This window comes from Thalassospira lucentensis, assembly GCF_050516545.1.
In the GTDB taxonomy this organism is placed as follows: Bacteria; Pseudomonadota; Alphaproteobacteria; order Rhodospirillales; family Thalassospiraceae; genus Thalassospira; species Thalassospira lucentensis_C.
This window is the reverse complement of sequence record NZ_CP191544.1, coordinates 906,200-1,021,542: the sequence shown is the minus strand read 5'-3', so window position 1 is coordinate 1,021,542 and position 115,343 is coordinate 906,200. Positions and strand designations below refer to the sequence as shown.

Below are 115,343 nucleotides of genomic sequence, written 5' to 3'. Positions count from 1 at the left end.
ATCCTGCCGCTTTATTCCACGCTTGAGAAAATGGATGGCAGTTTGATTGAGGCCGCCCTTGATCTTGGCTGCAAGCCTTGGCAGGCATTTGCGAAAGTCACCCTGCCCCTGTCGCTTCCGGGCATTTTGGCGGGATCGCTTCTTGTGTTTATTCCGGCTGTTGGTGAATTTGTCATTCCGGAACTTCTCGGCGGTCCGAACACCTTGATGATCGGGCGCACACTCTGGAACGAATTCTTTGCCAACCGTGACTGGCCGATTGCATCTGCGGTTGCCATCGCCATGCTGATGTTCCTGGTTATTCCGATCATGTGGTTCCAGCATATCCAGTCCAAGCAGGAGGAAGGACAATCATGAGCGGTAAAAGATCCACCTTCCTGATTTCGGCACTGGTGTTTGGCTTTGCCTTTCTTTATGTGCCGATCCTGCTTGTCATGATCTACTCGTTTAACGAGGGCAAGCTTGTCACCGTCTGGACGGGCTTTTCGACCAAATGGTATGTCTCGCTGTTTAGCAATGACGGCATGATTGACGCGGCCTGGAACAGCCTGCGGATTGGCGTGATGTCGGCAACCCTTGCCTTGGCACTTGGCACACCTGCCGGGCTTGTTATGTCGCGCTTTGGCCGGTTTAAGGGACGCACCCTGTTTTCAGGGATGATTGCCGCCCCGCTGGTGATGCCGGAAGTCATTACCGGGCTTTCGCTGTTGCTGTTGTTCGTGACCCTTGAACAATTGATCGGCTGGCCCGCAGGGCGTGGCGTAGCAACAATTACAATTGCGCATACGACATTCTGTGCGGCCTATGTTGCCGTTGTCATTCAATCAAGGCTGTCGGGCATGGATATTTCGGTTGAAGAAGCCGCAATGGATTTGGGCGCGAAACCGGCAAAGATTTTCTTTGTCATTACGCTTCCAATGATCCTGCCAGCCCTTCTCGCCGGATGGCTTTTATCCTTCACCCTGTCGCTTGATGATCTTGTGATTGCAAGCTTTGTCGCCGGTCCCGGATCAACCACGCTTCCGATGAAGGTGTTTTCATCCGTCCGTCTTGGGGTGTCGCCGGAAATCAACGCCCTTGCCACACTGATCATTGTGTCGGTGTCGGTCATGATCCTGATTTCCAGCCTGCTGATCCTGCGTTCTGAACGCAACCGCAGCCGGTCTTCGGCGAGTGCTGAAATTCAGCCCTGACCCCGCCGGTTACATAAACTGAACATAAAAAAGCAGCGCCGGAATATCTTCCGGCGCTGCTTTTCGTTTAGGCCATTTAAGATAACCGGTCAGTCGGCACAGCTGCCTTCAGCGGCGCGGCGCATCATTTCACGGCATTTCATGCCCGGTGCAAGCACACGCCAATAGGATACGACGGCTTCTTCTGCGGCTTCATCAAAATCAACAATCAGATTGGTCAGCGCGTTTTGTTCCATCAGCTTTTTGACCCGGTCGGGCAATTGCGACATTTGCCACAGACCGATCACCAGCGCATAGGATGACCGCATAAGCTTGCTGGCTTCATCGGGTGTGATTTCATAAAGCTCGGCCAAGGCATCGGCGGTTCGTTTGACCATCGAGGCCAGAAAACGACGTTGGCCAACGACCATTTCATCGTCAGAACCAGATTCAAGCACACCCTGCGCCAAGGACGCCAGATACAGGAATTTTTCGTTCTTTACGAGATACTGAACGAACTGGCGCGCGACACGGGTTGAATCCCGTTCTTCGGGTCGACGCAGTGCTTCTTCATCGATCACATCAAGATTGTTCTCAAACCAGCCTTTCTGGAAATGCCGCAGCACTTCAAGAAACAAAGCTTCCTTGCTTGAGAAATAAAGATAAAGCGTGCCCTTGGCCAAATTGGCCTTTCGCGCCACTTCCGCAGCAGACGGCAATGTGCCATCGCCTTCGAGATAAAGTTCGCGTGCTGCATCAAGAATATCGGCACGGCGCTTTAGTTTTTGCTCGTGGCTTCTCGCACGAACAAGATTTTCTTGTTCCATGTAGTACTTCCCCCAACATTTTCCCCTGAACATATTATTGCATGTTAATTCACTTCAAAGTCAAATCGCAGTCGGCCAATAAATAGACAAAATTTATGAAACACTGAAAAAACAGGTATTTCTCTTGTCAGAACGCACCTTCATTAGATGAATTGCGGTCACATAGCTTCAACCATACAATGTGATTCCGTACATATATCGCGAATCAGTACAGTTTTATAACCGAGTCGGATTCGGACTTTCTGACGTGTTTTATAAACCATCCGGTTTCAGCCCTGACAGACAGATGAAAAGCACCCCTGCGCTAAACCCGGATGAGTTGCACTAGCCTTCCAAAGCGTATTCTTTTTTTACTTAAACTGGCAGCTCTGTTGTCCGTTTGACTTCGCGCAGCGTAATGACCGTCTGCACACGTTCAACACCGGGAAGCTGGGTCAGGACTTCGCTGTGAATGCGTTCGTAATCGGCGGTATCGCTATAGACGACATGCACCAGATAGTCGCTTTGTCCGGCAAGAAGATAGCATTCGACAACTTCGGGAACCTTTTGAACTTCTTTCTCGAAGGTCTCTAAAGCTTCGCGGGTCTGGCGGTTAATGGCAATATTAACAAACGCATTGCCCGGCTTGCCAATCCGTACCGGATTTAGCAGCATGGTATAATGGTCAATAAAGCCCGCTTCTTCGAGCAAGCGGACACGACGCAGGCAAGCTGATGCTGACAGGTTGACCTTATCGGCCAGTTCCGCATTGCTGATACGGCCATCTTTCTGCAGCAAACGCAGTATCATCCGATCACGTTCGTCCATCTGCATTCGAATATTCCTCCGAGATCACGGTGTTTCTTTTAAATTATCTAGCAATGATAGCACTAAACACCTCTTGAATTGAAGGATAATTGCCCAATTTTTAGGGTATCATGCACACACAATAAAAAGACTGGCATAAAATGCCCGGGCATCCCGGCACAGACCGAGAGAGGGCCCGATTGCCACCATTTTCGTCGGGAGAAAACGAAATGCTGATAGGTGTTCCAAAGGAAATCAAAAACAACGAGTATCGTGTCGGACTGACTCCAAGCTCAGTCCGAGAACTTGTTACCCACGGCCACAAAGTTAAAATCGAAACCTTGGCCGGTGCTGGTATTGGCTGCACAGATGAAGATTACATCGCTGCAGGTGCCGAAATTACCCAGACTGCTTCTGACATTTTTGCCACGGCTGAAATGGTCATAAAGGTCAAGGAACCGCAACGCGTTGAATATGAACAACTGCGCGAAGGCCAGTTGCTGTTTACCTATTTGCACCTTGCTCCGGATCCAGATCAGACGGCAGGCTTGATCAAATCCGGCGTCACGGCAATTGCCTATGAAACTGTTACAGATCGCAATGGCGGATTACCGCTTTTGGCCCCGATGTCCGAAGTTGCCGGACGCATGGCCCCACAGGTTGGGGCCGCGGCCCTGCAAAAAGCCAATGGCGGACGCGGCATGTTGCTGGGCGGTGTTCCCGGCGTTGGTCCGGCCAAGGTCATTGTGATTGGCGGTGGTGTTGTTGGCACCAATGCCGCACGCATTGCAGCGGGCATGGGTGCCGACGTCACCATTCTTGATAAGAATGTCAAACGCCTGACTTCTCTTGATGATGTGTTTGGCCCGCGGATCAAAACCCAGTACGCTACAATTGATGACACCGAAGCACTGGTTTATGAGGCCGATATGGTTGTCGGTGCGGTTCTGATCCCCGGTGCGGCGGCGCCAAAACTGATCAAGAAAGATCAGCTTTCAAAAATGAAGCCCGGATCGGTCATTGTTGATGTCGCGATTGATCAGGGCGGGTGCTTTGAAACATCCAAAGCCACCACGCATGCCGACCCGACCTATATCATCGATGATGTTGTGCATTATTGTGTGGCCAATATGCCCGGTGCAGTTGCCCGTACATCAACCTTTGCGCTCAACAATGCCACCCTGCCCTTTGCCTTGGCCTTGGCCAACAAAGGTTGGAAACAGGCTTGCAAAGATGATGTGCATCTGGCCGCGGGCCTTAATGTTCATGCTGGACAAATCACCCACCAAGCCGTTGCCGATGCATTGGGGTACAGCCATGTACCGCTAAAGCGTGTACTGGTTTCGTAAAGTAAAATATTTAAAGGAATGCGGGATACCTTGTGCTTTGTGCCTTGTGCATTCCGCATTTTACATTTTCTGTCCCGCCCCCATTTCAGCGACAAATGAACGGGAACATTCGACAAATTCGCCAATGATCGGCGACATGCTGTCAATGGGCCAAGCAAGAGCAAGGGTTACAGCATCCCGCGGGAGTTCGGGCATCGGAATATAGGTAACTTCGGCATGAGGCATGTGGGTAACCCAACTTGGTGCAACTCCAACTCCGATTCCTGCGGCAACAAGCGCGACGATCCCCATCGTGTGACCGACTTCCTCGACAATATCGATCGATACACCGATATCACGAGCGTGCTGCATCACCACATTCTGATATCCAATCCCAAGGATCGGTGCATAGGCAACATAGGGCAACCCGGCAAAGTCACGTAGCGAGATAGTATCCCGACTTGCCAATGGATGATCAACCGACACCAACCCCACAAAATCCTCACTGAACAAATGTTCTATATTGAGATGCGCCTTAGTACGAGGGGGCCGGATAAAGGCGATATCTACACGGTCTTCGACCATGGCATCGATCAGTTCATCGGTTGTCAAAATCTTGATATCAATGCGTGTATCAGGACGTTTTTGATGAAACTTACGAAGAATTTGCGGAAGACATGTGAAAATGGCCGGTGATACACAGCCAATCGTCAACTTTCGACTGGCTTCTCCCATGACACGACGTGCTGCCTCAACCCCGTCGCCGACATTCCCCAAAGCAAGCAATGCCTTTTCACGGAATACCTCCCCCGCAAGTGTCAAGCGGACAGAACGCGTCGTACGTTCGAGAAGCTGCACGCCAACGCGCTCTTCAAGCTGTTTGATTTGCTGACTTAACGGTGCCTGGGCAATGCCCAAGCGTTCGGCAGCACGTCCAAAATGCATCTCGTCAGCAACACAAATGAAGTAACGAAGATGACGCAATTCAACTCGATGATTAATATTCATTAGATATAATTATCTCGAATTTATATATTTTACAAGATTATCTTCACCTGATTTTATACAGACAGGAGGCGGTTTCAGATTCACAATTCCAAATAAAAATCCGAATGGACTGAAAACCATCACAACGGAGAGACTGGTAATGAACTCAAACGAACCGGCGCCACCCAAGCGCCCTTTTGACTATACTCTTCCATTCAAATTTGCAGTTGCGGCCGCTTTGGCACTTATTGTCACCTTGACCTTGGCGCAAGTTGTTTTTCGCTACTTTTTTGACAGCCCCATTCTGTGGAGCGAAGAACTTAGCCGACTTATGGTTGTATGGATGACATTCATTGGCGCCGCAGTGGTTTGCTGGCAAGGACGCCACTTATCAGTTGATGTTTTGGTAACTCACCTACCCAAGAGCGTTCAAAAAGTACTCCGAGTATTCAATCAGCTCCTTGCTGTCGGCTTTCTAAGCGTCCTGACATGGAAAAGCTTTCGGGTTGTGAAGTTTGAGAACTTCCAGGAAATGAGCATTCTACCGCTGCCGGCTGGCACGGTACGTCTTGCCGCAACGGTGGGTGCCATTTTAATGATCATCGCCCTTTTTTCTCGGCTTTTCCTTTCGCGTCGGATCCATGAAAAACAGCCCGACAACAACGAACAATCGATGCTGTAAGGGCGCCCATCATGACTGTTTCAATTATCATTTTATTGCTGATCATCTTGTTGCTGACCGGCATGCCTTTGGCCTTTGCCATGGGGGTTGCAACCACGGTCTATCTTTACCTGACTGGCATTGATGCGGGGATGCTAGCCCAAAGGATGACAGCATCCGTCGATAGCTTTCTGATCCTTGCCATCCCGTTCTTCTATCTGGCTGGCGAACTGATGAATGCCTGCCGCCTTACGGACCGGATTATCAATATGTCGCGTACTCTTGTCGGGCATATCCACGGAGGACTGGCACAGGTCAACATTTTTGCCAGCATGATTTTCTCGGGCATGTCCGGGTCTGCAACCGCCGACACGACAGCACTGGGTTCGGTCCTAATCCCAGCAATGAAAAAGGAAGGTTATCCAGCACCATTTTCTGCAGCGGTGACCGTGGCATCTGCACTTGTTGGCCCAATGATCCCGCCCAGCGTCGCGTTGGTGATTTACGGTACACTTGCCAATGTATCCATCGGTCGCCTCCTAATTGCTGGTGTCATTCCGGGCATCGTGATCATTCTGTCGCAGATGGTTTTCACCTATTTTATTGCCCGCAAACGGGGCTACCCCCGTTATAAACGTGCCAACTTTGGTGAAATCACCAAATCAGTCAAAGAAGGGGCTCCTGCCCTCCTGTTTCCAGTAATCATTGTTGGTGGAATCCTGCTTGGCATCTTCTCGCCAACGGAAGCAGCCGCAGTTGCAGTGCTATATGGCCTTGTACTTGGCCTTTTATACCGTCACATGAACCTGCGTCAGCTCGGTACAGTTCTGGTCAATGTTGGCCTTGGAAGCTGTCGCATTCTGCTGATCGTTGCGGCCTCGGCAGCGTTTAGTTGGGTGATGGTCCGTGAAAACGTCCCACAGGGTATCGGCACTGCAATTTCAACGATTTCACATGAACCGTTGATCGTTCTTTCGATCATTTTGATCGTCCTAGTTCTGGTCGGCCTGTTCATGGTTGCCTCATCAGCAGAAATCGTCCTGACACCAATCCTTGTTCCCGTTGTCATGCAATTTGGAATTGATCCGGTTCATTTCGGCGTTCTGATGGTCTTTACCCTGATCATTGGCGGCGCAACACCTCCTGTCGGTATTCTGATGTTCATTGCACAAGACATCGCAAAAATCTCACATGCGCAAATGGTACGGGCAATGATCCCGTTTTACATCCCGCTGTTTGTTGCCGTGGTCCTGCTTGCAGCATTCCCGCAAATCACCTTGTTCTTACCGAACCTCGTGTTCGGTTCCTGATACCTTAAACATAATACCGGAGCCCCACATGACAGCCGAAAATTCTGCGCGCAAACATCTGCTCAAAGATATGACCTTTATCGAGTTCCGCGAACGTCTTGATGAAGACCCTGTCATCATCATTTCGCTTGGTTCACAAGAAGAACAGGGGTCTGTGGCACCGATGGGCGATTATATGCTAACCGATGTTCTTGCCGGACGCATTGCCGAAAAATCCGACGCAATAGCAGCACCGATCATGCCGTTCGGATATGCCGATTATTTTCGTTCGGTTCCCGGTGGTATGCAACTGCGCCCGGAAACCTTCTGTGCCGTTCTGACGGATATGATCGAAAATTTCACGGATCACGGCATCTGCAAAATCGTCATTCTCAATGGTCATAGCGGCAACTACCCTCTTATTGATCAAGTCATCCGCAAGATGAAACGAGAAAAGGGACTTTTGATCCCATGCCTTAATCTTTGGCGCCTTATTCCTTCGGACATGTGGCAGGAACTACATCCCGAGCTTGGCATGAAAGCATTTGGCCACGGTGGTGATCCACTGACGTCGGTTTATCAGCACCTGTTCCCGGAATTGATGCGCATGGACCTGATGTCATCCGAAACCGAAAAAGGCGAAATGCTTGGTCTTCCGACTGCCGGTCTCGCAGGCATCCGTTTTCAGGGAAGCGAAGTTGCCCTAGCCGTCGACGTAACAGATCGGTGCACCAATGGTGTTGCCAGCGGAGAACCGGCGCAGTCAAGCGCCGAAAAAGGGGAGAAAATCGTCAATTATCTTGTCGGCTATTGCGCTGACTTTATTGCCCATTTCTCAAAACAAAACCCAAAAATCGCAACCTAACCAATCAGGGAGTTTTAGCATGCGTAAGACACTCACAGCAGCCATATTTGCCTCGGGTCTATCACTTTTGGCACTTAGCCAAGCCAATGGGGCAACCGAAATTCGCTATGGCCTTTGGGCCAATCAAGGCGAAGCCCAATACGAAGGGGCCATGGAATTCAAGCGCGTCATGGAAGAAGAATCTGATGGCCGTTTCGAAGTGACCGTTTATGGCGGGGATCAGCTTGGCACCCCACGTGAACTGTTTACCCAAATGGCACTTGGCGTCACGCAGATGAATGCAAGTGGCGACCCCGGGATCAAAGAGATCGAATATCTTGCCATCCCCTATTTGATGAAGGGGATTAAAAACTATGGTGCGGTTCTCGATACTGACTTTGGTCAGGAATGGAACGAGAAGCTTGTAGATGAACGAGAAATTCGCCTACTTGGCTTTATGCCTCGCAACCCGCGCCAGATCAGTGCGGACATCGAAATCAACAGCATAGACGACCTCCAAGGCCTGAAACTGCGTTCTCCGGAACGCGATTATTATGTCAAATCCTTGAGCGCACTTGGGGCCAACCCAACCCCAATGGCCTTTGCAGAAGTTTACACAGGCCTGCAGGCTGGTGTGGTTGACGGGCAAGAAAACCCGATTGAAACCATTTATGCAGCTAAATTCTATGAAGTTCAGAAATCCATCGCACTGGTCGATTACATCAAAAAACCGGCTTACGTCATGGTCAGCAATACCTTCTGGGAAAGCCTGAGCCCGGAAGACCAAGCATTGTTGAAAAAGGCGAATGATGCCTCCAATGCCGTGATCGGAAAGATGCTTCCTGAACAAACTGACCGAATGATCGCAGAAATGAAGGCCGCAGGTATCACCTTTACCAAGCCCGACACCAAGCCATTCATTGAAGCAACCCAGTCAGTACGTGATGAGTTGGGCTCTAAAATGTGGGGAGAAGATACCTACAAGAAAATATCGGAGATCGGTCAAAAAGACTTTGACTAATCGAGCCTGAACTATCCAACAACCGGCCCGCCACCAATCAGGATTGATGAATTATGCCTCCACGCGTCACCAACGAGATTTCGAGTAAAATCAATGCAATTGTTGATGAGATCCGTGATGAACTGATCGACATTCGCCGCGATTTGCACCGCCATCCGGAACTTGGATTTAACGAAGTCCGGACATCAGGGAAAATCCAAAAACACCTCGACAATCTCGGCGTAAGCTATCGCACCGGTTACGGTAAAACCGGTGTGGCAGCTCTCATCAATCCTGACTCGGCGGGCCGCCTTATCGGCATCCGTGGCGACATAGATGCCTTACCTATTGCCGAAGATTCCGGACTTGAATTCACCTCGGAAAATGAGGGCATCATGCACGCCTGCGGTCACGATGCTCATACTGCAATTGCCTTGGGTGTTGCGACTGTTCTTGCCAAACTTGGTTCTGATTTTTCCGGCCGCGCCATGGTTCTATTCCAGCCTGCAGAAGAAGGGCTTGGCGGGGCACGTGCGATGTTGGCCGATGGCGTTTTTAAAAAAGATCGTCCGGACGTTATGCTAGGCTATCATAATTGGCCTCTGCTGGATGGCGGAACGATTGGCTGGCACCCAGAAGTTTCATTCGCATCATCTGATCCGTTTGACATTACCGTCACGGGGTTATCAGGACATGGTGCCCATCCGCATTTGTCAATCGACCCTATTGTCGCTGCCGGCCAGTTCATTTCGCAAATCCAGTCGATTGTGTCACGCGAAGTCGCACCTTTGAATTCCGCCGTTATAACCATCGGTAAAATAGAAGGCGGTACTGCGCGAAACCAAATTCCTGATTGCGTCACCTTGCAAGGAGCGATCCGCACCCATTCCGAAGAAATCCGTACAGCAACCAAGGACGCCATTACCCGTATTGCGCAAGGGGTTGGCATCGCAACGAAAACCCGGATTGAGGTCGAGTTTCTTCAAGGTGTTGGTGTGGTAAAAAGCGACCCGGCTATTCTTGAAAACGTCATCAATTGCGCACGTGAAGTCATCGGCGAAGAAAATGTCATTTGTCTGCCACAAGGTTCGATGGGAAGCGAAGACTTTGCTGAATTCTCATCGCGCATCCCAAGCGCACATCTTCGTATTGGCTCCAAAGCCACCGACCGCAAGACGATGCTCCATCGCAGCAACTTCGACCTAGATGAGAGCTGTATTGCCACTGCAGTTCGCGTCATTTCGAACACGGTCATTCAACTTACGGAAAATAAATAGTCTCCCTATCCGGCCTTGTGCCTCCCACTTTTCGGGCCGGAGCACTAAAGGCGAATCTCAACCATTCGCCAACCTGATAGGCCGGGGTCTTTTTGATCTCGGTCTTTTTTCTGCTAGATCGTAAGAACAAATAAAAAGCCGCCCTATCTAGGGCGGCTTTCTATGCTCTATCAAAGGTTAAAATCAGAACTCAACCTGTGTCACATCACGAACCGCACCTTGGTCCGCACTGGTTGCCATGGCGGCATAGGCCCGAAGGGCGGTTGTGACTTTGCGTTTGCGTGGCTTTTCCGGACGCCATGCTTCTGGGCCTTTGGCCTCCATCGCCTTGCGACGGGCGGCAAGCACTGCATCATCGACCGCGATTTTGATCGTGCGGTTCGGAATGTCGATCTCGATGGTATCGCCCGGTTCAACCAGTGCAATATCCCCACCAGCCGCAGCTTCTGGTGATACGTGACCGATGGAAAGACCCGACGTCCCGCCTGAGAACCGGCCATCCGTGATCAATGCGCAGGCTTTGCCAAGCCCCATCGATTTCAGATAGCTGGTCGGATAGAGCATTTCCTGCATGCCCGGACCGCCTTTAGGACCTTCGTAGCGAATGACGACAACATCGCCTTCCTTGACTTCCCCACCAAGAACCTTGGCGACGGCTTCGTCCTGACTTTCGCAGACCACGGCCGGGCCGGTGAATTTCAGAATGCTTTTATCAACACCACCGGTCTTAACGACACATCCATTGACCGCCAAATTGCCAAACAAAACGGCGAGCCCGCCATCCTTGCTATAGGCATTTTCGATGTCACGAATGCAGCCTTCTTTTTCATCAAGATCAAGGTCATCCCAATAGCGTTCCTGACTAAACGCCGTTTGGGTCGGCACACCACCGGGCATGGCACGGAAGAATTTGTGCACGGCTTCGTTAGTTGTGCGTTTGATGTCCCATTTTTCAAGGGCATCGGCCATGGTTTTGGCATGCACGGTCGAGACATCGGTATGCAGCAAACCACCGCGCTCCAACTCACCAAGGATACGCATAATACCACCGGCACGATGGACGTCTTCCATGTGGAACATCGGATGGTTTGGTGCGACTTTGGAAAGATACGGGACCTTGCGCGACAGGCGGTCCATATCGGTCATGGTGAAGTCGACTTCGGCTTCCTTGGCGATGGCGAGCAAATGCAGAACCGTATTGGTCGAGCCGCCCATGGCAATATCAAGCGCCATGGCGTTTTCAAACGCCTCGAACGTTGCGATACCGCGCGGGGTCGCGCCGATGTCTTCTTCTTCGTAATAACGACGTGCCAGCTTGACCGAGGTACGGGCAGCTTCAAGGAAAAGCTCCTTACGCGCACCATGTGTCGCCAGGACCGAGCCATTGCCCGGAAGTGCCAGACCAAGGGCCTCAGCCAGACAGTTCATCGAGTTGGCCGTAAACATGCCAGAGCATGACCCACAGGTCGGACATGCCGAACGTTCGACTTCCTTGACCTGTTCATCAGAGATGTTCGGATCGGCAGCCTGAACCATGGCATCGACCAGATCAAGGTGATGTTCTTTGCCTTCGATGGTGATTTTGCCAGCTTCCATCGGACCACCGGACACAAACACGGCCGGGACATTGAGGCGCATTGCAGCCATCAGCATACCGGGGGTGATCTTGTCACAGTTGGAAATGCACACCATCGCATCGGCGCAATGGGCATTGACCATATATTCAACGGAATCGGCAATGATTTCACGCGAAGGCAAGCTATAAAGCATACCGTCATGGCCCATCGCGATACCATCATCGACCGCAATGGTGTTGAATTCTTTGGCGACACCACCTGCGGCCTCGATTTCGCGAGCAACCATCTGACCAAGGTCTTTGAGGTGGACGTGACCGGGCACAAACTGGGTGAAGCTGTTGACGACCGCAATGATAGGCTTGTCGAAGTCTTCATCTGTCATACCAGTGGCGCGCCACAGGCCGCGCGCACCGGCCATATTGCGACCATGGGTTGTTGTACGGGACCGATATTCCGGCATGGAAGGAACCTCTCTTACTTCGCGGGGTTTGTCTTCATATATACGTGCGTTCTAGCACAGTATTCGCGCATTTTGACAGTTTTTTGCCTGAAAATTTCGCGTTATTCCATCATATGGTACGAATGCTACGCGACGGCAAACTTACGCTTAGATCCGGCAAGCAAATATCAGCGCGTTTTGAGTTTTGCCGGGAATTTGTGATCCATATCACAGATCTTTGACCATCCTTTTGAAAACCTACCCCAAATACCCCAAAACACTATCCCCTTGGATAGGCGATCTTCGACCAAACAGCCCATATCTTAGTAGGTGATTATCGCCGCCAGGCGATTCTCCCACTCCCATTCTCGCCCCGGACCCGTAAAGGTTCGGGGTTTTTTTTCACTTAAATACCCGCCCCAAAATGTGCCTTGTGCAACTGTATGCTTTAAAGCGCAGCCAGAACCCTTTAATGTCTTCAAACAGTTATCTGAACAGCACATCCTAGGCGGAGATACGCACCCCCATGTCTGACCAACTCAAGACACTGTTGCGACGCGGGTTGAGTGCACATGAGGGCAATCGCCCGGAAGAAGCCGAAAAGATCTATCGCCAAATCCTTGATATCTCCCCGGCCAATGCCGAGGCCGAACATCTTCTGGCAACGCTTTTAACCAGTCAGGGCCGCAATGGCGAAGCCATCGATCTGTTTGAAAGCTGTCTTTCAAGTGTCGGGGCCAATCCGGCAGCGCGGTGTAATTATGCCATTGCGCTTGAAAGTTCGGGCCAGATTGAAAAGGCAATTGATCAGTTCAAACAAGCGATTAGTTACCACGGGGATTTTCCAACCGCGCTTTATCACCTTGCCCGACTTGAAATACCACGCGGCCATTTGGGGCAAGCGGTTGATCTTCTGGGTCGGCTTCTTGGACTGAAGCCGGATCATTTTGAAGGCCTGTTGCTGTTTGGCAATGCGCTTCATGCCTTGGGGCAGGAAAAAGCCGCCCTGATGTCACTTGATCATGCCGCCGAGGCCGCCGGCATTACCCCAGACATGATTTACCGGGTTGCAACGGCACATCTGCGTCTTGGCTATCCCGGGCCAGCACAGGGACTTTATCAACGTGCGTTGAGCATTAATGCCAAGTTTGTTCCGGGCCTGCGCGGACTTGGTCAATCCCTTGCCCATCAGGGACAATATACCAAAGCAATTGCGTTGCTTAAAACCGCGCGACAACTTACCAAAGACACCGATGACATTGATCTTGTTCTGGCCGATATCACGCTTAAATGCGGCGATGTGCTTGGCACCATTGAGATCCTTAAATCCGTTTTAAAAGCAAATCCGGACAATGCGATGGCCGATGCCCTGTTGTTGCGCAGCAAGGCGAAACTGGCATCTGGCGACGGGACTGAATTTGCCAAAAGAGCCAAGAACTGGGCAAAGCATCACATGCCGATCGCCGCAAAACCGGCATTTGCCAATACGCGGCAATCAGACAGGCGATTACGGATCGGCTGGATATCGCCGTTTTTCTGTGAACATCCATCCTTTAAACTTCTGGGATCGCTTGCCCGCAACCTGAACCGGCATGAAATTGAATTGTTCCTGTATTCCGCTACACCGCGCCCGGATGACGTCACAAGATCCTGGCAGGTTATGGCCGATGGCTGGCGCGAAGTTTTCGGGCAGGACCCGATGCAGATCGCTGATCGCATCCGCAAGGACAAGATCGATATCCTGATTGATCTTTGCGGCGCCCATCCGACCCAACCGATTGAAGTGTTCGCCCTGCACAGCGCCCCGGTTCAGGCCAGCCTTTCGCCCACCACGACCGGCATGACACAGATCGATTATCTGATCGGTCACAAGGAAGTTTTCAGCGGGAAACTTGCCAATAACAAAGGCCTTTCGGAACATCCGCAGAAACTTGAACTTGGTCCGTATCTGCCCGGTGAACTTGACGATACATTTCCGGTCAGTCCGCTTCCGGCCGCCTTTAACGATGATATCATTCGGTTTGGCTGCATTGATAAGCTGGCCAATATCAGTGATGAAACGCTTATGTGTTTTGCCCGCATCCTTAACAAGATCACGAACAGTCGCATTGTCATTCAAGATGATGTTCTTGAGGATTCCTATGCGGCGAAAACCTTCCTTGATCGCACCCGACAGGCCGGGATCAATCGTGACCGACTTGATCTTGCAGGAACCGTTGCGGCGGAAGACCGCCCAGCCCTTTTCGCCCAGATCGATATCGGGTTGGCACCGTTTCCCGCCATATGTCTTGAAAACCATTTTGAAATGCTGTGGGCGGGTGTGCCTTTTGTATCGCTTGCCAGTGATTTGCCCGGATCACGGCTGGGCTTGGCTGTTTTGGCTGACATTGGACTTGGTGCTTTATGTGCCCATACCGAAAAGGGCTATGTCGATAAATGCATCATGCTGAGCACGGATCTTAAAGCGCTGGTCAGTATTCGCGAAAACATGCGCGACCGCATCCGCAACGCAAAGGCATTCCATCCACCTGCCGTCGCACGCGAGTTTGAGGAATCCTGTCGCGAGATGTGGCAGAACTGGTGTCTTCGGAAATAGGCACAGAAACGTTTCTAGCGCTTGATAAACGTGCCAAGGATATGGTCGACGGCCGATGTCAAATCATCAGCAATGAAATCCGCCCCGGATGCCTCTGGCAATTGGGTTTCCTTGGCCCCGTGGCCGGTTCGAACCATGATGGCACGGGCTTGAACGCCATGTGCAGCACGGACGTCATTGATCCGGTCGCCAACCAAAACACTTTCGCTGAGCGAAATCGCAAATTCGGACGCGGCAGCAACAAGCATTCCTGATCCGGGCTTACGACAGTCGCTTTCGCGGCGATATTCGCCCTCGCCCTTCATATGGAAGGGCGAATAATAAATGCCCTGCACAGATGCCTTTTCCCGCGCCAGCATGGCGACCAAGGCCTGATGAATTTCAAGCAACTGATCTTCGTTTAGATAGCCGCGCGCGACACCGGACTGGTTGGTCACGATAATCACGGGAATGTCTACGTCATTCAGGCGCCGAATGGCGGATGCAGCCCCGTCGATCAGTTTTAGTTCTTCTACACGCGACAGATAGTGGACTTCTTCATTGATCACACCGTCGCGGTCCAGAAAAACCGCTGGTAGCAGATTGCGGCGGTCCCGAAAGCGTGGGGCCGGGTCAATCAAATGACGTCTGACAGTTTCTTTTGCGTGTCCGCTCATCACTGACCTTTGTTCAATTCAATTTGGGCAACAATGCCGATGCCTGCCCAAGATGACAAGATGATCTGACATACATATTGCCATTCCGCACTGCGGAAAACAAATTGGTATTACCATTATTCGCTTGCAGGAGAAGTGTCCGCCGTGACATTTTCGGGTCAAAAGCACCTGATTGAGGAATACGTAATCAATGTTTGCCGATATTTTTGCAATTCTGGCACCGGTTTTCGTCACAACGGGACTGGGTTATTTCTGGGCGCGTGCCGGCAAGCATTTCGATACCAATCTTGTCACCTCTATCGTCACGTATTTTGCAACGCCGTGCCTGACCTTTGCCGCCCTTGCCACGGTTAAGCTTGGCGGTGACACCTTGATATTGATGGGCACAGCGGCTATTGCAGCGAATATCATCTTTGCCCTGATCGGCTGGCCGATATTGAAGGTGTTTAACCTGTCGCCCCGCACGTATTTGCAATCGCTGACCTGGCCAAATGTCGGCAATGTCGGCCTGCCACTTTGCATGCTGGCCTATGGGCAGGAAGGGTTGGCTCTTTCGGTTGCGTTCTTTGCAGCATATGTTGTCATACAGCTGACCGTCGGTGTTGCCTTTGTCTCTGGCAGTTTTTCGCTTAAATCTCTGGCGAAAATGCCGATCATTCCAGCAACCCTGATCGCCATCGCCTTTTTGGCAACCGATACGGGGGTTCCGGCGTGGCTTTACAACACCACCAACCTGATTGGTCAGTTGACCATTCCTTTGATGCTGTTCACCCTTGGTGTGTCTTTGGCGAAACTCCGCCCCGTAAGCCTTGCGCGCAGTACGGCGTTAAGCGTTCTGCGTCTTGCCATGGGCTTTGGCGTTGGTCTTGGCTTGTCTGAAGTTCTTGGACTGACCGGGGTTGAACGCGGTGTGGTGATCTTGCAGTGTTCGATGCCGGTTGCAGTGTTCTGCTATTTGTTCGCACAGCTTTACAATCGCGAACCCGAAGAAGTGGCAGGTGTCGTGATCAGTTCAAGCTTCCTTGCCGCCATCGCCCTGCCTGCTCTTCTTTGGTATGTGCTTTAGGCATCAGACTTATTTCAAGATCAGACGATATGCCCCGCCATCCGGGGCATTATCGAGTCCCTTTGACAGGTAAAAGCCGATTGCGCATTCAAAGCTCCCCTTTTTAAGGTCGGGGTCACTGCTTTCGGTTGCGCGTTCATGCACATGGGCCCGACAGGCAGTGATATCTGAAAATTCTGCTTCGGAAATTTCAAGATCATTGGGTTTGGCCGTATCGGGCGTATAGACCGCGGTGACCTTTTCCCAAGGAGCCGCATCATCTGTCCAAATCAGATCGGCAATATAGCGTTCCGGGTTGCCATAACTGACCGCTGCCAGAACCGCAATCCCGGTCGCAAGAATGGCACGGCGCCACATTCGTTTGTTCATTTTATTCCTTTAGATCCCTTTTCCGCCAAACCCTGAAAAATCAAAATTGCGAAAAGACGTTTCAAATTCAAGATGATATTCTTCAAGTGGCGGCGGTGACTGGGCTGTGTTGCCCAGCATGACATGAACCTGCCCGCGATGGTGGGTTTGATAGACAAAAAGATGCGACAGGATGTCTGCAACGGCCTCATAGCCAACCGTGCCATCCGCCCGTTTGAGTTCAACTTCGCGAACCGCATCCTTGTCATTAAGCTGATCACAAAATGCCATCAATTTAAAATCGGCATCGCGCTGGGCTGCTGCCAGCTTGACGATGTCGATATAGGGCATTTCATTGGCAAAGCAGTCTTGTCCTCGCCTGCCATTGACCAACGCATCAAGATAATACCAATCAACGGTCAATGCGTGGTTCAAGGATTCAAGGAGTGTCGGAGAAAACGCTGCCCGTTTGGTGCTGAGCTCGTGTTTGGTCAGTTTCTGACAAACATCAAACAGACGGTGATTTGACCAGGCATTGTTACGGGCCTGATGGAAGAACGAAGTTCCCGGCATGCCGCAATTATCCCAACGTTTAGCGCCCTGTCACATTCCGTCGAAGATTTTCAACCGGTTACAGGATGCGCATGATTTAGCGGACCGTTTCCTTTGCCGTAATTTGGTGCGGTTCGGATGGCTTCGCGAACATATGCCCGCGCCCGTGCAACAGAATCACTTAACTCCATGCCCTGTGCCAGCCCGGTTGCAATCGAGCTTGCAAGCGAGCAGCCCGTACCATGATTATTTTCAGACGGAATGCGCGAACCTTCAAAGCCCTCAACATCACCATCCCGGCGCCACAAGATATCGACGATTTTGTCCCCCTCGGCGTGACCACCTTTTATCAGGACAGCTTTTGCACCGAGCTCGCCAATTTTGTGCGCTGCAGCAATCATATCACCTTCGTCGGTGATTTTCATACCTGATAGTACTTCGGCCTCGGGAATATTTGGTGTCAGTACCGTTGCAAGCGGGATCATATTATCGATCAGGGCCTGAACTGCATCTTCCTGCAGCAACCGTGAACCGCTTTGTGACACCATCACAGGATCGGCAACAATTGGAATCCCGGCTGCTTTTGCCTTGATGAATTCCGCCACCGCGTTAATCACCGGTACGCTGTGCAGCATACCGGTTTTAATCGCGTCTGCGCCGATATCATCAATTGTCACCGTCGCCTGATGGACGATCATTTCCGGGGAAATGCCCAAAACGTCAAAGACTCCGGTGGTATTTTGCACCGTCAAGGCCGTGATCGCAGTTGCAGCATATCCGCCAAGGGCCGTAACCGATTTAATATCGGCCTGAATACCCGCCCCGCCCGAACAATCGGACCCGGCAATAATCAAGACACGCCCCTTCATGATCGACTTCCTTCACACTCGTACAATTTCGTTATTTTCCGGCGACCAGTTCACTGATCAGCCGATCAGCCCGCAACAGCAATGATTTCAGCGACGATGCTATCGACAATCTGTTCAACCTTGATCGCATCATCGCCTTCAGCCATGACACGGATCAATGGTTCGGTTCCCGATTTACGGATCAAAACACGGCCATCACCATTAAAGGCCTTCTCAGCACTTGAAATGGCATCAATCACGCTGTTTTGCGACAAGGGATCAGAGCCCGCCGCATAACGGACATTCTTCAAAATCTGTGGCAGCGGTTCAAACACGCGGCTCATTTCTGAAACCCGGCCTTCGCGGCTGGACAGAACGGCAAGAACCTGCAAAGCGGCCAAAAGACCATCACCGGTTGATGCGAAGTCAGACAAAACGATATGGCCTGATTGTTCACCGCCGACATTGCAATCAAGGGCACGCATCTGTTCAACAACATAGCGATCACCAACCTTGGTCCGGATCAAGCGGATATCGTTTTTCTCAAGATAACGTTCAAGCCCAAGGTTCGACATCACGGTCGCAACCAGTGCATTGCCGCGCAATTGGCCTGTGCGTTTCCAATGGGTGGTAACAAGACCCATCAATTGATCGCCATCGATCAGCTGGCCTTTTTCATCACACATCTGAACGCGGTCGGCATCCCCGTCCAAGGCAATCCCAACATCGGCCTTTTCGGCCAGCACACGATCACACATGGTTTTGGTATAGGTTGATCCGCACTGATCATTGATGTTCATGCCGTTCGGGCTGGTGCCGATTGCAATCACATCCGCGCCCAGTTCACGCAGAACTTTGGGGGCGACCGAATAGCCAGCCCCATGGGCGCAATCCAGCACAATGCGCAAGCCTTCAAGGGTTACAGACCCCGGAAGCGATGATTTCACAGCTTCGATATAGCGACCCGGCGCGTCATCGATACGCTGCGCACGGCCAAGGGCATTGGCCGGAACCAGTTTGTGGGAAAGATCGCTTTCCATCAGGGTTTCAATTTCAAGTTCGACCTCGTCAGACAGTTTAAAACCGTCCGGGCCAAAAAGCTTGATCCCGTTATCCTGAAACGGATTATGTGAGGCCGAGATCATGACACCGATATCAGCGCGCATTGATTTGGTCAGCATGGCAACGGCCGGGGTTGGCATCGGACCAACCAGCATCACATCCATCCCCATAGAGGTAAAACCAGCCACCAGTGCCGGTTCAAGCATGTAACCGGAAAGTCGGGTGTCTTTGCCAATGACGACCTTGTGACGGTGATTGCCGCGGGTGAAATAATGTCCTGCGGCCATACCGACCTTAAGTGCGACTTCGGCGGTCATCGGCGCTGTATTGGCCGTTCCGCGAATGCCATCGGTCCCAAAATATTTGCGGCTCATGCTTTTTATCTCTGTTGTGCTTCACAGACATGTTTGCCTGCTTCATGAATTCTGATTGCCGGTTATATCAAAGTGACGTCGCAATGCTACCGGCAAGTAAGACATTTTAACGGCAAGTTGGCGAGTAATCCGTTAACACGGTCACATGCCTGCCTGTAAGGATATGCCCCTATAAAAGCAATGACCTGTTGGCGAAAAGACGCTATCAGAAACAATCATGAATTAAAGCTTTGAAACCGGGGGAACTTTGCGCGACAGCCGCCCAAATATGGCACTGATTACGGTGCTGGCAGTGATCGCCACCGGTCTGCTTGCCATGTTCCCGTCCAATGCCAGTGCCCATCTTGATGGTCCGCATTTCATTGTCGGCAGCAATGGTCCGAAAACCGACATCGACCTAAGCCGGTTTCTCTCGCGCTTGATAACAGATCGTCGGATAACGATGCCGGTGGATCTGGTCAACGTCCCTGAAAGTGAATTCATTACGGCATTTAACACCCCGACTGCTGGATTTACAAAACATCCGGTTTGGTATCGCGCGCCTTTTACTGTTGAAAGCACCATCAGTGACGTTGGTCAATCCGCGTTTATTGAAATGAAGGCCGCCTACCTGAACGATATACGTCTAACCATTCTGTCATCGGATACTGGCAAGACGGTCTGGACAGATCAAGTTGGCGACAGGATTTCAAGCCCTCCAGACCGTCCGGCAAGCCTTAAGCACATCGCAAAATGGCCCAACCTTGCGCCTGGTCATTACTGGCTGACGATCCGGGTTCAGACAAACAGCGCACATCTGTTTGAAGCCCATCTTCGAACAGAAGCAACCATCCTTGCAAATACCGGTAGCGACAGTTATCGCAATGGCACTTATCTGGGTGTTCTGATTGTGATTTTCGGGCTGTACCTGACATTCGGCCTACTATCGCGAGACCGCATTATTATCTGGTATGCGGTCTATATTTTTGGACTGTTCCTTCTTAGTTTTGGCACCAGCGGATATGCACATCTTTTGTTCAAAGGGATGTGGCCCCTTGCCAGTGATTTGATAACAGGATCCGGGACAGCTTTATCCATCGGGTCAGTGGTGGCCTTATGGTCCTTTATCATCCGTCTGGACCGTCTGAATCCGGTCCTGTTTCGCATTATGATGAGCTATGCCTTCCTTGCTATTGCTGGTCTGGTCACGTCGATCTCGGATTACTACATCATCTATGCGCAACTGTTCTTCATTCCCGAAATTTTTCTGCTGGCCACACTTCTTGTCTATATGATTTTAACCGGCCATCGGGTTTATGGTACTACTATCTATTGGTTCTATATGATTGCACTGGGCATACCGACACTGGCCGGGATCGTTCATTTAGCCACCTTGCTGGGCGGTTTACCGATCAATAGTTTTACCACCAATGTCTTTCAAACCAGTTCAACCATACATCTGATCATGCTCGCTCTTGCAATGGGCTTGCGCATCAATAAACTTGCCAACAAGCGGGTCGATGCATTTCATACCAGCGCACGCGCCGATCAACTGGCAGGTGAACAACGTACATTCATCACCATGTTGTCGCACGAGTTCCGAACCCCGCTTGCCATCATTCAGCGGTCAGCCGAAATTCTAAGCCTTCATCTGCGTGACGAAAAAGAAGCGATCCACAGCCGTCTTTCAACGATCCGATCCAATGCCGGGCAGCTTTCCGCCCTTGTCGATGCGTTTCTGACCAAAGAAACACTTGATAGCGCAACCTTCACCACATCACGCGAGCTGATCGCCATTGACCAGTTTTTAAGCGAACTGATCGGAAGACGCCGTCGCGAAGTGCAGGAACATAATGTCACATTGATCAATTCGGAATTTGCGATTGTCGATATCGACCGCATCCTTCTGGAACGCGCAGTAGTCAACCTGATCGAAAATGCCCGAAAATATGCGCCTGGTGCCGCCGTGTGGGTTGCATGCAACCGGTCTGCGAACGGATATGTCTATATCCGTGTGGTCGACGAAGGACCGGGCATTCCGCCTAATGATTTGAACAAAGTCTTAAATGCCTTCTTCCGCGGTCGACATGCGGCAACTACCCAAGGCGTTGGATTGGGACTGCACATTACCAATCGTATCATCGAGGCCCATGACGGGACGATGTCGATCAGTGTCGGCGAAAAGGGCGGCACAACGATTTTGCTGAAACTTCCTTACAACTATGATGCCACGGCTTCCAGAACCAACGAAACGCTGTTTGGTGTTATAGACACTGCCTCCGCTTCATCGAGGGGCAAGGGACATTGATCATGGTAAATCATGTCTTTTCCCAACCGATGAAACTTGTCTGTCTTGCCATGATGGTGCTGATGGCATTGGCAATATCGACCACAAGTGGTTCAGCACAGCCGACAAGCCCCCCGGCACTGGAAAAACCACAATTTCAGTTGCCGGGTGCGCTTGACAGCCCGGTTACCCTGACCGGGCTTTTGACATGGCATGTCGATAAAACCCGCAAGCAAATACTAAGCGATGTCATAGCTCTGCCCGATGACGCATTTGCCAAAGACATGGCAATTCCGTCCTTTGGCTATACACGTGATGTTATCTGGTATCGGCTCGACTTTTCCGTGCAGGAAAAAGTCACTGAACGCCCCTATCTTGAGCTGCAACCGAGTTATTTGAACTTCATTGATGTCGTCCTGATCGGTAAAGGCCAAAACGAACCGTTCTGGCGATCAAACATGGGCGACAACACCCCGGCAAGCCTACGCCCATATGGTGGCCCGGCACATGTCACAGCGTTGCCATTTCTTGACGCCGGAGACTACCGGATGTTTATCCGGGTACAGAGCAACAGTACCAATTTCATGCGCATAAAACTTTGGCCACAGACAGATTTGATCACGGCCCTGACCGTCCGCAGCTTGGCAGTAAATGTGTTTTTTGGACTGGTGGTTACCCTTGGCCTTGCCTATCTGATACTGGGCATTGTCGCGCGAGATTTAGCTGTGATGCTTTACGGCATCTGGGTATTTACGATTGGCACAGTTGTCGCGATTGTTGCCGGGATCGTGCTGAGTGAAATCAGGCCCGAGATAACCTGGCTGAATGATTTCCTACTGGGCGAGATCAATATTATATCGCACGCGGTCACGGCGTTTCTATGGTTTTACATCGTCGACATAAAAAAACACCATCCCTTCATTTACAAAGTATGCTGTGCTTATGCGCTGTTTATATTGATGTTTCTCGTCGGTGGCGCGGGGGATCTTTACACGGTATTTGGCAGCTACATCGTCCCAAGCCACTCGCTGTTCATGATCATCATGAGCCTGTATCTGGTCAGGCGACTGTTTGATGATGCCCGTAACTGGCTCACATGGGCCTATTTGTTCATTCTCGCCCTTCCGACGGGTCCTGCTGTTATGCTTCAGCTTGCTCATTCTGGTTTGATCGAGGCAACGCCACTGCGGCTCGAACTGCATCAGTTCTCGGCATTGTTCCACATGATCGCCATGGGGATTGTGATGGCTGTCCGACTGGCTCATATGGATCGGGAAAGCAATAGCATATCGCGGAAAGCAGAAGAAACCACCACACTGGTCGAAGAGCAGCGCAACCTGATTTCAATGCTGTCGCATGAATTCCGAACCCCGCTTGCCGTTATTCAGCGCTCATCTGAAATGCTGATGCTCAGGCTTCAGGGTCGTACAGGGGATGTTTCGAACCGTCTGGAACGCATCCAGTTACAGGCCAGAAAGCTTGCCCGGCTTGTTGATATTTTCCTAAGCAAGGATGGTATTGATCGCCATGAATTCTCCCTTGCTCGTGAATTAACACCGCTTAGCCGTTTCATGCAGGAATTCGTCGCCAACACCACACGCGAAGATGCCAAGATTCTCGTCAATGAAGATAACACCCAAGACCTTGAGGTGTTTATTGACGAGACGCTTATCGGTCTAGCGATCACCAATCTGATTGAAACGTCCCGGCGGTTTGCCCACGGGCGCCCCATTCAGATAGAACTTCATCGCCATAGCAATCTGCTGGTTGAAATTGCCATCCCGTGTAAGGGAGAAGGTCTTGATGATGATGAAATAAGATTGATCGGCGATGCATTATTCCGACGTGAAATGGAAGCCAAGTCACTTCGGAATGCGCTGGGACTTCATATTTCACAACGGATTGTTGACGCTCACGGAGGATCGATCAAACTGCGTGACCGGGGCGATAATGGTATCGAGCTTTGCCTGCTCTTGTCCTGTGAGGAAATCGGAGTTGCGAAGGCCTAAGGCCTGCTTACACGTTTCCCGGCCCCATCACTTAACGAAATATTTGATCACGGCATTGATTTTTGGCAGGGATGTCAGGAAACTTCAGCCGAACCTGAAACGACTGCCGGTGAGGTGAATGCATATCCCCGACCATAAGCGGTACGTACGGGCAATTCTCCGCCAACTTCCTTTATGACCTTCTGGCGCACACGCCGGATGGCCGTATCAAGATTTCGGCAGTTTTCAGCCGTATCGGCCTTGCCCAACGCCACGACAATTTCGGGTCGGGTCAGCCAGGCACCATTCGCCTCGATCAAAAGTTTGATGATGGTGCGTTCGGTCGCGGTAAGCGACGCTTCATCGCCATCCGGATTGCACAAGGTCCAATTGAGCATATCAAGAACCCAACTGTCTTCAGGGATTTCCTGTTCCTGCGGCTCAACCACTTCGTTACGGTTCGAGCGCCGCAAAAGCGGCTGCAAGGCGGCTTCGATAACCGAAAGCGGGCTATCTTTGGTCAGGTATACATCCGCACCGGATTTATACCCGGTAAGATGATGATCCATTCCCGACAGCGATGTCAGCATCATGATCCCACAATCAATGTTCTTGCGAACATATTGTGCCAACTCATAACCATCTGCATCAGGCAGCATAATATCTAGGATGACGGCAGCGGGTTGTTGTGTCTTTAGCGCACGATAAAACGCGGCACCGGTTTCACAACCGACAACCTCGAACCCGCACATTTCAAGATACTCACACAGATCCTTGTTCAGATCGGTGTTGTCTTCAACGACAAAAACACAATGTGCCATAACATCCTGGCCCGTTGCCACGCCGCCAAAATCCGGCTGCGTCAGGCCGCCAATTCCGTTCATACAAAGACCTTCGCGTTTGCTCTGTTACCCAACCAAAGAGTGTGACTTTTGCGCCACTTGTATTCTTTCAATACTTTGTATGTGCCGATGTTCACAAGACTGCAAGCCTCAACCGCACAAGGTCAGAAAATGCCAGAATCCTGCCAAAAAAAAACAGAACGGAGAAACGCGTTGAAATTGCAAGTTTCAACGCGTTTCTCCGTTCTGTTTCTAAGCAATGCAGCAAAAATGACAAGCTATACAGATCGTCTAGACTAACACTATCGTACTATACGATGGATGTAGAACTCACGATTGAAATTGCTTGAACGGTTTCCTGAACATCATGAACCCGGATCATTTGCGTCCCATGACGCCATCCATTGACAGCGGATGCGATCGATCCCCCCAGTCTTTGCTTGGGCTCGGCCTTTGGATCGATTTTGCCGATAAATGATTTGCGCGATGTTCCGAGCAAGATCGGGCAACCCAATCCGTGGAAGATGGCCAAGCGCGACAGCAGTTCCAGATTATGCGACAGCGATTTACCAAACCCGATGCCCGGATCGATGCAAATCCGGTCACGCGCAATCCCCGCACGTTCACAGCTTTCAATCCGGTCGAGCAAATAGTCATAAACATCAAGCACCGCGCAATCATATTGCGGGTCAGCCTGCATGGTGCCCGGTTCACCCTGCATATGCATCAGCATCACAGGCTTGCCTGACGCGGCGGCCACTTCCATGGACCGTTCATCGCCTTCAAGCCCCGTAACGTCATTAATGATGCTCGCACCGGCCTCAATCGCGGCTTCCATGACACCAGCGTGACGCGTATCGATCGAGATGACATGACCGTCGGTGGCAAGTTCACGAATAACCGAAACCACGCGGGCAATTTCATCGGCCTCGGAAACATCTTCGGCCCCCGGACGGGTGGATTCGCCGCCAACATCAAGGATGGAGGCACCCTGTTCGATCAATTCACGACCACGTGCAACCGCCTGATCAGTGGTGTTGTAATCCCCACCGTCAGAAAAGCTGTCCGGGGTGACATTAACAACCCCCATGACATGGCAAGAAGCCATATCCAGCCCGGCAAAATCCGGGCGTTTGGTCATTAGGCGATCAAGCACATTGTTGATTTCATCAACGCGCCCGCTGTTTTGAACCCAACCTTCTAAGGCCAGCAACGGCAAGATCATGCTTTCAGCACCGCCTTCTTCGCGGCGTCGAATGATTTCAAGTGCAGAAAACCCGCGCCGTGATCCGGCAAGCGGCAATGTATTAGGATCATCGGCATGATCGATGAACCCGGTAGGTGCGTAATATAGCGGTCCGTCAAAATCAGCAAAGCCCCGCACATCGGCGGGGCTTCGCAGGACCGATCTTTTGATCTCGTCCATCAGTCTCTTTCAGTTAGCTTCCCGGCTGCGGTTCCGGGGAAAGATCCCCGCCACCTTCATCCGGGTTTTCCTTACGTGCACCGCCGGAGCTTGGGACCGTCGAACGACGTCCCCCCGCATCCTTGCCGCTGCCGCTTGAATGACCCGGACGGTCAATTGACTCGCCACGCAACAGCGCGTCGATTTCCTTGCCCGACAGGGTTTCGTATTCCAGAAGACCTTTGGCCAGAATATGCAGGTCATCAAGATATTCGGTCAGAACCCGCTTGGCGAATTCATAGGCCTCGTCAGAGTAACGACGGACTTCCTCATCAATCATCTGAGCGGTTTTTTCCGAAACATTCTTATGCTGGGCAACGCTATGCCCCAGGAAAACTTCTTCCTGGTTATCGACATATTTCACGTTCCCAAGAATATCCGAGAAGCCCCACTCCGTCACCATCTTGCGCGCATATTGCGTCACCATGTTGATGTCGGAAGATGCCCCTGTCGTGACCTTGTCCTTGCCAAAGATAAGCTCTTCGGCAACGCGGCCGCCCATGGCAACAGCCAGATCAGAAATCAGCTGTTCATAGGATTTGGAAACCTGATCACGTTCCGGAAGACGCATCACCATCCCCAACGCACGACCGCGCGGAATGATGGTTGCCTTATGGATCGGATCAGATGCCGGGGTATGAAGGGCAACCAATGCGTGGCCACCTTCGTGATATGCCGTCAGCTTTTTCTCGTCATCGGTCATGATCATGGAGCGACGTTCTGCCCCCATCATGACTTTGTCCTTGGCATTTTCAAAATCAGCCATGGTGACAACGCGTTTGCCAAGACGGGCAGCAAGAAGGGCTGCTTCGTTGACAAGGTTGGCAAGATCAGCACCCGAGAAACCCGGCGTACCCCGTGCAACCGTACGCAGATCAACATCCGGCCCCAATGGAACCTTGCGGGCATGAACACCAAGAATGTGTTCGCGGCCTTCAAGATCAGGGTTCGGAACCACAACCTGACGGTCAAAACGACCCGGACGCAGCAATGCTGGATCCAGGACGTCCGGACGGTTGGTTGCCGCAACAAGGATTACGCCTTCGTTGGCTTCAAAACCATCCATCTCAACCAAAAGCTGGTTAAGCGTTTGTTCGCGTTCATCGTTACCTCCGCCAAGACCAGCACCACGATGGCGGCCAACTGCATCGATCTCATCGATAAAGATGATGCAGGGGGCGTTCTTTTTGCCTTGTTCGAACATGTCACGTACACGCGATGCACCGACACCAACGAACATTTCAACAAAGTCAGAACCCGAAATCGTAAAGAACGGTACGTTTGCTTCACCCGCAATTGCACGGGCCAAAAGCGTTTTACCAGTACCCGGAGGACCAACAAGCAGCATGCCTTTGGGGATTTTACCGCCAAGTCGCTGGAACTTCTGCGGGTCGCGCAGGAAGTCGACGACTTCTTCAAGTTCAGCTTTGGCTTCTTCAATGCCGGCAACGTCTTCAAACGTCACGCGACCGGATTTTTCTGTCAGCATTTTGGCTTTGGATTTGCCAAAGCCCATGGCTTTGCCACCACCGCCCTGCATCTGACGCATGAAGAAAATCCACACCCCGATGATCAGCAGCATCGGCAACCAGCTGATCAGCGCACTCATCAGCGGCGACAGGCTTTCTTCCGGTTTTGCGATGATCCGAACACCCTTGTCGTTCAGTTTTTCAACAAGGTTCGGATAAGCGGGGGTGTATACATTAACCGTGCGATTGTCGCGCGTTTTTGCAATTAGCGTGTCACCTTGAATAGTGACTTCTGAAATCTGGCCGCTATCGACTTCTGCTAGGAAGTCCGAAAACGCCAGCGACGACTGGCCGGACTGTCCGGAGGGCGACTGAAACAGGTTAAACAAGGCCACCAAAAGGATGGCAATGATAACCCACAGTGCAAGATTTTTTCCCATATTCATTCCAAGCTACTGGTCGCAATATATGTGTGCCGTGACGCAAAACTTCCCGCGCAAGGCTTGACCATCAGATAGTCACAAGCCCCGCTTACGCAAGTAGGTTGTCGGGTTTCGGCGACGATTTAAATCCACTTTCCCACAAAGGTACTCGGGGTGCAAACCGCCATCGCCCGCCAAATGCAAATTCACCTCTGCCCAGAGGCCGTTCGCAGTCGGCGGCGGATAATACGTCGGAAAGCTCTGAAACCTCAAGCCCGCCAACGGATCGCAAGCCTTCTTTATCGTAGAGTGCGGGCATGGATGCAAGGGCTGCGCGCGGTAAATTACCAATAAATGGCACTATTTCGCGTAATGCACTGCGAAATGCCTTTGTGTGAAACACATCACAAAGGTCAATCGGCCCGATCATAAGCCCTGCTTCAGGCAAAATTTCGAGATCATCAACCATCAAATCGAACCGGTTATCCCACCGAATACCGTTCTGAACGTCTCGGTTTTCAAATGAAACAGGCACCGCACCCCGATCCATCCGGCCCAATTCCCGGTAAATGTAAATCTGCCCCTTACGCCCATGTAACATACAGCCACCAAGGCTGATCCTAGCTGTCTTGTCCCGGCCAAATTGCGCAAGTGCGTCACGCAGCGCGTCAAACACCGGCATATATGCCGCTCCGCCAACCGTGCGCACCACCTGCCCCAGTGCATAGATATCCGCACCATTATTACTGGCGTATGCGAAAAAGGCGTCTTGGTCGATCATGGCAATGCCACTGCCATGCAGGGTCACGGATGACGCCAAGATTTCACCGATGCTGGTTTCAAGCGCGATGCGGTGATCGGATGCACTTTGATCGCGCAGCTTTCCACCAGTGCCACGCGACAAATCGTTGCGCACGCGCACACGCTCGAACTTCTCATTGGTATTTGACGGGTCTTCGATCCATTCCTGATCAAAGGCCGCCAACGTTGCCATCAGATCAGCTTTGCTAACCGGCAACAAAGGCCGCAACATGCGCCCGTGCCGAAGAAACCTGCGTCCAGTCATCCCCGAAAGCCCCAAAACCTTTGTCCCGTGCGCATCGCGCATGGCAATGGTTTCGGCCTGATCATCGGCATGATGGGCAATCAGTAGATGGAAGATGCCACGATCGCGTAAAATATTATCAAGGATGTCATAGCGGGCAATCCTTGCCTGTTCCTGAATGGCACCGGTTGGTTTATCGCCAACCCACGGCGCAATCACATGATCAATGCCGTGTTTGGCAAGCTGATCACCGACCTTTTTTGCCTCAGATGCCGAATCACCGCGCAAACCATGATCAACTGTCACCGCCAGCAACACCCCGCCCCGGTTGCGGCACCAGTCATGGGCAAGCAGCGTCAGCGCCATGCTATCCGCACCACCAGAAACCCCGACGGCAAGTTTCGGGTTCTTTTCAAACGGCAAGAACGGGGTCATAAGCCGTTCAAAGACAACGGCGTCCAATGGAGTTCCACTGGACGCCGCAGAATGGGATTGTTGTGATCGGACGCGATCGGTCATGACAGGCCTGTTGTCGTTCCCTTATTGCGCGCATCCGCGATTTTTACGTTCCTGACGCGCGCGATCCAAAACCACGTTGGACGCATTCGGGAAGTTATCAATCAAATGACCAAATGCCGTGCAGGCATCTTCATTCTTGCCAAGGTTAGCCAAGGACATCCCAAGTTTCAAAAGATTGTCCGGTGCCTTGGTGCTATCGGGGTAGGTTTGGAAACCTTCGGTAAAGGCAATGGCGGCATTTTCAAACTCGCCGCGAACATAGAAGGTCTCGCCAAGCCAGTATTGTGCGTTGCCTGCCAGTGGATCATTTGGATGGCTGGAAACGAAACTGCTAAGAGCAGCTTCGGCGGCCGGGAAATCCTGTTTGCGCAGCAGGCCAAAGGCCTCGCGATATTGTTCTTCAGGCGTTCCGGTCGACAAAGCTGCCGATTGGGTTTGCGACGCTGGCGCGCTGGTTCCAGTCGGGCCGGATGGAATTTGCGGCGGCTGGCCTTCATTTTCGATCACACCAAACAGTTTGGTGCCACGTTCATTAATCGCTTCGCCGCTTGCGGCCCCGCCAAGTTCGCTTGAGGCAACGCTATTACCGGTTGGTGCTGTGTTATTTGGTTGTCCTACTGCCAAGGGTGCGACGGCACCATTCGCGCCATTTCCGGAAACAGCACCACCTTCAAGCTGGCTAAGGCGAAAATCAATATCGGACACCAGACGTTCAAGCCGGTCTTCGATCTTGCGAATCCGAAAATCAAACTGTTCAATCTGCCCGGTTAACTGGGTTGCACTGCGCTGTATCTCATTGATCTGAACTTGCTGACGTGCCGCAGCCGGTGTTGACGGATCGACACCGGAACTTAGCGCAGATGACGCAGCAGAACCGGCAGCACCGGTTCCTTCGCGGTAAACATAACGCTGAAGCAGATCAAGGTCTTTGCGCAACTGATCGACCTGTCGCGACATATTGGCGTCCTGCGCATAAACAGGCAAAGATCCAAGCGACGTAATCCCGACAACAGCCCCGATGGCAAGTGCCATCAAAAAAGACCGGCCTTTGCGCGCGGATGAGACCACTTTTGCGCGGCAACCTGTTGTGGCAACCCATTTGACTTGGTTGGATGTGCAGGAACGGTTTTGCGTTTCAGTGGTGGATCGAACTCGGATCATTGTCGGGTCCTTTGTCGTCAATGCTGTCTTCTTTGCGTCACTATGAAAGAAACAATGACACTTTCAAACATTTTCAGGCGGCAAAAATAAGGCGCCTGCCCCAAACGGGACAGGCGCCTTGATATTCAAGTCAGGCTTTCACCTGCACGCGCTTAACGGATAACCGATACAGCGCGGCGGTTTTTCGCCCAGCTTTCGTCGTCATGACCAAGAGCAACTGGACGCTCTTTGCCATAAGAGATGGTTTCGACGCGCGACGGATCGATACCCAAAGCAATCAGGTAATCTTTAACCGAGTTCGCACGACGTTCGCCGAGTGCAAGGTTGTATTCACGGGTGCCGCGCTCGTCGGCATGACCTTCAACAACAACTTTGTACTGCGGATATTTTTTCAGCCAAGCGGACTGCAGTTCGAGGGTGCGACGTGCTTCACCGGCCAGGTCATATTTGTCGAAGCCAAAGAAGACGCGGTCACCAACGTTTACAGCGAACCACTCAGGGCTGCTTTCCGACAGTGACGTGGTGGTGGACGGCTGGTTTACAGTCGATACACCTTCGCCACCAGTGGTAGCAGAACTATCAGGTGCAGTTTCACAAGCGGCCAAAAGTGCGACAGCTGCGAAAACGCTGAGAATACGAAGTTTCATTTAAGTTTTTCCCCTTAACACCGGACGCATTCGCCCGAGGTTGGTGTTTTCCATGTCTCGCGACACCGAAAATGCCCGCGATTTAAGCGAATCGCATTCAGTGCTTCGCGATGACTATACTCTTGAGATATCAGGGAATCAAGGGTGACCATGCAGGATCCGACCCATCCGCAGGTGTAACGATCTCTCGCTCGTTATAACCTGTGAGATCAATCGAATACAAACGATAGCGATCCTTGGTTCCATCTTTAGACGGATGTTGGCGGTGATACATCAAAACTCTTCCGTTCGGCGCCCATGTTGGTCCCTCTACGAGGTACCCTTCGGCCAGCAGTCTTTCTCCACTACCGTCTGGCCTCATGACGCCGATATAGAACCGACCTCCTTGCGATTTGGTGAATGCGACCAGGTCTCCGCGTGGCGACCAGACTGGTGTGGCATAGAGACCACCGCCAAAACTGACACGTTGCACGCCGCCACCATCGGCATTCATCACGTAAATCTGTTGCGAACCACTGCGATCGGAGTTGAACGCAATGCGCGACCCATCAGGCGAATAGGAAGGCGAGGTATCCACGGCAGCATGACGCGTAAGCTGCTGCTTTTCACGCGTGCGCAGGTCCAGTTCATAAATTTCACTGTTCCCGTCAAGCGCTTGCGACATGACAACCGAGTTCCCGTCTGGCGCGAATCGGGGGGCGAACGTCATCCCCGGAAAATCACCCAGCAATTCCAACTCGCCAGTATCGATATCCAAAACATAGACACGTGGCTTGTCGTTAAAGTACGACATATAGACCACTTCCTGTGCCGTCGGCGAGAACCGCGGGTTCAGCACAAGGAACCGACCATCGGACAAGAACCGATGATTTGCACCGTCCTGATCCATGATCGCCAACCGCTTGTTGCGGTTGTCCGCCGGACCAGTTTCAGAAACATATACAATCCGCGTATCGAAATATCCGCTTTCGCCTGTGATGCGCTTATAGATCTCATCAGCGATCTTATGCGCAATACGGCGCCAGTTATTGGGTTGTGTACGGTAGGCAACACCAGACATCTGGGTTTCAGCCAACACATCCCAAAGACGGAATTCGACGCGAAGCATTCCATTTGGTTCGGTAACAACGCGACCATTAACCAATGCCTGCGCATTGATGGCACGCCATTCGGCAAAATTCGGGTTCACCGCCAAGGAAGAGGCACTTTGAATAAATGCTTTCTCACTGATCGGTGAAAACAATCCCGAACGTTCGAGGTCGGCAGCAATCACCTGGGTCAGGTTCTGGCCAACTTCGGTCTCCGCAACCCCGTCACCCGGGAACCGGGTTACGGCAATTGGCATCGGTTTAAGTTCACCCCGGGTAATATCAATCCGAAGTTCAGCCTGTGCCGACGACACAAACCCGACATTCAGGCCAGCGACAACGGCAAGGGCAAGGGCACACAGCACCGGAATGCTGCTTTTTACCCAAAATCGTTTTATTGCGTTGGTCTCGATCGTCATCCTGCCTCGCTATTTTCCACGCGTGTTCAAGAACTTATCTATTAAAGGCCCAGCATTTCACGCATGTCAAAATTGAACGTGAATGTGCGCCACATTTCATATTTATCCAGCGGCAGTTTCAGAGGGCTGCATTGCGGATTTAGCACAGCTCTAAGGGCACTTTCCGCAATCGTACGGCGCGACGCATCCCCCTGAATGTCGTTCAGGTTGCTAATTCGTGCCTGTCTTACAGTCCCGTCCGGGTTTGCACTGACATGTATTTCTACCGCAAAGCTACCCGCTTCCTTCGCCCCTGCCGGTGGGCTCCAGCATCTTTCGATCTGACGTTTGACCGCATCAAGCTCGCTCATGGTCAGGTTGGCATCCAGTCTGGTTGCGACAACCTCGCTGGCATTTTCCTGTGGCGCTTCGTCTGGCTGCGTATCAGGCGTTGCTTCTGCTGTTTCCTTGAGCTTGCTGACATCCTTAAGAACGCTCATCAAATCGCGTTTTTTCGGTTCTTCCTTTTTCGGCTCCGGCTTTTTGACCGGTTCCGGTTTCGGCGGTGTCGGTTTTGGCTCCGGCTTTGGTTCAGGTTCTTTTTTCACTTCTGGTACAGGAACCGGTTCTGGTTTCGGTTCCGGCTTTGGCTCGGGCTTTGGTTTCGGTTCCGGCTTTGGCTCGGGCTTTGGTTCTGGTTTCGGTTCCGGCTTCGGCTCTGGTTTTGGCTCAGGCTTGGGTTCCGGTTTTGGTACGGGTTTCGGTTCTGGTTTCGGGACCGGCTTCGGCTCTGGTTTTGGCACCGGCTTTGGTTTGGCTTCTTCTTTCGGCTCCGGCTTTGGCAACGCCTTGGTCGGTGCCGCAGAAAACTCCGCCACATCTACGACTTCAACCGAAATCGATTGAAGTTCTATCGGTGTTTCTTCGAACAGGTCCGGCAAACCCAGCCACGCAACCAAAAACAGCACAGCATGTAGGCCAAACGATATGAGAGCGTAACGTAGCATATTCTGTTACGAACCCTTTTCCGGCAGTTCGGCGATCAGTGCGACCTTTGTAAAACCGGCATTCTTGATCAGGCCCATAACTTCCATCACGCGGCCATAATCAATCGACTTGTCGCCCCGAACAAAGATACGGGTTTCCGCTTTGTTGTCCGTGATCGCAGAAAGCTTTTCGCTCAGCGTGTCCTGGGCGATTTCACTATCCATAATATAGATCGTGCCTTCGGCCGAGACCGACACCACCAGCGGTTCATCCTGCCCGGTCATCGGCGCAGCACTTGTTTCTGGCAGATCAACTTCAACACCGACCGTCATCAACGGTGCTGCAACCATGAAGATCACAAGCAACACCAACATCACATCGACCATCGGTGTGACGTTAATATCGCTCATCGCGGCACGGCGGTTATTGCGGCGTCCACGACGCCCGCCACCACCTGATCGGGATGAAAGCTGTGCACCCATGATCAGTCTTTCGTGTCGTCAAGTTGGCGCGACAGGATCGAGGTAAACTCGTCCACGAATGCTTCAAGACGGTTGTTATACCGGTTCAGGTCGCTGGAAATCTTGTTATAGGCAACAACCGCCGGGATTGCGGCAACAAGGCCCATGGCAGTTGCCAAAAGCGCCTCTGCGATCCCCGGTGCAACAACCGCAAGCGAGGTATTTTTTGACGCTGCAATCGCCTGGAACGATACCATGATGCCCCAAACGGTCCCGAACAGACCGACAAACGGTGCGGTTGAACCGACCGATGCCAGGAAAGTCATATAGCGTTCAACCCGGTCCATCTCGCGACCAAGGGTGACTTCCATGGATTTTTCAAGGCGCTGCTGCATCCGCGCGCGCATGGTGTCACCTGTGACCCCACGGGCGTTTGAACGGCGCCATTCGCGCATCGCCGAGACAAAGATCGCCGCCATCGGATCGCGCGGCTTGTCGGCAATTCGATCATAAAGGTCTTCAAGCGACCCGCCCGACCAGAAGGCTTCTTCAAAGGTCGTTGCCTGCGCGCGCAACTTGCGAAGGCGCAGCAATTTTTCGATGACAATGGCCCATACCCAGACCGAAGCCATTAACAGTCCGATCATCACCGTTTTGACGACCAGCCCAGCCTGCATGAATAGTCCCCACAGAGACATGTCATGTGCCATGACCGACTGCCCCAGCGTTACCGCGTCGACCACTTGATTTTCCATATTCTCTTTAGTCCTTGTTCACATCCAGATAGCGACTAAATGCCGTTCGTAGTTCTTCGGGCAGTCTTTGGGCCCGAAGTTCTTCAATCGACATGCAGGCGAGATAAATCTCGATCACCACCAATTCCTCGCCGTCGCGCATTACTTTTTGTTCAAACCCAAGTGATGCGCCCCCAAGCTTAATCACCCGGCTTTCAACCGTAAGGCGGTCTTCCAACTGAGCCGCCCGACGAAAATCGACGGTACAGTGTCTAACGGCTATGGCAACTTTGTGGCGTTCTGCAACATTTCGATTGGTAAAGCCCAACTGGTTAAGCATCGCTGAACGCGCACGTTCGGCAAAAGCCAGATAGTTCGCGTGATAGACGATCCCGCCAGCATCCGTATCCTCATAAAATACGACTAAAGGATAAACATGCCGCTTACCGTCCAAATAGCCGAGCAACGCTTCATGATCGTTTTGTGTCATCAGGAATCGTCCCCATTTGATCCATCCCCCTGACGATCAAACAGATCCGCCAACGGCACCCCGCCCGCTTCACGCGGCGGGATCAGACCAAGATGCTTGTACCCTTTGATGCCCAACATACGTCCACGCGGTGTGCGCTGGATCAGTCCCTGTTGCAGCAAATAGGGTTCAATCACATCTTCAATCGTGTCGCGTTCTTCCGAAAGCGCTGCGGCCAGGGTATCAACGCCCACCGGCCCGCCACCATAATTCCCGGCAATACAATTCAGATAACGACGGTCCTGACTGTCCAGGCCAAGATTATCGACTTCAAGCCGGGTCAGTGCCGCATCGGCAATAAATTTATCGACCGGTGATTTTTCCGCAACAGAGGCAAAATCACGCACACGTCGCAATAAACGCCCGGCAATACGTGGTGTTCCGCGTGACCGACGGGCAATTTCCATCGCCCCTTCTTCGGTCAATTCGAAATGCAAAAGCCGCGCGCCACGCGCAACGATGCTGACCAGTTCTTCGGGTTCATAGAACCGCAGACGCAGTGGAATGCCGAACCGATCGCGGAGTGGCGTGGTTAAAAGGCCCGAACGGGTTGTGGCCCCAACAAGGGTAAAGGGCGGCAAATCAATCCGGACAGATCGTGCAGCCGGACCTTCGCCGATGATCAGATCAAGCTGGAAGTCTTCCATCGCCGGATAGAGAATTTCTTCGACCGCCGGGTTGAGACGATGAATTTCATCAATGAACAATACGTCGCGCGGCTGAAGATTGGTTAAAAGGGCGGCAAGATCACCGGCCTTGGCAATCACCGGACCGGACGTTGCACGGAAACCAACACCGAGTTCGCTGGCGACAATTTGCGACAAGGTGGTTTTGCCAAGTCCCGGTGGGCCAAAGAACAACACATGATCCATGGCCTCTTCGCGGGACCGCGCAGCCTGAATAAAGACATCAAGGTTTTCGCGCACTTCTTTCTGGCCGGTGAAATCATCCAACCGGCGCGGACGCAGCGATCCATCCTGATGGTCTTCTTCGCGACGCTCACCACTGAGCAAACGGTCTTCTTCTTCGCTCACGCGCTAAGCTCCTTTAGTCCCAAGCGGATCAGCGTATCAATCGACTTATCATCCCCTGCCTGCTGGGCGGCCTTGCCCACTGCACCGAATGCTTCGGAGCGGCCATAACCCAGATTAACCAGTGCAGAAACCGCATCGGACAATACAACGCTGTCATCAATGACCGGTTCTGCCGGGGTGGCAGCAACATTTACATCCGCGCCCGATTTCGACGATTTCTTTGATTTTGTGGCGGGTTTATCGGCCTCAGGCGCCGGGACTGTCGGTGCAGCAACCGGGCCAAGGTTAAGTTTGGCGGCCTTGTCTTTAAGTTCACCAACAATACGAGTGGCGACTTTTGGGCCAATGCCCGGTGCGCGACACAGGGCGGTTGTGTCCTGTGCGGCCAAGGCGCGCAGAAGATCCGTCGGAGTTAAAACCGACAACAAGGCCAACGCAACCTTTGCGCCAACACCCTGCACGGTGGTCAGAAGTGAAAACCACTGTTTTTCGGCATTATCGGCAAAGCCATACAGATGAATATGATCTTCACGGACATGGGTTTCGATCATTAATCCGGCATCGCCGCCCTTGGCAGGCAGCATGGATAATGTCCGGCGCGATGCGAAAACAAGATAGCCAACACCATTCACATCAATGATGACATTGTCTTCGCCAATGAAATCGATAATTCCACGCAGTTTCGCGATCACCTGTATCTTCTCCCGTTTCCTGTTGGCTTGGCCGCCATACTTGCCGCCAGCGCCCGGTTCCCGGCATGTTGCGCATGACAGATGGCAACTGCAAGGGCGTCTGCGGCATCGGCCCCGGCAATTTCACATCCCGGAAGCAAGGTCGAAACCATCATTTCCACCTGTTGCTTGGCAGCATGACCAGCACCTACCACAGTCTTTTTGACGGCATTGGGTGTATATTCCGTTACCGGAATGCCACTGCGTGCCGGAGCAAGCAGGGCAACACCGCGTGCCTGACCAAGTTTGAGAGTCGATACGGGATTTTTATTTACGAAGGTTTCTTCGACAGCGGCTTCGTCCGGCTTCCAGTTTTCAATCACTTCGATCAAGCCTGTATGAAGCTGATCAAGGCGTTCGGCCAGTGAAAGCGATTGGGTCGATGTCACGACCCCGTTGGCGACATGACGCATACGGTTATCTTGAAGGTCGATGACCCCCCAGCCCGTACGTTGAAGACCGGGATCAATCCCGAGTACTCTGACCACAGCGTCACCCTAATTTCCATGAAGCAGATACAAAACACCCGCCATTCAAAAGCGAAAGGCGGGTGTTGGCAACATTAATTGGACGAATTAGTTTTCCAGACCCGCGACGATTTCGTCGGTCCAGGCAACGTTGGTCCAGACATTCTGAACGTCGTCGTTGTCTTCAAGCACATCAACAAGTTTCATGATGCTCTGAGCCTGATCAACAGTGATCTCGGCTTCGGTCACGGCACGGAAGACCATTTTGGCACTTTCCGGGTCACCGAATTTTTCGGTCAGAGCTTCGCGTACCGCGTTGAGGTCTTCGAGCTCGGTATCGATGACATGGCTATCTTCATCAGACTCTGCATTGGCAGCCCCGGCTTCAAGGGCGGCTTCAAAGATCTCGTCCGCATCGGCCTTATCCGCCAGATAGACGATTTCTCCAACGCGCGTGAACATAAAGCCAACCGAACCGGTTTCGCCAAGATTGCCACCGCTTTTGGTGAAAGCAGCGCGCACTTCGGATGCGGTACGGTTACGGTTATCGGTCAATGCTTCGACGATAACTGCAACACCTGCGGTGCCGTATCCTTCGTAGCGAACTTCTTCGTAGTTATCGCCTTCGCCCGCACCGGTCGCCTTTTTAATGGCGCGTTCGATGTTGTCTTTGGGCATGTTCTGAGCCCGGCCTGCGGAAATTGCGGCACGCAAACGCGGGTTGCTGTCGATATCATCGCTGATTTTCGCAGCAACGGTAATTTCGCGGGCAATCTTGGTGAAGATCTTGGCGCGTTTTTTATCTTGCGCACCTTTGCGGTGCATAATGTTCTTAAATTGGGAATGGCCGGCCATAACCTAAAACCTGTATTCATTGAACTCGATGTGGAACGGTATCGGATGATACCACGCCGGTCATGCGGGAGTTCCCTGTCAGACCAGCCCGCCCGAATGTCGACAAATCCGATAACTTCAAAATCTGCAAACAGACGGACAAAAATTTCGACCGCTCCTATAGCCTGTTTACTCTACAACGTCCAGCCATGCTTGGTCGAACCTTATGAATAGATACACTGATATACAGGTTTTTCCCCAGCGCGCGCCGCAAACCCGACGGCAAGTTTCGTACATTTTATACTCATGCACATTGTTAGATGTTGCAGATACAAAGATATTCTTCCAATAATACGGATGAACTTACCTATTAAACTAAAGAAGTACGACTCTCTGGGGTAAACTTGTTGCCGGACAAAAATCAGGCTCATCACATACGGCGCTTTTAAAGACCCGTATGGACATAGAAGCCAATCAGGCACAGTCAGGAAACAAAAGGTTAGATAGAATGGGAAGTAAATTCGGGGTCCAAAGCAAACTATTGATTTCGTTTGCTTTGGTTGGATTCATGGCGGTAATTTCCGCTGTCGTCGGGGCCGTATCTTTCAACAAATTCGGTGATGCGCTTACTACCATCACAGAAGAAAAACTTCCACCTATTGCAGCGGCACAAGCCCTGGCAACCGGCAGCGCAGAGATTGTCGCAATCGCACCACGGATTGTTGCCTCGGCCAATTCGGAAGAAGAAACCGCGATCAATGACGAACTTGCTGTTCGCCTTCAGGCACTGGTTGGAGACATCAATAAAATTGAAGCAACCGGTTTCATGCCCGAAGTCATTGCGAGCATCAATAACAACCGTGCCCTGCTGCAGGACAATCTTGAACAGCTTCATGCGGTGACGCAGGAACGCTTCCAGATCACGAATGAAAAATCTGAAAAGCTTACTGAATTCCAGAATCTGGCAAAGCGTTATGCAGACACTCTAAAGCCGGTCTTGTCCTATACCCAGAATGACCTTTCCCAAGGTGGTCAATACGCCGCGTCATTCAAGAAAGATCCGTCACTACAATATAGTGCCGCGAAAGAAGAGATTCTCGAGACGTTCCAGAAATATGCATCCGCGATTGAGACCCGCACCCCAATCCTTGAGATTGAGCGCCTTGGGTCTACTGCATCAAACATGATTATTTCCAGCACCACGGAAACACAGGCTGTGCGTCTGTCGATCATTCCGGTGCGTATTCGCGGCACATATGCCGATGCTCTGAGCAAGCTTGACTCGATTGGCAATGAACGTCTCAAAGACTTCTATGTTGATCTGATTGACAAGATGCAGGCTCTTTCGGTTGGCGACGGTAGCTTGCCTGATCTGCGCAAACGCGAACTTGAAGCCAGTGAAAGCAGCCAATCCCTTGTCGTTCAAAGTGGCGAATATGCCAATGCAATGCGTAACAGCGTTGCCGAACTGGTCGCGGGTTTGAACGTCGAAGTTAATGACGCTGCCGCACAGGCAAAGGTCGTTGAAAAGCAAAGCTTAACTGCCTTGGCCGTCGTTGCGATTGCAGCAATCGTGATTTCACTTCTGATCTATGTGCTTTATGTCCGTGGCAACGTTCTGCGGCGTCTTGGCCTTTTGCAGAAAACCATGGTTCAGCTTGCCGATGGCAATCTTGAAGTCGTGGTTCCAGCCAAAGGCAATGACGAAATCAGTGCCATGGGTCGTGCTGTTGAAGTCTTTAAGGAAAACGCCCTTAAAGTCCGCGGCATGCAGGCCGAAGAAGAACGCCTGAACCGCGAACGTAACGAAGCATTGCGCGATGAGCTTCTTGGCCTTGCCGATACCCTTCAGGGCGAAGTCGAAAGTGCTGTGAACGAAATCGCAGCCCTTGGCCAACAGCTTCAGGGTGTTTCGGGTCAGATGACCACAAGTGCGGAACTGGTATCGGGTCAGACCGAAGAAGTCGCCAATTCGGCACAGGAAGCAACCGGCAACGTTGAAACCGTTGCAGCCGCCACCGAACAGCTTTCGGCATCAAATGCGGAAATCAACCGTCAGATGGCCGAATCCACCCGGATTTCCGGCGAAGCATCGACCCGTGCACAGGAAACCAACGAACTGGTTGTCAGCCTGTCGCAGTCGGCTGATCGTATCGGTGAAGTGATTGCATTGATCACGGACATTGCCGAACAGACCAACCTTCTGGCCCTGAACGCAACGATTGAGGCCGCTCGTGCTGGTGATGCTGGCAAAGGCTTTGCCGTTGTTGCCGCCGAGGTCAAAAACCTTGCCAACCAGACCGAAAAAGCGACCGAGGAAATCTCGGGCCAGATTTCCGGTATTCAGAAAGCAACCGGTCAGTCTGTGAGTGCCATTGGTGACATTGGTCGTATCATTGAAAACATCAATGAAATTGCCACCACCATTTCAGCCGCCGTTGAAGAACAAGGTGCCGCAACCGACGAGATCACCCGTAACGTTCGCGGTGCGGCGGATCGTACCCGTTCGGTATCGGCATCGATCACGGAAGTTGCCAGCGAAACCGGCAAGACGGGTGAGCTGTCCAGTCAGGTCTTCGCAACGGCACAGGATGCATCAGAGAAGGTCGAAAATCTGCGGTCGCGGATCAACCGCATTCTTGAAGATCTGCGCCAACAGGCACGTGATCGCGCTGCTTCCTGATTAAAACCACAGTCTCCTGACATTAAAGGCCCGCCAATTTGGCGGGCCTTTTTTCGTATCCGACAGGCATCAAAAAGACCAATGCCCCTAGCCCATTCACGCACAAACAGAACCGACAAATGCAGAAATGCAACCTATGAGATACACCTTCATAAAAATGCATGCTAAATTTGTATGGACTATGATATATGGGCATTAACTATAACATATAAGGCACTTTTTTCTCGACACTGCCCCACCTTACCAAGGCAGATCGGGCCCCATCGAAAGTGTCACATCCTGGGAAGTCACATCTGAGAGACCCGTAAATGTGCGTCACCGCAGTGCTTTGCTGACGCGCAACTTCTTCGTCTATGGGGTATCATGAACTATGGGACTTACATCAAAACGCGGCACCCCCGCGTCGCCGTCCAACACGACACATAAATCGGGACTTGGGGTGCGCGAAAAACTTGCTGGTGCGTTTTTTCTTGTCGGCTTGATTGCCATTCTTGCTGCATCGGCTTCGGTTTTCTCATTTACCAAATTCGGCAGTCAGCTTGATAAAATTGCCTATGAACAATTGCCACCAATGTTCACAGCACAACAGCTTTCGACCGACAGTGTAAAGGTCGTTGCATCTGCGCCGCGGATGATTGCCGCCACCACACTTGAAGAAGAACAGGTTGTAAAGATCGAGCTTGATATGTTGCTTGACAGCCTGCGCGAGAAGCTTGAAGACCTTGCGCATTCGGGGCTTCCACCCGCATCGCTGTCGCATATCGAAACCAGCGGCAAAAACCTTGCGGACAATCTTGAAGCCCTGCATGACATCACCATCAAACGCTTTGAAGCTGCAAATGAACTCGCAGCAAGTCTTGGTCAGTTCCAACAGCTCGACGGTCGTTTTTCATCGATGCTTAAACCGCTGACCTCGATGTCGGAAAACCAGCTTGCCAGCATTGGTGCGCAGGTGGATGAACTTCGTAAGGCCGGTGCGTATCTCACCAATGATCAATTGGCACAGAGCAAGGATCTTCTGATCAGTCTTGATGACACGATTGCAAGCCGTGCGCCCATTCTTGAGCTTACCAAACTTGGCAGTGACTTGGTCAACACGGTGCTGTCGGCCGCATCCAGTACTGATGATGCCCGTTTGAAAATCACAAGCGTGCAAATCAGAGGCACAATCGGGCAGATCGAAACCTTGATCGAAGGGCTTGAGAACAAGAAACTGAAGGCCTTCTATACCGACCTGATTAATGACATCAAAGTTCTGGCAGTTGGTAACAAAAGCATCCCGACCCAGCGTATGGCCGAACTTGAATTGATCAAAGCACAGGCGGCTATCGTTGCAGAAAGTGCCGGTTACGCGACGGCCATGGAAAGTGGTGTTGATGCGCTTGTCGAAGCCTTGCAAACCGATGTTGATCGTTCTGCCGGGGCTGCCAACACGCTGAACACCCAAAGCACCTATGCCATGTATGGCGTTGGTGCGGCAGCTATTTTCATTCCACTTTTGATCTATGTTGTTTATGTCCGTGGTAATCTGTTGCGCCGTCTGGCCGGTTTGCAGAAAACCATGGTGTCCTTGGCCGAAGGCGACCTTGACGTTGACGTCCCGTCCAAGGGGCGTGATGAAATCGCCGCCATGGGCCGTGCGGTTGACGTGTTTAAGGCAAATGCCACCAAAGTCCGTGACATGCAGGCCGAAGAAGAACGCCTGAACCGTGAACGCAATGAAGCCCTGCGCGATGAACTTCTGGGTCTTGCCGACACGCTTCAAGGTGAAGTCGAAACCGCTGTGAACGAAATCGCCGCCCTTGGCGAACAGCTTCAGGGCGTTTCGGGTCAGATGACCGAAAGTGCGGCCTTGGTCTCAAACCAAAGCGAAGATGTTGCGACGTCTGCCCATGAAGCAACCGGCAATGTTGAAACAGTGGCGGCTGCGACCGAACAGCTTTCGGCATCCAATTCTGAAATCAATCGTCAGATGGCCGAAAGCACGCGGATCTCGAACGACGCCGCACAGCGCGCACAGCACACCAATGAACTGGTTGTCAGCCTGTCACAATCGGCCAGCCGCATTGGCGAAGTGATCGCCCTGATCACGGATATTGCTGAACAAACCAACCTTTTGGCCCTGAACGCAACGATTGAGGCCGCCCGTGCCGGCGATGCTGGCAAAGGCTTTGCTGTTGTTGCCGCCGAGGTCAAAAACCTTGCCAACCAGACCGAAAAAGCGACCGAGGAAATCTCGGGCCAAATTTCCGGTATTCAGAAGGCAACTGGTGAGTCTGTAACCGCAATTGGTGAAATCGGATCAATCATTGATAACCTCAATGAAATTGCCACCACCATCTCGGCTGCGGTTGAGGAACAAGGTGCGGCAACCGATGAAATCACCCGTAACGTCCGTGGTGCTGCCGATCGTACCCGTGCGGTTTCGGCATCGATCACGGAAGTCGCGAATGAAACGGGCCGAACCGGTCAATTGTCCGGTGAAGTTTTGACAACCTCGCAGACCGCATCTGAGAAAGTCAGTGAAATGCGTAACCGTATTTCGACCATTCTTGATGACCTTCGCCAACAGGCCCGTGACCGCGCGGCCTGATACGCTCACTTTGATCACAACAAAGAAGGCCCGCCATTCGTTTGGCGGGCCTTCTTATATTCAAGTACGGATCGACGAGACTTATGCGCTTGGCCAGCTGCCTTTAAGACGTCCGCCGATACGGACCGATTTAATCCGTTTTGCCAAACCGGTTTTATCATCGGTTTCAACAAAGACACCGCACACCGTTGCCGGACCATCCGCCGGTTCAAACCGCCCTGCCGGCATTTTGGTCAGGAATTTACGGACCGAGTTTTCTTTTTTCATACCAATGACAGAATCAAAATCACCGCACATGCCAACATCAGTCTGATAGCCCGTACCATTGGGAAGAATTTGGGCATCAGCGGTTGGAACGTGGGTGTGGGTGCCCAGAACAAGCGAAGCGCGGCCGTCACAATGATGGCCAAATGCCATTTTCTCGGACGTGGTTTCAGCATGGAAATCAAGGATGATCGCATCAACATTCTTGCCAAGCTTATGCTTGGAGAACAGTTTATCAGCACCTTGGAACGGGCATGATAACGGGTCCATAAACAAGCGGCCCATCATGTTGATCACACAGACCTTTTTGCCCGACCTGGTTTTAAACACATAGTCGCCCTTGCCCGGCGTGCCATCGGGGAAGTTCCAGGGACGAAGGAGTTTTTCATCCTCGTCGATATAGGCAATGATTTCGCGTTGATCCCAGACATGGTTGCCCGTGGTCAGCACATCCGCACCCGCCTTATAGAATTCCTGACAGATTTTGGCGGTGACGCCAAATCCGTGGGCTGCGTTTTCAACATTCACCACTGCGATATCAACAGACAAACGATCGCGGAGCATTGGCAATGCATCAAGTGCAGCCGTGCGACCGGTTTGACCCAGAACGTCGCCAAGATGGAGTAAACGCATATTCATTCCTGTGTTTTTACACACCTGAATGCAGGCATGCTTTTATGAGCGCACCCTGTTCAAGGACGCACCGCAAATTGCATTACGCATAAGAAAAGGGGATGTGGTCAAGAAGCGCCAGAACCAATCGTTCTGACAGAGAATAAGCGGGAGCCACCATTGCCGTTGGTCATATGGTAATTCCTCGTGACCTGCGAGTGCAGGTGGGCGCCGTATAACGAGACCACGGCCTCGACAGGGACAGCTCCCTAGAGAAATGAGCATCGGCCCCGGGAATTAGCGAACCTGACGAACAGGGCAGCTCCCTTGGTGCTGGGTTCTTGATTGCCGCGAACGGCACATCGCAAACTGTCAGCGACCGGAACTTAGTCCTCGATTGCGGTAATTTCAAGTAGATTGCATGGATCAAGGCGCAATAGACATCTGCTATGCGCCAATGAAAACGGTGATGAGAGACCCGAACTCGCCGCGCCGACACTTAATCCTTGGCAAGTTTACCGGCGATGGTTTCGATCCGTGCGGCCATGCTTTCAATATTTCCGGCCAATGCATCGCTTTCGACAGCAGAAAGACTACCCGGTTCAGCCGTTGTTTTTTGATCCGTTGCAAGCTGTTCATGGGCATTGCTGAGTTCATCGGCGATCAAAAGACTGGTCATAACCAGAAGGCGTTGCTCGCCAATCTGACCGACAGAATCGGAGATTTCCCTAACCCGTTCATCGACATAGCTCGCAAGCGCATGAATGCGTTCTTCCTGACCGTCATCACATGCGATGTCGTAACTGCGGCCATTAATGCGAATGGAAACCTGTGCCATGGATTATGCCTGTTCCTTTGCGGGTTCTTCGGCAAGAACGAACTTCAGCTGATCGACCGCACCATCAAGGCGGGCCGAAACGGTTTCGGTGGTTTTGGTCAAACGATCATAGTCGGCACGTATCGCAGAAAGCTGCCCACGCAGGGCGTCGACTTCTTCCATATCAGAAACATGAGACTGGCTTTTCTGTTCGATTGCCGACTCCGCGACCGTTTCCAAACGATCCAATGCTGCTTTTAGTCGTTCACTTGCTTGTTGCAGCCGCGACATAGATCACTACCCGATTTTAGCTGTTTATCCGAGGATCACAAACATTCTGGTCTGTGACGAATCACCTGACTGGCCATCAAGCCGATGGATGATGGCATGATAATGGCCGATTTAACATTGGGCATTCTAATCAACAACAGTTTTGCCCTGATTTACCCAAAAGCCACTGCGTCGAAGAAGTCCTTTAACGCTATGAAAACATAGAACCTCAAACAAGGCAGCGTCAACACGCCCCGCAAAAGTCACTTACATTGGATAGATCCGTTAGCCGGATTTAAAGTAAAAGGCGCAGTTTTTCGACAGAAGCGGTTGACGTAAGGCCGCCATAAGGGCATCTTCCGCGCGAATTCCGTTAATATGAAAAAAGTGTTTTCATCGCCCGACCGCGAAACCCCCAGGAACCGCATCAAATGACGACGCAAACAGAACACAACCGCATGGCCAATGCCATCCGCTTCCTTTCGGCCGACGCAGTCGAAAAAGCCAATTCCGGACATCCGGGCATGCCGATGGGCATGGCAGACGTCGCGACTGTTCTTTACAGCAAATTCTTGAAATTCGATCCGAAGCACCCGAACTGGCCGGACCGCGACCGTTTCATCCTGTCCGCAGGTCACGGTTCGATGCTTCTTTATTCGCTTCTGCACCTGACGGGATATGACGATTTCGATCTTGATCAGATCAAGAATTTCCGTCAGATGGGCTACCGCACGGCTGGTCACCCGGAATATGGTCACGGCGCTGGCATCGAAACCACCACTGGCCCGCTCGGTCAGGGTATTGCGACCTCGGTCGGCTTCGCCCTTGGCGAACGCATCATGAATGCCCGTTACGGCAATGACGTTGTTGATCACTTTACCTATGTGATTGCCGGTGACGGTTGCCTGATGGAAGGCATCTCGCAGGAAGCCATTTCGATGGCTGGCCACATGAAACTGTCGAAACTGATCGTTCTGTTTGACGATAACGGCATTTCGATTGATGGCCCGACCTCGCTCTCGACTTCTGAAGATCACACCAAACGCTTTGAAGCAGCTGGTTGGGACGTTCAGGAAATTGACGGTCACGATCCGGTCGCGATTGAAGCCGCAATTGCCAAAGCAAAAACCACCAACACCCCGTCGATGATTGCATGCAAAACCGAGATCGGTTTTGGCGCACCGACCAAAGGTGGCACGTCGGCAACGCACGGTTCCCCGCTTGGGGCCGAAGAACTTGCCGGTGCCCGTAAAAAGCTTGGCTGGACTTCCGAGCCGTTCGATATCCCCGCTGACGTTCAGGACGCATGGAATGCCGTTGGCGCACGTGGTGCCGACGACTTCAAAGCTTGGGGCGCACGGTTTGATGGTCTTGAAGCTGGTCTGAAAGACGAGTTCGAACGCCGCGTTGAAGGCAAACTTCCGGAAAACTGGATTGAAGTTTTCAACGACTATAAAAAGCAGATCACTGCTGAGCTGCCGAAAGTCGCAACCCGGAAATCTTCGCAGAACGTTCTTGAAGTTCTGACCAAAGCGATCCCGGAAATGATCGGTGGTTCTGCCGATCTGACCGGCTCGAACAACACCAAGACCGGCGTTCAGGCACCCATCACCGCTGATGGCGGCTATGAAGGTGCATATATCTATTACGGTATCCGTGAACACGGCATGGCAGCAGCCATGAACGGTTTGGCCCTGCATGGCGGCGTTCTGCCATATGGCGGCACCTTCCTGGTCTTTACCGATTACTGCCGCCCGGCGATCCGTTTGTCTGCTTTGATGAACCAGCGCGTTGTTTACGTTATGACCCACGATTCGATCGGTCTTGGCGAAGATGGCCCGACCCACCAGCCGGTCGAACATGTCGCAGCACTTCGCGCCATGCCGAACGTTACCGTGGTTCGCCCGGCCGATGCGGTTGAAACCGCCGAAGCATGGGCAATGGCAATCACCAATGAAAGCGGTCCGACCGTTCTGGCCCTGACCCGTCAGAACCTGCCGACCCTTCGTACCGAATACCGCGAAGACAACCTTGTCGCACGCGGCGGTTATGTGATTTCCGATTGTGATGGTGATCGTCAGGTCACCCTGATCGCGACGGGTTCCGAAGTCGAAATCGCTGTTGACGCGCAGGCCAAGCTGAAAGCTGATGGCATCAATGCTGCTGTCGTTTCGCTGCCAAGCTGGGAATTGTTTGACGCCCAGTCACCAGAATATCGCAAAGAAGTTCTGGGCAGTGTTCCGCGCGTTGCCATCGAAGCACTTTCGGTCTTCGGTTGGGAAAAATACGTTGGCGATAACGGCAAGGTTATCGGCATGCATGGTTTTGGTGCCTCGGCGCCTGCCCCGGTTCTTTACGAGCATTTCGGCATCACTGCCCAGGCGCTGGTTAAAGCAGCCAAGGAACTGGTTTAATTTACAGGGCCGGATCGGTAACATGCCGATCCGGCCTTTTTTCTATGGGTTTGAACCCTAAGCCGTGATTGGTACTCCCCAGGTAGCAATCAGTATAATTTTGGAGGGATGAATGGCTATTCGCGTAGCGATTAATGGTTTTGGCCGTATCGGCCGTCTGGTTCTGCGTTCTATCGTTGAAAGCGGTCGTACCGACGTTGAAGTTGTTGCCATCAACGATTTGGGTGACGTCAACACCAACGCACATCTTCTCAAATATGATTCCGTTCATGGCGTTCTTGCCAATGACGTCAAAGCCGAAGGCGACGATCTGGTCATTGACGGCAAAGCGATCAAAGTTTGCTCCGAGCGTGACCCGGCGAACCTGCCGTGGGCAGCCCTGAATGTTGACATCGCATTTGAATGTACCGGTATCTTCCTTGACGAAGCCGGTGCAGGCAAACACCTGACCGCAGGTGCCAAACGCGTTCTGATTTCCGCCCCGGCAAAGGGTGATATCAAAACCGTTGTTTACGGTGTTAACAGCGACACGCTGAGCGCATCTGATGTGATCGTTTCGAACGCATCTTGCACCACGAACTGCCTTGCACCTGTTGCAGACGTTCTGAACAAGACCGTTGGCATCACCAAGGGCTTCATGACCACCGTTCACGCCTTTACCGGCGATCAGAACACCGTGGACAGCCTGCATAAAGACATGCGCCGTGCGCGTTCGGCATCGCTTTCGATGATCCCGACCTCGACCGGTGCAGCCAAGGCTGTTGGTCTTGTTCTGCCGGAACTGAATGGCAAGCTTGACGGTACTTCGGTTCGTGTTCCGACCCCGAATGTCTCGATGATCGATCTGACCTTTGTTGCCGGTCGTGACACCACAGTTGATGAAATCAATGCTGCGATCAAAGAAGCCGCGAACGGCCCGCTTAAAGGCGTTCTTGGCGTTTGCGACGAGCCGCTGGTTTCGATTGATTTCAATCACAACCCGAACAGCTCGACCTTTGATGTCACCCAGACTCAGGTTATCGGCGGCAACTTCGTTCGTATCCTGTCTTGGTATGATAACGAATGGGGCTTCTCGAACCGTATGAGCGACACCGCCGTTGCCATGGCGAAGTTCCTCTAAGCTTCGGCTGATCCAAACCTTTGCGAAGTGCCCGAAGTATTCCTGCTTCGGGCACTTTTCTTTTCCGGACCAATCGGTCACTGTTTCATTCGACAATTCTAATCCAGACACACAGGAGCCCGGCCGTGAGCCTTTTGTTCAAGGAACTTGATTACCGGCCAACCCCGATGGGTGTTCTGAGCCTGCGCCGCCGGCGTGAGCTTAGCCTTGATATCGATGTTTACGAGATCAAGCTGGATGAAGAATATCTGATGTCGAGCCTGTTTACCGATGCCGAGATTGCCCTTGCCGATCTGGGACTGGCGGAACTTGACCGTGAAAACCTTGATGTTGTCGTTGGCGGCCTGGGCCTAGGCTATACCGCCAAAGCCGCCCTTGATAATCCCAAGACCGGCAAACTGACCGTGCTTGATACCCTGCCAGAAGTCATTGAATGGCATCAACAAGGGTTACTGCCGCTTGGCGAGCAACTTTCAAATGATCCGCGCTGTGCGCTTGTGCATGGGGATTTCTTTGGTGCGTCGCTTTCCGACGTGCCGGGCATGAACCCCGGCGCGCCCGATAAGAAACATGACGCGATCTTGCTCGATGTTGATCATTCGCCGGGCAATGTTTTGCACGAAGATCACAAGCGCCTTTACACCAAGGATGGCCTTGCAAAACTGGCAAGCCATCTTGTGCCGGGTGGGATTTTTGCCCTGTGGTCGACCGAAATGCCCGAACCATGGTTTGAAGAAAATCTGGCAAGTGCGTTTGACACCATCCGGGCGGACGTTATTACCTTTAAGCATCCATTGATTGACCGTGAAGACATCAACACGGTTTATGTCGCGCGCACCCATTCTTAAAGCAGGCTCGGGCTTAGGCTTTGCCATGACAGACCTTTCCGATCAGATCATTCGCATTCATGGCATCAAAGGTGCCAGATCGGCCTGCCGTGTTATGGCAAAACGGCCCTTTATCCTGCTATCCCCTGAAAATGCCGCCCTGACCCACGGGGCGCAATGGTTTGGCGATCTGGTCAAACTGGTACGGGCTGAATTCCCAACTGTAGCGTTTCGCACCATTCTTGATTGCCGGGGAAGATTATCTGGCGCATTGGCCGCCATCGAAATCGGGATTGATGGCGTGATCATTGATCCCCTGCCCCCGACACACCACGATCAGAAAGATCGCCTGTCAGACCTTGGCCGCCAATCCGGTTGCGTTATTTACGACGACCTTTCGGCCTTGGCTGAAATCTTTGAGATGGCAGATCATATGCTGCCGGACACCGAATTGGATCGCCGCCTGCAAATCCACCTGGCAAGCTTGGGCAAAGCCTAGCTGCCGACCGTCATGATGCTCGGCAATTGCCAAATGCTGTGGCAAAGGGTACATAACGGACAGGAAATCATCAGGAATTATCATTGTGAACGCTGACGAACTTGCAGGTCTTTATCTTCTGACCCCGCCAAAAATCGAACTCGCTTCTTTTAGCGAACAGCTTAAGTCCGTTCTTGATACAGGTGCGGTCGACTGCCTGCAGTTGCGCCTTAAAGACGTCAGCGACGATGAAATCCGCAAGGCGATTGATGCCATCCTGCCGCTGTGCAGTGATCGCGATATTCCGCTTATCCTGAATGACCGCCCTGACCTTGCCAAAAAATCCGGCTGCGACGGTGTTCATGTCGGCGAAGACGATGCCAGCTATGACGATGCCCGCGCCATCATGGGCGATGAACATATTGTCGGTGTATCGTGCTATGACAGCCGCCACCGGGCTATGATCCTTGGCGAAAAAGGTGCGGATTACGTCGCCTTTGGCGCATTTTATCCCACCCAGACCAAAGAAGCCAAAACCAGCGTCACCCCGGAAATTCTTGAAATCTGGACAACATTCACAACGGTTCCTTGCGTTGCGATTGGCGGGATTACGGCCGAAAACCTTGCTCCGATTGTGCTGGCAGGTGCCGATTTCATCGCGGTGACCGGTAGTGTCTGGAACCATCCGGATGGTCCTAACGCTGGCGCGCGGGCGATCAAGGCGGCGATTGCTGCGACCGAAATCTGATCAATATCGGCTGGATCATCCGGCAAAACATTTGACCGCACAGATATTTGCCCGAAGCCATGCGCGAATGACGGGGTGTTATGCGCGATATCCCTGATCAATCTGCTTGCAGCAAAACAGGCAAACTGGTACTTAACGCTCCTTAAATGGGGCAAGTGCCCCTTATTGCATTGTGAATCTGTGATCTGAAAGAACGGTTGGTGCCATGAAAATCAACGGCAACGAAATCCGTCCGGGTAACCTTATCGAACATAAAGGTGCCCTGTGGCGTGCGGTAAAATGCCAGGCTGTCAAGCCGGGTAAAGGCGGTGCTTTTAATCAGGTTGAACTTAAAGACATTCGTAACGGCACCAAGCTGAACGAGCGTTTCCGTGCATCGGAAACCGTCGAAAAGATTCGTCTTGAGCAGAAAGAATACACCTACCTGTTCGCCGATGGTGACATGATCACCTTCATGGACAGCGAAACGTACGAGCAGATCACAGTCAATGCCGAACTGGTCGGCGAGCCAGCAGTTTATCTTCAGGACAATATGGTTGTAACCATCGAATCCTTTGAAGATGAGCCACTTGCCGTGACCCTGCCCGAGCATGTTGTCTTCCGCATTGTTGAAGCCGACGCTGTGGTCAAAGGTCAGACCCAGTCTTCTTCTTTCAAACCTGCTGTTCTTGAGAACGGTGTTCGTGTGATGGTGCCCCCGCATATTGAATCGGGTACGCGCATCGTCGTGAATACTGTTGAAGGCACCTATCTTGAGCGTGCCAAGGACTAAAGGCATTTCTGCCTTCAGGTTCTCGTTTTTTTTAATTCAAACACCGGGAGATATGCCGTGCGAGGCGCCGCCCGTCGTTCTGCAAATATCAACGTCATGTACAAGGCTGTCGAAAAGGCAGCCTATGGACTGAAACGCGACTTCGGTGAAGTCGAAAACCTTCAGGTTTCGATGAAAGGCCCGGCAGATTTCGTATCTGCGGCGGATCATCGTGCCGAAAAACGCCTGCGTGAAGAGCTTGAGCGTGCCCGTCCAGGGTATGGCTTCCTTATGGAAGAAGGCGGCGAGATCAAGGGGACCGATCCGGAACATCGCTGGATCATTGACCCGCTTGATGGCACCACCAACTTCCTGCACGGCATTCCGCATTTTGCCATTTCCGTTGCCCTGCAAAAGGGTGACGAAATCATTGCTGGCATGATCTATGACGTTGCCAAGGATGAATGCTTCTGGGCAGAAAAAGGCGTTGGCGCGTTTCTTGACAACCGTCGCCTGCGTGTTTCGGGCCGTCGCCGTCTGAACGAATGTGTTCTGGCCTGTGGCGTTCCACACCTTGCCCATGGTGATCATGCTGTTTTCGAAAAGCAGCTCCATTCGGTCATGGACCGTTGTGCAGGCGTTCGTCGTATGGGTGCAGCCGCACTTGATATGGCCTATGTCGCAGCGGGCCGTTATGACGGTTATTGGGAATCTCACCTCAATGCGTGGGACATTGCAGCAGGTCTTGTGATTGTTGCCGAAGCAGGCGGTTATGTCCGCGATGCCAAAGGCGGCACCAACATGCTTGGTACCGGCAGCGTCGTTGCAGCCAACGACTACATCCAGCCAGTACTTGCGAAAACGCTAAAGAAAGCAGTCACGGACTAACATCCCGCTTTTGTTACCGTTTTTTGAAAGGGGCGCTTCGGAATTTACCGAAGCGCCCCTTTTGCTTTATCGGTCAAAGCGGTTGTCCATTATCTGTCTCTAAGCTATGGTGCATGGTACTGCGTTGCCCGAGAGCGGACACGCAGACTACAGGGGGGGCATTCGATAAATATGCGAGTGCCTAACGATCGACACAAAACTGTGTGAAATAGAAAAACGTTGTAAAAGCGATTTCAAACACAGGGTATTAAGGGGCCTGCGATTTGATGAAGGGGTATTCCAAGATTTCGGTGCTTGCGATGACAGCGGCACTGGGAACCACTGCGGTCTTTGGCAGTGATGCGTCTGCACAACAATACTCCCCCGTTTCAGTTGACAATAGCGTTCAGGTGAACTGGGACGTCGCAGACGGTGTCGGCGGACAACCGACTGTTCCGCAATATCTTTCTTCAAACGTTTCGCGCGATCACATCGTGATGCCCGGCGGAGATTTGATCTTCCCCGAAGTAAAGCCGCGATCAACTTTCCTTGCCAATGACCAATTCGCCGATGCAAGCACATTGGGCGGATATGAAGGTGATTTTGAAACCGTTGTCATTGATGGGGCAAGTGGCGGCAGCACCTTCCCGACCCAATCAGAATTTTATGGCGTGTCCGGTGCGCCAAGCGGTGGTTACGAGGCCGCAGTTGCAATGGATGATGGTGCAAACCAGACCATTGCCCTTCGTCAGCCCGAACCGGCATCTGCCCCCCGCAACAAACCAGTGGCCCCTGCGGTCGCGGCCAGCAGTGCAAGCACCAGCAGTTCGGCAAATGCGCCGACACCGCTGAGCAAACCAGAACCTGCCCCGGCACCCGCACCTGTGATGGCCGAAGCCGCACCGGAACCGGTTGCAGCACCGGCCCCGGCAGCAGAAACGGCTGAAATGGTCGAGCCGCCGAAGGCACCGCCGCTGATGTCCGAAGAAAGCAAAGCGCCTGCGGCCCCTGCCGCACCGATCGTTGAACCGATTGCCAATGCCAATGAAGTGGCACCTGCACCAACACCGGCACCCGATACAACACAATCCGCACCATCAATGGCAGAAGCCGCACCGGAACCAAAGGCCGCACCGGCCCCGGAACCAGTTGCACCAACTGCTGAAGAAGCCTCCATCCCGCCTGCGGCAACCGCACCGGAACCGATGCCTTCACTGGGGGCAGATGAATACAGCCTTGGTTTCGCAGCCGACAGCTTTGAGCTGAGCAATGCGGCAAAGAGCGAGCTTAATCAGGTCATTTCGGCCATGAACAAAGATGACAGCCTTCGCATTCAGCTTCAGGCCTATGCCCAAGGTGATGGTGCCAATGCTTCCAAGGCGCGTCGTCTGTCCTTGTCGCGTGCGCTTCAGGTCCGTTCCTATCTGATCGATCAGGGTGTGCGTTCTACGCGCATTGATGTTCGTGCCTTGGGCGCGAATGTTCCGTCCGGCCCGGCAGATCGCGTCGATATCAAAACCGTTCAACGCTAGGATTTATCCGTCATGAGCAGTCATTCGGCAAATGGCGCAGGCACACACCTGCCTATTACCAAACCCGGAAGTTATCTGACACGGATGGCCGTGTTCGTCGTGATTATCTTTGGGGTTGGCGCCCTGCTGTTCCCGACCCTATCGGGCGCCTTTATGGCCAATGCTGTTCTAAACGGTTTGATCCTTGGCGTTTTTGTCGTTGGGGTTATTTACACCTTCCGCATGGCGGCAAGCCTGTCGCCGGAAGTCACCTGGATCGAAGATTTCCGCCGGTCGCGCCCTGGCCTGACATCACAGGTTCCGCCGAAACTTCTGGCGCCGATGGCCAGCATGATGGCCGAACAGCGCCGCGACCGTCCGCAACTTTCGACCATGTCGACCCGAACCATCCTTGACTCCATTCGGTCGCGCCTTGATGAAAGCCGCGAATTGTCGCGCTATGTCGTTGGGCTTCTGGTGTTTCTTGGCCTGCTTGGTACGTTCTGGGGACTTTTACAGACCGTCAATTCGGTCGCCGGTGTCATCAGCAACGTCAATGTCGGCAGCGGATCGAACATGGACCTTTGGTTCTCGGAACTTAAAACCGGTCTTGCCGAACCGCTTGGTGGCATGGGAACTGCGTTTTCATCCTCGCTGTTTGGTCTTGCCGGGTCGCTTGCCCTTGGTTTGCTCGATATGCAGGCCGGTCAGGCGCAAAACCGGTTCTTTAACGACCTTGAAGAATGGCTTTCAAGCTTTACCCGTCTGGGTTCGGGCAGCGCGGTTGGCGACGGGGAACAGTCGGTTCCGGCTTATCTTTCGGCCCTGATTGAACAGATGGCCGATAATATGGAAGGGTTGCAAAACTCGATCCAGCGATCTGAAAGTTCACAGATTAAATCACACAATACGCTGATTGATCTGGCCGATAAGCTGTCCACCCTGACCGATCAGATGAAGGCCGAACAACAATTGATGGTGAAACTGGCCGAAAACCAGATGCACCTTAAGCCGGTTCTTGATCAGCTGGCGGATTCCATGAAAATGGGCAGCTTCGGGATTGATGATAACACCCGTGCGCATATCCGTTCGCTTGATAACCAGCTTGGACGTATTGGCGAAGAGCTTACCAGCGGACGCCAGCAATCCACACAGGAAATCAGAAGCGAAATCAAACTTCTAGCCCGTACCATCGCCGCCATCGCCGAGGAGGGCTGATCGCATGATCGGGCTTTCGCGCCGTCGCAATCGCGATGTAAATACATGGCCGGGCTTTGTTGATGCGCTGGCAACGCTTTTGATGGTGATCATCTTTCTTCTGATGATCTTTGTCATTGCACAGGTCTATCTGGGCGCTGCCCTTTCGGGCCGTGACGAGGCCTTAAGTGATTTAACCGCACAGGTAAATGAACTGACCAGCCTTCTGTCACTGGAACGCGGGAACAATCAACGGATGGAACTGGAACTGACCCAGTTAACCACCGAGCTTTCCAATACCAGTGATCAGCGCGATGACCTTAAAGCGCGTGCAGCCGCCCTCGCGACCCAGCTTGCCGATGCGCAATTGTCTGCCGACGATATCGAGAAAAAGCTTCTTGCTGCCCTTGCCTCCCTTGAAAACAAGGAAGCCGAGCTTTCCGAACTGCGCGATAACAGCGAAGACAAAATTGCCGATCAGGACACCCGCATTGCGGAGCTATCCGCCCTTTTGGCATCGCGTGCGGCAGAATTGGAAGATCAGAAAAACCTGAGTGCAGAAGCACAGGCACAGGTCGCAGCACTTAATCAGCAGATGCTTGCCTTGCGTCAGCAGCTTGCCCGTATTGAGGCCGCGCTTGAAACGTCCGAGCGTGAAAACGAAGATCAAGCTGCCCAGATCGTCAATCTTGGCAACCGCCTGAATGCCGCCCTTGCCACCAAGGTTGCCGAGTTGCAGCGCTATCGTTCGGAATTCTTTGGTCGCCTGCGCGAAGTTCTTGGTGATCGTCAGGATATCCGGGTTGTCGGGGATCGCTTTGTTTTCCAGTCCGAAGTTCTGTTTGGATCCGGCTCAGCCGATCTTGGCGAAGGTGGTCAGGAACAATTGGCCAAGCTTGGCGATACGCTCAAAACCATTTCGGCTGAAATCCCAGATGATATTGATTGGGTGATGCGGGTCGACGGGCATACCGACAAGGTGCCAATCCGCAACCTAAAATTCGCGTCAAACTGGGAACTTTCAGCCGCGCGCGCGATTTCGGTGGTTAAATTCCTGATCGACCGCGGCGTTCCGCCAAATCGTCTGGTTGCCGCAGGGTTTGGTGAATACCAACCGCTTGATAACCGCGACGACGAAATCGCCTATCGTCGCAACCGGCGTATCGAATTCAAGATCACCGAACGGTAGGGCACCCTGCCATAGATTTCTTAACGGCACCCAATATGGGTGCCGTTTTCGTTTTGGCCCCACCGCAACCACTTGGGAACCCGTCAGGAAGAATTAGGAACCAATCACCCCCCGGCACGTTGGAGGGGAAGGAGCCTTTCAGCAAAAGGAGGCCTCGATGACGATCCTAAGAACCCGTTGCGAAACAGTCGGCGTATTTCACGATCTCTCTGCTTTGCAAAAGGCAGCAGAAGACCTTGGCAATTCTGGTTTCAAGCAGACCGAGCTTAGCCTGCTTACGACCGAAAGCACGATTGAAGACAAACTTGGCCATATCTACAGCAAGGCTGAGGACATCGAAAACGATCCTAACATGCCGCCATTGGCCTATACGACACCGACACCGATCGGCAATGCCGAAGGTGCCCTTGTTGGTGCGCCCATGTATGCCGCGGCTTTTGGTGCCGCCGGTGCTGTGATTGCGGCGGGCGGTCCGATCGCCCTTACCATTTCTGCAATCATCGGTGCGGGTGGCGTTGGTGCCGCAGCAGGTGGTGTGATTGCCGCGATCATTGGCAAACGATATTCCAGTGAATTACAAACCGAACTCGATCAGGGCGGCTTGCTTCTTTGGGTGCAAACCCCTGACGCAACATCCGAAGACCGCGCAAAAAATGTTCTTACCCGGCATCAGGCCCAGTTGATCGGCACCCACAAAGTGGCGAACTCCCATACCAAGGGCGACATGCTTTAACGCCCTGCCCGATCCACATCTTTCATCAATCAACAATTTGCAAAAACAGCCCCCGGAAAATGGGGCTGTTTTTGCATTTTCCTGCACCATTTAAGGTAGAATTTCCCGACCACAAGAAACATAATCACTTTGTGAAAACAAAGAACCGAACAAGGTGGGACATGTTTATCAAAGCATTATCAACAATTGGACTGACTTTGTCGCTTGCTGGATGCGTCACCGGTCAGGGCACGACCGATGCCGGTGGTCGTTCGATCAGCCTCGAAAGCCGGGGAAGCTTTCAACCCCAAGAAAGCCGTTTCAACACGTTTAAATTTCTCAAACCATCGCGTGAATATGTAACCGAATCAGAAGAACGCGATAACGGGCAAGGCTGGAATGAGGATGTAAAATGGGAAGATGAGAGATATTTCTTTGCCATCCAGTACATCAATACAGCTTGGTTTTCGACGCGTACCGAGGCCCGTATGCTTGAAGTCGAACAGTTTAAACGGCTTGCCAACGCTTACCAAATTGCAGATTTGAACTTTGTCCAAATTGATCAGGTTTCCCCGCGTGTTAAAGGATGGATCGCATCGAACGGGAAATGTTCAGCCGGGCTTTTTGCCAAACGTTTCAAAGGCCTGTCACCTTATGATAATGATCGCGGCGCGTCCGATGCGGTTGTCAGCTTTGCCGGATGTAGTCAATTTGCCGCATCCGTCGAAGAAATCATGCAGGGCATTGATTTGATGACGGATGAGGAAGAAGCAAAACTTGCAGTCACATACGCCGAAATTGGCACGCTGAACGAACCCGCATCCGCCCGCACAGGCATAACAGAAGAACTCAGCATCTTAACAGGAAGCTGGGATGGCGTTTCCGAAAGCCTGTCAGGTGATGTTCGGAAAAAGGGTGCTGCACAGATCGAGTTTTCCTTCACGATCCCGGAAACCAAAGCCGATTGTGTCGGGACGGCTGTGACATCAAGCATGTCCGATCTTACCGGAACGTGGAAGCTTAATTGCGATGACGGATCAAGTGCCGATGGCATCTGGACCAACCGCGAAACACAACCCTTCATCGCAAGCGGATCAGATAGCAAGAAACGTCCTGTGTCGTTCAAACTTCAATCCTGATCTTTGCGTCCCAAAACCAGAATTTGGCAAATGCTATGCCCCGCAGGCTATCACCTGCGGGGCTTTGATTTTTTCTGGTGAGAACAAAGACTTCCGGGTAGGGTCGGAGATATCGCCACCCAGATCATTTTTCGCAAAATCTCGATACGCCGGAGCCCCCATGCTGCGTGATATTTCCCCCCAAAGTATTTTCATGGGCCTGTTGGCAGGCTTTGTCGGATCGGCCAGTTCGTTTGCCGTTGTCTTACAAGGGTTAAGTGCGGTTGGTGCAACGCCAGAACAGGCGGCATCTGGTCTTATGGCCCTGTCGATCTCCATGGGGTTATGCGCAATTGTCCTATCGCTTAAAACCCGTCTTCCGATCAGTATTGCATGGTCAACCCCCGGTGCCGCATTGCTTGCCACGTCAGGGGCCATTGACGGTGGCTTCGCCGTTGCGGTTGGTGCCTTTATCGTTTGTGCCGTTTTAATCATTATCAGTGGCGTTTGGCGCCCCTTGGGGCGCGCGGTTGCGGGCATCCCTGCCCCACTTGCCAATGCCATGTTGGCGGGTGTTCTGCTTGGCCTGTGTCTGGCGCCGGTCAAGGCCATTGCCTTTGATCCTATGCTTGGCCTGCCGATTGCGATTGCGTGGCTTGTGGTTGGGCGGTTTAACCGATTGCTTGCAGTTCCGGCTGCATTGCTGGCCTTTATTGCCGTGATGATCTTTGGTGTCGACTTCCCGGAAAATGCGCTGGCGGATTTAGGCAGTTCAATCGCACCACCTGTTGAATTCGTCATGCCGGAATTCACACTGGCTGGCTTGGTCGGCATTGCCCTGCCCTTGTTCATCGTCACCATGGCATCGCAAAACATTCCCGGCACGGCCGTTTTGCGGGCCAATGATTATAACACGCCCCCCGGTCCGCTTTTTACCGTTACAGGCATCTTTTCATTGCTGTCCGCGCCGTTTGGTGGGCATGCGGTAAACCTTGCTGCCATCACAGCCGCCCTTTGTGCGGGAAAGGATGCCCATCCCGATCCTGCCAAACGTTATTGGGCAGCGGTTTCTGGCGGGATTTTCTATGTCGTATTTGGGCTTTTGGCCGGGCTTGTGACCGCGTTTGTCAGCCTTGCGCCGGGCATTCTGATTGAAGCCGTTGCCGGTCTTGCCCTGATCGGGGCCTTTGCCGGATCAGCCGTTGCCGCATTCAAGCAAGAAGACGCCCGCGAAGCGGCAGCCGTGACCTTTATCGTCACCGCTGCTGGCCTGACTTTCTATGGAATTTCAGGGGCCTTTTGGGGATTGCTGGCAGGTGGATTGATTTATCTGCTTACCCATCTTCGAAACCGATAGGCATTAAAACAAAGAAGCCCGACACATGATGCACCGGGCTTCTTGTTTGCTGATAGCCAATAATCGTTAGCCGTTTTGCGCCGTTTTATCGGGCTCTGGCGTTTCTGGCTTAAGGATCGACACCGTTGGTTCCTTTGAAAGTGCTGTTACGGCCTCGTACTGCGACAAGAAAACCTTCCCTGTCAGTTCTTCAAGGAAATGCGCACATTTCAATCGGTCCATCACCGGGCCTTTGACCTCGGAAAGGTGAAGGGCAATCCCCATTTCATCTAGTCGATGGTTGATTGCTTCTAGTGATTCCAACGCACTTAGATCAATTTCATTGATGGCCGAACACATCAATATGACGTGTTTGAGCTTTTTGTCGCCAACCACCCGATCAAGCAGGAAGTCCTCAAGAAAACGGGCATTTGCGAAATACAGGCTTTCATCAATTCTGATGGTCAGAACCGTCGGGTCGGTAAGAACACTATGACGATTGATATTGCGAAAATGCTGCGTGCTCGGCACAAGACCGACTTCGGCGATATGCGGGCGTGATGTTCTGTATAAGAACAGCCCGATCGACAATATAACGCCCGAAGTCACACCGATTTCGACCCCAAAACCAAGGGTCAAAAGAACCGTTGCCGAAACCGCAACAAAGTCCGCCTTTGAATAACGCCAACTGGTTTTCAGTATACTGAAATCAACCAAGGACAACACGGCAACAATAATGGTTGCAGCAAGCGTTGCCTTTGGCAGAAAGTAAACAAGCGGGGTCAGTGCAATGGCTGCAATCGCAAGACCAACTGCGGTAAAGGCACCTGCTGCCGGGGTTTGTGCACCGGCATCAAAATTCACAACTGATCTGGCAAATCCACCTGTAACTGGATACCCCCCGGTAAATGCGGCACCAATATTTGCCGCCCCAAGCCCGATCAATTCCTGATCCGGGTTGATCCGCTGACGCCGTTTGGCGGCAAGTGTTTGGGCAACCGAGATTGATTCAACAAACCCGATCACTGAAATCAGGATCGCCGGAACCAATAAATCCGACATCAAGCCAATCGAAAAGTCCGGCATGGTCAATGGCGGCAGGCTTTGTGGCACATCGCCAACGATCTTAACCCCGCCATTCGCAAGTTGGAAAAACCATACGGCGACCGTTGTCACGATAACAGCAGCAACCGGACCGGCCTTGGTGATGACGTCGGCAAGACGCGGTCCAACACCCAATCCCCGCAAAGCAGGTTTCAGCCCCTTGCGGACCCAAAACAGAAATGCCGTCGCCAAACCACCGATCAACAAAGTGGTCAGATTGGTTTCAGGCAAATGCACAATCAGGGAGCTGACGATTTCCCAAAGGTTGTGCCCACCGGCATCCACACCAAGAATGTGCTTAAGCTGACTGGCAGCAATCAGAATGCCAGACGCGGTGATAAAACCGGCAATCACCGGATGCGACAGGAAATTGGCCAAAAAGCCAAGTTTAAACACCCCCATCACCAAAAGGATTGCCCCAGACAAAGCCGCCAATGTCAGGGCAGCAACCGCGTAGCCGATTGTTCCGGCCTCGGCGATATTGCCAATAGCAGCCGCCGTCATAAGCGACACCACCGCCACCGGCCCAACAGCCAATGCCCGGCTTGTGCCAAAAATCGCATACAGGATGATTGGAACGATAGAGGCATACAAACCGGCCTCTGGAGGCAATCCAGCCAAAAGCGCATAAGCCAGCGATTGCGGGATCAGCATGATCGTCACGATAATGGCAGCAACCATGTCATTGCCAAACGCCGTTCGATCGTAACTGCGTCCCCAATCAAGGACCGGTATGTATTTTAAAACCGACTTCAATTGCATGAATTGATCTCTTCGATCAGAGTTGGTCAGGGGCAAGAATCTCCCCCTGACAAGCCATTGCTATTTGACAGAAACCTTTTCAGGTTTTGCCATCCATTCCTTGCCACGCAGCATCGCTTTCCAATAGATCGGCGGAAGGATCTTTTCCTTAAGCAGCCATGCCAGACGGGATGGGTGGGTTCCATCAATCAGCCATTTCGGGAAGGACGGACGCAAAGCCCCGCCATAGCCAAATTCGGCCAAAACGATCCGGCCACGTTCGACCGTCAAGGGGCAGGAACCATATCCGTCATACTGCGCAACCGGTGATTTTCCATCAATATCGGCAACGACATTTTCGGCAACGACCGGGGCCTGTTTACGCGCTGCCGCCGCTGTTTTGGCATTTGGTGCGTTCATCACATCACCAAGCGACCAGATATTGGCAAAGGTTTTGTGACGCAGCGTTGCCTGATCAACATCAACCCAGCCTGCAGCATCAGCCAATGGGGAAACGCGGATAAAGTCAGGGGCAACTTGCGGCGGACAAACATGGATCATGTCGAATGATTTTTCGATCCGTTTTGTTTCTTCGCCCGGTTTAACCACATCAAACCATGCCTTTTTGGCAACGCCATCAATCTCAACCAGATTGTGGAAGAAGTTCAAATCAGCATGATAACGATCAATGTATTTTTCGAGTGCCGGGACATAATCCTTAACCCCGAACAGAACACCACCGGCGTTATAGAAACCGATATTGATGTTGTCCAAAACACCCTTGCGATACCAATGGTCCCCCGAAAGATAGAGCGCCTTTTGCGGTGCGCCCGCACATTTAATCGGCATTGGCGGCTGGGTAAAAACAGCTTCCCCTTCACGCATGGAAGACACAAGTTCCCACGTGTAAGGGGCAAGATCATAACGATAGTTCGACGTCACCCCGTTACGACCAAGGGTATCAACCAAACCTTCAACGCCATGCCAATCAAGCTTTAAGCCCGGACAGACGATCAGCCGGTCATATTTAACCACCCGACAGCCATCAAGAACAATGGCGTCATCTTTGGGTTCAAACGCCGCAACCGCAGCCTTAATCCAATGCACACCCTTGGGGATCAAAGACCCCATAGTCTGGGCAGTTGTGCTGGCGTCAAAAACACCGCCACCAACCATTGTCCAACCAGGTTGGTAATAGTGAATATCCGCAGGATCAATGACGGCAATTTCCAAACCCGAACGGCGTGCCTGAAGGCTAGAAGCAACCGAAATACCAGCAGCCCCACCACCAACGATGACCACATCAAAACGCGCATCGCCATTATCAGTCGGGGTTTTGCCACCATTCACAATCCGGCGCACAACCCCGCCCATATCATAGCCGGCATCTTTGGTCGCACGTAGAATCTCACTGGCGTCCAGACGTTTCGCCTGACTAAGCGACCACAAGGTGGCCGACCGGGTTCCGGTGCGGCAATAAGCAAAGACCGGCTTGGGCAATTCATCAAGAGCCTGACCAAAATCATCGGCATCACCATCGCTGACTTTGCCCGCGACAATCGGAATGTAACGTGCTTGAAGTCCTGCTTTTTTTGCGGCCTTGGCAATTTCATCAAAGGTTGGCTGATCTGCACCCTCGCCGTCTGGACGGTTACAGATGATTGATCGGAAACCAAGCTTGGCAATTTCCGTGATGTCATCTGCAACGATTTGCGGACTGACGGACAGACCTTCGCTGATTTTTTTCGCTTCCATGGTCGTTCCTCCGGGTGATTACAGGCCGTTAACCGGCACTTTAAGGACTTGCTTGCCGCTTTCGTCAGTTGGCAAACGACCGGCACGCATATTGACCTGCAGCGAAGGAATGATCAGGCGCGGCATATCAAGTTGTGCGTCACGTTCCGTTCGAAACGCGATGAACTCTTCGCGGGTTTTGTTTCCGCCGACGTGAATGTTGTGCTGTTTTTCGTCACCAACGGTGGTTTCCCATTGGATGTCACGACCGTTTGGACCGTAATCATGGCACATGAACAGACGCATATCATCTGGCAGCGTAAGAAGCTTCTGGATGCTATCATACAGCGTACCAGCATCCCCACCGGGGAAATCTGCACGTGCAGAACCGCCATCAGGCATAAACAGCGTATCGCCAACAAAAGCAGCATTGCCCATGACATGCACCATGCAGGCCGGAGTGTGTCCCGGGGTGTACATGGCAAAGCAGTTCATCCCGCCCACCTGATAGGTATCGCCATCTTCAAAAAGCTTGTCGAACTGGCTGCCGTCGCGCTGGAACTCGGTTCCCTCGTTAAAGACCTTGCCAAAGGTTTCCTGAACAACCTTGATTTTCGACCCAATGCCAAGCTTTCCGCCAAGCTTTTCCTGAATATAGGGAGCAGCAGACAAATGATCGGCATGAACATGGGTTTCGATGATCCATTCAAGCTTCAGGTTTTTCTCCTGAATGAAGGCGATCATTCGATCGGCATGATCAAAACTGATCCTGCCAGCGGCGTAATCAATGTCCATAACGGAATCGACCACCGCACAAGCTGAACTTTCGGGATCCTTGACCACATAGCTAATCGTGTTGGTATCCGGGTCAAAGAAAGGCGTAACGTCAGGCTTAACAGCCATATTCACCGGGTAAGCAGTCATGACAACTCCTGTAAACGGGCGCATTTGAGGGTCGCGCACTTAACATCATTGTTTGATCCTACCCCCAAGGCAGAACCGCCTTCAGTGACCAAGTCACCAAAACACGTAATTAATTCTAATATTATGGTTTTTTAATTTTAATACACCAAACCACTGGCAGGCTCAGCCAGCCCACTTATTGATCTGCAAGGCTTCTAATTGCGTCTCGATCAAGCAAGTGAATGACGCCACGGGCCTGTTCGATCCAGTTGCGGCGCTGAAATTCTGAAAGCTGGCGCGAAATAACTTCGCGTGCTGTGCCAAGCTCTATCGCCAGTTTCTGATGTGTTGCATGGATCGTGCTTTGATCTGCTGCAAGCTCGATCAATTTTTGCGCAAGGCGAATGTCAATTCGGCCAAATGCGATTTCTTCGACCACGGCAAAAAGATCGGTCATGCGCCGCGAATAAGCCGTAAAGACGAATTGGCGAAACTCTGGAGAATCCGCGACCATCCGGTCAAAAACTTCCCGTGGGATCGCCACCGCTGTTAAGCCGGTTTCTGCGATGCCTTCGGCGGAATAGTCCTCATAGGCCATCAAACATGCCGTGGTCAGAACGCAGCTTTCCCCGGCATGAACACGATAAAGCACAATTTCCCGCCCCTGCTCGGACGTTTTCTGCACCCTGACCGTCCCACTTAAAAGCAGCAAAAGCTGTTCTGGTGGTTTACCCGGCCCAAAAATAACCGTTTCTGATGGAATAGTGATGACCTTGCTTTGCGCTTGCAAGTAGTCGCGGATGTCTGATGGCAATCGGGACAGACCGGGGAATTGATTAATCCAGTCTGACTGAGACATTCACCGCTCCCTCTTTAATCCACAATTGCGCAAAATCCACATAACTCTTATGTGGTTTGTAACCTGACCTCGCCTGAATGCAAGCTTAATTCCCTGCATTCTTTGACAAAAGCCCGTTCTTGAAAAGACAGTGGTTTGTCAAAACCCAAACGGAATTACGGTTTTGACGGTGGAATGGTAAGATTACCCGCCTTATCGAGTTCCCAGAACGGGTTAAAGGCAACTTCCCATGCATGACCATCAGGATCACGGAAATAGCCCGAATACCCACCCCAAAATACTTTTTCGGCAGGTTTTTGAATTTTGCCACCGGCTTTTTCAACCTCGGCCATGACAGCATCCACCTCTGCTTCGTCGCGCGCATTGAACGCCACTGTCAAACCGGCAAAGGCGGCACCCGTGTCATCGTCAAACTGTCCGTCTTTGACAAGATCGGCGCGGCCAAACAGCCCAAGCGCCAATCCATTGGATAATTGATAGAAAACAACTTGGCCTTCGACCATTTCGGTCATTTTCCAGCCAAGGCCGCCTTCATAGAAACGCCGCGACCGATCCAAGTCCGCCACACCCAACGTTATTAGCGAAACACGTTGATCCATAATATACTCCTGTCTCTTGGGATCGCACCAAAAGCACCCTAAACCCGATCAACGGTAACACGGCGTTTTAACCGCGCCCAACAGAGACTCGATGATCCGTGTATTATCGCATCGCAACAGCCACGCAATTATATTGCGCGCAAATCGGCACCAGAATAAGTAAATAATAAGTTGACCTAACGTCAACCGATGCAATCAGGCGTTTTATGGTGTGCGATGCGAGTTCGTTTTGAAAAAAGGTCAGCATTCATTACCATTCCAATGTTCGATAACGGTCCCGCAAACCGTGTTTGAACGAAAAGATAAAGGTCATACCGAAACACTGCCCCAACACCCATATCGATAAAAGCAGTGCATGAGGCCAAAACTGACCCGCATTTCAGAGATATCCGAGGGAGACCGGTCATGGCACAATTGGCGGCAATTCGTCTGGACGACAAATACACCCTTGAAGAAGGTCGGGTTTACCTGACAGGTATTCAAGCACTGGTTCGACTGCCCCTGATGCAACGCCAGCTTGATGCGCGCGCGGGGTTAAATACAGCCGGTTGCATTTCAGGGTATCGCGGATCACCGCTGGGCGGTTTGGATCAGCAGCTTTGGCGGGCCAAGAAATTCCTGACCAAACAGCAGATCGAATTTCAACCCGGTGTCAACGAAGACCTTGCCGCCACGGTCGTTTGGGGAAGCCAGCAGGTTAATATGTATCCAGATGCCAAATATGATGGCGTCTTTGGCATGTGGTACGGCAAAGGTCCGGGTGTTGACCGATCCGGTGACGTTTTCAAACACGCCAACCATGCCGGTACATCCCCCCATGGTGGGGTTCTGGTTTTGGCAGGTGATGACCATTCTTGCAAATCATCCACCCTGCCCCATCAAACCGAATATGCCTTTATTGATGCGCAAATCCCGGTTCTGAACCCATCAGGTGTTCAGGATATTCTTGATTTTGGCATTCATGGTTGGGCCATGAGCCGTTATTCGGGTTGTTGGGTGGCGATGAAAACCATTGCCGAAACAGTGGAAAGTTCGGCCGCCGCCGATGTCGCCCCGGATCGTATCATCCCGATCATTCCCGATGATTTCCCTATGCCTGAAGGCGGCTTGCACATCCGCTGGCCCGATACGCCCAAGGAACAAGAACATCGCCTGATGAAATATAAGCTTTATGCCGCATTGGCATATGCGCGGGCGAACAAGCTGAACAAAACCGTGATCGACAGCCCGAATGCGCGGCTTGGCATCATTACCACCGGCAAGGCCTATCTTGACGTCATGCAGGCCTTTGATGATCTGGGTATTTCCGAACAAGATGCTGCCAAAATTGGCATTCGTGTCCTGAAAATTGGCATGAGCTGGCCACTGAACCGTGATGATGTCCGCGAATTCGCCATGGGACTGGAAGAAATCATCGTCGTCGAAGAAAAACGCGCGGTGATGGAAAACCAGGTCAAGGAACAGCTTTATAACTGGCGTGAAGATGTCCGCCCGACCGTGATTGGCAAGTTCGATGAAAAAGGCGAATGGATTTTGCCATCAATGGACGAACTGACCCCGGCCCGCATTGCAGTTGTACTGGCCGAACGCATCAAACGTTTCTATGACAGCCCCGCCATTCACGAACGCCTTGATTGGCTGGCGGAAAAAGAAAAAGAAATCGCCGAACCGCGCCCGGATGTTGCGCGCATTCCATGGTTCTGCCCCGGTTGCCCGCATAACAGTTCAACCAAGGTCCCCGATGGCAGCCGTGCAATGGCCGGTATCGGGTGCCATTACATGGTCAACTGGATGGACCGTTCGACCGAAACCTTTACCCATATGGGTGGCGAAGGCGCGACTTGGATTGGTCAGGCACCCTTTACCAATGAAAAGCACGTTTTCCAGAATCTGGGCGATGGCACCTATTACCATTCAGGATCGCTTGCCGTTCGTGCCGCCGTCGCATCGGGTGTGAACATCACCTATAAAATCCTGTTTAATGATGCGGTTGCCATGACCGGCGGACAGCCGGTTGATGGTCCCTTGACCGTCCCGCAGATCACCCGTCAGATGTTTGACGAAGGTGCCAAACGCATCATCGTGCTTTCTGATGAACCCGACAAATACCCGATGGGGGCTGATTTTGCGCCGGGTGTGGATGTCCGTCACCGTGATGAACTTGATAACACCCAAAAAGAATTGCGCGAGATCGAAGGTGTAACGATCCTGATCTTTGATCAGACTTGTGCAGCGGAAAAACGCCGTCGCCGCAAACGCAAACTGATGGTTGATCCGCCCAAACGTGTTTTCATCAATGATCTGGTTTGCGAAGGATGTGGTGATTGCGGTGTGCAATCAAACTGCCTTGCCGTGGTTCCGGTTGAAACCGAATTTGGCCGCAAGCGCGCCATCGATCAATCGGCCTGCAACAAGGATTTCTCATGCCTGAATGGTTTCTGCCCAAGCTTCGTCACGATTGAAGGTGGCGAATTGCGCAAACCTGAACCAGCGGCAAAGGGCGGCAATAACGGCGATGCGATTTTTGCCAGCCTGCCGCGCCCGACCCTTCCCAATATCGATGAACCTTGGTCGGTGCTGATCACCGGTGTTGGCGGTACTGGCGTTGTCACCATTGGGGCACTGCTTGGCATGGCAGCCCATATCGAAGGCAAAGGCATTGTCGGGCTTGATATGGCTGGTCTTGCCCAGAAAGGCGGGGCTGTTGTCAGCCATATCCGCTTTGCCAATGATCAAAACAAACTTCACGCTGCCCGCATTCCCGCAGGCGAAGCCAATGTGGTTCTGGGCTGTGATCTTTTGGTTGCGGCAAGTTACGAAGGCCTTGCCAAAATGCGCCGTAACTTTACCCAAGCGGTGATTAATACCCATGAAACCGTGACCGGTGCCTTCACCCGCAATCCTGATTTTCAGCTTAAAACCAACGAGCATATGAAAGTTATCAACGATACTTGTGGGGCGGACGCCGTTCATTTTGTAGAAGGCAGCGATATCGCAACCCGCTTGATGGGGAACTCAATTGCGACCAATCTGTTCATGCTTGGCGTTGCCTGGCAGCGTGGCTTGATCCCGATCAGCGAAGAAGCATTGATACAGGCGATCGAACTTAACGGTGTTGCTGTTGATATGAACAAACAGTCCTTTTATTGGGGGCGTCTTTATGCGCATGAACCCAAGCGGGTTTTGGATGTTGTTGGCCCGAATGAAACCGAAGCTCACCCAATTGCAACCACGCTTTCCGATATTGTCGCAAAGCGCCGCGCATTCCTGACCGATTATCAAAATGCTGCTTATGCCGATCGGTTCAGTGCATTGGTCGACAAAGTTGCAATGGCCGAAAAACGCCTTGATGGCGGGGATGAGCTTGCCCGGACAGTGGCGAAATATTACTTCAAACTGCTGGCCTATAAGGACGAGTACGAAGTTGCCCGCCTATACACCGATCCGGAATTTTTAAACAAAGTCGCCAAAAACTTTGCCGGTGATTACAAAATCAACTTCCATCTGGCACCTCCGGCGATTGCCAATAAAGACCCGGAAAATGGGCAGCTTAAAAAATCGTCCTATGGTCCATGGATGATGAATGCCTTCGGCGTTCTGGCGAAGTTTAAATTCCTGCGCGGAACGTCATTTGATCCGTTTGGCCGAACCCATGAACGTAAAATGGAACGCCAACTGATTACCGATTACGAAAAATGCGTCACCGAAGTTATCGACGGCCTGACCCACAACAATATCCGTATTGCTACGGCCTTGCTGGCCCTGCCCGAACAAATTCGCGGTTATGGTCATGTGAAAGACGGCAATATCGCCAAGGTCAAAAAGCGCGAGGTGGAACTCTTCGAACAATTCCGCAACCCGCCAGAACACCTTAAGGCCGCGGAATAACAGCGATTAAACGTATTGAAGGCCCCGAAAAATCTTCGGGGCCTTTTTCGTATCTAGACCTTAAACACAGTTTCGCCGCCGCCATTTTGCCCCCGTGATGTCGAGGCCTGTGCAGATGGAAGTTAATTTCCTCACTTGCGCAAATTTTCGCACTAAAAAATTTACCTTCAAATTCAATCCCATTATGCTGCGCGCACAGAATTTGGGGGAAATAAGTTTATGATGCGCAACGTCCTTGCGACACTGAAACCATTGGGAAAATCACAGGTATTTTGGTGCGTACTAGGCGCGATTATCTGTTTGGTTTGGATGGGGACGCTGAGAGACACGAAACACCCGGACTACGCAGATGCGAGTCAATATATTGGGATTGCCGTTAATCTTGCGAAATTCGGTACTGTTAATGAAAGCATAAACGCCACAGCAGAAACCATTAAACCAGCTATCGGTCGTGAACCAGGCTATCCTGCGCTCTTATCCTTGGTCCTCAGGGCGAATGGCAGCATCGACAAAATCACGCCAAGCTGCCTTTACAACGATGGTTGTGGGACAGAACCCTACATCCTCGCCAAATGGACCAACCGACTCCTTATTGTGGCCGCAGGGTTTGCAATGTTCTTTGCTGTTCGCGGTATTACAGGAAGCCCATTTGCCGCAATCATGGGCGGCATGCATATTTGGCTAAATCATCAGGCGCATAAGAACCACGATTATGTAATTTCTGATCCACTTGCACTGTTCCTTGCCAGTTTACTGGTTTTTGCAATCGTATGGGCGTGGAAACAAAGAAACCCACTCACTTGGATATTCCCCGGGTTAACATTCGTCTGGTTGGCCTTCACAAAAGCGATCTATATTTATTTTCTTCCCATTGCCGTCGTGGTCGGCCTTTTGTTCGTGCTGATGAGCAAAAGCAATTGGCGCTCCTCTGCTGCCAAGTTTTTTGTCTTCACCATCGTCGCAGTAACGCCAATTGCTTTGTGGATGGACAGAAACCATGACATCACTGACCGCTATCAATTCACCGACAGCCGCGGCGGAATTGCCTTAAGTACGCGTGTTGTCTTCAACGATATGAATCTTACGGACTATCTTGCCGCCTTCACCTATTGGACGCGTGGTGCTGGCGATGGCTGGGCAGAGAAACTGTTTCCTGCTGACGTTGTCAAACCATTCGGCTGGTACGAAGAGGACGGTTACTATCTTCGAGGGCAACTGGGCTTTGGCAAGCGGGTAACCCAACTCATCAATTCTGAGGGCTTGTCATACGCCGATGCGAATGACCGTGCCGAACAAGAAATAAAAGACGCTATCCTTTCTCGACCCGTCAAACATCTCGCAACCACTCTGCCGCTGATTTACCGTGGTATTTGGATTGACGAGTTTGCCGCAATCACCTTCCCGGCATTTGTTGTGTTATTGGGGGTTGTGCTGCGCAGACGGAACGGACTTTTAATTGCAGTCCTGCTACCGTCTCTGTTCTCGTTATTGTTCTATGCAGCATTCAGCCTGAACGTTGCGCGTTATCAGATGACTGCACTGCCCGGGTTTGCCATCGCGTTTGCCTATCTAGCCATGTGGGTTCGAACGCAACTACAAAATTGGCGTGACCGTAAGAACCTGCCGATGGAAGAAGGAAACTAGAATGTCCAAAGGCACCCAAACCACATCAGTCTCAATTTATGAAAACGCGCGCATTGCAGTTCTTCTGCCTTGTTACAACGAGGGGAAAGCGATCACGCATGTGATTGAGTCCTTTCGCAACGTCATCCCGACGGCCCAGATCATTGTCATCGACAATGCGTCAAAGGATGACACAGCGGAAAAAGCAAATGATGCTGGAGCGACGGTGATTAGTGAAACGCTTCCAGGCAAAGGTAACGCGGTCCGGCGCGGTTTTTCCGAAGTGGAAGCTGATATCTATGTCATGGCCGACGGTGATGGAACTTACGATGCATCAGCCTTACCAGAACTGATCAGTCGACTGGTCGTAGAACGTCTTGATATGGTCGTTGGAACCCGGGCAGAAAAAGAAGAAGCCGCCTATCGCAGCGGCCATCGCATGGGAAACCGACTATTCAACACAGTCTTTGCCAAACTGTTTGGCGCACGTTTCACCGATATTTTTTCCGGCTATCGCGTTTTCTCCCGGCGATTTGTCAAAACTTTTCCTGCGATTTCCACCGGATTTGAAATTGAGACCGAAATTTCCGTACACGCGATCATGTTGCGTGCACCAGTTGCTGAAATACCAACATCCTATGGGGCGCGTCATGAAGGAACCGAAAGCAAGCTTCGCACTTATCGGGATGGCGCCCGTATCCTAAGCCGTATTTTGCTATTTACAGCAACACATAAACCTTTCGTCTTCTATGGCTTGATTGCGGCCTTCCTTGCCGTTCTATCGGTCATACTCGGACTACCATTGGTCTTTGAATATATTGAAACCGGCTTGGTTGAACGCCTGCCAACAGCAGTTCTAACTGTTGGCATTATGCTATCAGCCGTTCTGAGTTTTGTAACTGGCGCGATCCTGTCCAACACTGGCATCGGTCAATGGGAAGTCAAAAGACTTGCATATCTTCTGCATTCTGATCCCCTTGAAACGTTAAGGACAGAGATCGCAAAAGAAATCAAGAAATGATCAACCGCGCCCTGATGCAAAAAAGCGCAAAGTTTGTCATTGTTGGCACACTTGGTTTTTTGACCGATGCAGGGTTGCTGTGGTTCACAACCCATAAGGCAGGCCTTGACCCCTATAGCGGGCGGCTGGTGTCTTTCTCCGTGGCCTTGCTGGTGACATGGGTGCTCAACAGCACCTTCACGTTTAAAAACAGGGAAAAGCGTGGAAAACGACAACTAGGCTCTTATGTTACGGTTCAGGTTAGCTCATTTGGATTGAACTACGCCATCTATAGCGCTTTGGTTTGGCTTAATTGGGCTGCACCATTGATAGCCTTGCTCATAGCAGCCTTCATTTCCATGTTCTACAGCTTTACCGCAATGAATATGTGGGTCTTTAAAGACGCAGAAAAGTAATCAGGGCCCCAAAATGGAGCCCTGATTAGTTAACATCACAACGTAATTGGCACTTGGCCAAATCGTTTATTTTTAACTCATTCCAAGCGCGCGCTTGTAGACTTCAAGAATTTGTTCTTGTTCGCTGCGCTCATGGTCTTCGATTTTACGCAGACGGATGATCTGACGCAGAATTTTCACGTCATAGCCAAGTGCTTTGGCTTCACCGTAAACTTCTTTGATGTCAGCCATCAGGTTGGCTTTTTCTTCTTCAAGGCGTTCAATACGCTCAACATAACTCGCAAGCTGATCAGCTGCGATACCACCGACTTCGGTCATCAATTCTTCTCCGATGATGGGCTGCACAGCGGGTATCCGGTGCGCGAAATTTCTAATGCGGCGCGACGATACTCAATGCACCGCCCGCTGACAAGTACCGTTAAGGTGCCAAGCTTGTTCCCGGCAATGTTCGTTCGATCAATCGATCTGCAACCTCGCGCAGGGCATCGTTGGGACTGGAGCCCTGTTCAATTGCTGCTGTGTAAATCTCGCGTTGGCGGCGCGCACTTGTGCCGCGGCGTACGATTTCGCGGGCATGTTCGACTTCGGCGACACAGCCAAAAAACTCTGCATCCGGCTGGATCAATTCAAGAATTTCTTCGACCAGATCGGCATAGGGCATGATCTCGCCGCGGCCAAAGTCAATCAATCCGGCCTTATCGCCCGCATCACTGCCATATCGGCAGGCCCGCCAGCGGTTTTCACGCACCAGCATGTTCGAATAAATTCGCCAGCGTTGATTATTGCGGCGCAGGCGATACAACATGCGCAAAAGGCACCGGGTGATTGAAGCAACGCAAATCGCATCTTCCAGATCGGTACAAACATCGGCAATGCGCATTTCAAGGGTCGGCCACCGATCACTGGGCCGCAAATCCCACCAAAGTTTGGTGCCATCTTCGATCACACCGGCATCAATCAACATATCGACATGGCGACGATATTCCGCCCACGATCCAAACACTTCCGGAAGCCCCGTCCGTGGCAGGTTATCAAACACCGACAACCGGAACGTCTGAAGCCCGGTATCGCGCCCCCGCCAAAATGGCGAACTGGTGGTCAGCGCCAAAAGATGCGGCAGGAAATAGCTGGCCTGCGCCATCAATTCGATCCGAAGATCATCATCCTCGATCCCGATGTGGACATGCATGCCGCATATCAACAATCGGTCAACAACCGTGCGCAAATCACGCGCAATCGTGTTGTAACGTTCGCCGTCTGTATGTTTCTGATTGTCCCATTGCGCAAATGGATGGGTCGATGCTGCCAAAAGCGCCATGTCATATTTCGCGGCGACCTCGGATAAGGTCGTGCGCATATGGGTCAATTGTTCGCGGGCCTCGGCCGCACTGTGACAAACCTTCGTGCCGGTTTCGATCTGGCAGCGCATAAACTCGCTTGAGACCTGATCACCAAGCTTGGCCTTGGCGTCTTTCAGGAAATCTGTCGGCGGGTCATTGGCAAGATCGCGGCTTTCCCGATCGACAAGCCAGAATTCTTCTTCAATGCCGATGGAAAAACCCGGTTCGTGCGCTTTGGACCCTGCCAAGTCAGTCTCTCCTGATCTTATAAAGGTTCGGGTCGGCAAGAATATCGACAAAGGCATCACCAAGGATCTTTGCCCATTTCTCGCAGCCCTGATCAGTATCAATCAGATCCTGACGGATTTCAATCGACACACAAGGCAACCCACCGGCTTCGCCATGATGATCAATGGTGTAATCGGCCATATGCTGTCCGGAATAGGGCTCGTTATCCCCGATGGTCAGATCAGGGTTCTGTTCGCGCAATTTCGCCAGTAGCGGAACCGGAATACGATCATCCTGATCCCACAAAATGCCGATTTCCCACGGGCGTTCAAATCCTTGAAAAACAGGCGTAAAGCTGTGGATAGCGATCAAGGCCGGAACGATTTTATGCGCGTGAAAATTGGCAATCCGTTCTTCAATCGCGCCGTGATAGGGCAGGAAAATCTCGCGGATGCGGTTCATATGTTCGGTTGGGCTGATGTTCTTATTACCCGGAACCACAGTTTGATCGGCAATTTCAGGCATCCCGGTCGGGTCCCAAAGTTGCCGGTTGCAATCAATCACCAGCCGCGAATACCCGCCCAACACCGCTGGGCAATCAAACCGGTCAACCAGAATTTCGGTGACCTTACGCGCACCAATGTCCCAGCCGATATGGCGTTTTTGTTCTTCTTCAGGAAGTCCAAGTGTCCCAAGATTTTTGGGGATTTCACGCGATGCATGATCACAGACAAAAAGCGAATGGCCCTTGCCGGTTTCGTTCAACACTTCGAACGGGGCCGGATCATCTTGGCCCAAAAGAGGCCCTGCATGGTGACGCACGCGTATTCTCCTGAAAGTCGGTGGTGGCGGGTAACGATAGGTGACGGCCAAGTAATAAAGTTGGCTTCTGTTGGATTATCAATTTATCGCCGTACAGACAAGATTGCGCTGCATTAAGCGCACTCTTTGCGGATCGAGCTTTGCGTCCGCTTCAAACATCCCTTAAACTGGTATGACCATTAAATGCAACATGCTTTAAGATACAAATGTATCGGTGATAAAAACGCGATTGGAGACAACCCAGCATGCCATCTGGCAAATCATTCCTGGCAACCGATGTTCAGGACACTAAACGTCCCAAACGGATTGCCGATCAGGTCTCGGACCAGATTCTTGAAAAGATTTCAGATGGTATTTTCCTGCCAGGGGATCGCCTGCCCGGCGAACGCCAGCTTGCCGAAAGCATGAAAGTCAGCCGCGTTTCAGTCCGGGCTGCTTTGCAGAAGCTTAAAACCCGTGGGTATCTGCGCGCGGTTCAGGGCGGCGGCACCGAAATCCTGTCATCCACCGGGATCGATATGGATACGGCCATGACCGATCTGGTCCGCGATTCGATCACCAATCTGCGCGATCTTCAGGAAATCCGGTGCACGCTTGAAACATGGGCGGCACGCCGTGCTGCGATCAATGCCAGTGACGAAGATATCAAGGTTTTGCGCATGGCATTTCGTCAGGCCCATGACCCACGGCGTGCGGCAAAATACCGTGCGGATGATGACCATCGCCTGCATATGATGATTGGCCGGGCCACCGGATCGATCATTTATTATCACGTGATGAAAATGCTGCATGACGTGTTGCAGGCCGCTTTGATGGAAATCCGGTTCAATTCAATGACCGGCCCATCGTTTGATCGCATGGTGCAAGATCACCACCGCGATATCATCGAAGCCATCGCCGCCCGCGACCCGGATGCTGCGGAAAAGGCGATGTCCAATCACCTTCAGGCAGTCCTCGACTTTTTTAAAACGGCCTCAGACAAACAAGCGACCTGATCGCACGAAAAACATAACGGCCGAAAACAACATCACTCCATTCAGGGAAACCCGATATGACGACCTCGCGCGAAAAACTTATGGCCTTGATGAATGCGGCCCTTAAGGCCGCCGATCCATGTGTGCAAATCCCCCGGAACCTGCCGACACCGCCAAAAGGCAAAACCATCGTTATCGGGGCGGGCAAGGCATCGGCAAATATGGCCCGCGCGTTCGAAGATGCATGGCAGGGTGAGATCGAAGGTCTGGTCGTCACGCGATATGGTCACGCGGTTGCCTGTGACAAAATCGAAATTGTCGAGGCATCCCACCCGGTTCCCGATGCAGCAGGCGAACAGGCTGCCAAACGCATTCTTGAAATCGTTCAAACGGCTGGCCCCGATGACCTTGTTGTTTGCATGATTTCGGGGGGTGGGTCAGCCCTTTTAGCTCTGCCCGGTCCGGGACTGACACTTGATGACAAACAATCTATCAACAAGGCATTGCTGCGCAGTGGCGCAACCATTTCAGAAATGAATTGTGTGCGCAAACATCTGTCTGCCATCAAAGGTGGCCGTCTGGCCAAGGCCGCAGCACCGGCACGCATGGTGACCTATCTTGTCTCCGACGTGCCCGGCGATGATCCGGCCATTATTGCATCCGGCCCAACTGTTGCCGATCCGACAAGCGGTCAGGATGCCCTTGATATCATCCGTCATTATCAGATCGATATTCCCAAAGCTGCCGAAGACCTTTTGCGCAGTGCTGACGATGAAACTGTCAAACCAACTGATCCATGCTTTGACGGTCATGAAACCATCATGCTGGCCCGCCCGCAAGATAGCCTTGAAGCCGCAGCAGCCGTTGCACGGGAATTCGGATTGACCCCCATTATCCTTGGCGATGCAATTGAAGGCGAATCCCGCGAAGTAGCCATCATGCATGCCGGCATCGCCCATCAGGTTGCCAATCATGGGCAACCCGCGGCCAAGCCATGCGTGTTGCTTTCAGGTGGCGAAACAACGGTGACGGTGCGCGGTACAGGTGGGCGCGGCGGACGCAACAGCGAATTTTTACTCTCGCTTCTGATCCAGTTGCGCGATCAGCCGGGCTTTAGCGCGCTTGCGGTTGATACCGACGGCATTGATGGCAGCGAAGATAATGCCGGTGCGATCATGGATGGATCAAGCTGGCAGAAGGCGCAAAAATCGGGCATCGATCTGCGGCAATATCTGGCCAATAACGATGCCTATAGCGCCTTTGCCAAGATTGAGGGTTTGCTGATCACGGGGCCGACATTGACCAATGTGAACGATTTCCGGGCCATTCTGATCGAATAAAGCCCAAGAAATCGCACATCATCAAACAAGTAAACAGACGGGCTTAGGCATCCGGGACAGGCATCCATGGCCTGATCCAGCCAAGCCCGTCTTCGGTTTTGCCGTGTGGTTTATATTCGCACCCTATCCAGCCCTCATAGCCGATGCGATCGAGCATATAAAACAGGAACGGATAGTTCAGCTCCCCGCTATCGGGCTCATGACGCCCGGGCGCACCGGCAACCTGCACATGGGCAATTGAATTGATATGCTTATCAAGCCTTGCTGCGATATTCCCGCCAACAATCTGTGCATGATAAATATCAAATTGCAGCTTTAAACGCGGGTGGGAAAGCTGATCTAAAATCACAGCCGCCTGTTCGACCGAATTAAGAAAATAACCCGGCATATCAATCGGGTTGATCGGTTCAAGCAAGATATCAACACCGGCTTGATCGGCAAGATCGGCGGCATAAAGCAAGTTATCGCAATAAAGCCGCGCAAGTTCGCTGGGGTCTTCACCCTTACCCACCACACCGGCCATGCAATGAAGCATTTTGCAATCCGTCGCGGCAGCGTACTCAAGCCCCGTGGCAACAGAATCGCGAAATTCATTTTCACGTCCCGGGCGGCACGCCAAACCACGGTCGCCTGCCTCCCAATTTCCTAGCGGTAGGTTAAACAACACTTGTTCCAGCCCGTTATCGTTCACAAGCGATTTAACGGTGGAAAGCGGCATGTCATATGCGCCGATATATTCCACACCGACAAAGCCTGCTTTTGCCGCCGCGCTAAAACGCTTTTCAAACGGAAGATCGGCAAACAGAAAGGACAAGTTGGCGGAAAAACGGGGCATGGGTCACCTGACGGGTCAGCGGAAAGAACCCGTATGGTTTCCCAAACGGTACACAAGGTCAATCTTGTTGTGGGTCAGGAACGGTCGCTGTTTCTCCACCGGTAATCAACCGCGCGCCCTTTTTACGGAACAGGTAACTCCATAACCATTGCACCATCACAAGCGCGGGGGCACGAATGCCGATCAAGAAGTAAATATGCGCCAGCCCCCAGAACCACCACGCCAACCAGCCTTTTAATTTAAAACCATTGAAATCAATTACCGCACGGTGGCGTCCAATGGTCGCCAGATTGCCCGCATGGCTATATTTGAAATCAGGTGTTGTTCGCCCATCCATGACATCAAGAATGCGACCGGCAACATACTTCCCCTGTTGTTTGGCAGCTGGCGCAATACCCGGAACAGTCAGACCATCGCGCCACGGCACATGGGCTGCATCCCCGATTACAAACACATTTGGCTGGTCTGGAATGGAAAGACCGCCTTCAACCATGACCCGCCCGCCTTTATCCGCCGACTTTTGCGTCCAGTCTTTCAAATCAGGGACCTGAACGCCAGCCCCCCAGATGACATTGGCGCTGGGAATGAACTCTTCTCCGATTCTGGCGCCCTGGTCGGTGATCTCGGAAACAGATTGGCCGACGCGCACCTCAACTCCAATGCTTTCAAGTGATTTTTGCGTATAATCAGACAAATCTTCGGGGAACCCACCCAGTATTCTTGGACCACCTTCAGCAAGGATGATACGGGCATCACGCGGATCAACCCGGCGAAAATCATCCGATAGTGTTTTTTTGGCCAGTTCGGCAATTGCGCCGGCCATCTCGACACCGGTCGGACCACCACCGACGACAATAAAGTTCAAAAGACGACGCCTTTGGTCGTCATCCTGACTGTTTTCAGCCCGTTCAAATGCCATCAGAAGGCTTTTGCGGATATTGGTGGCCTCGGTAATGTTTTTCAAACCAGGCGCGACCGACACCCAGTGATCATTTCCGAAATAGGACGTCACCGCCCCGGTCGCCAAGACAAGATAATCGTATTCCAGATCTTGTTCCCCAGCCAGAATACGCTGGTTTGGCAGGTCAAGTCCGGTGACTTCGCCCATAAAAACGGAAACATTGGGAGTGTGGCTGAAAATGCTGCGGATCGGCCAGGCAATTTCGGCTGGCGACAAGTCGGCCGTTGCTACTTGATACAGCAAAGGCTGAAACAGATGGTAATTGCGTTTGTCGATCAACACGACATCCACATTTTTCCCCGCCAGTTTCTTGGCTGTGCTCATCCCGCCAAATCCGGCACCAACGATGACCACGCGCTTGCGATCCGACATAACGAATTTCCTTTTTCTGCCTCAGGCATGAAACCCAACCCAGTTGTTAGCTAGGCCCAAAGCAGAAGAATCGCAAGCAAACCAATGTAATCACAACCACAAGCAGCCCAAGAAACTGTCTGGATTTCACCGTAAGAACCATACTTACCGGACTTGGCTGTACTGATCCGTTCACTGAAACCGTCTTTGGTTCAGCGCTTATCGTACCGTCGCTGGCAACTGTTCAACCTCTGCCCTGATCCAGTTGCCAAATGCTGCGACTTCGGCCCAGTGGTTGCCCTGCGCGGCATGCAAAAGATGATAACCATGCCCTTTAAGTTCTGGCCCGAATGGCTGAACCAGAAGCCCGCTGTTGAGTTCAGCCACGACCATTTCACGGCTGGCCAGAACAATACCCTGTCCGGCAATGGCCGCCTGAATGGCAAGTGTGTCATCGGTAAAACTAATCCCGCCCGACAGGTTCAGGTTTTGCACCCCCGCAACCATTGCCCAGCGTTCCCAAGTCGGGGTCACCTCATCAACATTTAACCATTCAAGATGCAGCAATGTCGCATCCTGAAGGTCTTCAACCTGCGCAATTCCAAGGGTAGGGCTGCATACCGGGATGTAATGTTCCCAAAACAGGGTTTGTGTTTCCAGTCCGGGATAATGCCCGCGTCCATAGCGTATGGCCGCATCTGCAACGCCGCCGGCAAGATCGACAATCTCGGTTGATGTGTGCAGGCGTAAATGAATGTCAGGATAGATCGCCTGAAACCCGGCAAGTCTGGGCAACAGCCATTTCCCCGCAAAGGACGGTAACACCGACACGGTCAGGATTTTTCGAACCTTGCGCTGCTGAACGCGATCAACCGCCCTGGCAAAGGATGCAAAACCGTCGCGTAATACCGGGTACAGTTCCTGTCCGGCCGGTGTGAGAATCACCTGTCTGGGTTTGCGGTCAAACAGGCGTACGCCAAGTGTGTCTTCAAGCAACCGCATCTGATGACTGATCGCGGTCGGCGTCACACCGATCTCCGCTGCCGCCTTTTTAAAACTCTGATGACGTGCTGCGGCCTCAAAGGCGCGCAATGTGGCAAGTGGCGGTAAAGACATATAGATGATCCTAGTTCATCTCGATGATGAGGAATTCGCGTTTGTCACACAGCATATGATGCCCCAATTGTTGGGTATAGCACAAACACAAAGATGAACTGAATTCATCGATTGGAGCACATCATGACCAACATCCTTCATATCGACAGCAGTGCCCGAAGCGGGCTATCGGGCCAGCAAGCACATGGGTCCCACAGCCGGCGGCTCAGCGCAAAATTCATCGAACTTTGGCGCGCAAAACGCCCGAATGACGAGATCATTTACCGTGATGTCGGCTCGACACCACCCGCCCCGGTTACCGGGCAATGGGTGCATGCAGCCTTCACCAAACCCGAAGATCGCGAAGACTGGATGCGAGATGTCCTTGCCGAAAGTGATGCGCTGGTCGATGAACTTTTGCGCGCAGATGTTATTGTTGCCGGTGTGCCGATGTATAATTTCGGGATGCCTGCACAGATGAAAGCCTGGATCGACAATATCGTCCGTGTCGGACGTACTTTTGGATTTGACCGATCACTTGGCGACGTCCCGTACTGGCCGTTGGTAACAGGCAACAAATCGGTTGTCGTTCTTTCCGCACGCGGGGATTTTGGATATGACCCGAACGGCCGCGTTGCGCATTTGAACCATGTCGAAGGTGGCGTTTTAAGCCCGCTACACTATATCGGGATTACGGATCAATACACTGCCGCCATCGAATATGACGAGTTCGGCGATGATCGCCTGAACCAGTCAATCCAGGATGCCGAAGAAACGGTTTCCGAACTGGTCGACAAGATCATGGCAAAGCACAATGCCCTGATCCCGGCCTAAGCCAGATCCGCAGATTTTATCCGACATACGGGTCGATCCGGCGGGAAGGCTCACGCCCTTTCCCGCCGAATCCCAAATCTGGTGATATCTTTACTGGCAAGGCAAGACATATGAAGGACGACAGGATATAACGTCCATCCCGATGCGAAGACGAACGAGGATACAGATGAACCACGCCTTTACCCTTCATCCCCAGCTTGCAGCCGACACCACCTTGGTCACCGATGGCCCGCTTTCGCATGTCTTGCTGATGAATGATGCGCGGTATCCTTGGTTGATCCTTGTGCCCAAACGCCCCGATCTTGTGGATTACGATGATCTCAGCACCGAGGATCGCACTATCCTTGGCAACGAGGTCGCCGCTGTTTCCAAGGTCATCAAACGCCGTTTTGATGCTTACAAAACCAATGTCGCGATGTTGGGCAACATGGTGCCGCAACTCCATTGCCATGTGGTTGGCCGGTTCAAAGATGACCCGGCATGGCCCGGCCCGGTTTGGGGAGTTGGCACGGCTGAGCCCTATGAAGAAGATGCAGGGCGTGATCGTCTTGCAACTTTACGCGCTGATCTCATTTCGGCCTTTAAGCACCTGTAGTTTTCAGATCCCGTCCCCAGAAAAAGGCACTGCCCCATGCCAGATTTCGAACGTGATACGATCTTTTTGCTTACACCCGATTTCGAAGATCCCGCATGGCCCGGCCAGCGGTTTTATTGTTGGCACTGTGCTTTGATGGACGGGGTTCTTGCGTCCTTCCCGGATCTTAAGGGCGCACTGGATATTCGCCATATCGCTTGGCCACGCCCCCGCACAGAAATCATCGAATTACTGGGCGAAGATCATCAATCTCTTCCGATCATGATCCTGAAATCGGGTGAAACATCCCCGCTTCAGACCGGCATCGCAAACGGCCATGCCTTTATCAACGACAAGAACGCAATCTTACAGGCGCTGAGCGACCGTCACGGATTTCCCGTTCCGCATCCTTGACGCACATCAAGGCGATCTGAATTGGAATAATGCAAAAGGCGGATATAACGAATAAATCGGGATATCCGTCATGCAGCTCGCTCTTTATGAAAAATACGATCTTCGACTGCCGCGTTACACCAGTTATCCCACAGCCCCGCATTTTCATGCCGGGGTCAATGGACAGGTGTTTGAAGGTTGGCTAGGCGAACTCGATCCAAAGCAGCCACTTTCGCTTTATCTGCATGTCCCCTATTGCGAAGAAATGTGCTGGTTCTGCGGGTGCAATACCAAGATTACCAAGCACTACAAACCGATTATTGGTTATGTCGAAGCCCTGCTCAGTGAAATCGAAAACACCCTTGGAAAGCTGCCCACGGGGGAACGTTTTTCGGTTTCACATATCCATTTTGGCGGCGGCAGCCCAACCATCTTAAAGCCCGATGATCTGCGCGCCATTATGGCTGCCATTCGAAGCCGTCTTGATATTCTAGACGATGCCGAAGTTGCCATTGAAATGGATCCGCGCACCGCGACCAGCCCGTTTATGGAAGCAATGGTCGAATGCGGTTTCAATCGGGCCAGTATTGGCATTCAGGATTTCAATGAAAACGTTCAGCGTGCTGTGAACCGGGTTCAAAGTCTTGAACTTGTTCGTGACGTTATTAACGAACTTCGCGACCGTGGCATTTGCGGGATCAATGTTGATCTGATGTATGGCCTACCGTTCCAGACCCTTGCCACCTTGCGCGAGACGGTTGACCAAACTGTGTCATTGCGCCCGGATCGCTTGTCGGTTTTTGGCTATGCCCACGTGCCATGGATGAAAAAGCACCAACAACTGATCCCGACAGAAGTTTTGCCCAACACGCAAGAACGCTGGGCACAATATGAAGAAATCCAGCAACGTCTGGGGCAGCATGGCTATATCCCCATCGGCCTTGATCATTTTGCCCACAAAGCAGACAGCATGGCCATCGCCCTAAAGAACGGAACGCTACACCGGAACTTTCAGGGCTATACAACCGATCTTGCCGAGGCCCTTATTGGCTTTGGCCCATCGGCAATTTCATCCCTGCCCCAAGGATACGGCCAAAACGACCCGGCTTTGGCCCGCTGGCAGCGCAGTATTGAAGACGGCAAATGCGCTATTGAAAAGGGTGTCGGCCTTTCCGAAAACGACAACCTGCGCCGCGACATCATCAATGATCTAATGTGCAATCTTGAAGTTGACCTTACGACCATCTGCGCAACACATGGTACATCGGCTGACCGATTTGCCCCGGAACTTGAACGCATCCGCGCAATGAGCGTCGATAACATCGTCGAAGTTAACGGCACTCACATTAAACTAACCGAAACAGGCCGTCCGTTGGTTCGCGCAGTTTGTGCTGCCTTTGACACCTATCTTGATCCCGAACACGGCCGCCATTCACAAGCGGTTTAACAATGCAACTTCATGACAAGATGGGGGCAGAACAACCTGCCCCCGTTGTCTTGTTTAACCTGACGCGATCACTCTAATCCCACTGTGATACAAGGCCATACGGTGTTGTGTTTTGATGCGTAATTTCGGGTTTATTCAGCGGGGTTGGCCAGCGGTGCCGTTTGGCGATCCAATGCGCCACTAACCATCGTCAAAGCCAATGCAATAACGACCAATGCCGCCCCAATCATTGGTGTCGCTGCCAAGCCAAGTGATGACGACACAACATGTCCGCCAACCCATGCCCCAAGCGCAATGCCAAGGTTAAAGGCAGCAATATTCAGGGCCGAAGCAACGTCGATGCCGCCAGGGCGATGAATTTTCGCAAGCTTCACAACATAAATTTGAAGCCCCGGAACATTGGCAAATTGCAGGAAACCCAGTGCGGCAAGACCAATGATTGTTGCGACGGGCGACACAACAGCAAACCCGAACAAAACCAACACGATTGCTTGAAGAGCAAACAGAATGCTCAATGCCCGTACCGGGTTTTTATCGGCAAATTTTCCGCCAACAATATTGCCGAGAGCAATCGCAACCCCATACAAGATCAACAGCAGGCTGACAGACGATTCAGCAAAACCTGTAATATCCTGCAAAATCGCCGAAAGATAGGTAAAGGCGACAAACGTTCCGCCATATCCAAGGGCCGTCATGCCATAAACAATCAAAAGACGCCCGCTACCAAGAACGCGAACCTGATCCATAAGACTGCTTGCTTCACCACGACGTAAACCGGATGGCAACAAGGCCGCAACCGCGACGAACGCCAAAACACCAAGTAAAGAAACAGCCCAGAAAGTTGCGCGCCAGCCAAACAGCTGCCCAATGAAGGTGCCAAGCGGCACACCGGTGACGATCGCAACAGTTAAACCCATGAACATCATGGCAATTGCAGATGCCCGACGGTCTTCAGGAACAAGATCAGCCGCAATCGTCGACCCGATCGAGAAAAACACACCATGTGCGAACGCTGAAACAACCCGTGCTCCGAGTAACAACTCATAGGTCGGGCTTAGGGCAGCGGCAAGATTGCCAACAATGAACAGCGCCATCAAACCAAGCATCAAGGATTTCCGGTTCATGTTGCCAGTCAAGGCCGTCAGAACCGGTGCGCCAAACGTCACTCCCAATGCATAAACACTGACAATCATACCCGCCATCGGCAGAGTTACATCAAGATCATGCGCAACCGTTGGCAATAGTCCAACAACAACAAACTCCGTTGTCCCAATCGCATAAGCTGCGATGGTCAAAGCAAATAAGGCTAGTGGCATCGTCATTCTCCTTACCGCACAACGTGCGGTGATTGTGATGTATCCAGGAATATCCCGAAAATTTCCGCCACTATGCCGATTGAACACTTGCACGATAATCCAGGTTAGGCGACAACCATCCTTGAATTAAATTCACAATGGAGCCCGTATTGGACAATCGTGCAGGAGAAATGGAAGTCTTCATCAAGGTGGTTGAATGCGGCAGTTTTTCGCAGGCCGGACGCGATCTTCGCATGTCACCCTCAGCGATGAGCAAACTTGTGACACGCATTGAAGATCGACTTCAAACGCGACTTCTGGTCCGCTCAACCCGGCAGCTTCAACTGACCGAGGAAGGTGAAACTTATTACCAGCATGCCGTCCGTCTTCTGGATCAAATTGATGAAACAGAACGCCTTGTTGCAAGCGGCGGACAAACAAACCCACGTGGCAAATTAAAGGTCAATGCATCGGTTGCTTTTGCACAGGTTTATATCCTGCCGATATTGCCCGACTTTCTAAAAAAGTACCCGGAAATCGAATTGGACCTGACGCAGACGGATGGAATTGTCGATTTACTCGAAGAACGTGCAGATATCGCCATTCGATCCGGCGACCTGCCTGATTCTGACCTTAAGGCACGTAAACTGCTTAATACCAAACGCAGGATCGTTGCTTCACCGTCCTATATTGAACGATATGGCAGACCACAAACCCCTGATGAGCTTGTAAACCACAATTGCCTGCGATTTAATTTTACGCGTGGAAGCGGTTTCTGGCCGTTTACCACCCCTATAAGCGGACAGCGGATCGACCAAGCCGTGCGAGGCAACTTTCTTGGCAGCAATGGGCCAGCAGTCAAAGAAATGTGCATCGCGGGAATGGGACTTGCACGTATCGGCGACTTCCATATTGCCAGTGAGATCACCAACGGAACCCTCATAGAGGTTCTTGAAGACTGGACATCAACCGATATTGAAGTGATCCATGCGATTTGGGCCGGACACGAACATCTTGCTTCGCGTATTCGGGCATTTATCGATTTTTTGGCAAATCGGATGCGCCAGTCGTAAGCCTAAAAGCATCACGCTTTTTTGGTGACCGAGAGGATCGCAACACCGGCGATGACAACGAAACCACCAACAATCTGTATCGAACTTATGATTTGTCCCAAAATCATCCAGGCAAACAACAAAGTTGCGATCGGTTCCATATTCATCACCGGTGCATTGCGCGCCATATCAAGGCGCGGCACGGTGATAAACAAAACCGAAAACGCACCGCCATAGAGCACCACTAGGACCCCAAGGCCGATCCAGCCCTGTGTGGCCTGCGGAAATGCCATCCCGCCGGGCAAAACATCGCCAAAACCCGCAATGATCATGGCAATAAAGACAACGACCATGGTGAACATCGATCGCACCGACCCGTTCAATGCCGCCAGTTTGTGATCCGTCACCCAGAAGGCCACCGAAAGTGCCAGTGCCGCGGTCAGGGCAAAGGCAATGCCAAACCACCATGTCGCCGTTACTTCAACATCGCCGCCAAGAATGCCCGGCAAATCAAGCGCCAGGACAAGGCCAAACAGGATGAACAACATCAAGGCCGAAGATTTCAATGTCGGCCGCCGACCGCCCAGCGCCCATGTCAAAAGGGCCAGCATGATTGGAAATGTATTGGCTGTTAGCAATGCCAATGCCACGGGAACGCGGGCAACAGCGGAATAAAGACACAGACTTTGGATCGTGATCATTAAACCAAGCAGCAATTGCCACCGCCCGATGCGTTTGGGCAGACGTATGGAATGACTCTGCAACGTGACAATCGAGATCAGGATCAACAAGGCCACACCAGATCGACACAGAACCGCCAGTAACAAGCCCGTCCCGTTTTCAAAGGCAAGTCGGGCCGCAACGTGGTTCCCCGCAAAACAGCAGGCAACAAGAGCCAGGATCATCACAGCAATCTGGCGCGGAAACAGGGGCGGTGCTGTCGGGGACAGAACCTGGCGAGGAAGTGATTTGGTGGCGGACACAAAAGTTCATCCTGATTGATTGGGGCGGGCCCAATAGACTTCAACAGGCAATATAAAACAAGAAGTTATGCGCCGTCGCTGTGGATCGGGGCGCTTAACAATTCAACACATCGCTGCGCAACAAGGCGTGCAGGTTGCAAAGATGGATGCTTGAACGTGACAAGTTCGCTGTCAGCCTGCATCGGGCGGGCATACCCGCCTTCATAAAGCGACTGATGAAGTTTTTTATGGCGATCATTTGCCAGACCATCTGGCGCGTAAATATAGACCCCGCCCGGTGCCGCTGCTGCCTCACAGCACATTGAAACGGAATCGCCGGTCACAACCAAAACATCGGCCAAGGCAAGATAGCCAAAATAAGGATTTTCCTCCGTCGACATCCAGTCGTGCAAATGATAGGGCACTCCAGATGCCCCCAATTGTTCGGCGATCAGTTCTTCGTTTTCGGCACCTGTCCGGCGGCTGGTGGTGACAAGAAGGCTTCCGTCAACTACACGCGCGGCATCAATCACCTTGGCAATCAGTTCTTGCGCCATATCCCTTGTGAAGGTCGTTTTCTTGGTACTTCCGCCAATGATCACGGAATACCTTGGCCCCGGAAGACCTTTAAACTGTGGACGCCATTTATCGGCCTCAACCAACAAACGGGTTTCGGTCACCCGATGGGGTGCGCCCGGAATTTCAACGATGTTTTCGCGCAAAGTCATGCGGTCATGTGCAGGAACCGCGATCAGATCAAACATGCGCTCACCACTGTCTGGGCGCATGATTTGACAAATCCGGGTGTGACCCCGGCTTTGCGCTTTGATCCATCGGGCAATGGGTGCCGTTCGGCGGCCTGCGGCGATCACAAGATCAGGCCAAGGTGCGGCCAAGCGCGCACGCGACGCCATATCAACCCCAATCAAGGTTGCTCTGCGGATAATGTTGGGAAGACGCGCAAATTTTGTGTAGCCGATATCGACCCGTTTAAAGGGCTGTGCCAGTGCTTCGGCGACACCGATTGCCTGATTGATATTCCCGGCGCGGTCGTCTGCCAGAACCCAGATCAGATGCGTGTCTTGCTCGCTCATTCAAGGCAACTTTCTTGATTTGATTATTGTTTCTGGCCGGCAATCCCATCTGATCACGACCGGAATTCACGCCAACAGCAATCGTCCTTATCCTTGATAGGTACAGCTTGCATAAGGGTTTATCAAGCATGAGACCATTGTTCTGAAATTGGGGCTGGGCAATGAAAGCGTTTTGTAATTTAATCGCGCAACATTACCTATTCTTTAGGGTGGGTATGAACGGGTTTTCAAGCGTGGATAAAAATGCTCGGCACATCGGTCTCGGTTAAAAGAACATCTCGGATTGTCCTTTGTGCATTACTGGCACTTTTGCCGGTTACTGTCTGGCTGGTGACAGAATTCTGGCGCGACGCCAAACTGGTCGAGATCACCGATGACGGACGCAACAAGCTCGAACTGTATCGGTCGAACCTGCAAGGTGCGATCAAGGAACACGAATACCTGCCGATCACGCTGGCATCTGACAAACGCATCCTTGATCTGGCACTTTATGCCAATCCGGCCAATGCGGCGGCGGTAAACATCTATCTCGAAAAGCTTGCTGCCGATAGCGGTGCCTCCGACATCTATTTCATGGATAAAAGCGGGACAACCATCGCGGCGAGCAACTGGAACAGTCAGGCATCCTTTATCGGGCGTAATTTTTCCTTCCGCCCCTATTTCGAACAGGCCCGCACCGGCCAGACCGGCCATTATTTTGCCTTCGGGATCACATCGAACGTTCCGGGATATTATATCTCCCACCCGGTGCGCCCCGACGGCAGCGACTTTCAAGGTGCGGTGGTTGTGAAAACCCATCTTGAAACACTGGTGCAACGATGGGCGCGTGGCAGCGAAAGCATTCTGGTCACCGATCAAAATGGCATCGTGATCATTTCTTCCCACTCGGACTGGCGTTTCCGCGATCTGGGCGGCCTGCCCGCCAAAGACCGCCCGCGTCTTATCGCATCGCGCAAATACGGGGATTATCATCTTGATCCCATGCCGCTGCTTGCTGGCAGTTGGCCCAAAGACGGCGATCTTGGCACCCTGACCCTTGGCGTTTCGTCCCTGAACCCCAACGAACAGGGCGATGATGGCAATATCACCACCTCAAACACCCGACCACAGACATCCAAAGGCACGGAACGGGTCAAGGCAGAAGCCAACAAATCGACATATCTGGTCACCAGCAGCGCCCTGCCTATTCAAGGATGGCGGATGTTTTTGCTAACCGACAAGTCAGCACTCGACCAATCCGTGATGAGTGCCGGTCTGATGGGCGGTGCGGCGCATATCATATTCACCGGATTGGTCTTTATCATTTTGCAGCGTCGACGTGCGATGCTTGAACAACTTGAAATCCGTGACTGGTCACAGCGCGAACTTGAACGTCAGGTCCGCTTGCGCACCGCCGACCTCATGAGCACGAACTTGCGCCTTGCCCAGGAAATCAATGAACGGTCGCGCACGGAAAACGCCTTGCGAACCGCGCAATCTGAATTGATCCAGACCAGTAAACTCGCAGCCCTTGGTCAAATGTCCGCAGGCATCGCCCATGAAATCAACCAACCGCTGACCGCCATTCGAAGCTATGCGGAAAATGCCCTGAAATTCATTGCCCGTGGCAACAGCGATACGGCCAACCGCAATTTACAGCGCATTTCCGAACTGACCGATCGCATGGGGCGGATTACCAATAATCTGAAAACATTCTCCCGCCGTCCTGAACAGGATAACCAACCGGTCGATGTGCCCAAGCAAATGCAAACGGCAATTGATCTGGTGCTTGAAACCGGCCGGGCCGGTGTCACCAATATCGTCATGAACCATGATGATACGGTCAAACCCGTCATTGCCGAAGCCAACCAACTGATACAGGTCTTTACCAACCTGATCAGCAATGCGGTAGATGCCTGTCAGAACATTGACGATGCGAAAATCGAAATCTCGATCAGCGAACGCGAAGACAGATTGCTTGTGAAGGTCAAGGATAACGGGCATGGAATCCTGCCGGAAAACCTGCCCAAGCTGTTTGATCCGTTCTTCACCACCAAACCATTTGGCGATGGACTGGGTTTGGGCCTGTCGATCTGTTACGGCATTATCCGAAGCTTCGGCGGCACCATTCGTGCGGAAAACCGCCCAAATCGCGGATCATCTTTTATCGTTGAACTTCGCCATGATGGCATGGATGAACAGGCTGCGGAAAACAGCATCTCGACGGCAACGATTGAGGCTGCTAAAACCGGTAACAAATATCCTGCCAAGGCAGAAGAAATAATGGATCGGACCGGGCACGAAATTTCCCATACCTGATCCGTATTCAGGGTCAAAGGAATAGCCTGTGTCGATGAGTGCCGATTGCGTCCTGTTTGTTGACGATGATGCAGATGTGCGAGAAGCCGCACAGCAAACACTTGAACTTGCCGAAATTCATGTTGAAGTCTTTGCAGATGCCCCGTCGGCCCTGACCCGCCTGCGCAAAGGATGGTCCGGTGTTGTGGTTTCAGACATCCGCATGCCAAAAATGGACGGGCTGGAATTCCTCACCGAAGTCAGAAAGATCGATGCCGACATGCCCGTAGTCATGATCACCGGTCATGGTGATGTGGCGACCGCGGTGAAGGCGATGCATGACGGTGCGTTTGATTTCATTGAAAAGCCGTTTGATCCCGATCTGTTCATCGATATCACCAAACGCGCGATGAGCCACCGCAAGCTTATCCTTGAAAACCGCACGCTGAAAATCGAACTGGCCCGCCATACCAAAAACGCATCGGACTTTATCGGCCGTAACCCGGCGATGGAAAAACTCCACACATTGATTGGCAACATCGCCAGCACCAATGCCCATGTCCTGATCAACGGCGAAACCGGATCAGGCAAAGAAGTCATTGCGCGCAACCTGCATGCGATGTCCGGGCGCACTGGCCCGTTTGTTGCGGTTAATTGCGGCGGCATGCCCGAACATCTGATTGAATCCGAACTGTTTGGCCACGAAGCTGGCGCCTTTACCGGGGCGGATCATAAACGCATCGGCAAGTTTGAATTTGCCGATAAAGGCACGATCTTCCTTGATGAAATCGAAAGCATGCCCCTGGCATTGCAGATCAAGCTTTTGCGGGTTCTACAGGAACGTGCCCTTGAACGGTTGGGCTCCAACAGACTGCAACCGATTGATTTGCGTGTGGTTGCCGCCACCAAGGTCGATCTGCGCAATGCATCTTCGCGCGGTGAATTTCGCGAAGATTTGTATTACCGCCTGAATGTCGTGCAGCTTCACATTCCGCCACTTCGTGACCGCAAGGATGACATTCCGCTTTTACTGGAATATTTCACCCGCGATGCTGCCAAACGGTTCGAACGGACTGTAAATCCCGTTACCGCGGCTGAAATGGCGCAGTTTAATGCCCATGACTGGCCGGGAAATGTCCGTGAATTGCGCAATGCCGCTGAACGCCGTGTCCTTGGCCTTGACCCGTTGGCCAGCGGAAATGACAGTGCCGGGCAAAGCACATCACCCCTGCCCCAACAGGTCGAGGCATTTGAAAAAGGCCTGATCATAGAAGCATTGCGCGAACATGGCGGCAATGTCACCGCAACGGTCAGCGCATTGGGTGTTCCGCGCAAAACGTTTTACGACAAGCTGACCAAATACGACATCACACCTGCCGAGTTTCGCCAGTCCAGATGATGACCCCGGAATGAACCCGCCAACTAGGCGGGTTTTTCTTTACCCATATCAAAAACCTATCCCAAAGCCCTGTGCGGAACACCACACATCGCGCGAAATATTGTGTGTGAAAAGTCCGACAAAATAGCAAATTATGCTGCATTGCGGCACCTCTGAAATCTATTCAACTAACTGATTAACAAAGATATTTCACACATTCAGGAAACTGGCCCACGCCTTGCTGATAGAGCCCCAGCGCCAAACGGCGTTTAGAACGACGCCACCAAATGGCGCGCTATCGGGAAAACGCAAATATCAAAAAGGGAGACATTTTGATGCGTCCTATCACCAAGCATATCCTCGCAGCAGGCGTTGCCGCAGCAGCCCTTATGGGCACCCACGCGGCATCCGCGCAGGAAGTCATCAAGTTTGCACATGTTGTCGCACCGAACACCCCAAAGGGTCAGGGCGCGGAATATTTCAAAAAACGTGCAGAAGAAATCCTCGGCGATAAAGTTGTCGTTGAAATCTATCCGAACTCCCAGCTGTTTGATGACGACAAGGTTCTTGCCGCCATCCTGCGTGGTGATGTTCAGTTCGGCGCACCGTCGCTTGCGAAATTCGGCAAATGGACCAAAAAACTTCAGATCTATGATCTTCCGTTCCTGTTCAAGGACATGGACGCGGTTGGCTGCTTCCAGAACGGCGAAAAAGGTCAGGAATTGCTCGACGCGATGGCGCCCAAGGGCCTTACCGGCGTTGGGTACTGGCACAATGGCTTAAAACAGCTTTCAGCAAACAAGCCACTGCGCGCACCTGAAGATGCCGCGGGTCAGAAATTCCGTATTCAGTCATCTGACGTGATCGCAGCCCAGTTCGAAGCAATCGATGCGGTTCCGCAGAAAATGGCTTTCTCGGAAACCTATTCGGCCCTTCAGACCGGCGTTGTGGATGGTCAGGAAAACACCTGGTCAAACATCTATTCGAAGAAATTCTTCGAAGTTCAGGACTACATCACGGAATCCAACCACGGTGTTCTTGATTACATGGTCGTGACCTCGACCAAATGGTGGGACGGTCTGGATCCTGAAATCCGTGCCGGTCTGACCCAGGCAATGAATGAAGCCACCGAGTACGGCAACAATCTGTCAGCAGAACTGACCACCGAACAGCGTCAGGCCGTGATTGATTCGGGCGAAACCGAAGTCCTGCAGCTTGCCGATGGCGATTTTACCAAATGGCAGACTGCAATGAAGCCGGTCTGGGATGAGTTTTCTGGCGATATCGGCCAGGACATCATCGACGCCGCAGCAGCGTGCAACTGATCCGTACTTTTTCCCCAACATCATCGGAAAAGGGCCGTTTACAATGATCTCAACGGTCGTTAACCGGCTGGAGGAGGGCTTTATCGCCCTCCTGCTCGCCTCCATGACCACGCTTACCTTTGTAAATGTCGTCATGCGCTACGTTTTCAGTTCCGGTCTGACCTGGGCAATGGAAACGACTGAATTTCTGTTTGCCTGGCTGATCCTGTTTGGCATGTCCTACGGGGTCAAGGTTGGATCGCATATCGGTGTGGACGCCCTTGTCCGACTGTTCCCCGACAAGGTTCAACGCGTCATTGGCCTGTTCGTTGTTGCGGCCGGACTTCTGTATTCAAGCTGGTTGATCATTGGCGGCTGGGAACTGGTCAGCTTCAACCACATGCTTGAAATGGAAGCCGAAGACAGCCCGGTCATGCTGTGGTTCGTCTATCTGATCATGCCTGTCGGTGCCGGGTTGCTGGCATTTCGTCTGGGACAGGTCGGCTGGCGCATCATTACCGGCCAACAGGTTGGCTTTAATCTGGCAGACGAAGTCCGCGAAGCGATTGATCAGCTGAAACAGGCTGGCACCGCAACAGCGGCCGATGGCGATACGTCCGCCAGCACGTCAAAGCCAAACTCATAAGCCGGACGGGGGACATATAAATGACTATCGCATTCCTGTTTATCCTGCTGTTCGGCATGATGGCACTGGGCGCACCGATTGCCATTTCGCTGGGTGTATCGTCGCTGGCCACCATCCTGATGTTTGGCGATGACAGCCTTGCCACCTTGGCAGAAAAACTTTTTGGCGGGATGGAACACTACACCCTTCTTGCCATTCCTTACTTCATTCTCGCATCGGCATTCCTGTCGACCGGGGGCGTTGCACGACGCCTGATCCGCTTTGCCATTGATACGGTTGGCTGGTTCCCCGGTGGTCTTGCCATGGCATCGGTTCTGGCCTGTATGCTGTTTGCCGCTGTTTCCGGGTCAAGTCCGGCGACCGTGGTTGCCATCGGCTCCATCGTCATTGCCGGTATGGTGCGTGCAGGCTACCCGCAAAGCTTTGCTGCGGGTGTAATCTGTAATGCCGGTACGCTTGGCATCCTGATCCCGCCATCCATCGTGATGGTGGTCTATGCCGCCGCGACCGAGGTTTCGGTTGGCCGCATGTTCCTGGCCGGGGTCATTCCGGGCATCATGGTTGGCCTGATGTTGATGATTGCGATCTATATCGTCGCACGCATCAAGAAACTGCCAAGCCAGCCCCGCCCGACACTTGGCGAATGGGGTGGTGCGCTGTTTTCGGCATCCGGCGGGCTTTTGCTGGTTGTTCTGATCATGGGTGGCATTTATGGCGGTGTCTTCACACCGACCGAAGCAGCCGCCGTTGCGGCCTTCTATGCCATGTTTGTGTCCGTGCTGTTTTACCGCGACATGGGCCCGATCAAGGAACAATCCTGGGTCCCGGAAAACGGTAATACAGGCATTGGTAGCCTGATTGCGCATAACATGCCGAAAATGGGTAAGGCGTTGGCGTTGGTGCCGTTTGACAAGGACGTGCGTCATGTCCTTCTTGAAGCGGGCAAAGTCACGATCATGCTGATGTTCATCATCGCCAATGCGATGCTGTTCGCCCATGTTCTGACATCCGAACGCATTCCTCATACCATTGCTGAAACCATCATTGGTTGGGGTCTTCCTGTTTGGGGCTTCTTGATTGTCGTGAACATTGTGTTGCTAATTGCTGGCAACTTCATGGAACCGTCCGCGATCCTCTTGATCATGGCACCGATCCTGTTCCCGATTGCCATGCAGTTGGGCATTGATCCGATCCATTTGGGCATCATCATGGTGGTCAATATGGAAATCGGCATGATTACGCCACCCGTCGGGTTGAACCTGTTTGTCACGTCGGGAATTACGGGCATGCCATTGCTTAAGGTGGTTAAGGCCGCCCTGCCGTGGTTGATGATCCTTCTGGTCTTCCTGATCATCATTACCTATGTCCCGATCATATCAACGTGGCTTCCGACGACCTTGATGGGTCCGGAACGGATCATGACCCACTAGTTGGTTCTGGCATCATCAAAGACATTTTAAGACGGGCGGTATTCCACGGGATGCCGCCCGTTTCTGTTTTAAACAGCATTCGACCGCATAGCTGCCATACCGTTGAAATTGCTTAGACGATTGGAAAAACCACAAATTTTGTGGATAATAGGTTTTCTTGAATCGTTTCAGGTTGCTGCCACGCGAAAATGCGTCATCAGAACGCATCAAGGGTCAGTGCCACAGCCGACGCCACCAAACTTGCCAATCTTATTTTCCCATGCCAACGCGCATGCGGGATTTTGCGCCCCCTTTTGGCAAGCAGACATCGTGTTGTGAACGGACCATCGTTGGATATGCGCCCCACCTGCCACCAATGAAACGGAACGCAAACCTATGGCCTTAAAGACCCCAAATACATCGCCAAACAGTGGCCCGCAAACTGCACCCGATTCAAAACGTCTGGCCATTTTGCTTGCGGCACTAATCGCAACCGCGCCGTTTGCCATCGACACGTACCTGCCTGCGATCCCCGCAATGGCGGCCGACTTTGGTGCGCAAACCCATGCGGTCGAAGTTTCCATCAGCACGTTTCTAATCGGGTTTGCATTGGGTCAGTTAATCGGTGGGCCGCTGTCTGACCGTATTGGTCGCCGCCCGGTCGCCATGATCGGGCTGGTTATTTACATCATCACAAGTGCCATCATTACCGGTGTAGACAGTGCGACCGCCCTGAATGTCATGCGGTTCATTCAGGCCATTGGCGGTGGCTTTGCCCTTGTTGTGGTTGGGGCATCTGTGCGTGATCTTTATGACGGCAAGGAAGCCGCACGCATGTTTGCGCTGATTGCCGTGATCATGATGATCGCCCCGCTTGCCGCCCCCACGGTGGGATCCATTCTTTTGGTCTGGTTTAACTGGCAGGCGATTTTTGTTCTGTTGGTCGTTTATGGCAGTGTCATGCTGATCGTTGTCGGGTTCAAGATGCCCGAAACCACAAAACTCCGGCCCAGATATGCCGGACCCGCCAGACGTGTGTGGTGGACCTATCTGGAAGTCCTGCGCACCCGCAAGGCCGCTGGGTTTATGTTGACCCATACCGGTGCCAGCGCGGTGATGTTTAGCTTCCTGACCGACAGCCCGTTTATGTATATCGACTTCTTTGGCGTCGCACCGGCACAGTTCCCCTATCTGTTTGGGGCCAATATTGCGGTCATCGTTTTGTGCAATCGATTGAATAACCCTCTTTTGCGGCGCATGGAATTGCACCAGATTCTAAAGATCGGGGTTGGCATTCAGCTTGTCGCCGTGATGGGATTATTCTTGGCCATCAACGTCTTTGAGCCCAGCCTTTATACGGTTGTGCCTTTGGTGATGGTGTCTGTCGGCATGATCGGTTTGACCGCCCCCAATGCCACCGCATCCTTCATGCAATATTTCCCCCATATCGGCGGGACAGCAACCGCATTGATGGGCACCATTCAATTTGCCACGGGTGCGGTTGCCGGGATGATGATTGGCCATTTTCACGATGGCACGTTGTTGCCCGTAACCATATCAATGCTGGGTTTTGGGGTTTTTGCCAATGTGATGGTCCATTTCGTCGCCGAAGCAAAACCAACCGACATCGCATCAGCATTACGTCAACAAACCGCATTGCAGGCGGAAAAATAAACCCATTTCTGCAATCACATCAGGACAGGAGCATCGCCCAATGACAAAGATGAATTTCAACGATTACGGCCGCTGCATGGCGGCCTATAACAGTTGGCAAAACGGTGTTTTGTTTGAACTTTGCGAACAGATTGGCGATGGTGAACGTCGGTTTGACCGCAATATGTTTTTTGGGTCGATCCACAACACGTTAAATCATCTTATTTATATCGATCTGCGCATTCTTGGCATTCTCCAAACCGGTCAGGCAGACAAATTTGACGCCCGCACCATCGTTGCCGAAGATTTCGCAACGCTTAAAACCCGGCGTGCTGCGATTGATGCCGAAATAGCAGAATTTGTCGATGCCGCTGATCACGGCTGGCAAGATGAAATTCGCGAATTACAGGGACTAGATGGTGTAACCCGCAAACTGCCCCGTCAATTATTCTTGATGCAGTTATTCAATCATCAAACCCATCACAGATCGCAAATCACCAGTGAATTGCACAAAATGGGCCTTGATTATGGCATCACGGACGTGCCCCTAACCCCTGATTTGCCGATTTGAACTCGTTTTCTACTTGCATTCGATTGCGATACTGCGTTTTGTTGCTAACATAGTAGTCCCATTCACGGGAATCCCTACTAAATCTGAAGAGTTATCCAATACCTGATAACCTTGGGGGCAAATTTCACCTGCCTTTTTGTAGCAATCGCCCAGAGTTCGGCCCATGCCACTACATTCCATGTGATAGGCAACCCTGCCATTTGGGCCGGAGAACATTTCAGGCTGAATTGCAGCACAACCTGAGAGCGGAAGAATTAATCCTGAGACCACCAGTAGATTTTCAAGTTTCATTTCTCTATCCAATTCAGCTCTATAAACGTAGCCATGTTCGCAAAATCTATTTCCCGCTAAACACCGCTTTGCGTTTTTCAAGGAACGCTGTGTAGCCTTCTTTGAAGTCCGCGCTGTCAAAGGCGCGATACCCTTCATCAAATTCACGTGCATCAATCGCCCCGCCCTGACGCAGGCGATTGATCATTTTCTTGTGCATGCGTTGGGTTATCGGTGCACCACCGGCAATGCGGCCTGCAGTTTTGGCAACTTCTTCATCGAAATCCGCCACCGGCACATAGCGCGCGACAAAGCCAATGTCCCGGGCGCGGGTAACGTCAAAAACCTGCCCTTCAAGCAGGATTTCAAACAAAGCCGCCTCGCCCAGCAAATCAAGCATGATTTCAAGTTCAGGATACCCCAGTGTCGCGCCCAATTTCATCGGCGGCACTGCGAATTTGGCGTTATCGGCCGCAATGCGCAAATCACATGCCGAGGCCAGAACAAAAGACGCCCCCATGCAAGGCCCATCAATTGCCGCAATCACCGGATGGTTACAGTTTTGGATGGTTTGCAATGCTTCGGCATGAAGCATCCCGTAATCACGCGCCTTTTCAAACCCGGAACGCTCTCGGACAAATTCATGAATATCCGCACCTGCACCAAAACCAACGCCCGCACCACCGCGAATAACCACACAGCGTAAATCAACGTCATTTGACAGTTCCTGTGCGATTTGCGCCAACGTTCCCCACATTGGCTTTGTCAGGGCATTTTTACGCTCCGGCTGACAAATGGTAACGGTCGCAATGCGATCGGCCACGGTGACGTTCAATCCGGTTTGCTCAGACATGACATTTCCTTTGGGGCTTCGTGTGGTGGTGTTGGACAGAATTTAATTTGGTACTGCTATACCGAATAAACCGAAATACCCGTTTTGCCAATGCCTGACACACCAAAATCACTTTACAAATGGCCGCAAGGCAACGCTGCCGCACCTTGCCGGGCGATATCGATCACGCCCGCACCCTTTCCACAGCCTTTTCAATCGTCTGTTCGTAATGCACAAGCGGCGGTTTGATAGCATGGGCAAACAGTTCGCGCCGAACATCATGAGACGTCCCGGTCAAGATCACCTGAACCCCGCGCCCTTCAGCCTTTTTGGCCAAACCGACAAGGGTGTTGGCCGCTGTTGAGTCCAGAAACGGCACCGCCGCAAAATCAATGATCAAAGCACGGTGGGTATCAGCAATCCGGTCAAGCACCGAACCGATGGATGCAGCCGCCCCGAAAAAGAACACACCTGAAATCCGGTAAACCATAATGTCAGGATCAGTCACCGGGCCGATATCGGGCATTGCTTGCGCCCCGACCTCTCGGTCGGCCCGGTCTTCCGCAACAAACGGGGCATGGCTGGCAATCGCCGTGGTTTTTGACATCCGCTGAATAAACAGAACCGAACCCAAGGCAAAGCCGACCACGATTGCCTCCATCAAGTCGCGCAAGACCGTCAGAAGGAACGTCACCATCAGCACCGCCGCATCCCCGCGCGATGCCCGCAACAGCGTGGCAAATGCGTGTTTTTCAATCATGTTCCAAGCCACAACCGCCAACACACCCGCCAGACAGGCCAGCGGAATGAAACTTGCCAGCGGTGCGGCAATCAAAATGAACATAAGCAAAAACAGCGCATGAAGAATCCCGGCAACAGGTCCATGTGCACCGGCGCGAATATTGGTCGCCGTTCGCGCAATTGTTCCGGTAACACAGATCCCGCCAAACAATCCCGACCCAATATTTGCAGCCCCCTGTGCCACCAATTCGCAGTTCGAACGATGATGGCGCCCAGTCATACCATCGGCAACAACCGCAGATAACAGCGACTCAATCGCGCCAAGCAACGCAAAGGCAATCGCATTGGGCACGACCGCTTGTACCTTGTCGATCGAGAATTCCGGTATTGCCGGAAGCGGAAATTCGCTTGGAATACCGCCAAACACGCTTCCGATGGTCGCCACCGGTAAACTAAATACCGCGGTCATCGCCGCCGTTCCAGCCACGGCAATCAACATGCCCGGCCAATGCGGCCGAAGCCGCTTCAACCCGACAATCATCACGATTGTTCCCCCCGACAGCATCACCGTGATCGGATCAATGCCCGGCAGAGCCGCCCAAATCATCGGTAGCTTTTCAAGTAACGGGCCCGGCTCCGGCCCTGACAGGGTCAACCCCAACAGGTCTTTGATCTGGCTTGAAAAAATGATCACGGCAATACCGGCGGTAAAACCGACCGTCACCGGATAGGGAATAAACTTGATATAGGTGCCAAGTTTCAGCCCCCCAATTGCCATCAGAATAAAGCCAGACAGAACCGTTGCAATGATCAGCCCGTCAATACCGTGCGCCTGAACGGTGCCAGCCACCAGAACAATAAAAGCCCCTGCCGGTCCACCAACCTGAAAGCGGCTACCACCAAGAAGCGACACCAAAATGCCCCCAATGACAGCGGTATAAAGCCCCTGAGCAGGCGACACCCCCGAGGCAATCGCAATCGCCATGGAAAGCGGCAGCGCAACAATCGCCACCGTCAGCCCGGCAACCGCATCGGCCCGCAATTGCGCAAGGCCGTATCCCTCCCGCAGGACGGTGACAAGCTTCGGGGTAAACAGATCAACATATCCGGGGTTCCCCCCGATGTCGGTTTTTGGCGTTCCAGTTTTCATTCTGTCCGGCGGCCTTTTTTAAAAGGCGGCGGGATCGTCGGCAAGTGTCGGCGGTCTCCGTCGCAAATTACGTTGCGTTATCTTGCGGCCCTATCTATCGCCCGTCTCCAGTCAACTAGGACAGCGAGGTTGGCTTTAATCGGGTTCTTTCAATCGCACACCGCGCCCAAGCGCAACGCTCGGCACATGATCGCCGATCAATTCAATTCCGGCACGATCAAGCGCCTCGACAACCTTGGCAAGCGTATCAATTACGCCACGCACATTGCCCTTGCTGGCTTCCATCCGTTGTATGGTTGGAACAGAAACCCCGGCCATTTCCGCCAATGTTTTCTGATCAATGCCCAGCAACGCACGCGCAGCCCGCATTTGTCCTGCGGTGATCATCAAAAGACCCTTTCTGTGAAGATAGCCGAACACTAACAAGGCATTTAAAATAACGCAAGAATGATATTTCAAATATCAATACTAATGTGAATAAGCGTGTTTCGCGCGACATCGTGCCGACAACCGCCCTTACAAACGATCAAGGTGCCTCGCAGATTGAACGGATGATCAAACAGAACAAAACCCCGACAACCTGACCAAATGGTCAGCGGCTTTTCTTTGCGCTTTTGGGCAGAAAGCGTTAAGAGGTGCGCAAATATTCGATCCGGAAAAGGTAAAGCCGCCATGACCAACGAAAAACCGACCGCGCATTGTTCTTATGCTGCCAAAACCGTCGCCAAGATTTTGCTTGATATCGGGGCTGTGAATTTCCGCCCGGAAGAAGCCTATATCCTGACGTCTGGCTGGGCCAGCCCGGTTTATATTGACTGCCGCAAACTGATTTCTTTCCCGCGCGCGCGTCGTAAGGTCATCGAACTTGCCGCCCGTCAGGTATCCGACGCTGCTGGCTACGAAGCATTCGATGCGGTTGCCGGTGGTGAAACGGCTGGTATTCCTTATTCCGCATGGCTGGCAGATGTGCTTGACCTGCCGATGCAATATGTCCGCAAAAAGCCAAAAGGTTTCGGTCGTAAGGCCCGTATCGAAGGCGACATCCACGAAGGTCAGCGCGTTCTTCTGGTCGAAGACCTGGCAACCGACGGCGCATCGAAAGTCAATTTCGTCAATGCCATCCGCGAAGCCGGTGCTGAATGCAAACACGCCTTTGTTGTCTTCTTCTATGACATTTTCGAAGGTGCTTTGGATGAATTGCGCAAAGACGATATCGAAATGCATTATCTCGCAACCTGGGCCGATGTTCTGGCTGTTGCTGAAGAAGGCGAATATTTCAGCAAGGATGCGATTGAAGGTGTGCGTTCCTTCCTGAATGACCCAATTGCATGGTCCAAGGCCAATGGCGGCAAGCACGACTGAGCCCGCGTCAAAGAATACACATTCAAACGCCCGCCAGGTTTTGGCGGGCGTTTTGTTTTTTAACATATGAAATAGTCGGGACCTATCCCGCCATATCCAGATCAGGTTGCGCCACCTTCGCCGGGATGGCAGCCCCGAGATCACGCGCGGTTTTCAAATGCGCGGCCGGATCGTTGCCATCGGCCAGCAACATCAATTCGGTTGACGCGACCTCCGCCCCGCAATAATCGAAAATGCCTTGATGAATTTGCAGCTTCATCGCGCCGAAATACCCATGCCGAGCAAACGTTCCCAAACCGGCACCGCCAATGGCAACAAGATGGACCTTCAAATGGGTCAGCTTTTTTTTGACCTTGTCGCCGTCTATGTCCTCATAGGCCCAGCCATTGGTAAACACACGATCAATCCACCCTTTCATGATGGCGGGCATCGACCACCAATAGATCGGGAAAACCAGAACCAGCGTATCGGCACGGTCGATCCTTTGCTGTTCGGCAATCACGTCATCGGGGTACGGATTTACAAGATCAAACCCCGCGACATCGCCCAGATTGAAACGCGGATCAAGTCCCTCGGCCGTAAGGTCGGCAAGTTCGAAACTATGGTCAGAACCGGCATCTTCGATACCCTTGCCGATATGACTGGCAACAGCATGGGTCAGCGAACCGGTATTTGGATGGGCAACAACGACAAGCGCATGCATGACAAATCTCCTTCTTAACGGATTGCCTCGGGGCGGCAATCTCTATATACTTTTAGTAAGTTACTTTCCGTAAGTTACGTTTGGTACATAAACATGTCAAGCACCGGCGCAAATAATTCTTCTCACGCCCACAAACCGCGTAAACGGCTCTCGCGTGAGGATCGTTATCGCCAGCTTGTTGATGTCGCATGGCAAATGGTGCGTGGTGATGGGACAGAATCGCTTAGCCTTGGCACCCTTGCCGAGCAGGCCGGTGTGACCAAGCCGGTTGTCTATGATCACTTTGGCACCCGGTCCGGGTTGCTGATCGCACTGTATCAGGATTATGATAGACGCCAGACCGCCGTGCTTGATGCCGCCCTTGCGGCAAGTGCCCCTACCCTGCACGACAAGGCATTGGTGATTGCATCATCCTATGTTGAGTGTGTGCTGTCGCAGGGACGTGAAATATCGGGTGTCATTTCCGCTTTGGCTGGCTCGCCAAAGCTTGAACAGGTGAAACGCGACTACAACCTTCTGTTCCTTGATAAATGCCGCACGATTCTTGCACCTTTTTGTGCAAGCGGCAGCGTCTCGACGGTCAGTCTGTGGGGTTTCCTTGGCGCAGCAGAGGCCCTGTCCTACGCTGCGGCAACCGGCGAAATCACCCCCGAACAGGCCAAGAATGAACTGTTTGACACCATCATCGCCATGATGTCACGCCACCGCATCGACTAAACCAAACGGGTTACGGCCTTTGTCCCGTGCCCTGTGCGTGGGCCAAATGAACGGTCGGCAACATCGCCAAGCGCCCGGCAAGGTATCCATCCTTCTGTGAAATGAACTTCTGCATTTCAGCCTGATAACTGCGCGGAACAGCGTTCTGAACGACCTCATGTTTTGATAGCCTGACCGACCAGCCGCGAAGGTCCTCCATACCCGTAAACAAATCCCGGTTAAGTGCGATTGCAAATAATGCAAACGGTCTGAAGATGGTGGCAAAGACAAAATCCAACAGCATCAATGGTCTATCGGACGGTGCTGCGCCCGCCTCGTGTTGTCGTGCAATCAATTCCAGTTTCCCAGTCATTTGATGCATCGTCAGATCAACCTGTTCTTCTGTCATATCCTGATAAATCAACCTTGCGGTCAGTGCCAATATCTCCTCGCCAATGGCAATCAGGCTTCGATGTACCCCCCGCGCATATGGATCGGACGGGAAAAGGTTTTTGCCCGACAGATCATCGAGATATTCACAAATCGCTGCAGCCTCGAACAGAACCCTTTCATGATCGACCACCAAGACAGGCACCTTGCCGGTCGGGCTTAACTCAAACAACCAGTCGGGCTTTTGATCGAGCAAAATATCAACACGTTCATGGGGGATTGAACGCGCTGCCATCACCATTGAAACGCGCTGGACATAGGGGCACAAGCGATGCCCGACCAAGCGAAAATGAGGGTACATGAAACATCCTCTGACTTTGGGAAATTCAAAAGCGCCCGGCTTCACTGAAACCGGGTGCTTTACCACGCGATCAGCCCATAAAATGAATGTTGAGCTTGTTGCCATCCAGATCGCGGAAATATGCGGCATAAAACCCGTCATCATTGCGCGGTCCCGGTGCTCCTTCAGATGATCCGCCAAGCGAAAGCGCCTTGTCATAGACATCATCCACCTGTTGGCGAGATTCCCCGCGCAACGCAATCATGGTGCCATTGCCAACCGATGCGGCCTTGCCATCAAACGGGATATGAATGGAAAAACAGGGCGATGCGAAATCCTTGCCCCAGACAATAAAGTCTTTCACTTCCATCACACGTCCGATGCCCAGGCATCCAAACAGCGCGTCATAGAATGCCCCGGACTGATCCAGATTGTTCGTTCCAAGCGATGTATAGCCAATCATAAAAACCTCTCATCTCTAAACTCCGACTTCGAAGAGACAGAGATAGCAGGTTGCAAATTTGCAATGAATAGTCAACTTTGAAACATCTGATTACAAATTTGGAATAATCTGAAATGGATTGGAACTATGTGAAATCCTTTCTCGCAATCGCCGAGACTGGATCACTCGACAGCGCATCACAAAAATTGCGCATCAGCACCACCACCGTTTTCAGGCATATCCATGCATTGGAAAAAGAAACCGGAAGCCGATTATTTGATCGGGTGCGCGGGCAATATCAATTGACCGATGCCGGTAGTGAAATGATGTCGCCAGCCCGGCAGATCATGAACAGCTTTGATACAATCGATGCCAAAGTTTCCGGGCGCGATCAGTCGCCAAGCGGGCTGGTGCGCATTACCGCACCGACAAGTTTTTCATACTTCCTGTTGCCTGATTACTTTGCCCGTTTTCATATCGAGTATCCTGACATTCAGCTTGAACTCATGACAAGCAATCAGGAATTCAACATGACCCAACGCTACGCTGATATTGCCATCCGGGTCGCACAAAACCCGCCGGAACATCTGGTCGGTCACGAAGTCCGCACCTTAAGCTGGGACATCTATGGCACCGAAAGTGATACGGCCACTGATGATCTAAATACGTTGTTTGCACGCACCTTTATTGGTGCTTGTGGAACATTACACAGCCATCCGGTTTTTAAATGGCTTGAAACGCGGTGTAGCGAAACAAAGCAGCATCAATGCGATGATCTGGTCGCAATGGCCCATCTGGCGCGTGCCGGAAATGGCCTGGCGTGTTTGCCAACCGATCTTGCCATACCGGGCTTAAAGCTCCTTGCGCCCTTAAACGACATTGCGTCGAACAAGTTATGGGTTTTAACCCATCCTGATCTTCGCCATATCGAACGGATTAAACAGTCCATGCGATGGATCAGTAAATCGCTTCGATCTGATCCACGCCTTTCACAGGCCGTGTAATTCAACGCGACGACAACAATATTTATGCTGGGCAGGCAATTGTCATCCGGCCTTTTCTGGACAGGAACGATAAGTCGGTTCAATATGTTCGCAAGCAAAAGCAAAGTCATAGCACCGACTATGACAGGTTTCCGGGACAACAAGATCACGTGACCACGGCGCGGATGCCCAATGGTTCAAGGAGCAACATATGTCCATACACAAGACGGCCAAATGTCTGGCGATGATTGCACTGACGGGCGCACTATCAGCCTGCGCTGTACAACAAGAAGCCCCGGTTACAGCAACCAATTCCGGCAGCACCATCGTCACCCCGTGGGGCGGACCATCCAATGGCACTGCGGCGAAATCCGCAAGCACAACAGGCGCCAGCACCACACAAAACGACAATCTGGTGATGATGGAAGACCCTAATCAAAAGGCGCTTGATCAGATGCAGCAAAAGCAGATTGGTGAAGCCCGGATCGCGCTTGGCATCCTTGATCGTATGGCCCAACGCTGCGTTCAAAGCGGGGATGAAGCCGCGTGCAATACGCTTCAAACCAACTGGAGCACCCTTTCCCAACAGCTGCACAAAACCCTGTCAATGGTGGCAGGCGATGCCATGATGACCCCGATGAGCAGCCCGTCAAACACATCCCCCATGCCAGCCAATGGCATGAACGATCCGATGAAACCTGACATGGCTCCATCTATTAGCTCCCCCGAAACACCGGAAATTGAAAAGGTCATCCCGATGACGCAACCGAGCTCAGATGGATAAAAGGTCGTAAAAACTCTGATTTCCTTGAAACCAGATTGTTCAATGAAAATCAAACTAGCCAACGTATAGGCGGGCAAAAACGCCCGCCTAATTGATTTAGTTCAAACTGCAGTCAAGCGGCCATAGTCTGATTCTGGGCTATCTTTTCCCCATTTATCGACAATGTATTCTTTGACTTGAGGGACTTCCGAAATAGGCGTTTCTTTCACAGAGATGAAGTAGTCAAGACCTTCCCCTCCCGAGAAATTTCCATAAGCATGAGCCAGAACGTTTGAAGAACCGACGTCATAGCCCGATGTATCAATGATGCCATTGCTTTTGCACTCATTGAACACAGTCTGGATTGGAATGAAGTACAGGAAATGGTCTCCAGAGTTCGGGCTGAGCTTTACACGATCAGAAAACCACACAGCAACATAACCACTAAGCGGGGTAGATGTTGTAAAAGGTGTCGAATATGTGTCTGTCGACAAGGTAAACGTTGCATCTACTGTTTGGTGCGGCTTGCAAACAATCGGCTGATCGACCTTCCACGACTGAACAATTGTAGAAGATTCACTCGTCGTTTCTGATAACGAAAAACTTTTGTTAACAGTAGCGGATCCTTGAACAAACCCGGGTTTCCCAACGGTTATGGTCACACTGACCCCTAGGTCTTCTGCCTCAGTCACAGACCACAACATTGTCATTTCAGATGAGACACTTCTCGTGAAAGTTGTCACCTGTTCACTATCAGTATTGTTCGCAAAACTTGCATGTGAAATCTGCGGAACCCCCGGAGTTACACATGTAGATGCATTGTTATAGTAAACTTTACTTTCCCCAACCTGAACTTGATATTTATAATATTTATTCAACTGACCATGCGGACCGTAATTTGTGCTCGCTGTAAAATCCATCCCTGTATTGCACTGTTTGGCTTTCCAGCGTCCCCAAGCGTCCGTAATGTTTTGCAACGATTGTGACATTTAATTCTCCATTGGGTTTGAGTAACCAATAGAAAGACGGCCCCCTTGGCGTTCTGTGAAAAGCATAATTGGGTTACAAAGTGACAATTTGAGATAGAGCAAAGAAACCATCCGATCTCCGGCTTATCGTTGTGTCATGCCGTCACACTCTGCAGTGTTTTGCATTTACTGCACGGTCCAGCACCACGTTTATAATCAAACGGAGATTGGTTATGTATCGCGATATTCTTGTTCACATCGACACATCCCCAGCATGTAAAGAACGCCTTTCCGTTGCATTGAAAGTTGCCAAGGCCCAAAACGCCCACCTGACCGGCCTGTTTCTTTTGCCCTATCCCGAAATTCCGCGTTTCATGGAAGTCCAGATCACCGAAGAAGTCATGGCACAGCAACGCGAAGCCATGGCCGAAACCGCACAATCGGCCCGAACTGATTTCGAAACCACCTGCAAGGAAGCAGGCATCGAATTCAGTTGGAACCAAACTTCCTGCGCCGTATCGGAAATTGCCGAAACGGCTGCGATGTATGCCCGCCATCATGATCTGACCGTCATGGGGCAGTACAACCCAGATAGCGCAGATCCGTGCTCGGCCTCTGAAATGCCCGATAAAGTCATTCTGACGTCAGGTGCTCCGGTTCTGGTTGTGCCCTATGTCGGGAAATTCGACACCATTGGCGATCGGGTCATGGTTGCGTGGAAACCTTATCGCGAAGCCGTTCGTGCGGTAAATGACAGCATGCCCTTCCTTGAAAATGCAAAATCTGCACTGGTTCTCTGTGCAGATCCCAACAAGGGCGCCCGTGACACCCTTCCGGTTCCCGGTGTCGATATCGCAGAGCGACTTGGCCGCCACGGCATCAAGGTTCACAAGGAAACCATGAATGCATCGGGCATCAGTGTTGGTGATCTTCTGTTATCGCGCGCTGCAGATGAAAGCATCGATTTGATTGTCTGCGGTGCCTATGGCCGCCCGCGCCTGCGCGAATTAATGATGGGCGGTGTCACCTATCACCTTCTGCGTCACATGACCGTTCCGGTCCTGATGTCGCACTAAGGTCAGCCCCCGCTTCCCCGACGTTCCTGTTCCGCCAAACGATACAACCGGTCAGACATTTCTGGCCGGTTTTTTTCATTCCATCATCCGTTTCAGCCCGCAAACGAAACGGGGCATGCAGGAAAAAGTTGCACCGCATCGCGGTAAGCTTAAAGTGCGATGAAAGCACCTACGGGTTTCAGGGTCCCACACCAAAAGTAAGAGGTTCGCCATGACCATCGACGCCACCAACGTCAATCCGACCGTCGCCCCAACTGTTCCGGGTAATTCCGATGCCAGCCGCGATGTTGCCAGCTATCTGCATCCCTATACCAATCTTGCAACCCATGAGAAAACCGGTCCGCATATCATTACCGGCGGCGATGGCATTTATGTCACCGATGATGCCGGTCACAAACTGATCGAAGGCATGGCAGGTCTTTGGTGTGCATCCCTTGGCTTTAGCGAAAAGCGTCTGGTCGATGCCGCGACCAAGCAGCTTAACATCCTGCCCTATTATCATACCTTTGCATCCAAAAGCACAAACCCGGCGATTGATCTGGCCGAAAAGCTGCTGGAAATCGTGCCTGTTCCGATGTCCAAAGTGTTCTTTGCAAATAGCGGATCAGAAGCCACTGATTCTGCTGTTAAAATGGTTTGGTATTATCATAATGCTATTGGGCAGCCGGAAAAGAAGAAGATCATTTCGCGCAAGAAGGGCTATCACGGGGTTACCGTTGCCGCCGCGTCAATGACCGGCCTTCCGGGCAATCACAAACTGTTTGATTTGCCGATTGATCGTATTCTTCATACCGATACCCCCCATTACTGGCGCGAAGCACAGCCCGGTGAGTCAGAAGAAGATTTCGCCACCCGACTGGCCGAACAGCTTGAAGATCTTATTCAGGCAGAAGGCCCCGAAACAGTTGGTGCGTTTATCGCCGAACCGGTCATGGGGGCTGGTGGTGTGATTGTTCCGCCGCGCACCTATTTTGAAAAAATTCAGGAAGTCCTCAAACGCTATGACATTTTGTTCATTGCCGATGAAGTGATCTGCGGGTTTGGCCGGACCGGGCGGATGTTTGCCACCGAGACCTTTAATCTGACCCCCGACATGATCACGGTCGCCAAACAGCTTTCTTCGGCCTACCAGCCGATTTCTGCCCTGTTCATCAATGACAAGATTTATCAGGCGGCCAAAAAGGGATCAGATGACGTTGGCACCTTTGGCCATGGTTTCACCTATTCCGGGCATCCGGTTGCTGCCGCCGTAGCACTTGAGACCCTGAAAGTCTATGAAGACGATGGCATTATCGCGCATGTCCGAGCCGTCATGGTGCCGTTCCAGAAACGCCTGAAAGACCTTAACAAGTTCGATCACGTCGGCGAAACCCGTGGACTCGGACTTATTGGCGCCTTTGAACTGGTTGCCGATAAATCTGCGAAAACACCGTTTGAACCCTATGGCGCTGCGGGTAAGGCGGTTGCGCAAGCCTGCCTTGAAAAGGGTGTCATCCTGCGCGCATTGGGCGATACGGTGGCCTTCTGCCCGCCGCTGATCATCACTGAGGCCCAGATCAACGATATGTTCGACAAGGTCGAAGCCGCCCTGACCGATTGGCATGCCGCCCGGTAATCCGGGTACCCAAGCCCCATAGGCGCCTTAAAAACAGGATCCCGCACGATGTTGACCATTGTGCGGGATTTTTTCATTCACGGCGGGAGCAAGCCTGCCCGATAACGTCGGAAATCTTTGAATATCGTCGGGTTTCTCACCCGCAAAACAACCATTCAGAACGCTTCGATTTGCGAATAAACAGGCCATTCGCACCACAAAACACAAAACCGATTGATTTTATCTATGGTGAAAATCAATATAATTGTGCCTGCAAACGCGTTCAAATCCTTGCCAAATGAAGCCAATAGGCCCAAATTGGGTACTGAATTTAGACGGGGTGTGCTAGCACGTGCAAATCAACCCACCCCGAGGCGAGATCGACAAACGAAAGATGGAACGCCTTCTCTGATCGTACGGTTCCAAAGAAAACTGGAATCGCTTTAATTTTTGACAAGGGTCAATGCCTTATCAGTCGCCATGCTGGATAAGGAAAAAATCAAGACCCGGTCAGACCGGACGATATGTTCAGATCACACTTTGATCTGAACAAGACCAGAGCTTTGTGACGATGCACATGTAGCGATACGCACGCACCGGCACCAAGAGACAGGCGAAAGAAACAAAGATGAATTATAACACCTTCTTCAAAGACGCGTTGGCCGGCCTTAAGGCAGAAGGCCGTTATCGCGTATTCGCCAATCTTGAACGTATTGTCGGCAAATTCCCCAAGGCCCTTTTCCATCCGGGCAATGGCGAAGCCGCCCGCGAGATTACCGTTTGGTGTTCAAACGATTATCTTGGCATGGGTCAGCACCCCAAAGTCCTTGAAGCCATGCAGAATGCCATCACCGGTCAGGGTGGCGGTGCGGGTGGTACGCGTAATATTTCCGGTTCCAACCATCTGCATGTCGCGCTTGAGAAAGAACTCGCCGATTTGCATGGCAAGGAAGCCGCCCTTTTGATGACATCAGGCTATGTCGCAAACTGGACGACCCTTTCAACACTCGGGTCGAAATTGCCTGATTGCGTCATCATCTCAGATTCGCAGAACCACAATTCCATGATCGAAGGCATGCGCCATTCCAAGGCCGAACGCCGCATCTGGGAACATAACGACGTCGAAAATCTTGAAGCCATCCTGAAAGACATCGGCCCGGACCGCGCAAAAATCGTTGCGTTTGAATCGGTCTATTCGATGGATGGTGATATCGCACCGATTGGTCAGATTCTTGATCTTTGCGAAAAATACAACGCGATTTCATATCTTGATGAAGTCCATGCGGTTGGCATGTATGGGCCGCATGGTGGCGGTGTTGCCGAACGCGATGGCGTAATGGACCGCGTTGACATCATTCAGGGCACCCTTGCCAAGGCATTTGGTGTGATTGGCGGCTATATAGCTGCCAAACCGGAAATCGTTGATTTCGTCCGAAGCTTTGGCAATGGCTTTATCTTTACCAGCTCCCATCCGCCCAGCATTGCGGCCGGTGCGCTGGCCTCTGTCCGCCATCTCAAAGAAAGCAATGCCGAACGCATCGCGCAAAAAGAACGCGCCGAAACCCTGCGTGAACGTCTGCGTGCTGCGGGGCTTCCGGTCATGGATGCGCCAAGCCATATTGTTCCCCTGATGGTTGGCGATGCCGCCATGTGCAAGGAAGCAAGCGATCGTCTGTTGTTTGAACATGATATCTATGTTCAGCCGATCAATTACCCGACCGTGCCACGCGGGACAGAGCGCCTGCGCTTTACCCCCGGCCCGCTTCACAATGACGAACTGGTCGATCATTTGATCGACTCGCTTCTGACCGTCTGGAGCCAGCTAGGCATTTCCAAGGCGGCGTAAACGCCTTCCTTTTGGCGATGTCTCCATCTTGAAGAAAAGAACCAAAACCGATGCATTCCCTGCATCGGTTTTGTTGTTGGAAAATATGCACATCAAATTAACGGCAAATGTGTTAAACTTGGTTCGTTATGTTGAAGCATAAATTGAACGTTCGTTTTGTGATCAATGCGGGTTCCCTGCTCGCAGGAACTTCACCCCGAGTGGGGTGAGGAACGTATTCCTGTACCTGCACTCGGGGCTTTGAAGTCATACCTTCAATAACCGTTTTATGGACATCTCATCGATTGTCCGACAGGCAGGATCACAATGGCAACGTTGAAAAAACATGCTTCGGGTGGCATCCCCCCCGACGGTGTCAAACCACGCACCCGGTCAGTCACCCCACCCCGGTTACGCGACCTTCTTAAGCACCATATGAGCCGACCGCGCCAATTCAAGCGGCTGGAAACACTACGCCCGATGACAAGCTGGCTGTGTCCTCAGGATTTTACCCGTCTTGAGAAAATGCGCCATGAATCTCCACCTCTGGATGTTCTGCTTGGACGGCTTCTTTGCACAAAATTGGCCGATGCACATTTGCTAGATGATACCGAGATCGCCATCAGTACGCAGCCTATGGCGATATTATTTCCTATTCGGTGAATAACGGACCGACGCAAACCGCGTTACTAGGTATTCCCGCCCCCCAGCGCAACGCCATTACCAATGACCGGCACGATACAGGTTCCGATGAACTGGCACATCTCGATCTTCGCAGTTTTGTCGGCTTAACCGTAATCGGATTGAAACCAAGGCAACATGCCCGGTTGCTTTCGATTAATTGCACCGTCGGCACGATTACCCTGCACAGCATCGACTGATCCCTGTTTGATCCCATTTGCCGACAAACCCCACCTTCTGTGAACAGAAAGAAGATTTTATGATGTACAACAACACGACACCATTTACCGAAATCCAATCTGGCGATCCTGCCGTTTTCATTGATCAGACCATCGCCAATCAGCTTGAAAACCTTGCCCTTGCCAACCTTAACCAAAGCCCGCTTGTGGCCAATCGGTTGCTTGAAGAAATAGACCGCGCAACAATCCTTAGCCGTGCAGAACTCCCCCCCGACATCATCACCATCGGATCAGAAGTTACTTTTCGTGATAACGCGACAGGGAACGTGCAAACCGTAACTCTTGTCATGCCAACCGAAGCGGACATAACCCGCCATCGCATCTCGATTCTGACCCCGGTTGGCGCAGCCTTAATAGGGATCGGCAAAGGTGAAACCATCTGGTGGCAAATACACGATCATGAAATACGGGAATTAACGATCCGGGAGGTGGTCACGCATGATGATAGCGCCCCTAAACCAAATAAGGACGCTATTCCCCACGAATGCATATGACAGCCTGTTTGCGCAATTAGAAATGTGATCTATATTTACCGGTGCCGGGATTATTCTGGCACCGGACTATTGCAATTAATAACCGTTCGCGTTAACTTTGGACCTGTCATCACACAGGGACCGCTCATGTATTCGGATAGAACCTTGCTCCCAAAAGAATGTCTACGGCTTTGCGCGCTTGGTACTCTTGCCCTTTCGGATAAACCGATCAGCTATGCTGATCTGGCCAATTCGGTGCGCCATTTCATGTCCCATATGATGGGGCCGTCGCTTGATATGATGGGAAGTTCACTTCAGCTTCTGAAACTTGAAGGTCTGGTCAAGGAAGACACCGCCAAAGGTGGCTTTTCCGATGCGCAACTCAGCCTGACCAAGGCCGGTCATGATAAATTCATCGAATTGATGCAGGGTAACCTGCGCGATACATCCGGTGAGCTCTCCCGCCTGATCATGGCGCTTAAAATGCGCTACCTGCATCTTCTTGATGATGACATCCGTACCGAACAGATTGAAATCCTTCAAGATGTTTGTGAGCTTGATCTGGAACGGGTTCTGGCCCTTCGTGAAGAACATTCCAATGAGGCGGCAAATTTCACCGGCTGGCTTGAGATGGAAGTCAAACGGTTGGAACAGAAACTAGAATGGCTTAAAAGCCTGTTGGCGTAACGCAATTTCCCGTTATAGTCGTGATTGACGATCCGCAAGATGTAGATCAAACGTCACAGGCAGGGACGGAAAATGCTGATACGTGAAGAGACTGAAAAAGACTTCGCGCCGATTAACGCACTGTTGGCGAGTGCTTTTAAAACAGCACCCCATAGCCAGCAGACAGAACATCTGATTGTCGATGCCCTTCGGAAAAGCGGCAAACTTACCTTATCCCTGATTGCAGAAGAGGCCGACGAACTTGTCGGTTGCATTGCCTTTTCACCGGTTAAAATCAATGGCGAGGCCTGTAACTGGTTTGGCCTTGGCCCGGTTGCAGTCATCCCGGATCGCCAAGGCATGGGCATTGGGTCCGAACTGATTCAAAGCGGCATCCGCCATTTGCGTGCAGATGACGCGCGCGGCTGTGTGGTCTTGGGTGAACCTGAATATTACAACCGGTTTGGCTTTGCCCCCCTGCCCGATCTCAAGCTTGAAGGTGTGCCCGAGGAATATTTCATGGCCCGCCCCCTGGCCGATGAAATCCCGGCAGGTATGGTGGATTACGATCCGGCCTTTTATATCGAAGCAACCTGACGCAAACCTGCCCCATACGCAAAAGGCAGCCTCAATGGACTGCCTTTTTCAATTCAGGATGCCAAACCGCAAGGCGCTGGCAACTCAATAAAGATGCTGCCCGCCGGTAACGAAAATCTCGGTCCCGGTGACATAGCTGCTGTCTTCCCCGACCAGATAATGCACCGCCGCTGCAACGTCTTCGGGTGTGCCCATGCGGTTCATCGGGATGCGGGGCACCAATGCTTCATATTCCGGGGAAATCATGTCTGTTTTGATTTCGCCGGGGGCCACGGCATTGACCCGAACGCCAAGTTCGGCAAATTCCACCGCCATTTCACGTGTCAGCCCCGAAAGCGCCGCCTTGGACGTTGAATAGGCTGACCCGGCAAACGGGTGAACATAGTGGCCTGCAATCGATGTGATATTGCAAATCGCCCCCTTGCCCCGATGCAATGCCGATGCAAAGCCACGTGACAGTGTCAGCGGGGTGAAGAAGTTCAATTCGAACACATCACGCCATGCGGAAATATCGCCATTCAAGCAGCCAAGACGTTCTTTATAAGGCGTTTTGGGTGACACACCGGC

The 115,343-nt window shown here is 52.1% G+C and carries 106 protein-coding genes and 1 other RNA gene (2 of these 107 running past the window's edge); 56 read left to right on the top strand and 51 right to left on the bottom strand.

The genetic code is table 11. The annotated features are described in order from the left end of the window. Positions 1 to 357: the 3' end of an ABC transporter permease subunit gene (locus tag ACQ0MK_RS04685; protein ID WP_350043792.1), read on the top strand. It extends 588 nt beyond the left edge of the window; the window shows 357 of its 945 coding nt (coding positions 589–945); its start codon lies beyond the left edge, outside the window; its stop codon occupies positions 355 to 357. Next, on the top strand, positions 354 to 1,193 hold the full coding sequence (locus ACQ0MK_RS04680; protein WP_350043793.1) for an ABC transporter permease subunit: 840 nt from the start codon (positions 354 to 356) through the stop codon (positions 1,191 to 1,193). Before ACQ0MK_RS04685 ends, ACQ0MK_RS04680 begins: the two co-directional genes overlap by 4 nt. Before the next feature lie 89 nt (positions 1,194 to 1,282). On the opposite strand, the gene ACQ0MK_RS04675 is transcribed toward ACQ0MK_RS04680, so the two are convergent. Beyond that, positions 1,283 to 1,999, bottom strand: coding sequence for a TetR family transcriptional regulator (locus ACQ0MK_RS04675; protein ID WP_350043794.1), 717 nt, complete (start codon positions 1,997 to 1,999; stop codon positions 1,283 to 1,285). Between the two features lie 354 nt (positions 2,000 to 2,353). Then, complete coding sequence (locus ACQ0MK_RS04670) at positions 2,354 to 2,812, bottom strand: Lrp/AsnC family transcriptional regulator (protein WP_350043795.1); 459 nt, start codon at positions 2,810 to 2,812, stop codon at positions 2,354 to 2,356. 203 nt (positions 2,813 to 3,015) lie between these two features. On the opposite strand from ACQ0MK_RS04670, the gene ald reads away from it, so the two are divergent. After that, entirely contained in the window at positions 3,016 to 4,134 is a 1,119-nt protein-coding gene (gene ald, locus ACQ0MK_RS04665) for an alanine dehydrogenase (protein ID WP_430475031.1), read from the top strand. 60 nt (positions 4,135 to 4,194) lie between these two features. On the opposite strand, the gene ACQ0MK_RS04660 is transcribed toward ald, so the two are convergent. Next, the gene (locus ACQ0MK_RS04660) at positions 4,195 to 5,121 is read right to left on the bottom strand and encodes a LysR family transcriptional regulator (protein WP_430475030.1); all 927 of its coding nucleotides are present in this window, start codon (positions 5,119 to 5,121) and stop codon (positions 4,195 to 4,197) included. A 139-nt stretch (positions 5,122 to 5,260) separates the two neighbouring features. Here ACQ0MK_RS04660 and ACQ0MK_RS04655 point away from each other — a divergent pair, with 139 nt between their 5' ends. From ACQ0MK_RS04655 to ACQ0MK_RS04635, 5 genes are read left to right on the top strand one after another with little or no spacing between them, the layout of a single operon-like run. Continuing rightward, a complete protein-coding gene (locus tag ACQ0MK_RS04655) occupies positions 5,261 to 5,782 on the top strand; it encodes a TRAP transporter small permease (RefSeq protein ID WP_430475029.1) in 522 nt (173 codons plus the stop codon). A gap of 11 nt (positions 5,783 to 5,793) precedes the next feature. Then, positions 5,794 to 7,071 carry a TRAP transporter large permease gene (locus ACQ0MK_RS04650; protein WP_430475028.1) on the top strand — a complete coding sequence of 426 codons (1,278 nt, stop codon included), beginning with the start codon at positions 5,794 to 5,796 and terminating at the stop codon, positions 7,069 to 7,071. Between the two features lie 28 nt (positions 7,072 to 7,099). Beyond that, positions 7,100 to 7,915, top strand: coding sequence for a creatininase family protein (locus ACQ0MK_RS04645; protein ID WP_430475027.1), 816 nt, complete (start codon positions 7,100 to 7,102; stop codon positions 7,913 to 7,915). Between the two features lie 19 nt (positions 7,916 to 7,934). Next, positions 7,935 to 8,915, top strand: coding sequence for a TRAP transporter substrate-binding protein (locus tag ACQ0MK_RS04640; RefSeq protein ID WP_430475026.1), 981 nt, complete (start codon positions 7,935 to 7,937; stop codon positions 8,913 to 8,915). A 53-nt stretch (positions 8,916 to 8,968) separates the two neighbouring features. Then, a complete protein-coding gene (locus ACQ0MK_RS04635; RefSeq protein ID WP_430475025.1) occupies positions 8,969 to 10,171 on the top strand; it encodes a M20 metallopeptidase family protein in 1,203 nt (400 codons plus the stop codon). 183 nt (positions 10,172 to 10,354) lie between these two features. Here the strand turns inward: ACQ0MK_RS04635 and ilvD are convergent, their stop codons facing one another. Next, a complete protein-coding gene (ilvD, locus tag ACQ0MK_RS04630) occupies positions 10,355 to 12,208 on the bottom strand; it encodes a dihydroxy-acid dehydratase (RefSeq protein ID WP_430475024.1) in 1,854 nt (617 codons plus the stop codon). 505 nt (positions 12,209 to 12,713) lie between these two features. Here ilvD and ACQ0MK_RS04625 point away from each other — a divergent pair. Beyond that, entirely contained in the window at positions 12,714 to 14,783 is a 2,070-nt protein-coding gene (locus ACQ0MK_RS04625; protein ID WP_430475023.1) for a tetratricopeptide repeat protein, read from the top strand. A 14-nt stretch (positions 14,784 to 14,797) separates the two neighbouring features. On the opposite strand, the gene ACQ0MK_RS04620 is transcribed toward ACQ0MK_RS04625, so the two are convergent. After that, a complete protein-coding gene (locus tag ACQ0MK_RS04620; RefSeq protein ID WP_430475022.1) occupies positions 14,798 to 15,439 on the bottom strand; it encodes a D-glycero-alpha-D-manno-heptose-1,7-bisphosphate 7-phosphatase in 642 nt (213 codons plus the stop codon). Positions 15,440 to 15,629: 190 nt separating this feature from the next. Between ACQ0MK_RS04620 and ACQ0MK_RS04615 the strand changes: the two genes are divergently transcribed. Beyond that, a complete protein-coding gene (locus tag ACQ0MK_RS04615; RefSeq protein WP_430475021.1) occupies positions 15,630 to 16,505 on the top strand; it encodes an AEC family transporter in 876 nt (291 codons plus the stop codon). Between the two features lie 9 nt (positions 16,506 to 16,514). Here the strand turns inward: ACQ0MK_RS04615 and ACQ0MK_RS04610 are convergent, their stop codons facing one another. The 4 genes from ACQ0MK_RS04610 to glmM form a co-directional block, all read right to left on the bottom strand. Further along, positions 16,515 to 16,874 carry a hypothetical protein gene (locus ACQ0MK_RS04610; RefSeq protein ID WP_430475020.1) on the bottom strand — a complete coding sequence of 120 codons (360 nt, stop codon included), beginning with the start codon at positions 16,872 to 16,874 and terminating at the stop codon, positions 16,515 to 16,517. A 9-nt stretch (positions 16,875 to 16,883) separates the two neighbouring features. Beyond that, entirely contained in the window at positions 16,884 to 17,426 is a 543-nt protein-coding gene (locus ACQ0MK_RS04605) for a DinB family protein (RefSeq protein WP_430475019.1), read from the bottom strand. 50 nt (positions 17,427 to 17,476) lie between these two features. After that, positions 17,477 to 18,274 (bottom strand): bifunctional hydroxymethylpyrimidine kinase/phosphomethylpyrimidine kinase, encoded by a 798-nt coding sequence (thiD, locus tag ACQ0MK_RS04600; protein WP_430475018.1) that lies wholly within the window; start codon positions 18,272 to 18,274, stop codon positions 17,477 to 17,479. 65 nt (positions 18,275 to 18,339) lie between these two features. Further along, positions 18,340 to 19,689 (bottom strand): phosphoglucosamine mutase, encoded by a 1,350-nt coding sequence (glmM, locus tag ACQ0MK_RS04595; protein WP_430475017.1) that lies wholly within the window; start codon positions 19,687 to 19,689, stop codon positions 18,340 to 18,342. Between the two features lie 268 nt (positions 19,690 to 19,957). Here glmM and ACQ0MK_RS04590 point away from each other — a divergent pair, with 268 nt between their 5' ends. Together ACQ0MK_RS04590 and ACQ0MK_RS04585 are read left to right on the top strand one after the other, a co-directional pair. Further along, positions 19,958 to 21,976 (top strand): ATP-binding protein, encoded by a 2,019-nt coding sequence (locus ACQ0MK_RS04590; protein WP_430475016.1) that lies wholly within the window; start codon positions 19,958 to 19,960, stop codon positions 21,974 to 21,976. A gap of 2 nt (positions 21,977 to 21,978) precedes the next feature. After that, positions 21,979 to 23,964 (top strand): sensor histidine kinase, encoded by a 1,986-nt coding sequence (locus ACQ0MK_RS04585; protein WP_430475015.1) that lies wholly within the window; start codon positions 21,979 to 21,981, stop codon positions 23,962 to 23,964. Between the two features lie 74 nt (positions 23,965 to 24,038). On the opposite strand, the gene ACQ0MK_RS04580 is transcribed toward ACQ0MK_RS04585, so the two are convergent. The 8 genes from ACQ0MK_RS04580 to ACQ0MK_RS04545 form a co-directional block, all read right to left on the bottom strand. Then, positions 24,039 to 24,827 carry a response regulator transcription factor gene (locus tag ACQ0MK_RS04580; RefSeq protein WP_430475014.1) on the bottom strand — a complete coding sequence of 263 codons (789 nt, stop codon included), beginning with the start codon at positions 24,825 to 24,827 and terminating at the stop codon, positions 24,039 to 24,041. 268 nt (positions 24,828 to 25,095) lie between these two features. After that, positions 25,096 to 26,211 carry a dihydropteroate synthase gene (gene folP / locus ACQ0MK_RS04575; protein ID WP_430475013.1) on the bottom strand — a complete coding sequence of 372 codons (1,116 nt, stop codon included), beginning with the start codon at positions 26,209 to 26,211 and terminating at the stop codon, positions 25,096 to 25,098. A gap of 13 nt (positions 26,212 to 26,224) precedes the next feature. Next, complete coding sequence (ftsH, locus tag ACQ0MK_RS04570; protein ID WP_430475012.1) at positions 26,225 to 28,165, bottom strand: ATP-dependent zinc metalloprotease FtsH; 1,941 nt, start codon at positions 28,163 to 28,165, stop codon at positions 26,225 to 26,227. Positions 28,166 to 28,250: 85 nt separating this feature from the next. Beyond that, on the bottom strand, positions 28,251 to 29,705 hold the full coding sequence (tilS, locus tag ACQ0MK_RS04565; protein ID WP_430475011.1) for a tRNA lysidine(34) synthetase TilS: 1,455 nt from the start codon (positions 29,703 to 29,705) through the stop codon (positions 28,251 to 28,253). 21 nt (positions 29,706 to 29,726) lie between these two features. Continuing rightward, positions 29,727 to 30,737, bottom strand: coding sequence for a tol-pal system protein YbgF (gene ybgF / locus ACQ0MK_RS04560; RefSeq protein ID WP_430475010.1), 1,011 nt, complete (start codon positions 30,735 to 30,737; stop codon positions 29,727 to 29,729). Between the two features lie 281 nt (positions 30,738 to 31,018). Further along, positions 31,019 to 31,513, bottom strand: coding sequence for a peptidoglycan-associated lipoprotein Pal (gene pal, locus ACQ0MK_RS04555; protein WP_350043812.1), 495 nt, complete (start codon positions 31,511 to 31,513; stop codon positions 31,019 to 31,021). 130 nt (positions 31,514 to 31,643) lie between these two features. Beyond that, a complete protein-coding gene (gene tolB, locus ACQ0MK_RS04550; RefSeq protein ID WP_430475009.1) occupies positions 31,644 to 33,020 on the bottom strand; it encodes a Tol-Pal system beta propeller repeat protein TolB in 1,377 nt (458 codons plus the stop codon). Between the two features lie 41 nt (positions 33,021 to 33,061). Further along, on the bottom strand, positions 33,062 to 33,499 hold the full coding sequence (locus ACQ0MK_RS04545) for a hypothetical protein (RefSeq protein WP_350159444.1): 438 nt from the start codon (positions 33,497 to 33,499) through the stop codon (positions 33,062 to 33,064). Between ACQ0MK_RS04545 and ACQ0MK_RS04540 the strand changes: the two genes are divergently transcribed. Continuing rightward, on the top strand, positions 33,468 to 33,905 hold the full coding sequence (locus ACQ0MK_RS04540; RefSeq protein WP_430475008.1) for a hypothetical protein: 438 nt from the start codon (positions 33,468 to 33,470) through the stop codon (positions 33,903 to 33,905). The genes ACQ0MK_RS04545 and ACQ0MK_RS04540 overlap by 32 nt on opposite strands. Positions 33,906 to 34,012: 107 nt before the next feature. Here ACQ0MK_RS04540 and tolR read toward each other — a convergent pair whose 3' ends face one another. From tolR to ACQ0MK_RS04505, 7 genes are all read right to left on the bottom strand, one after another. Continuing rightward, positions 34,013 to 34,468: a protein TolR gene (gene tolR, locus ACQ0MK_RS04535; protein WP_350043815.1), complete on the bottom strand. Its 456-nt coding sequence runs from the start codon at positions 34,466 to 34,468 to the stop codon at positions 34,013 to 34,015. A gap of 2 nt (positions 34,469 to 34,470) precedes the next feature. After that, entirely contained in the window at positions 34,471 to 35,202 is a 732-nt protein-coding gene (gene tolQ / locus ACQ0MK_RS04530; RefSeq protein WP_350047055.1) for a protein TolQ, read from the bottom strand. 7 nt (positions 35,203 to 35,209) lie between these two features. Beyond that, positions 35,210 to 35,671, bottom strand: a complete 462-nt coding sequence (locus tag ACQ0MK_RS04525; RefSeq protein WP_430475007.1) for a YbgC/FadM family acyl-CoA thioesterase — start codon at positions 35,669 to 35,671, stop codon at positions 35,210 to 35,212. Next, entirely contained in the window at positions 35,671 to 36,744 is a 1,074-nt protein-coding gene (gene ruvB / locus ACQ0MK_RS04520; RefSeq protein WP_350043818.1) for a Holliday junction branch migration DNA helicase RuvB, read from the bottom strand. The genes ACQ0MK_RS04525 and ruvB overlap by 1 nt, the downstream gene beginning before the upstream one ends. Beyond that, positions 36,741 to 37,436 (bottom strand): Holliday junction branch migration protein RuvA, encoded by a 696-nt coding sequence (ruvA, locus tag ACQ0MK_RS04515; RefSeq protein ID WP_430475006.1) that lies wholly within the window; start codon positions 37,434 to 37,436, stop codon positions 36,741 to 36,743. The genes ruvB and ruvA overlap by 4 nt, the downstream gene beginning before the upstream one ends. Next, entirely contained in the window at positions 37,433 to 37,963 is a 531-nt protein-coding gene (ruvC, locus tag ACQ0MK_RS04510; RefSeq protein WP_430475005.1) for a crossover junction endodeoxyribonuclease RuvC, read from the bottom strand. The genes ruvA and ruvC overlap by 4 nt, the downstream gene beginning before the upstream one ends. 87 nt (positions 37,964 to 38,050) lie before the next feature. Then, positions 38,051 to 38,797, bottom strand: coding sequence for a YebC/PmpR family DNA-binding transcriptional regulator (locus tag ACQ0MK_RS04505; protein WP_350043821.1), 747 nt, complete (start codon positions 38,795 to 38,797; stop codon positions 38,051 to 38,053). Positions 38,798 to 39,233: 436 nt separating this feature from the next. Between ACQ0MK_RS04505 and ACQ0MK_RS04500 the strand changes: the two genes are divergently transcribed. Both ACQ0MK_RS04500 and ACQ0MK_RS04495 read left to right on the top strand, forming a co-directional pair. Further along, a complete protein-coding gene (locus ACQ0MK_RS04500; protein ID WP_430475004.1) occupies positions 39,234 to 41,459 on the top strand; it encodes a HAMP domain-containing methyl-accepting chemotaxis protein in 2,226 nt (741 codons plus the stop codon). 370 nt (positions 41,460 to 41,829) lie between these two features. Next, positions 41,830 to 44,052: a methyl-accepting chemotaxis protein gene (locus tag ACQ0MK_RS04495; protein ID WP_430475003.1), complete on the top strand. Its 2,223-nt coding sequence runs from the start codon at positions 41,830 to 41,832 to the stop codon at positions 44,050 to 44,052. Between the two features lie 81 nt (positions 44,053 to 44,133). Here the strand turns inward: ACQ0MK_RS04495 and ACQ0MK_RS04490 are convergent, their stop codons facing one another. The 4 genes from ACQ0MK_RS04490 to ACQ0MK_RS04475 form a co-directional block, all read right to left on the bottom strand. Continuing rightward, the gene (locus tag ACQ0MK_RS04490; protein ID WP_430475002.1) at positions 44,134 to 44,949 is read right to left on the bottom strand and encodes a TIGR00282 family metallophosphoesterase; all 816 of its coding nucleotides are present in this window, start codon (positions 44,947 to 44,949) and stop codon (positions 44,134 to 44,136) included. A gap of 146 nt (positions 44,950 to 45,095) precedes the next feature. Further along, positions 45,096 to 45,256: non-coding RNA, 6S RNA (gene ssrS, locus ACQ0MK_RS04485), on the bottom strand. A gap of 171 nt (positions 45,257 to 45,427) precedes the next feature. Continuing rightward, positions 45,428 to 45,766, bottom strand: a complete 339-nt coding sequence (locus ACQ0MK_RS04480; RefSeq protein ID WP_430475001.1) for a cell division protein ZapA — start codon at positions 45,764 to 45,766, stop codon at positions 45,428 to 45,430. Between the two features lie 3 nt (positions 45,767 to 45,769). Next, positions 45,770 to 46,036 carry a hypothetical protein gene (locus ACQ0MK_RS04475; RefSeq protein ID WP_350043826.1) on the bottom strand — a complete coding sequence of 89 codons (267 nt, stop codon included), beginning with the start codon at positions 46,034 to 46,036 and terminating at the stop codon, positions 45,770 to 45,772. A gap of 410 nt (positions 46,037 to 46,446) precedes the next feature. Between ACQ0MK_RS04475 and tkt the strand changes: the two genes are divergently transcribed. From tkt to ACQ0MK_RS04410, 13 genes are all read left to right on the top strand, one after another. After that, positions 46,447 to 48,429: a transketolase gene (gene tkt / locus ACQ0MK_RS04470; RefSeq protein WP_430475000.1), complete on the top strand. Its 1,983-nt coding sequence runs from the start codon at positions 46,447 to 46,449 to the stop codon at positions 48,427 to 48,429. A gap of 112 nt (positions 48,430 to 48,541) precedes the next feature. After that, positions 48,542 to 49,549, top strand: a complete 1,008-nt coding sequence (gene gap / locus ACQ0MK_RS04465) for a type I glyceraldehyde-3-phosphate dehydrogenase (protein WP_350043828.1) — start codon at positions 48,542 to 48,544, stop codon at positions 49,547 to 49,549. A 125-nt stretch (positions 49,550 to 49,674) separates the two neighbouring features. After that, positions 49,675 to 50,397: a spermidine synthase gene (locus ACQ0MK_RS04460; RefSeq protein ID WP_430474999.1), complete on the top strand. Its 723-nt coding sequence runs from the start codon at positions 49,675 to 49,677 to the stop codon at positions 50,395 to 50,397. A gap of 25 nt (positions 50,398 to 50,422) precedes the next feature. Next, positions 50,423 to 50,875 carry a hypothetical protein gene (locus tag ACQ0MK_RS04455; protein WP_430474998.1) on the top strand — a complete coding sequence of 151 codons (453 nt, stop codon included), beginning with the start codon at positions 50,423 to 50,425 and terminating at the stop codon, positions 50,873 to 50,875. Positions 50,876 to 50,960: 85 nt separating this feature from the next. Beyond that, positions 50,961 to 51,602: a thiamine phosphate synthase gene (gene thiE / locus ACQ0MK_RS04450; protein WP_350043831.1), complete on the top strand. Its 642-nt coding sequence runs from the start codon at positions 50,961 to 50,963 to the stop codon at positions 51,600 to 51,602. Between the two features lie 205 nt (positions 51,603 to 51,807). After that, positions 51,808 to 52,374, top strand: coding sequence for an elongation factor P (gene efp / locus ACQ0MK_RS04445; RefSeq protein ID WP_350043832.1), 567 nt, complete (start codon positions 51,808 to 51,810; stop codon positions 52,372 to 52,374). Between the two features lie 57 nt (positions 52,375 to 52,431). After that, positions 52,432 to 53,241 carry an inositol monophosphatase family protein gene (locus ACQ0MK_RS04440; protein WP_350043833.1) on the top strand — a complete coding sequence of 270 codons (810 nt, stop codon included), beginning with the start codon at positions 52,432 to 52,434 and terminating at the stop codon, positions 53,239 to 53,241. A 266-nt stretch (positions 53,242 to 53,507) separates the two neighbouring features. Beyond that, positions 53,508 to 54,752, top strand: a complete 1,245-nt coding sequence (locus tag ACQ0MK_RS04435) for an OmpA family protein (RefSeq protein WP_430474997.1) — start codon at positions 53,508 to 53,510, stop codon at positions 54,750 to 54,752. 12 nt (positions 54,753 to 54,764) lie between these two features. Further along, positions 54,765 to 55,949: a flagellar motor protein MotA gene (locus tag ACQ0MK_RS04430; RefSeq protein ID WP_350047065.1), complete on the top strand. Its 1,185-nt coding sequence runs from the start codon at positions 54,765 to 54,767 to the stop codon at positions 55,947 to 55,949. A 4-nt stretch (positions 55,950 to 55,953) separates the two neighbouring features. Then, positions 55,954 to 57,117 (top strand): peptidoglycan -binding protein, encoded by a 1,164-nt coding sequence (locus tag ACQ0MK_RS04425; protein ID WP_350043836.1) that lies wholly within the window; start codon positions 55,954 to 55,956, stop codon positions 57,115 to 57,117. Positions 57,118 to 57,274: 157 nt separating this feature from the next. Beyond that, entirely contained in the window at positions 57,275 to 57,850 is a 576-nt protein-coding gene (locus ACQ0MK_RS04420) for a hypothetical protein (RefSeq protein ID WP_430474996.1), read from the top strand. 161 nt (positions 57,851 to 58,011) lie between these two features. Further along, positions 58,012 to 58,968: a hypothetical protein gene (locus ACQ0MK_RS04415; RefSeq protein WP_430474995.1), complete on the top strand. Its 957-nt coding sequence runs from the start codon at positions 58,012 to 58,014 to the stop codon at positions 58,966 to 58,968. Positions 58,969 to 59,128: 160 nt separating this feature from the next. Beyond that, the gene (locus tag ACQ0MK_RS04410) at positions 59,129 to 60,304 is read left to right on the top strand and encodes a benzoate/H(+) symporter BenE family transporter (protein ID WP_430474994.1); all 1,176 of its coding nucleotides are present in this window, start codon (positions 59,129 to 59,131) and stop codon (positions 60,302 to 60,304) included. 66 nt (positions 60,305 to 60,370) lie between these two features. Here the strand turns inward: ACQ0MK_RS04410 and ACQ0MK_RS04405 are convergent, their stop codons facing one another. The 5 genes from ACQ0MK_RS04405 to ACQ0MK_RS04385 form a co-directional block, all read right to left on the bottom strand. Beyond that, entirely contained in the window at positions 60,371 to 62,149 is a 1,779-nt protein-coding gene (locus ACQ0MK_RS04405) for a SulP family inorganic anion transporter (RefSeq protein ID WP_430474993.1), read from the bottom strand. A 60-nt stretch (positions 62,150 to 62,209) separates the two neighbouring features. Then, positions 62,210 to 63,883, bottom strand: coding sequence for a TIGR01244 family sulfur transferase (locus tag ACQ0MK_RS04400; protein ID WP_430474992.1), 1,674 nt, complete (start codon positions 63,881 to 63,883; stop codon positions 62,210 to 62,212). Positions 63,884 to 63,901: 18 nt separating this feature from the next. After that, complete coding sequence (locus tag ACQ0MK_RS04395) at positions 63,902 to 64,786, bottom strand: MBL fold metallo-hydrolase (protein ID WP_430474991.1); 885 nt, start codon at positions 64,784 to 64,786, stop codon at positions 63,902 to 63,904. A 175-nt stretch (positions 64,787 to 64,961) separates the two neighbouring features. Beyond that, positions 64,962 to 65,624 (bottom strand): Crp/Fnr family transcriptional regulator, encoded by a 663-nt coding sequence (locus tag ACQ0MK_RS04390; RefSeq protein ID WP_430474990.1) that lies wholly within the window; start codon positions 65,622 to 65,624, stop codon positions 64,962 to 64,964. A gap of 155 nt (positions 65,625 to 65,779) precedes the next feature. Then, positions 65,780 to 66,223, bottom strand: coding sequence for a VOC family protein (locus tag ACQ0MK_RS04385; RefSeq protein WP_430474989.1), 444 nt, complete (start codon positions 66,221 to 66,223; stop codon positions 65,780 to 65,782). A 405-nt stretch (positions 66,224 to 66,628) separates the two neighbouring features. Between ACQ0MK_RS04385 and ACQ0MK_RS04380 the strand changes: the two genes are divergently transcribed. The 4 genes from ACQ0MK_RS04380 to ACQ0MK_RS04365 all read left to right on the top strand — a co-directional run bounded on the left by ACQ0MK_RS04380 (position 66,629) and on the right by ACQ0MK_RS04365 (position 73,150). Further along, complete coding sequence (locus tag ACQ0MK_RS04380) at positions 66,629 to 70,111, top strand: indolepyruvate ferredoxin oxidoreductase family protein (protein WP_430474988.1); 3,483 nt, start codon at positions 66,629 to 66,631, stop codon at positions 70,109 to 70,111. 219 nt (positions 70,112 to 70,330) lie between these two features. Continuing rightward, on the top strand, positions 70,331 to 71,755 hold the full coding sequence (locus ACQ0MK_RS04375) for a hypothetical protein (RefSeq protein ID WP_430474987.1): 1,425 nt from the start codon (positions 70,331 to 70,333) through the stop codon (positions 71,753 to 71,755). 1 nt (position 71,756) lies between these two features. Further along, complete coding sequence (locus ACQ0MK_RS04370; RefSeq protein ID WP_430474986.1) at positions 71,757 to 72,755, top strand: glycosyltransferase; 999 nt, start codon at positions 71,757 to 71,759, stop codon at positions 72,753 to 72,755. After that, the gene (locus tag ACQ0MK_RS04365) at positions 72,752 to 73,150 is read left to right on the top strand and encodes a GtrA family protein (protein WP_430474985.1); all 399 of its coding nucleotides are present in this window, start codon (positions 72,752 to 72,754) and stop codon (positions 73,148 to 73,150) included. Before ACQ0MK_RS04370 ends, ACQ0MK_RS04365 begins: the two co-directional genes overlap by 4 nt. A gap of 72 nt (positions 73,151 to 73,222) precedes the next feature. Here ACQ0MK_RS04365 and ACQ0MK_RS04360 read toward each other — a convergent pair whose 3' ends face one another. The 3 genes from ACQ0MK_RS04360 to ACQ0MK_RS04350 all read right to left on the bottom strand — a co-directional run bounded on the left by ACQ0MK_RS04360 (position 73,223) and on the right by ACQ0MK_RS04350 (position 75,540). Then, complete coding sequence (locus ACQ0MK_RS04360) at positions 73,223 to 73,468, bottom strand: DUF2312 domain-containing protein (RefSeq protein WP_022733469.1); 246 nt, start codon at positions 73,466 to 73,468, stop codon at positions 73,223 to 73,225. Positions 73,469 to 73,568: 100 nt separating this feature from the next. Next, positions 73,569 to 74,738 carry a carboxylate-amine ligase gene (locus tag ACQ0MK_RS04355; RefSeq protein ID WP_430474984.1) on the bottom strand — a complete coding sequence of 390 codons (1,170 nt, stop codon included), beginning with the start codon at positions 74,736 to 74,738 and terminating at the stop codon, positions 73,569 to 73,571. Position 74,739: 1 nt separating this feature from the next. Next, a complete protein-coding gene (locus tag ACQ0MK_RS04350; protein ID WP_430474983.1) occupies positions 74,740 to 75,540 on the bottom strand; it encodes an N-formylglutamate amidohydrolase in 801 nt (266 codons plus the stop codon). Positions 75,541 to 75,785: 245 nt separating this feature from the next. On the opposite strand from ACQ0MK_RS04350, the gene ACQ0MK_RS04345 reads away from it, so the two are divergent. Both ACQ0MK_RS04345 and ACQ0MK_RS04340 read left to right on the top strand, forming a co-directional pair. Continuing rightward, entirely contained in the window at positions 75,786 to 76,535 is a 750-nt protein-coding gene (locus ACQ0MK_RS04345; protein WP_350043851.1) for a FadR/GntR family transcriptional regulator, read from the top strand. Positions 76,536 to 76,591: 56 nt separating this feature from the next. Beyond that, complete coding sequence (locus ACQ0MK_RS04340) at positions 76,592 to 77,854, top strand: glycerate kinase type-2 family protein (RefSeq protein WP_430474982.1); 1,263 nt, start codon at positions 76,592 to 76,594, stop codon at positions 77,852 to 77,854. Between the two features lie 43 nt (positions 77,855 to 77,897). On the opposite strand, the gene otnI is transcribed toward ACQ0MK_RS04340, so the two are convergent. The 3 genes from otnI to gcvA all read right to left on the bottom strand — a co-directional run bounded on the left by otnI (position 77,898) and on the right by gcvA (position 81,117). Then, the gene (otnI, locus tag ACQ0MK_RS04335; protein WP_430474981.1) at positions 77,898 to 78,689 is read right to left on the bottom strand and encodes a 2-oxo-tetronate isomerase; all 792 of its coding nucleotides are present in this window, start codon (positions 78,687 to 78,689) and stop codon (positions 77,898 to 77,900) included. A 58-nt stretch (positions 78,690 to 78,747) separates the two neighbouring features. Next, the gene (locus ACQ0MK_RS04330; RefSeq protein ID WP_430474980.1) at positions 78,748 to 80,022 is read right to left on the bottom strand and encodes an NAD(P)/FAD-dependent oxidoreductase; all 1,275 of its coding nucleotides are present in this window, start codon (positions 80,020 to 80,022) and stop codon (positions 78,748 to 78,750) included. A gap of 198 nt (positions 80,023 to 80,220) precedes the next feature. Continuing rightward, a complete protein-coding gene (gene gcvA, locus ACQ0MK_RS04325; protein ID WP_430474979.1) occupies positions 80,221 to 81,117 on the bottom strand; it encodes a transcriptional regulator GcvA in 897 nt (298 codons plus the stop codon). A 123-nt stretch (positions 81,118 to 81,240) separates the two neighbouring features. On the opposite strand from gcvA, the gene ACQ0MK_RS04320 reads away from it, so the two are divergent. From ACQ0MK_RS04320 to hemN, 4 genes are all read left to right on the top strand, one after another. After that, positions 81,241 to 81,930, top strand: a complete 690-nt coding sequence (locus tag ACQ0MK_RS04320) for an FMN-dependent NADH-azoreductase (RefSeq protein WP_430474978.1) — start codon at positions 81,241 to 81,243, stop codon at positions 81,928 to 81,930. A 166-nt stretch (positions 81,931 to 82,096) separates the two neighbouring features. Continuing rightward, complete coding sequence (locus ACQ0MK_RS04315) at positions 82,097 to 82,525, top strand: HIT domain-containing protein (protein WP_430474977.1); 429 nt, start codon at positions 82,097 to 82,099, stop codon at positions 82,523 to 82,525. A 36-nt stretch (positions 82,526 to 82,561) separates the two neighbouring features. Then, a complete protein-coding gene (locus ACQ0MK_RS04310) occupies positions 82,562 to 82,918 on the top strand; it encodes a DUF3088 domain-containing protein (RefSeq protein WP_430474976.1) in 357 nt (118 codons plus the stop codon). A 70-nt stretch (positions 82,919 to 82,988) separates the two neighbouring features. Beyond that, the gene (gene hemN / locus ACQ0MK_RS04305; RefSeq protein WP_430474975.1) at positions 82,989 to 84,344 is read left to right on the top strand and encodes an oxygen-independent coproporphyrinogen III oxidase; all 1,356 of its coding nucleotides are present in this window, start codon (positions 82,989 to 82,991) and stop codon (positions 84,342 to 84,344) included. Between the two features lie 131 nt (positions 84,345 to 84,475). Here hemN and ACQ0MK_RS04300 read toward each other — a convergent pair whose 3' ends face one another. Next, on the bottom strand, positions 84,476 to 85,660 hold the full coding sequence (locus tag ACQ0MK_RS04300) for an MFS transporter (RefSeq protein WP_430474974.1): 1,185 nt from the start codon (positions 85,658 to 85,660) through the stop codon (positions 84,476 to 84,478). 149 nt (positions 85,661 to 85,809) lie between these two features. Here ACQ0MK_RS04300 and ACQ0MK_RS04295 point away from each other — a divergent pair, with 149 nt between their 5' ends. Next, the gene (locus tag ACQ0MK_RS04295) at positions 85,810 to 86,712 is read left to right on the top strand and encodes a LysR family transcriptional regulator (RefSeq protein ID WP_430474973.1); all 903 of its coding nucleotides are present in this window, start codon (positions 85,810 to 85,812) and stop codon (positions 86,710 to 86,712) included. An 11-nt stretch (positions 86,713 to 86,723) separates the two neighbouring features. On the opposite strand, the gene ACQ0MK_RS04290 is transcribed toward ACQ0MK_RS04295, so the two are convergent. Together ACQ0MK_RS04290 and ACQ0MK_RS04285 are read right to left on the bottom strand one after the other, a co-directional pair. Then, positions 86,724 to 87,674, bottom strand: coding sequence for an EamA family transporter (locus ACQ0MK_RS04290; protein ID WP_430474972.1), 951 nt, complete (start codon positions 87,672 to 87,674; stop codon positions 86,724 to 86,726). Between the two features lie 65 nt (positions 87,675 to 87,739). Beyond that, entirely contained in the window at positions 87,740 to 88,747 is a 1,008-nt protein-coding gene (locus ACQ0MK_RS04285; RefSeq protein ID WP_430474971.1) for a mitochondrial fission ELM1 family protein, read from the bottom strand. Positions 88,748 to 88,990: 243 nt separating this feature from the next. Here ACQ0MK_RS04285 and ACQ0MK_RS04280 point away from each other — a divergent pair, with 243 nt between their 5' ends. The 7 genes from ACQ0MK_RS04280 to ACQ0MK_RS04250 all read left to right on the top strand — a co-directional run bounded on the left by ACQ0MK_RS04280 (position 88,991) and on the right by ACQ0MK_RS04250 (position 97,985). Next, positions 88,991 to 91,045 (top strand): sensor histidine kinase, encoded by a 2,055-nt coding sequence (locus ACQ0MK_RS04280; RefSeq protein WP_430474970.1) that lies wholly within the window; start codon positions 88,991 to 88,993, stop codon positions 91,043 to 91,045. Positions 91,046 to 91,073: 28 nt separating this feature from the next. Beyond that, positions 91,074 to 92,423 (top strand): sigma-54-dependent transcriptional regulator, encoded by a 1,350-nt coding sequence (locus ACQ0MK_RS04275; RefSeq protein ID WP_430474969.1) that lies wholly within the window; start codon positions 91,074 to 91,076, stop codon positions 92,421 to 92,423. Between the two features lie 314 nt (positions 92,424 to 92,737). Further along, positions 92,738 to 93,727, top strand: a complete 990-nt coding sequence (locus ACQ0MK_RS04270; protein ID WP_430474968.1) for a TRAP transporter substrate-binding protein — start codon at positions 92,738 to 92,740, stop codon at positions 93,725 to 93,727. 103 nt (positions 93,728 to 93,830) lie between these two features. Beyond that, complete coding sequence (locus tag ACQ0MK_RS04265) at positions 93,831 to 94,352, top strand: TRAP transporter small permease (RefSeq protein ID WP_430474967.1); 522 nt, start codon at positions 93,831 to 93,833, stop codon at positions 94,350 to 94,352. A gap of 20 nt (positions 94,353 to 94,372) precedes the next feature. After that, on the top strand, positions 94,373 to 95,782 hold the full coding sequence (locus tag ACQ0MK_RS04260; protein ID WP_430474966.1) for a TRAP transporter large permease: 1,410 nt from the start codon (positions 94,373 to 94,375) through the stop codon (positions 95,780 to 95,782). A gap of 375 nt (positions 95,783 to 96,157) precedes the next feature. Continuing rightward, complete coding sequence (locus ACQ0MK_RS04255; RefSeq protein WP_430474965.1) at positions 96,158 to 97,435, top strand: multidrug effflux MFS transporter; 1,278 nt, start codon at positions 96,158 to 96,160, stop codon at positions 97,433 to 97,435. A 40-nt stretch (positions 97,436 to 97,475) separates the two neighbouring features. Then, positions 97,476 to 97,985 (top strand): DinB family protein, encoded by a 510-nt coding sequence (locus tag ACQ0MK_RS04250; RefSeq protein WP_430474964.1) that lies wholly within the window; start codon positions 97,476 to 97,478, stop codon positions 97,983 to 97,985. A 9-nt stretch (positions 97,986 to 97,994) separates the two neighbouring features. On the opposite strand, the gene ACQ0MK_RS04245 is transcribed toward ACQ0MK_RS04250, so the two are convergent. The 4 genes from ACQ0MK_RS04245 to ACQ0MK_RS04230 all read right to left on the bottom strand — a co-directional run bounded on the left by ACQ0MK_RS04245 (position 97,995) and on the right by ACQ0MK_RS04230 (position 101,365). Beyond that, positions 97,995 to 98,276 carry a hypothetical protein gene (locus ACQ0MK_RS04245; RefSeq protein ID WP_430474963.1) on the bottom strand — a complete coding sequence of 94 codons (282 nt, stop codon included), beginning with the start codon at positions 98,274 to 98,276 and terminating at the stop codon, positions 97,995 to 97,997. Between the two features lie 46 nt (positions 98,277 to 98,322). Then, positions 98,323 to 99,108, bottom strand: a complete 786-nt coding sequence (locus ACQ0MK_RS04240) for an enoyl-CoA hydratase/isomerase family protein (protein ID WP_430474962.1) — start codon at positions 99,106 to 99,108, stop codon at positions 98,323 to 98,325. A gap of 163 nt (positions 99,109 to 99,271) precedes the next feature. Then, a complete protein-coding gene (locus tag ACQ0MK_RS04235; RefSeq protein WP_430474961.1) occupies positions 99,272 to 100,978 on the bottom strand; it encodes a SulP family inorganic anion transporter in 1,707 nt (568 codons plus the stop codon). A gap of 135 nt (positions 100,979 to 101,113) precedes the next feature. After that, complete coding sequence (locus ACQ0MK_RS04230; protein ID WP_430474960.1) at positions 101,114 to 101,365, bottom strand: helix-turn-helix domain-containing protein; 252 nt, start codon at positions 101,363 to 101,365, stop codon at positions 101,114 to 101,116. Between the two features lie 285 nt (positions 101,366 to 101,650). Between ACQ0MK_RS04230 and ACQ0MK_RS04225 the strand changes: the two genes are divergently transcribed. After that, a complete protein-coding gene (locus tag ACQ0MK_RS04225) occupies positions 101,651 to 102,340 on the top strand; it encodes an orotate phosphoribosyltransferase (RefSeq protein ID WP_430474959.1) in 690 nt (229 codons plus the stop codon). Positions 102,341 to 102,422: 82 nt separating this feature from the next. On the opposite strand, the gene ACQ0MK_RS04220 is transcribed toward ACQ0MK_RS04225, so the two are convergent. Beyond that, positions 102,423 to 103,043: an NAD(P)H-dependent oxidoreductase gene (locus tag ACQ0MK_RS04220; protein WP_430474958.1), complete on the bottom strand. Its 621-nt coding sequence runs from the start codon at positions 103,041 to 103,043 to the stop codon at positions 102,423 to 102,425. Between the two features lie 93 nt (positions 103,044 to 103,136). Between ACQ0MK_RS04220 and ACQ0MK_RS04215 the strand changes: the two genes are divergently transcribed. Next, on the top strand, positions 103,137 to 103,760 hold the full coding sequence (locus tag ACQ0MK_RS04215) for a TetR/AcrR family transcriptional regulator (protein WP_430474957.1): 624 nt from the start codon (positions 103,137 to 103,139) through the stop codon (positions 103,758 to 103,760). A 10-nt stretch (positions 103,761 to 103,770) separates the two neighbouring features. Here the strand turns inward: ACQ0MK_RS04215 and ACQ0MK_RS04210 are convergent, their stop codons facing one another. Further along, positions 103,771 to 104,490, bottom strand: a complete 720-nt coding sequence (locus ACQ0MK_RS04210) for a glutathione S-transferase family protein (RefSeq protein ID WP_430474956.1) — start codon at positions 104,488 to 104,490, stop codon at positions 103,771 to 103,773. A gap of 70 nt (positions 104,491 to 104,560) precedes the next feature. Further along, positions 104,561 to 104,932, bottom strand: a complete 372-nt coding sequence (locus ACQ0MK_RS04205) for a VOC family protein (RefSeq protein ID WP_430474955.1) — start codon at positions 104,930 to 104,932, stop codon at positions 104,561 to 104,563. Between the two features lie 113 nt (positions 104,933 to 105,045). Here ACQ0MK_RS04205 and ACQ0MK_RS04200 point away from each other — a divergent pair, with 113 nt between their 5' ends. Both ACQ0MK_RS04200 and ACQ0MK_RS04195 read left to right on the top strand, forming a co-directional pair. Then, complete coding sequence (locus ACQ0MK_RS04200; RefSeq protein ID WP_430474954.1) at positions 105,046 to 105,915, top strand: LysR family transcriptional regulator; 870 nt, start codon at positions 105,046 to 105,048, stop codon at positions 105,913 to 105,915. Positions 105,916 to 106,105: 190 nt separating this feature from the next. Then, positions 106,106 to 106,678 (top strand): hypothetical protein, encoded by a 573-nt coding sequence (locus ACQ0MK_RS04195; RefSeq protein WP_430474953.1) that lies wholly within the window; start codon positions 106,106 to 106,108, stop codon positions 106,676 to 106,678. Positions 106,679 to 106,779: 101 nt separating this feature from the next. On the opposite strand, the gene ACQ0MK_RS04190 is transcribed toward ACQ0MK_RS04195, so the two are convergent. Further along, complete coding sequence (locus ACQ0MK_RS04190) at positions 106,780 to 107,646, bottom strand: ETX/MTX2 family pore-forming toxin (protein WP_430474952.1); 867 nt, start codon at positions 107,644 to 107,646, stop codon at positions 106,780 to 106,782. A gap of 212 nt (positions 107,647 to 107,858) precedes the next feature. On the opposite strand from ACQ0MK_RS04190, the gene ACQ0MK_RS04185 reads away from it, so the two are divergent. From ACQ0MK_RS04185 to ACQ0MK_RS04160, 6 genes are all read left to right on the top strand, one after another. Then, on the top strand, positions 107,859 to 108,701 hold the full coding sequence (locus tag ACQ0MK_RS04185; RefSeq protein ID WP_430474951.1) for a universal stress protein: 843 nt from the start codon (positions 107,859 to 107,861) through the stop codon (positions 108,699 to 108,701). A gap of 211 nt (positions 108,702 to 108,912) precedes the next feature. Beyond that, positions 108,913 to 110,316, top strand: coding sequence for an aspartate aminotransferase family protein (locus ACQ0MK_RS04180; RefSeq protein ID WP_430474950.1), 1,404 nt, complete (start codon positions 108,913 to 108,915; stop codon positions 110,314 to 110,316). 607 nt (positions 110,317 to 110,923) lie between these two features. Next, positions 110,924 to 112,141 (top strand): 5-aminolevulinate synthase, encoded by a 1,218-nt coding sequence (gene hemA / locus ACQ0MK_RS04175; protein WP_430474949.1) that lies wholly within the window; start codon positions 110,924 to 110,926, stop codon positions 112,139 to 112,141. A 919-nt stretch (positions 112,142 to 113,060) separates the two neighbouring features. Continuing rightward, complete coding sequence (gene rnk / locus ACQ0MK_RS04170; RefSeq protein WP_430474948.1) at positions 113,061 to 113,534, top strand: nucleoside diphosphate kinase regulator; 474 nt, start codon at positions 113,061 to 113,063, stop codon at positions 113,532 to 113,534. A 126-nt stretch (positions 113,535 to 113,660) separates the two neighbouring features. Beyond that, positions 113,661 to 114,200, top strand: coding sequence for a hypothetical protein (locus tag ACQ0MK_RS04165; protein ID WP_430474947.1), 540 nt, complete (start codon positions 113,661 to 113,663; stop codon positions 114,198 to 114,200). Between the two features lie 72 nt (positions 114,201 to 114,272). Beyond that, a complete protein-coding gene (locus ACQ0MK_RS04160) occupies positions 114,273 to 114,776 on the top strand; it encodes a GNAT family N-acetyltransferase (protein WP_430474946.1) in 504 nt (167 codons plus the stop codon). A gap of 84 nt (positions 114,777 to 114,860) precedes the next feature. On the opposite strand, the gene ACQ0MK_RS04155 is transcribed toward ACQ0MK_RS04160, so the two are convergent. Then, positions 114,861 to 115,343: the 3' portion of an SDR family NAD(P)-dependent oxidoreductase gene (locus ACQ0MK_RS04155; RefSeq protein WP_430474945.1), read on the bottom strand. Its footprint extends 261 nt past the window's final position; only the last 483 of its 744 coding nucleotides appear in the window; the start codon falls outside the window, past its right edge; it ends in the stop codon at positions 114,861 to 114,863.

Bases quoted from the DNA above. Each gene is read 5' to 3' on its own strand.
- ACQ0MK_RS04680 (WP_350043793.1), top strand. From the start codon at position 354: ATGAGCGGTAAAAGATCCACCTTCCTGATTTCGGCACTGGTGTTTGGC.
- ACQ0MK_RS04675 (WP_350043794.1), bottom strand. From the start codon at position 1,999: ATGGAACAAGAAAATCTTGTTCGTGCGAGAAGCCACGAGCAAAAACTA.
- ACQ0MK_RS04670 (WP_350043795.1), bottom strand. From the start codon at position 2,812: ATGCAGATGGACGAACGTGATCGGATGATACTGCGTTTGCTGCAGAAA.
- ald (WP_430475031.1), top strand. From the start codon at position 3,016: ATGCTGATAGGTGTTCCAAAGGAAATCAAAAACAACGAGTATCGTGTC.
- ACQ0MK_RS04660 (WP_430475030.1), bottom strand. From the start codon at position 5,121: ATGAATATTAATCATCGAGTTGAATTGCGTCATCTTCGTTACTTCATT.
- ACQ0MK_RS04655 (WP_430475029.1), top strand. From the start codon at position 5,261: ATGAACTCAAACGAACCGGCGCCACCCAAGCGCCCTTTTGACTATACT.
- ACQ0MK_RS04650 (WP_430475028.1), top strand. From the start codon at position 5,794: ATGACTGTTTCAATTATCATTTTATTGCTGATCATCTTGTTGCTGACC.
- ACQ0MK_RS04645 (WP_430475027.1), top strand. From the start codon at position 7,100: ATGACAGCCGAAAATTCTGCGCGCAAACATCTGCTCAAAGATATGACC.
- ACQ0MK_RS04640 (WP_430475026.1), top strand. From the start codon at position 7,935: ATGCGTAAGACACTCACAGCAGCCATATTTGCCTCGGGTCTATCACTT.
- ACQ0MK_RS04635 (WP_430475025.1), top strand. From the start codon at position 8,969: ATGCCTCCACGCGTCACCAACGAGATTTCGAGTAAAATCAATGCAATT.
- ilvD (WP_430475024.1), bottom strand. From the start codon at position 12,208: ATGCCGGAATATCGGTCCCGTACAACAACCCATGGTCGCAATATGGCC.
- ACQ0MK_RS04625 (WP_430475023.1), top strand. From the start codon at position 12,714: ATGTCTGACCAACTCAAGACACTGTTGCGACGCGGGTTGAGTGCACAT.
- ACQ0MK_RS04620 (WP_430475022.1), bottom strand. From the start codon at position 15,439: ATGAGCGGACACGCAAAAGAAACTGTCAGACGTCATTTGATTGACCCG.
- ACQ0MK_RS04615 (WP_430475021.1), top strand. From the start codon at position 15,630: ATGTTTGCCGATATTTTTGCAATTCTGGCACCGGTTTTCGTCACAACG.
- ACQ0MK_RS04610 (WP_430475020.1), bottom strand. From the start codon at position 16,874: ATGAACAAACGAATGTGGCGCCGTGCCATTCTTGCGACCGGGATTGCG.
- ACQ0MK_RS04605 (WP_430475019.1), bottom strand. From the start codon at position 17,426: ATGCCGGGAACTTCGTTCTTCCATCAGGCCCGTAACAATGCCTGGTCA.
- thiD (WP_430475018.1), bottom strand. From the start codon at position 18,274: ATGAAGGGGCGTGTCTTGATTATTGCCGGGTCCGATTGTTCGGGCGGG.
- glmM (WP_430475017.1), bottom strand. From the start codon at position 19,689: ATGAGCCGCAAATATTTTGGGACCGATGGCATTCGCGGAACGGCCAAT.
- ACQ0MK_RS04590 (WP_430475016.1), top strand. From the start codon at position 19,958: ATGGCACTGATTACGGTGCTGGCAGTGATCGCCACCGGTCTGCTTGCC.
- ACQ0MK_RS04585 (WP_430475015.1), top strand. From the start codon at position 21,979: ATGGTAAATCATGTCTTTTCCCAACCGATGAAACTTGTCTGTCTTGCC.
- ACQ0MK_RS04580 (WP_430475014.1), bottom strand. From the start codon at position 24,827: ATGAACGGAATTGGCGGCCTGACGCAGCCGGATTTTGGCGGCGTGGCA.
- folP (WP_430475013.1), bottom strand. From the start codon at position 26,211: ATGGACGAGATCAAAAGATCGGTCCTGCGAAGCCCCGCCGATGTGCGG.
- ftsH (WP_430475012.1), bottom strand. From the start codon at position 28,165: ATGAATATGGGAAAAAATCTTGCACTGTGGGTTATCATTGCCATCCTT.
- tilS (WP_430475011.1), bottom strand. From the start codon at position 29,705: ATGACCGATCGCGTCCGATCACAACAATCCCATTCTGCGGCGTCCAGT.
- ybgF (WP_430475010.1), bottom strand. From the start codon at position 30,737: ATGGCACTTGCCATCGGGGCTGTTGTCGGGATTACGTCGCTTGGATCT.
- pal (WP_350043812.1), bottom strand. From the start codon at position 31,513: ATGAAACTTCGTATTCTCAGCGTTTTCGCAGCTGTCGCACTTTTGGCC.
- tolB (WP_430475009.1), bottom strand. From the start codon at position 33,020: ATGACGATCGAGACCAACGCAATAAAACGATTTTGGGTAAAAAGCAGC.
- ACQ0MK_RS04545 (WP_350159444.1), bottom strand. From the start codon at position 33,499: ATGAGCGTTCTTAAGGATGTCAGCAAGCTCAAGGAAACAGCAGAAGCA.
- tolR (WP_350043815.1), bottom strand. From the start codon at position 34,468: ATGGGTGCACAGCTTTCATCCCGATCAGGTGGTGGCGGGCGTCGTGGA.
- tolQ (WP_350047055.1), bottom strand. From the start codon at position 35,202: ATGGAAAATCAAGTGGTCGACGCGGTAACGCTGGGGCAGTCGGTCATG.
- ACQ0MK_RS04525 (WP_430475007.1), bottom strand. From the start codon at position 35,671: ATGACACAAAACGATCATGAAGCGTTGCTCGGCTATTTGGACGGTAAG.
- ACQ0MK_RS04505 (WP_350043821.1), bottom strand. From the start codon at position 38,797: ATGGCCGGCCATTCCCAATTTAAGAACATTATGCACCGCAAAGGTGCG.
- ACQ0MK_RS04500 (WP_430475004.1), top strand. From the start codon at position 39,234: ATGGACATAGAAGCCAATCAGGCACAGTCAGGAAACAAAAGGTTAGAT.
- ACQ0MK_RS04495 (WP_430475003.1), top strand. From the start codon at position 41,830: ATGGGACTTACATCAAAACGCGGCACCCCCGCGTCGCCGTCCAACACG.
- ACQ0MK_RS04490 (WP_430475002.1), bottom strand. From the start codon at position 44,949: ATGCGTTTACTCCATCTTGGCGACGTTCTGGGTCAAACCGGTCGCACG.
- ACQ0MK_RS04480 (WP_430475001.1), bottom strand. From the start codon at position 45,766: ATGGCACAGGTTTCCATTCGCATTAATGGCCGCAGTTACGACATCGCA.
- ACQ0MK_RS04475 (WP_350043826.1), bottom strand. From the start codon at position 46,036: ATGTCGCGGCTGCAACAAGCAAGTGAACGACTAAAAGCAGCATTGGAT.
- tkt (WP_430475000.1), top strand. From the start codon at position 46,447: ATGACGACGCAAACAGAACACAACCGCATGGCCAATGCCATCCGCTTC.
- gap (WP_350043828.1), top strand. From the start codon at position 48,542: ATGGCTATTCGCGTAGCGATTAATGGTTTTGGCCGTATCGGCCGTCTG.
- ACQ0MK_RS04455 (WP_430474998.1), top strand. From the start codon at position 50,423: ATGACAGACCTTTCCGATCAGATCATTCGCATTCATGGCATCAAAGGT.
- efp (WP_350043832.1), top strand. From the start codon at position 51,808: ATGAAAATCAACGGCAACGAAATCCGTCCGGGTAACCTTATCGAACAT.
- ACQ0MK_RS04435 (WP_430474997.1), top strand. From the start codon at position 53,508: ATGAAGGGGTATTCCAAGATTTCGGTGCTTGCGATGACAGCGGCACTG.
- ACQ0MK_RS04430 (WP_350047065.1), top strand. From the start codon at position 54,765: ATGAGCAGTCATTCGGCAAATGGCGCAGGCACACACCTGCCTATTACC.
- ACQ0MK_RS04425 (WP_350043836.1), top strand. From the start codon at position 55,954: ATGATCGGGCTTTCGCGCCGTCGCAATCGCGATGTAAATACATGGCCG.
- ACQ0MK_RS04420 (WP_430474996.1), top strand. From the start codon at position 57,275: ATGACGATCCTAAGAACCCGTTGCGAAACAGTCGGCGTATTTCACGAT.
- ACQ0MK_RS04415 (WP_430474995.1), top strand. From the start codon at position 58,012: ATGTTTATCAAAGCATTATCAACAATTGGACTGACTTTGTCGCTTGCT.
- ACQ0MK_RS04410 (WP_430474994.1), top strand. From the start codon at position 59,129: ATGCTGCGTGATATTTCCCCCCAAAGTATTTTCATGGGCCTGTTGGCA.
- ACQ0MK_RS04405 (WP_430474993.1), bottom strand. From the start codon at position 62,149: ATGCAATTGAAGTCGGTTTTAAAATACATACCGGTCCTTGATTGGGGA.
- ACQ0MK_RS04400 (WP_430474992.1), bottom strand. From the start codon at position 63,883: ATGGAAGCGAAAAAAATCAGCGAAGGTCTGTCCGTCAGTCCGCAAATC.
- ACQ0MK_RS04395 (WP_430474991.1), bottom strand. From the start codon at position 64,786: ATGACTGCTTACCCGGTGAATATGGCTGTTAAGCCTGACGTTACGCCT.
- ACQ0MK_RS04390 (WP_430474990.1), bottom strand. From the start codon at position 65,624: ATGTCTCAGTCAGACTGGATTAATCAATTCCCCGGTCTGTCCCGATTG.
- ACQ0MK_RS04385 (WP_430474989.1), bottom strand. From the start codon at position 66,223: ATGGATCAACGTGTTTCGCTAATAACGTTGGGTGTGGCGGACTTGGAT.
- ACQ0MK_RS04380 (WP_430474988.1), top strand. From the start codon at position 66,629: ATGGCACAATTGGCGGCAATTCGTCTGGACGACAAATACACCCTTGAA.
- ACQ0MK_RS04375 (WP_430474987.1), top strand. From the start codon at position 70,331: ATGATGCGCAACGTCCTTGCGACACTGAAACCATTGGGAAAATCACAG.
- ACQ0MK_RS04370 (WP_430474986.1), top strand. From the start codon at position 71,757: ATGTCCAAAGGCACCCAAACCACATCAGTCTCAATTTATGAAAACGCG.
- ACQ0MK_RS04365 (WP_430474985.1), top strand. From the start codon at position 72,752: ATGATCAACCGCGCCCTGATGCAAAAAAGCGCAAAGTTTGTCATTGTT.
- ACQ0MK_RS04360 (WP_022733469.1), bottom strand. From the start codon at position 73,468: ATGACCGAAGTCGGTGGTATCGCAGCTGATCAGCTTGCGAGTTATGTT.
- ACQ0MK_RS04345 (WP_350043851.1), top strand. From the start codon at position 75,786: ATGCCATCTGGCAAATCATTCCTGGCAACCGATGTTCAGGACACTAAA.
- ACQ0MK_RS04340 (WP_430474982.1), top strand. From the start codon at position 76,592: ATGACGACCTCGCGCGAAAAACTTATGGCCTTGATGAATGCGGCCCTT.
- otnI (WP_430474981.1), bottom strand. From the start codon at position 78,689: ATGCCCCGTTTTTCCGCCAACTTGTCCTTTCTGTTTGCCGATCTTCCG.
- ACQ0MK_RS04330 (WP_430474980.1), bottom strand. From the start codon at position 80,022: ATGTCGGATCGCAAGCGCGTGGTCATCGTTGGTGCCGGATTTGGCGGG.
- gcvA (WP_430474979.1), bottom strand. From the start codon at position 81,117: ATGTCTTTACCGCCACTTGCCACATTGCGCGCCTTTGAGGCCGCAGCA.
- ACQ0MK_RS04320 (WP_430474978.1), top strand. From the start codon at position 81,241: ATGACCAACATCCTTCATATCGACAGCAGTGCCCGAAGCGGGCTATCG.
- ACQ0MK_RS04315 (WP_430474977.1), top strand. From the start codon at position 82,097: ATGAACCACGCCTTTACCCTTCATCCCCAGCTTGCAGCCGACACCACC.
- ACQ0MK_RS04310 (WP_430474976.1), top strand. From the start codon at position 82,562: ATGCCAGATTTCGAACGTGATACGATCTTTTTGCTTACACCCGATTTC.
- hemN (WP_430474975.1), top strand. From the start codon at position 82,989: ATGCAGCTCGCTCTTTATGAAAAATACGATCTTCGACTGCCGCGTTAC.
- ACQ0MK_RS04300 (WP_430474974.1), bottom strand. From the start codon at position 85,660: ATGCCACTAGCCTTATTTGCTTTGACCATCGCAGCTTATGCGATTGGG.
- ACQ0MK_RS04285 (WP_430474971.1), bottom strand. From the start codon at position 88,747: ATGAGCGAGCAAGACACGCATCTGATCTGGGTTCTGGCAGACGACCGC.
- ACQ0MK_RS04280 (WP_430474970.1), top strand. From the start codon at position 88,991: ATGCTCGGCACATCGGTCTCGGTTAAAAGAACATCTCGGATTGTCCTT.
- ACQ0MK_RS04270 (WP_430474968.1), top strand. From the start codon at position 92,738: ATGCGTCCTATCACCAAGCATATCCTCGCAGCAGGCGTTGCCGCAGCA.
- ACQ0MK_RS04265 (WP_430474967.1), top strand. From the start codon at position 93,831: ATGACCACGCTTACCTTTGTAAATGTCGTCATGCGCTACGTTTTCAGT.
- ACQ0MK_RS04260 (WP_430474966.1), top strand. From the start codon at position 94,373: ATGACTATCGCATTCCTGTTTATCCTGCTGTTCGGCATGATGGCACTG.
- ACQ0MK_RS04255 (WP_430474965.1), top strand. From the start codon at position 96,158: ATGGCCTTAAAGACCCCAAATACATCGCCAAACAGTGGCCCGCAAACT.
- ACQ0MK_RS04250 (WP_430474964.1), top strand. From the start codon at position 97,476: ATGACAAAGATGAATTTCAACGATTACGGCCGCTGCATGGCGGCCTAT.
- ACQ0MK_RS04245 (WP_430474963.1), bottom strand. From the start codon at position 98,276: ATGAAACTTGAAAATCTACTGGTGGTCTCAGGATTAATTCTTCCGCTC.
- ACQ0MK_RS04240 (WP_430474962.1), bottom strand. From the start codon at position 99,108: ATGTCTGAGCAAACCGGATTGAACGTCACCGTGGCCGATCGCATTGCG.
- ACQ0MK_RS04235 (WP_430474961.1), bottom strand. From the start codon at position 100,978: ATGAAAACTGGAACGCCAAAAACCGACATCGGGGGGAACCCCGGATAT.
- ACQ0MK_RS04230 (WP_430474960.1), bottom strand. From the start codon at position 101,365: ATGATCACCGCAGGACAAATGCGGGCTGCGCGTGCGTTGCTGGGCATT.
- ACQ0MK_RS04225 (WP_430474959.1), top strand. From the start codon at position 101,651: ATGACCAACGAAAAACCGACCGCGCATTGTTCTTATGCTGCCAAAACC.
- ACQ0MK_RS04220 (WP_430474958.1), bottom strand. From the start codon at position 103,043: ATGCATGCGCTTGTCGTTGTTGCCCATCCAAATACCGGTTCGCTGACC.
- ACQ0MK_RS04215 (WP_430474957.1), top strand. From the start codon at position 103,137: ATGTCAAGCACCGGCGCAAATAATTCTTCTCACGCCCACAAACCGCGT.
- ACQ0MK_RS04210 (WP_430474956.1), bottom strand. From the start codon at position 104,490: ATGTACCCTCATTTTCGCTTGGTCGGGCATCGCTTGTGCCCCTATGTC.
- ACQ0MK_RS04205 (WP_430474955.1), bottom strand. From the start codon at position 104,932: ATGATTGGCTATACATCGCTTGGAACGAACAATCTGGATCAGTCCGGG.
- ACQ0MK_RS04200 (WP_430474954.1), top strand. From the start codon at position 105,046: ATGGATTGGAACTATGTGAAATCCTTTCTCGCAATCGCCGAGACTGGA.
- ACQ0MK_RS04195 (WP_430474953.1), top strand. From the start codon at position 106,106: ATGTCCATACACAAGACGGCCAAATGTCTGGCGATGATTGCACTGACG.
- ACQ0MK_RS04190 (WP_430474952.1), bottom strand. From the start codon at position 107,646: ATGTCACAATCGTTGCAAAACATTACGGACGCTTGGGGACGCTGGAAA.
- ACQ0MK_RS04185 (WP_430474951.1), top strand. From the start codon at position 107,859: ATGTATCGCGATATTCTTGTTCACATCGACACATCCCCAGCATGTAAA.
- ACQ0MK_RS04180 (WP_430474950.1), top strand. From the start codon at position 108,913: ATGACCATCGACGCCACCAACGTCAATCCGACCGTCGCCCCAACTGTT.
- hemA (WP_430474949.1), top strand. From the start codon at position 110,924: ATGAATTATAACACCTTCTTCAAAGACGCGTTGGCCGGCCTTAAGGCA.
- rnk (WP_430474948.1), top strand. From the start codon at position 113,061: ATGATGTACAACAACACGACACCATTTACCGAAATCCAATCTGGCGAT.
- ACQ0MK_RS04165 (WP_430474947.1), top strand. From the start codon at position 113,661: ATGTATTCGGATAGAACCTTGCTCCCAAAAGAATGTCTACGGCTTTGC.
- ACQ0MK_RS04160 (WP_430474946.1), top strand. From the start codon at position 114,273: ATGCTGATACGTGAAGAGACTGAAAAAGACTTCGCGCCGATTAACGCA.